Source organism: Mitsuokella sp. UBA4253 (genome assembly GCF_002395285.1).
Classification (GTDB): Bacteria; Bacillota; Negativicutes; order Selenomonadales; family Selenomonadaceae; genus Mitsuokella; species Mitsuokella jalaludinii.
On sequence record NZ_DGWR01000014.1, the window covers coordinates 1 to 115,343 of the forward strand.

Annotated in this window: 100 protein-coding genes, 1 tRNA gene, 4 pseudogenes and 1 other annotated feature (1 of these 106 running past the window's edge); of the genes and pseudogenes, 89 read left to right on the forward strand and 16 right to left on the reverse strand. The window is 58.3% G+C overall.

Annotation, left to right across the window (positions count from 1 at the left end; genetic code table 11):
• The coding region (locus B2X55_RS06475) for a flavin reductase family protein (RefSeq protein ID WP_286821399.1) at positions 1-434 on the forward strand (434 nt) is incomplete at its 5' end.
• A gap of 82 nt (positions 435-516) precedes the next feature.
• Here B2X55_RS06475 and B2X55_RS06480 read toward each other — a convergent pair.
• The 3 genes and pseudogenes from B2X55_RS06480 to B2X55_RS10835 all read right to left on the reverse strand — a co-directional run.
• Positions 517-858, reverse strand: a complete 342-nt coding sequence (locus tag B2X55_RS06480) for a LysM peptidoglycan-binding domain-containing protein (protein ID WP_286821401.1) — start codon at positions 856-858, stop codon at positions 517-519.
• A pseudogene (locus B2X55_RS10875) lies at positions 855-1,288 on the reverse strand (transposase); the annotation flags it as partial. The pseudogene B2X55_RS10875 and the gene B2X55_RS06480, both read right to left, overlap by 4 nt.
• A 46-nt stretch (positions 1,289-1,334) precedes the next feature.
• A pseudogene (locus B2X55_RS10835) lies at positions 1,335-1,415 on the reverse strand (hypothetical protein); the annotation flags it as partial.
• Between the two features lie 172 nt (positions 1,416-1,587).
• Here B2X55_RS10835 and B2X55_RS06495 point away from each other — a divergent pair.
• From B2X55_RS06495 to B2X55_RS06505, 3 genes are all read left to right on the forward strand, one after another.
• On the forward strand, positions 1,588-1,893 hold the full coding sequence (locus tag B2X55_RS06495) for a hypothetical protein (protein WP_286821402.1): 306 nt from the start codon (positions 1,588-1,590) through the stop codon (positions 1,891-1,893).
• Between the two features lie 183 nt (positions 1,894-2,076).
• Positions 2,077-2,694, forward strand: a complete 618-nt coding sequence (locus B2X55_RS06500) for an IS607 family transposase (RefSeq protein WP_286821404.1) — start codon at positions 2,077-2,079, stop codon at positions 2,692-2,694.
• Positions 2,666-3,919 carry an RNA-guided endonuclease InsQ/TnpB family protein gene (locus B2X55_RS06505; RefSeq protein ID WP_286821405.1) on the forward strand — a complete coding sequence of 418 codons (1,254 nt, stop codon included), beginning with the start codon at positions 2,666-2,668 and terminating at the stop codon, positions 3,917-3,919. The genes B2X55_RS06500 and B2X55_RS06505 overlap by 29 nt, the downstream gene beginning before the upstream one ends.
• Positions 3,920-4,064: 145 nt before the next feature.
• Here B2X55_RS06505 and B2X55_RS06510 read toward each other — a convergent pair.
• Positions 4,065-4,140: transfer RNA gene (locus B2X55_RS06510), tRNA-Ala, on the reverse strand.
• Between the two features lie 166 nt (positions 4,141-4,306).
• Here B2X55_RS06510 and B2X55_RS06515 point away from each other — a divergent pair.
• From B2X55_RS06515 to addA, 5 genes are read left to right on the forward strand one after another with little or no spacing between them, the layout of a single operon-like run.
• Positions 4,307-4,594, forward strand: coding sequence for a hypothetical protein (locus B2X55_RS06515; RefSeq protein ID WP_036378628.1), 288 nt, complete (start codon positions 4,307-4,309; stop codon positions 4,592-4,594).
• Positions 4,595-4,648: 54 nt separating this feature from the next.
• The gene (locus B2X55_RS06520) at positions 4,649-5,803 is read left to right on the forward strand and encodes an exonuclease SbcCD subunit D (protein WP_286821406.1); all 1,155 of its coding nucleotides are present in this window, start codon (positions 4,649-4,651) and stop codon (positions 5,801-5,803) included.
• Positions 5,800-8,871, forward strand: a complete 3,072-nt coding sequence (locus B2X55_RS06525; RefSeq protein WP_286821407.1) for an AAA family ATPase — start codon at positions 5,800-5,802, stop codon at positions 8,869-8,871. Before B2X55_RS06520 ends, B2X55_RS06525 begins: the two co-directional genes overlap by 4 nt.
• Positions 8,872-8,878: 7 nt before the next feature.
• On the forward strand, positions 8,879-12,511 hold the full coding sequence (locus tag B2X55_RS06530; RefSeq protein ID WP_286821409.1) for a PD-(D/E)XK nuclease family protein: 3,633 nt from the start codon (positions 8,879-8,881) through the stop codon (positions 12,509-12,511).
• Entirely contained in the window at positions 12,477-16,325 is a 3,849-nt protein-coding gene (gene addA, locus B2X55_RS06535) for a helicase-exonuclease AddAB subunit AddA (RefSeq protein WP_286821410.1), read from the forward strand. Before B2X55_RS06530 ends, addA begins: the two co-directional genes overlap by 35 nt.
• Before the next feature lie 78 nt (positions 16,326-16,403).
• Here addA and B2X55_RS06540 read toward each other — a convergent pair whose 3' ends face one another.
• Both B2X55_RS06540 and B2X55_RS06545 read right to left on the reverse strand, forming a co-directional pair.
• Positions 16,404-17,750: a hemolysin family protein gene (locus B2X55_RS06540; protein ID WP_279181766.1), complete on the reverse strand. Its 1,347-nt coding sequence runs from the start codon at positions 17,748-17,750 to the stop codon at positions 16,404-16,406.
• A gap of 109 nt (positions 17,751-17,859) precedes the next feature.
• Positions 17,860-18,435 carry a BsuPI-related putative proteinase inhibitor gene (locus B2X55_RS06545; RefSeq protein ID WP_286821411.1) on the reverse strand — a complete coding sequence of 192 codons (576 nt, stop codon included), beginning with the start codon at positions 18,433-18,435 and terminating at the stop codon, positions 17,860-17,862.
• Positions 18,436-18,540: 105 nt separating this feature from the next.
• Here B2X55_RS06545 and ylqF point away from each other — a divergent pair, with 105 nt between their 5' ends.
• The 10 genes from ylqF (at position 18,541) to rlmD (ending at position 30,291) form a co-directional block, all read left to right on the forward strand.
• The gene (ylqF, locus tag B2X55_RS06550; protein ID WP_286821413.1) at positions 18,541-19,464 is read left to right on the forward strand and encodes a ribosome biogenesis GTPase YlqF; all 924 of its coding nucleotides are present in this window, start codon (positions 18,541-18,543) and stop codon (positions 19,462-19,464) included.
• On the forward strand, positions 19,461-20,243 hold the full coding sequence (locus B2X55_RS06555) for a ribonuclease HII (RefSeq protein WP_286821414.1): 783 nt from the start codon (positions 19,461-19,463) through the stop codon (positions 20,241-20,243). The genes ylqF and B2X55_RS06555 overlap by 4 nt, the downstream gene beginning before the upstream one ends.
• 106 nt (positions 20,244-20,349) lie before the next feature.
• Positions 20,350-20,706, forward strand: coding sequence for a YraN family protein (locus B2X55_RS06560; protein WP_286821415.1), 357 nt, complete (start codon positions 20,350-20,352; stop codon positions 20,704-20,706).
• A 77-nt stretch (positions 20,707-20,783) separates the two neighbouring features.
• On the forward strand, positions 20,784-22,316 hold the full coding sequence (locus B2X55_RS06565; RefSeq protein WP_286821416.1) for a YifB family Mg chelatase-like AAA ATPase: 1,533 nt from the start codon (positions 20,784-20,786) through the stop codon (positions 22,314-22,316).
• A 121-nt stretch (positions 22,317-22,437) separates the two neighbouring features.
• The gene (gene priA, locus B2X55_RS06570; RefSeq protein ID WP_286821417.1) at positions 22,438-24,855 is read left to right on the forward strand and encodes a primosomal protein N'; all 2,418 of its coding nucleotides are present in this window, start codon (positions 22,438-22,440) and stop codon (positions 24,853-24,855) included.
• Between the two features lie 109 nt (positions 24,856-24,964).
• Positions 24,965-25,255 carry an Asp-tRNA(Asn)/Glu-tRNA(Gln) amidotransferase subunit GatC gene (gene gatC, locus B2X55_RS06575; protein ID WP_036378431.1) on the forward strand — a complete coding sequence of 97 codons (291 nt, stop codon included), beginning with the start codon at positions 24,965-24,967 and terminating at the stop codon, positions 25,253-25,255.
• A gap of 14 nt (positions 25,256-25,269) precedes the next feature.
• Positions 25,270-26,739 carry an Asp-tRNA(Asn)/Glu-tRNA(Gln) amidotransferase subunit GatA gene (gene gatA, locus B2X55_RS06580; protein ID WP_278521250.1) on the forward strand — a complete coding sequence of 490 codons (1,470 nt, stop codon included), beginning with the start codon at positions 25,270-25,272 and terminating at the stop codon, positions 26,737-26,739.
• The gene (gatB, locus tag B2X55_RS06585) at positions 26,739-28,181 is read left to right on the forward strand and encodes an Asp-tRNA(Asn)/Glu-tRNA(Gln) amidotransferase subunit GatB (protein ID WP_286821419.1); all 1,443 of its coding nucleotides are present in this window, start codon (positions 26,739-26,741) and stop codon (positions 28,179-28,181) included. Before gatA ends, gatB begins: the two co-directional genes overlap by 1 nt.
• 69 nt (positions 28,182-28,250) lie before the next feature.
• The gene (locus B2X55_RS06590) at positions 28,251-28,916 is read left to right on the forward strand and encodes an HAD family hydrolase (RefSeq protein ID WP_286821420.1); all 666 of its coding nucleotides are present in this window, start codon (positions 28,251-28,253) and stop codon (positions 28,914-28,916) included.
• Positions 28,917-28,920: 4 nt separating this feature from the next.
• Positions 28,921-30,291 (forward strand): 23S rRNA (uracil(1939)-C(5))-methyltransferase RlmD, encoded by a 1,371-nt coding sequence (gene rlmD, locus B2X55_RS06595; protein WP_286821421.1) that lies wholly within the window; start codon positions 28,921-28,923, stop codon positions 30,289-30,291.
• 75 nt (positions 30,292-30,366) lie between these two features.
• Here the strand turns inward: rlmD and B2X55_RS10915 are convergent.
• A pseudogene (locus B2X55_RS10915) lies at positions 30,367-30,510 on the reverse strand (IS30 family transposase); the annotation flags it as partial.
• 128 nt (positions 30,511-30,638) lie between these two features.
• On the opposite strand from B2X55_RS10915, the gene B2X55_RS06605 reads away from it, so the two are divergent.
• The 3 genes from B2X55_RS06605 to B2X55_RS06615 all read left to right on the forward strand — a co-directional run bounded on the left by B2X55_RS06605 (position 30,639) and on the right by B2X55_RS06615 (position 32,845).
• Positions 30,639-30,953, forward strand: coding sequence for an ArsR/SmtB family transcription factor (locus B2X55_RS06605; protein ID WP_255240583.1), 315 nt, complete (start codon positions 30,639-30,641; stop codon positions 30,951-30,953).
• A 101-nt stretch (positions 30,954-31,054) separates the two neighbouring features.
• Positions 31,055-31,933 carry a radical SAM protein gene (locus B2X55_RS06610; RefSeq protein WP_286821423.1) on the forward strand — a complete coding sequence of 293 codons (879 nt, stop codon included), beginning with the start codon at positions 31,055-31,057 and terminating at the stop codon, positions 31,931-31,933.
• A gap of 135 nt (positions 31,934-32,068) precedes the next feature.
• Positions 32,069-32,845, forward strand: coding sequence for a PhzF family phenazine biosynthesis protein (locus B2X55_RS06615; protein ID WP_286821424.1), 777 nt, complete (start codon positions 32,069-32,071; stop codon positions 32,843-32,845).
• Positions 32,846-32,955: 110 nt separating this feature from the next.
• Here B2X55_RS06615 and B2X55_RS06620 read toward each other — a convergent pair whose 3' ends face one another.
• A complete protein-coding gene (locus B2X55_RS06620; RefSeq protein ID WP_286821425.1) occupies positions 32,956-33,831 on the reverse strand; it encodes a DMT family transporter in 876 nt (291 codons plus the stop codon).
• Between the two features lie 128 nt (positions 33,832-33,959).
• On the opposite strand from B2X55_RS06620, the gene B2X55_RS06625 reads away from it, so the two are divergent.
• The 4 genes from B2X55_RS06625 to B2X55_RS06640 all read left to right on the forward strand — a co-directional run bounded on the left by B2X55_RS06625 (position 33,960) and on the right by B2X55_RS06640 (position 37,471).
• Positions 33,960-34,832, forward strand: coding sequence for a LysR family transcriptional regulator (locus B2X55_RS06625; protein WP_286821426.1), 873 nt, complete (start codon positions 33,960-33,962; stop codon positions 34,830-34,832).
• 237 nt (positions 34,833-35,069) lie between these two features.
• Positions 35,070-35,690 (forward strand): 4Fe-4S binding protein, encoded by a 621-nt coding sequence (locus B2X55_RS06630; RefSeq protein ID WP_286821427.1) that lies wholly within the window; start codon positions 35,070-35,072, stop codon positions 35,688-35,690.
• A gap of 4 nt (positions 35,691-35,694) precedes the next feature.
• Entirely contained in the window at positions 35,695-36,501 is an 807-nt protein-coding gene (locus tag B2X55_RS06635) for a protein-ADP-ribose hydrolase (RefSeq protein WP_286821429.1), read from the forward strand.
• Entirely contained in the window at positions 36,482-37,471 is a 990-nt protein-coding gene (locus tag B2X55_RS06640) for an SIR2 family NAD-dependent protein deacylase (protein WP_286821430.1), read from the forward strand. The genes B2X55_RS06635 and B2X55_RS06640 overlap by 20 nt, the downstream gene beginning before the upstream one ends.
• A 116-nt stretch (positions 37,472-37,587) precedes the next feature.
• On the opposite strand, the gene B2X55_RS06645 is transcribed toward B2X55_RS06640, so the two are convergent.
• A complete protein-coding gene (locus B2X55_RS06645) occupies positions 37,588-38,358 on the reverse strand; it encodes a class I SAM-dependent methyltransferase (RefSeq protein ID WP_286821431.1) in 771 nt (256 codons plus the stop codon).
• A gap of 192 nt (positions 38,359-38,550) precedes the next feature.
• Here B2X55_RS06645 and nikB point away from each other — a divergent pair, with 192 nt between their 5' ends.
• The 13 genes and pseudogenes from nikB to B2X55_RS06705 all read left to right on the forward strand — a co-directional run bounded on the left by nikB (position 38,551) and on the right by B2X55_RS06705 (position 48,048).
• Positions 38,551-39,492, forward strand: a complete 942-nt coding sequence (nikB, locus tag B2X55_RS06650) for a nickel ABC transporter permease (protein ID WP_286821432.1) — start codon at positions 38,551-38,553, stop codon at positions 39,490-39,492.
• Positions 39,489-40,346 (forward strand): ABC transporter permease, encoded by an 858-nt coding sequence (locus B2X55_RS06655; protein ID WP_286821433.1) that lies wholly within the window; start codon positions 39,489-39,491, stop codon positions 40,344-40,346. The genes nikB and B2X55_RS06655 overlap by 4 nt, the downstream gene beginning before the upstream one ends.
• Before the next feature lie 9 nt (positions 40,347-40,355).
• A complete protein-coding gene (locus B2X55_RS06660; protein WP_286821435.1) occupies positions 40,356-41,141 on the forward strand; it encodes an ABC transporter ATP-binding protein in 786 nt (261 codons plus the stop codon).
• A gap of 48 nt (positions 41,142-41,189) precedes the next feature.
• The gene (locus B2X55_RS06665) at positions 41,190-41,948 is read left to right on the forward strand and encodes an ABC transporter ATP-binding protein (RefSeq protein WP_286821436.1); all 759 of its coding nucleotides are present in this window, start codon (positions 41,190-41,192) and stop codon (positions 41,946-41,948) included.
• 36 nt (positions 41,949-41,984) lie between these two features.
• Positions 41,985-43,550, forward strand: a complete 1,566-nt coding sequence (locus tag B2X55_RS06670; RefSeq protein ID WP_286821437.1) for an ABC transporter substrate-binding protein — start codon at positions 41,985-41,987, stop codon at positions 43,548-43,550.
• Positions 43,551-43,744: 194 nt separating this feature from the next.
• Positions 43,745-43,831, forward strand: a pseudogene (locus B2X55_RS10840) (class II aldolase/adducin family protein); the annotation flags it as partial.
• A complete protein-coding gene (locus B2X55_RS06675) occupies positions 43,824-43,970 on the forward strand; it encodes a hypothetical protein (protein WP_286821438.1) in 147 nt (48 codons plus the stop codon). The pseudogene B2X55_RS10840 and the gene B2X55_RS06675, both read left to right, overlap by 8 nt.
• A 234-nt stretch (positions 43,971-44,204) precedes the next feature.
• Positions 44,205-44,321 carry a hypothetical protein gene (locus B2X55_RS10880; protein ID WP_414683489.1) on the forward strand — a complete coding sequence of 39 codons (117 nt, stop codon included), beginning with the start codon at positions 44,205-44,207 and terminating at the stop codon, positions 44,319-44,321.
• A gap of 204 nt (positions 44,322-44,525) precedes the next feature.
• Complete coding sequence (locus B2X55_RS06685; protein ID WP_286821441.1) at positions 44,526-45,299, forward strand: 5'-methylthioadenosine/S-adenosylhomocysteine nucleosidase; 774 nt, start codon at positions 44,526-44,528, stop codon at positions 45,297-45,299.
• 41 nt (positions 45,300-45,340) lie between these two features.
• Positions 45,341-46,126: a hypothetical protein gene (locus tag B2X55_RS06690; RefSeq protein ID WP_286821442.1), complete on the forward strand. Its 786-nt coding sequence runs from the start codon at positions 45,341-45,343 to the stop codon at positions 46,124-46,126.
• Between the two features lie 14 nt (positions 46,127-46,140).
• Entirely contained in the window at positions 46,141-46,302 is a 162-nt protein-coding gene (locus B2X55_RS06695) for a hypothetical protein (protein WP_169737570.1), read from the forward strand.
• A gap of 86 nt (positions 46,303-46,388) precedes the next feature.
• Complete coding sequence (locus B2X55_RS06700; RefSeq protein ID WP_286821443.1) at positions 46,389-46,853, forward strand: YbaK/EbsC family protein; 465 nt, start codon at positions 46,389-46,391, stop codon at positions 46,851-46,853.
• Positions 46,854-47,025: 172 nt separating this feature from the next.
• Entirely contained in the window at positions 47,026-48,048 is a 1,023-nt protein-coding gene (locus B2X55_RS06705; RefSeq protein ID WP_286821445.1) for a 3-deoxy-7-phosphoheptulonate synthase, read from the forward strand.
• 96 nt (positions 48,049-48,144) lie between these two features.
• Here B2X55_RS06705 and B2X55_RS06710 read toward each other — a convergent pair whose 3' ends face one another.
• Both B2X55_RS06710 and gltS read right to left on the reverse strand, forming a co-directional pair.
• Positions 48,145-48,555, reverse strand: coding sequence for an amino acid-binding protein (locus B2X55_RS06710; RefSeq protein WP_036375165.1), 411 nt, complete (start codon positions 48,553-48,555; stop codon positions 48,145-48,147).
• 155 nt (positions 48,556-48,710) lie between these two features.
• Positions 48,711-49,964 (reverse strand): sodium/glutamate symporter, encoded by a 1,254-nt coding sequence (gene gltS, locus B2X55_RS06715; protein ID WP_286821446.1) that lies wholly within the window; start codon positions 49,962-49,964, stop codon positions 48,711-48,713.
• 263 nt (positions 49,965-50,227) lie between these two features.
• On the opposite strand from gltS, the gene typA reads away from it, so the two are divergent.
• The 29 genes from typA to rpmB all read left to right on the forward strand — a co-directional run bounded on the left by typA (position 50,228) and on the right by rpmB (position 86,754).
• The gene (typA, locus tag B2X55_RS06720) at positions 50,228-52,048 is read left to right on the forward strand and encodes a translational GTPase TypA (protein WP_036375170.1); all 1,821 of its coding nucleotides are present in this window, start codon (positions 50,228-50,230) and stop codon (positions 52,046-52,048) included.
• Between the two features lie 180 nt (positions 52,049-52,228).
• A complete protein-coding gene (locus B2X55_RS06725; RefSeq protein ID WP_036375173.1) occupies positions 52,229-52,759 on the forward strand; it encodes a cell division protein SepF in 531 nt (176 codons plus the stop codon).
• 109 nt (positions 52,760-52,868) lie between these two features.
• Complete coding sequence (pepD, locus tag B2X55_RS06730) at positions 52,869-54,329, forward strand: beta-Ala-His dipeptidase (protein WP_286821448.1); 1,461 nt, start codon at positions 52,869-52,871, stop codon at positions 54,327-54,329.
• A gap of 227 nt (positions 54,330-54,556) precedes the next feature.
• Positions 54,557-55,891 carry a tRNA (N6-isopentenyl adenosine(37)-C2)-methylthiotransferase MiaB gene (gene miaB / locus B2X55_RS06735; protein ID WP_286821449.1) on the forward strand — a complete coding sequence of 445 codons (1,335 nt, stop codon included), beginning with the start codon at positions 54,557-54,559 and terminating at the stop codon, positions 55,889-55,891.
• Between the two features lie 81 nt (positions 55,892-55,972).
• Positions 55,973-58,570 (forward strand): DNA mismatch repair protein MutS, encoded by a 2,598-nt coding sequence (gene mutS, locus B2X55_RS06740; protein WP_286821450.1) that lies wholly within the window; start codon positions 55,973-55,975, stop codon positions 58,568-58,570.
• Complete coding sequence (gene mutL, locus B2X55_RS06745) at positions 58,567-60,534, forward strand: DNA mismatch repair endonuclease MutL (RefSeq protein ID WP_286821451.1); 1,968 nt, start codon at positions 58,567-58,569, stop codon at positions 60,532-60,534. The genes mutS and mutL overlap by 4 nt, the downstream gene beginning before the upstream one ends.
• 25 nt (positions 60,535-60,559) lie before the next feature.
• Positions 60,560-61,351 (forward strand): class I SAM-dependent methyltransferase, encoded by a 792-nt coding sequence (locus B2X55_RS06750; protein ID WP_286821452.1) that lies wholly within the window; start codon positions 60,560-60,562, stop codon positions 61,349-61,351.
• Between the two features lie 433 nt (positions 61,352-61,784).
• Complete coding sequence (locus tag B2X55_RS06755; protein WP_244881921.1) at positions 61,785-63,383, forward strand: ribonuclease J; 1,599 nt, start codon at positions 61,785-61,787, stop codon at positions 63,381-63,383.
• A 121-nt stretch (positions 63,384-63,504) separates the two neighbouring features.
• Positions 63,505-66,891, forward strand: coding sequence for a DNA polymerase III subunit alpha (locus B2X55_RS06760; RefSeq protein ID WP_286821454.1), 3,387 nt, complete (start codon positions 63,505-63,507; stop codon positions 66,889-66,891).
• A gap of 99 nt (positions 66,892-66,990) precedes the next feature.
• Entirely contained in the window at positions 66,991-68,199 is a 1,209-nt protein-coding gene (locus tag B2X55_RS06765) for a D-alanyl-D-alanine carboxypeptidase family protein (protein ID WP_286821455.1), read from the forward strand.
• 5 nt (positions 68,200-68,204) lie between these two features.
• The gene (locus B2X55_RS06770) at positions 68,205-68,954 is read left to right on the forward strand and encodes a pseudouridine synthase (RefSeq protein ID WP_270528224.1); all 750 of its coding nucleotides are present in this window, start codon (positions 68,205-68,207) and stop codon (positions 68,952-68,954) included.
• Positions 68,951-70,195: an NAD(P)/FAD-dependent oxidoreductase gene (locus B2X55_RS06775; protein ID WP_286821456.1), complete on the forward strand. Its 1,245-nt coding sequence runs from the start codon at positions 68,951-68,953 to the stop codon at positions 70,193-70,195. The genes B2X55_RS06770 and B2X55_RS06775 overlap by 4 nt, the downstream gene beginning before the upstream one ends.
• Before the next feature lie 44 nt (positions 70,196-70,239).
• On the forward strand, positions 70,240-71,544 hold the full coding sequence (gene aroA / locus B2X55_RS06780; RefSeq protein ID WP_286821457.1) for a 3-phosphoshikimate 1-carboxyvinyltransferase: 1,305 nt from the start codon (positions 70,240-70,242) through the stop codon (positions 71,542-71,544).
• A 37-nt stretch (positions 71,545-71,581) separates the two neighbouring features.
• On the forward strand, positions 71,582-72,238 hold the full coding sequence (gene cmk, locus B2X55_RS06785) for a (d)CMP kinase (RefSeq protein WP_286821458.1): 657 nt from the start codon (positions 71,582-71,584) through the stop codon (positions 72,236-72,238).
• Between the two features lie 4 nt (positions 72,239-72,242).
• Positions 72,243-72,848, forward strand: a complete 606-nt coding sequence (locus B2X55_RS06790; protein WP_255240570.1) for a lysophospholipid acyltransferase family protein — start codon at positions 72,243-72,245, stop codon at positions 72,846-72,848.
• 101 nt (positions 72,849-72,949) lie between these two features.
• The gene (ispH, locus tag B2X55_RS06795; protein WP_036375204.1) at positions 72,950-73,777 is read left to right on the forward strand and encodes a 4-hydroxy-3-methylbut-2-enyl diphosphate reductase; all 828 of its coding nucleotides are present in this window, start codon (positions 72,950-72,952) and stop codon (positions 73,775-73,777) included.
• A gap of 2 nt (positions 73,778-73,779) precedes the next feature.
• A complete protein-coding gene (rpsA, locus tag B2X55_RS06800) occupies positions 73,780-74,823 on the forward strand; it encodes a 30S ribosomal protein S1 (protein ID WP_244881918.1) in 1,044 nt (347 codons plus the stop codon).
• 94 nt (positions 74,824-74,917) lie between these two features.
• A complete protein-coding gene (locus B2X55_RS06805; protein WP_286821459.1) occupies positions 74,918-76,327 on the forward strand; it encodes a DUF512 domain-containing protein in 1,410 nt (469 codons plus the stop codon).
• 36 nt (positions 76,328-76,363) lie between these two features.
• Positions 76,364-77,695: a ribosome biogenesis GTPase Der gene (gene der, locus B2X55_RS06810; protein ID WP_036375208.1), complete on the forward strand. Its 1,332-nt coding sequence runs from the start codon at positions 76,364-76,366 to the stop codon at positions 77,693-77,695.
• The gene (plsY, locus tag B2X55_RS06815) at positions 77,695-78,294 is read left to right on the forward strand and encodes a glycerol-3-phosphate 1-O-acyltransferase PlsY (protein ID WP_055162254.1); all 600 of its coding nucleotides are present in this window, start codon (positions 77,695-77,697) and stop codon (positions 78,292-78,294) included. Before der ends, plsY begins: the two co-directional genes overlap by 1 nt.
• A gap of 216 nt (positions 78,295-78,510) precedes the next feature.
• Positions 78,511-78,957 carry an ACT domain-containing protein gene (locus B2X55_RS06820; protein ID WP_036375213.1) on the forward strand — a complete coding sequence of 149 codons (447 nt, stop codon included), beginning with the start codon at positions 78,511-78,513 and terminating at the stop codon, positions 78,955-78,957.
• Between the two features lie 18 nt (positions 78,958-78,975).
• The gene (locus B2X55_RS06825; RefSeq protein WP_036375215.1) at positions 78,976-80,277 is read left to right on the forward strand and encodes a homoserine dehydrogenase; all 1,302 of its coding nucleotides are present in this window, start codon (positions 78,976-78,978) and stop codon (positions 80,275-80,277) included.
• Between the two features lie 4 nt (positions 80,278-80,281).
• Complete coding sequence (thrB, locus tag B2X55_RS06830; RefSeq protein WP_036375219.1) at positions 80,282-81,208, forward strand: homoserine kinase; 927 nt, start codon at positions 80,282-80,284, stop codon at positions 81,206-81,208.
• A gap of 10 nt (positions 81,209-81,218) precedes the next feature.
• Complete coding sequence (locus B2X55_RS06835) at positions 81,219-82,466, forward strand: HD domain-containing protein (RefSeq protein ID WP_055162441.1); 1,248 nt, start codon at positions 81,219-81,221, stop codon at positions 82,464-82,466.
• A gap of 115 nt (positions 82,467-82,581) precedes the next feature.
• Positions 82,582-83,106: a gamma carbonic anhydrase family protein gene (locus tag B2X55_RS06840; RefSeq protein ID WP_036375224.1), complete on the forward strand. Its 525-nt coding sequence runs from the start codon at positions 82,582-82,584 to the stop codon at positions 83,104-83,106.
• Between the two features lie 48 nt (positions 83,107-83,154).
• Positions 83,155-83,598, forward strand: a complete 444-nt coding sequence (gene ndk / locus B2X55_RS06845) for a nucleoside-diphosphate kinase (protein ID WP_036375227.1) — start codon at positions 83,155-83,157, stop codon at positions 83,596-83,598.
• Between the two features lie 36 nt (positions 83,599-83,634).
• The gene (locus B2X55_RS06850; protein WP_255240564.1) at positions 83,635-84,144 is read left to right on the forward strand and encodes a cob(I)yrinic acid a,c-diamide adenosyltransferase; all 510 of its coding nucleotides are present in this window, start codon (positions 83,635-83,637) and stop codon (positions 84,142-84,144) included.
• Positions 84,145-84,314: 170 nt separating this feature from the next.
• The gene (gene fusA / locus B2X55_RS06855) at positions 84,315-86,375 is read left to right on the forward strand and encodes an elongation factor G (protein ID WP_286821461.1); all 2,061 of its coding nucleotides are present in this window, start codon (positions 84,315-84,317) and stop codon (positions 86,373-86,375) included.
• Between the two features lie 187 nt (positions 86,376-86,562).
• The gene (gene rpmB / locus B2X55_RS06860) at positions 86,563-86,754 is read left to right on the forward strand and encodes a 50S ribosomal protein L28 (RefSeq protein WP_036375242.1); all 192 of its coding nucleotides are present in this window, start codon (positions 86,563-86,565) and stop codon (positions 86,752-86,754) included.
• Between the two features lie 376 nt (positions 86,755-87,130).
• Here rpmB and pepF read toward each other — a convergent pair whose 3' ends face one another.
• On the reverse strand, positions 87,131-88,927 hold the full coding sequence (pepF, locus tag B2X55_RS06865; RefSeq protein WP_286821462.1) for an oligoendopeptidase F: 1,797 nt from the start codon (positions 88,925-88,927) through the stop codon (positions 87,131-87,133).
• A gap of 158 nt (positions 88,928-89,085) precedes the next feature.
• On the opposite strand from pepF, the gene B2X55_RS06870 reads away from it, so the two are divergent.
• Both B2X55_RS06870 and B2X55_RS06875 read left to right on the forward strand, forming a co-directional pair.
• Positions 89,086-90,870, forward strand: coding sequence for a B12-binding domain-containing radical SAM protein (locus tag B2X55_RS06870; protein WP_286821541.1), 1,785 nt, complete (start codon positions 89,086-89,088; stop codon positions 90,868-90,870).
• Positions 90,871-90,938: 68 nt separating this feature from the next.
• Complete coding sequence (locus tag B2X55_RS06875; protein ID WP_286821463.1) at positions 90,939-91,703, forward strand: HAD family hydrolase; 765 nt, start codon at positions 90,939-90,941, stop codon at positions 91,701-91,703.
• A 347-nt stretch (positions 91,704-92,050) separates the two neighbouring features.
• On the opposite strand, the gene fba is transcribed toward B2X55_RS06875, so the two are convergent.
• The 3 genes from fba to uraA form a co-directional block, all read right to left on the reverse strand.
• Positions 92,051-93,049, reverse strand: a complete 999-nt coding sequence (fba, locus tag B2X55_RS06880) for a class II fructose-1,6-bisphosphate aldolase (protein ID WP_036375251.1) — start codon at positions 93,047-93,049, stop codon at positions 92,051-92,053.
• Positions 93,050-93,182: 133 nt separating this feature from the next.
• Positions 93,183-94,082: an RluA family pseudouridine synthase gene (locus B2X55_RS06885; RefSeq protein WP_286821464.1), complete on the reverse strand. Its 900-nt coding sequence runs from the start codon at positions 94,080-94,082 to the stop codon at positions 93,183-93,185.
• Positions 94,079-95,368, reverse strand: a complete 1,290-nt coding sequence (gene uraA / locus B2X55_RS06890) for a uracil permease (protein WP_036375257.1) — start codon at positions 95,366-95,368, stop codon at positions 94,079-94,081. The genes B2X55_RS06885 and uraA overlap by 4 nt, the downstream gene beginning before the upstream one ends.
• Positions 95,369-95,727: 359 nt before the next feature.
• Here uraA and B2X55_RS06895 point away from each other — a divergent pair, with 359 nt between their 5' ends.
• The 5 genes from B2X55_RS06895 (at position 95,728) to B2X55_RS06915 (ending at position 102,006) form a co-directional block, all read left to right on the forward strand.
• On the forward strand, positions 95,728-96,960 hold the full coding sequence (locus B2X55_RS06895) for an aspartate kinase (RefSeq protein WP_055162465.1): 1,233 nt from the start codon (positions 95,728-95,730) through the stop codon (positions 96,958-96,960).
• A gap of 190 nt (positions 96,961-97,150) precedes the next feature.
• Complete coding sequence (locus B2X55_RS06900) at positions 97,151-98,395, forward strand: aminotransferase class I/II-fold pyridoxal phosphate-dependent enzyme (RefSeq protein WP_036375263.1); 1,245 nt, start codon at positions 97,151-97,153, stop codon at positions 98,393-98,395.
• 205 nt (positions 98,396-98,600) lie between these two features.
• Entirely contained in the window at positions 98,601-99,227 is a 627-nt protein-coding gene (locus B2X55_RS06905) for a DUF47 domain-containing protein (protein WP_005839353.1), read from the forward strand.
• On the forward strand, positions 99,220-100,218 hold the full coding sequence (locus B2X55_RS06910; protein WP_036375275.1) for an inorganic phosphate transporter: 999 nt from the start codon (positions 99,220-99,222) through the stop codon (positions 100,216-100,218). Before B2X55_RS06905 ends, B2X55_RS06910 begins: the two co-directional genes overlap by 8 nt.
• Before the next feature lie 120 nt (positions 100,219-100,338).
• Positions 100,339-102,006, forward strand: a complete 1,668-nt coding sequence (locus tag B2X55_RS06915; protein WP_286821467.1) for a nucleoside kinase — start codon at positions 100,339-100,341, stop codon at positions 102,004-102,006.
• A 69-nt stretch (positions 102,007-102,075) separates the two neighbouring features.
• Here the strand turns inward: B2X55_RS06915 and B2X55_RS06920 are convergent, their stop codons facing one another.
• Positions 102,076-103,497: an alanine/glycine:cation symporter family protein gene (locus B2X55_RS06920; protein WP_036375281.1), complete on the reverse strand. Its 1,422-nt coding sequence runs from the start codon at positions 103,495-103,497 to the stop codon at positions 102,076-102,078.
• 312 nt (positions 103,498-103,809) lie between these two features.
• Between B2X55_RS06920 and B2X55_RS06925 the strand changes: the two genes are divergently transcribed.
• From B2X55_RS06925 to urtB, 14 genes are all read left to right on the forward strand, one after another.
• Positions 103,810-104,409 (forward strand): hypothetical protein, encoded by a 600-nt coding sequence (locus tag B2X55_RS06925; RefSeq protein WP_036375283.1) that lies wholly within the window; start codon positions 103,810-103,812, stop codon positions 104,407-104,409.
• A gap of 496 nt (positions 104,410-104,905) precedes the next feature.
• Positions 104,906-105,175, forward strand: coding sequence for an ACT domain-containing protein (locus tag B2X55_RS06930; protein WP_036375285.1), 270 nt, complete (start codon positions 104,906-104,908; stop codon positions 105,173-105,175).
• 56 nt (positions 105,176-105,231) lie between these two features.
• Positions 105,232-106,593, forward strand: coding sequence for a PFL family protein (locus B2X55_RS06935; protein ID WP_036375288.1), 1,362 nt, complete (start codon positions 105,232-105,234; stop codon positions 106,591-106,593).
• Between the two features lie 146 nt (positions 106,594-106,739).
• On the forward strand, positions 106,740-107,399 hold the full coding sequence (nth, locus tag B2X55_RS06940) for an endonuclease III (RefSeq protein WP_286821468.1): 660 nt from the start codon (positions 106,740-106,742) through the stop codon (positions 107,397-107,399).
• A gap of 12 nt (positions 107,400-107,411) precedes the next feature.
• Positions 107,412-107,864: an N-acetyltransferase gene (locus B2X55_RS06945; RefSeq protein ID WP_286821469.1), complete on the forward strand. Its 453-nt coding sequence runs from the start codon at positions 107,412-107,414 to the stop codon at positions 107,862-107,864.
• A gap of 134 nt (positions 107,865-107,998) precedes the next feature.
• Positions 107,999-108,229 (forward strand) — a binding site (T-box leader).
• Positions 108,230-108,279: 50 nt separating this feature from the next.
• Positions 108,280-109,293, forward strand: a complete 1,014-nt coding sequence (gene aroF, locus B2X55_RS06950) for a 3-deoxy-7-phosphoheptulonate synthase (protein ID WP_226866771.1) — start codon at positions 108,280-108,282, stop codon at positions 109,291-109,293.
• The gene (locus tag B2X55_RS06955) at positions 109,290-110,180 is read left to right on the forward strand and encodes a prephenate dehydrogenase (RefSeq protein ID WP_270528238.1); all 891 of its coding nucleotides are present in this window, start codon (positions 109,290-109,292) and stop codon (positions 110,178-110,180) included. Before aroF ends, B2X55_RS06955 begins: the two co-directional genes overlap by 4 nt.
• A 121-nt stretch (positions 110,181-110,301) precedes the next feature.
• The gene (locus tag B2X55_RS06960; RefSeq protein WP_226866773.1) at positions 110,302-110,718 is read left to right on the forward strand and encodes a UPF0158 family protein; all 417 of its coding nucleotides are present in this window, start codon (positions 110,302-110,304) and stop codon (positions 110,716-110,718) included.
• A 65-nt stretch (positions 110,719-110,783) separates the two neighbouring features.
• Entirely contained in the window at positions 110,784-111,179 is a 396-nt protein-coding gene (locus B2X55_RS06965) for a VOC family protein (RefSeq protein ID WP_286821471.1), read from the forward strand.
• A gap of 101 nt (positions 111,180-111,280) precedes the next feature.
• A complete protein-coding gene (locus tag B2X55_RS06970; protein ID WP_286821473.1) occupies positions 111,281-111,826 on the forward strand; it encodes a hypothetical protein in 546 nt (181 codons plus the stop codon).
• Positions 111,827-111,978: 152 nt separating this feature from the next.
• On the forward strand, positions 111,979-112,578 hold the full coding sequence (locus B2X55_RS06975) for a biotin transporter BioY (protein ID WP_286821474.1): 600 nt from the start codon (positions 111,979-111,981) through the stop codon (positions 112,576-112,578).
• A 2-nt stretch (positions 112,579-112,580) separates the two neighbouring features.
• Positions 112,581-113,267 (forward strand): dethiobiotin synthase, encoded by a 687-nt coding sequence (bioD, locus tag B2X55_RS06980; RefSeq protein WP_286821475.1) that lies wholly within the window; start codon positions 112,581-112,583, stop codon positions 113,265-113,267.
• 365 nt (positions 113,268-113,632) lie between these two features.
• Positions 113,633-114,784 carry an urea ABC transporter substrate-binding protein gene (gene urtA, locus B2X55_RS06985; RefSeq protein WP_286821476.1) on the forward strand — a complete coding sequence of 384 codons (1,152 nt, stop codon included), beginning with the start codon at positions 113,633-113,635 and terminating at the stop codon, positions 114,782-114,784.
• Between the two features lie 71 nt (positions 114,785-114,855).
• Positions 114,856-115,343, forward strand: the 5' portion of a protein-coding gene (gene urtB / locus B2X55_RS06990) for an urea ABC transporter permease subunit UrtB (RefSeq protein WP_286821477.1). It continues 403 nt past the right edge of the window; 488 of the gene's 891 nt are visible here — the first part of the coding sequence; its start codon is at positions 114,856-114,858; the stop codon falls past the right edge of the window.

A 115,343-nucleotide genomic window follows, 5' to 3' on the forward strand; every position in this document is an offset into this window, starting at 1 on the left:
TTATTGATGAGGAGCACAAGACCACGCAGAATCTTCTGAAGACAAAGGCTTTCACTGTAGCACTTGCCGATAAGGAGCACATGGATGTTGCTGACTTCTTTGGAATTGCTACAGGCAATAAAATGAACGATAAGTTTGAACGCACCGGTTATACAGCAGTAAAGAGCGAATTCGTTAATGCACCCATCATCGATGAATTCCCCGTTGTCATGGAATGTGAACTGGCAGAGGTGAGCGAAACCGAGAGCTTCTACTGTATCGTTGGAAAGATCATCAATACGGCTGCCGAGGAAAGAGTGTTATCTGAGAACGGAAAAGTTGATCCGTCTAAGCTACAGGCACTGATTTTTGACCAATTCCAGCACGGCTATTATGTTTCCGGAGAACAGGTCGGAAAGGCGTGGAATGCCGGAGCGAGCTTAATGAAAAAATAAGCAAAACTAAATGTCGGGTGCGCTATCATCAGTAAAGATGTTAACACACCCGTATTCTATTTCACTCTGATCTTCCAGCCGGTCAGGATGAGGTTGACGTTTTTTTGATAAGTGTCGGGTTGAGCTTCTGGATTGCGGAAACCGTGGTGCCGTACTTCCTTGCAATCCCGGAGAGGGTATCACCGCTTTTTACGGTGTAGTAGACCGGAGCGGATTCCTGTTTTTTCGCCAGAGCATTGACCTTTGCCTGTACGGCAGAATAGTCATATCCGGCAGCGGTGAGGCGTTCTTTGCGGTCAGTTCCGTTTCCCCATTTGCCGTCCAGCACTTCCTGCGCCAGTTCATCCACGGTCTCGACCACCGTTACTGGGGTCGGATAAAGAGCCATCACTGCGCCGATATCTTTTAACAGGCGAATTGTCAAGCTAAGTGCAACACCTTTGAGAAATAGAACTCATATGGTGTTTTGTAGCCAAGGCACTTCCTAGGGCGCAGGTTCAACTCATGGTACTTCCGTTGGATGTAATCCTTTGGCGTATCCGTGATGTCCTTGCCTTTCGGGAAGAACTCCCGTAAAAGGCCATTGGTGTTTTCATTGGTCCCGCGCTCCCATGGATGGTGTGGAGGTTGACGGCAGCGGCGGTTTTGTTTATGGCTTTTCCACCAAGCAAGTACCGGCTCTTCCGGTACACCAGCGTGACGAGGCATGCCTTTTCTTGCTTGCCCACCACGGCATCCGCTTCCCAGTGGCCACGGACGGAACGGTTCGCTGCACTGGCAGGACGATCTTCGATGGGGTGCGATATGACGAACTTGCCACGATGTTCTTCGTTGCCTTTTTTGTGACGCCATTTCCTTGCTGCGCTTCAGCAGATGGGCAATCTCCGTGATGGATTTGCCCTCAGCAAGAAAAAAGAGTATCTTTTCTCGCTCAAATGGTGTAAGATGTGCGTAGTGGCACAGAGGCTCTCCTTTTGTTATAGGTAGTTCTTTTCAAACACCATTATAGCAAAGAAGTCTATGTGTCGTTTTAATTTGGTTGTCTAGGAGCTGTTGCACTTAGATTGTAAATCCATCGACAATAAACTTACTCTGTTAGGTTATTCGTGTGTTGAGGAAGAAGGCGGAAGTCATGAAGAGGATACTCTGGGACATGGAAGAGGCAGCGGTGCTTTTGGATGGGCTGCTTCAAGTACAGTTTGGTAAAATCTCGCGTACTGATGCAATTGCGTCTGTCTCAGAAGAATTGCGTGCCCGCGCAGCAAGACATCATTATGATATCGATGAGAAGTTTCGCAATGAGAATGGCATAAGTTTGCAGATGGCACATCTTGAATACGGTCTGACAGATGGAGAGACCGGCTGGGAACCTGCGTATCGATGGCAGGAACAAATCCTCGATATCTACTATAATGAACCAGAAATTTATAAAAAATTACTAAATAGAGCAAGAAAATAAAGGAAAAAAGCCTTTTGTGTCGTATCTTATAATATTTAAAAAGAAAACGGCGCAGAAGGCTTTTGTGCTGCTTAGACATAGGGGGAATAGAGATATAGTAAAAATATAAAATTAACGACATAAAATACATAGATGATTATATTAAAATATATTATAATTATCTGTAGAGAAGGGGGAGTCCACATGTTTGCAAAAGATGTTCTTCGCATCTTGCAGGTTTCTAGGCCGACACTCACGAAGTACGTCAAGACAGGGATTATCCGTGTCCATGTCATGCCGAACGGCCACTATGACTACAACGAGGAAGATGTCTACAAGTTCCTCAACAAGGACGTGAAGCGCAAGACCTACATCTATGCCCGTGTCTCTACGCCAAAGCAGAAACCTGACCTCAAGAACCAGATCCAGCTGCTCAAGCAGTTCTGCTTTGCAAATGGCTACACCATCAATGGCGTATTCTCAGACATCGCCAGCGGTATCAGCTTCGAGAAGAGAAAGGGATTCTTCGACCTGCTGGACGATGTCCTTGCAGGGCGTGTCGAGCGCGTGGTCGTGACGTACAAGGACAGATTGTCGCGCGTCGGCTACGACTTGCTCTACTACCTGTTCCAGAAGTACAATTGTGAGATTGTCGTGATGAGCGAGGTTGGCTCCGAAACGATTGACTCGCAGGAAATCTTTGAAGAAATCGTGAGCCTCTTGCATTGCTACTCTATGAAGTTGTATTCCAATCGCAAAAGACTGCGGAAGATCAAGGAGGCGATAGCGGATGATGAAACGAGTGGAACACCACCGGCTTAAACCCTCGTCACCGTTCTACGCCATGCTGCGCGAATTCTGCCATCGTTCTAAGAATCTCTACAATCATGGGAATTTCCTGATCCGCCAGGCGTTCCTCGAAGATGGCAAATGGCTGCGCTATGGCGAAGTCGACCGCTTGTTGAAGGCTGATACAGAGTACCCCGACTATCGGGAGATGCCGACTGCGCAGACGGCGCAGCAGACACTTCGCATTTTAGATAAGAACTGGACATCGTTCTTCGCGGCCATCAAGGACTGGAAGGCCCATCCCGAGAAGTACAAGGGACGGCCAAAACTGCCGAAGTACAAGCCGAAGGACGGCTATTTCCCGCTGGTCCTGACGAACCAGAATTGCAAGCTCAAGGACGGAATCATCCGTTTTCCCAGGACTTTCCAAGGGTTCACGGTAAAGGCCGCCTTTGTCGGTCAGCCTGATGCTGTCTTCAAACAGGCACGCATCATCCCGCATGGCGGAGAGATTTGCATAGAACTCGTCTATGAGATTCCCGAGGTCGAAGAGAAAGCGGACAATGGAAAATATGCCGCTATCGACATCGGCATCGACAATCTCGCGGCGCTGGCATGGAATACAGGCAAACGCCCTGTCCTTTTCAAGGGGACGCCTCTCAAGTCGGTCAACCAGTACTACAACAAGCAGATGGCCAAGCGCAGGAGCATCTGTGAGCGGATGAATGGACGCCATTCATCGAAGCGAATCGCGCGGCTCACAGCGAAGCGGAACCGCAAGGTCGAGGATTACCTGCACAAAGCGAGTCGCAAGGTCATCGACTTGTGCGCGGGGCAGGATGTATCGGTACTGATCATCGGCAAGAATAAGGGCTGGAAACAGGAAGTGAATCTTGGGCGCAAAGTCAACCAGAGCTTCATACAGCTGCCTTTCGCCCGCTTTATCCAGATGCTCCAGTACAAGGCCGAATCAATCGGCATGAAGGTCGTGCTGACGGAAGAAAGCTATACGAGCGGCACCTCATTCTTGGATGGCGAGGCTCCGACCAAAGATTGCTATGACAAATCGCGCCGTGTTCATCGCGGCCTGTTCCAGGCGAGCAATGGCCGGAAAATCAATGCCGATGTCAACGGTGCCTACCAGATCATGAGAAAAGTATTCCCGAATGTGAACGCAGACGGGATAGAGGGCGTAGCGTTACGCCCAGCTGTAGTAACTCTTTCGATGAGCGCTCGCCGCGGCTCCGGCTGTGCCTGATGCGAGAAAGAGTGAACAGCGCAATTTATTAAAAATACGAATATCATTATTTGGTATTTATAATAAATATAACGTCGATAAACCTGTAGATACAAAAAAAGGCCAGCCGAATCATTTAGATTCCTGCTGACCTCTGACTTCTGAATGGTGGAGACAAGGAGGATCGAACTCCTGACCTCTTGCATGCCATGCAAGCGCTCTCCCAGCTGAGCTATGCCCCCGTCTTCGCGTTACCGCTAACGACAGATATTATTATAATAGACGCTGCATGTATCTGTCAAGCATTTTTTTGCAGATTTTTGCAGCCCTTGCCGAAACTTTTTTCTCAGTGATGTTTCTGGTACAATGGAGTCAATGCTACATACAGGATAATCAGGAGGAGTTCATATGGCCATCAAGATCACTGGGTTCTATCAGCTGCCGCATCAGACGATGCCGGAGCTCGTCGACTTCAATGAGGTGTTCGACACTTCGTTCATGCGCAAGTACACGCGCTTCCGGACTTTCGAGAAATTCTTGCAGGGCAGCCGCTTCAAGATCGAGAACCAGAGAGACTTTGAGGCGCTGCCGGAGGAGAAGATGGACGCATGGGTCCGCAAGGCCACGAAATTCTCATCGTGGCAGGAGATGCTCGACACAGCGACGGACAAGTACGTTATGCACAAGAATATGTGAGGCACAGCGCCGGCAAGAGGATAGAGAATCAATCATAGAGCAGGAGGGATTCATGTGCGCTTTATTCACACGGCTGACTGGCATCTCGGGCGGTATTTCCATGGGATGCACCTGACGGCGGATCAGCGGGAGATCATCATGGGGCAGCTGGTGCCGCTCGTGCAGGAGGAAAAGGTGGATGCTGTCGTCATTGCGGGGGATATCTACGACCGCGGCGTGCCGCCTGTCGAGGCGGTCGACCTCTTTGACGAATTCCTCATGAAGATGGCAGAGATGCACATCAAGGTCTTCTACATCGCTGGCAATCACGACAGTGAGTCGCGTCTGAACTTCGGCAGCCAGCTCATGCGGGCATCGGGGATCTTTGCGCGCGGGCGCCTGGATGACGAGATGGCTCCGGTTGTCGTTGAAGATGACTTCGGCCCGGTTGCCGTTTACCTCTATCCGTATATGGAGCCAGCTTCGGTGCGAGCGGCTCTTGGCGTGGAGAAAGCCCTGGACTTTGAGCAGGCACATGAGCTAGTGATTGAAAGGAGCCTGGCGAAGCGGGCGGGGAATATGCGCTCGATCGCTGTGGCACACGCCTTCCTGGCGGGCGGCCTGAGCTCGGATTCGGAGCGCCCGCTCGCTGTCGGCGGCTCGTCAAATGTGCGTCCTAGTATCTTCCGGCCATTCTGCTACACGGCGCTCGGCCACCTGCACAATCCGCAGCGGGCCGGGGCCGACCACATCCGCTACAGCGGCTCGCTCATGAAGTACTCGTTTGATGAAGCCGAGCAGAAAAAGGGCTGTATCCTCGTGGACCTCGATGGCACGGGCCAGGCAACACAGCAGTTCGTGCCGCTCGTGCCGCCGCACGACGTCCGGCGCGTGCGCGGTCTCTTCGCGGACATCGAGGGTGACCGCGCGGCGTATCCGCAGTCGGACGATTACATCGAGGTTGAGCTCTTGGACCGCGGCATCATCCTCGATGTGTTCAACAAGCTCAAGGCCATTTACCCGAACCTCATGCACGTGCTCTACCCGAACTTGCAGCGCGAGGGTACGATGCGCGAGCAGGAGGGGCAGGCCGTGCTGAAGCTCACGGAGGAGACGCTGTTCTCCCAGTATTACGAGGATATGACGGGAGAGCCGCTCGCAGAAGAGCAGCAGGCCATCATCCACGGCTGTCTGCAGGAGATTTACCGGGAAGAGAGGGATGAAAAATGAAGCCAGAAGTCCTGACCATCTGTGCCTTCGGGCCGTACCAGAAGAAAGTCTGCCTCGACTTCTCCGTTCTTTCTGAGCAGCCGTTCTTCCTGATCCACGGAGCGACGGGCGCGGGCAAGACGAGCATCTTTGATGCCATCTGCTATGCGCTCTACGGTGAGGCAGCGACGGAGGCGCGGACGCCTCGCATGCTGCGCAACCGCGAAGCGGGGCCGGAGGATGACACCTACGTCGACCTGACATTCTGCGTGCGTGACACGCACTGGCACATCCGCCGCAATCCAGAGTACATGCGCAAGGCCAAGCGCGGCAAGGGACTGGCGCGGCAGGCGCCGGAGGTCCTTTTAGAGCGCCTGGAGAATGGACGCGCGGCGGAGTCGTGGACGCGCGATGGCGAGGTGCAGGCGCGCATCGTGTGCCTGCTCGGCTTCCAGTGCAAGCAGTTCCGCCAGGTCGTCCTGTTGCCGCAGGGTGAGTTCCGCCGCTTCCTCATGGCCGACACGAGCGCGCGCAAGGAGATCATGAAGGTCCTGTTCAACACGGAGATCTACCAGAAGCTCGAAGACAAGCTCAAGGCGAAGGCGGCGGAAGTCAGCAAGTCATACGAAGGCATCGCCGAGAAGCAGAGATTGTACCTCGCCGAGGCTGATGCCAAGGATGAGGCCGAGTTCACGGCCTTGCTCAAAGAACGAGAGCAGCAGGCGTCAATTCTTGCCGACCGGACGGCGGCTCTGCAGTCCCGCAAGGAGGCGAGCGAGAAAGAGCGCGATGCGGCGCGCGAGACGATGGCGAAGTTCATGCAGGCCGACAGGGCGGCAGATGAGCTCAAGAGATGGGAGGATACTGTGCCAAAGGATGCGGAGGCGAAGGCTTTGCTCGACAGGGCGGACCGCGCCGCGGCGCTTTTAGACCTCGCCAAGCAGCTGCAGGCGGCCAGACAGGATGCTGCAACGCGCGGGCAGGACCTCGAAGCGCTCAGGCAGCAGGGGATGAAGCTCGCAGCTTCACGCAGCAGGGCGAAGGAACGCTTTGAGACGGTCCAGCAACAGAAACCGGCCCATGATGCCGAGCGCGAAACGCTCATCGTATTGCAGGGATTGCTGGAGGTCGCCAAGGAGCTCGAAGAAGCGAAGAGAGACGCTGCCGCCAAACAGGCCGCGGGCGAAAAGGGAAAGCAGGAAGCCGCCGCGGCCAAGCAGAGGCTCGCGGAGATGGAGCAGCAGCTCAAGGCGCAGGAGCAGCAGGCTGAAGCCTTGCAGAAAGAGGCGCTGGCCATCGACTCGCTGAAGCTCAGGGAGCAGAATCTCCTGGCCGAGCAGGAAAAAGCCGCCGCCGCCGCAACGAGCAAATCACTCGTCCGGGAAGCCGCGGCCAGCCATGGACAGGCAGCGAGAGCGGCTGAGACAGCAGAGAAATCCTGGCAGGCAGCCCGCGCTGAGCTCGCGCACTTGCGCGAACTGGCCAGGGAGGCGCGTGCCGTGCTGCTGGCCGAGAACCTCGAGGAGGGCGAGCCCTGCCCAGTCTGCGGCGCGACGCACCATCCAGATCTTGCAAAATCCGTGACTGAAGTTGTCACGGATGGGATGCTCGAGGAGAAGGAAAGAGACGTCAGCATACTGGAGCAGCAGTATCAGGCTGCTGCGGCCAAAGCGCAGGAGAAGGCCGGCCAGCTCGCCGCTGCCGAGGCCAAGGCAGAAGCCTTGGTGAAGCAGCTCGATGGGGAAGACCCAGCCGGGCTGGCTGAAGAACTGGCCAAGGTCCGAGCCGCCCTGCGGGATGCGCAAGAGGCCGCTCGGATGCATGACAGCCTGTTGAAGTCAATCGAGCGTGGGCAGCAGAGCGAGGCCCTGCTGAAGGAAAAGAGCGCTGGACTCGAGCGGAAGGCTGCCGACAGCGCTGCCGCGGCCGCGGCTGCCGCAGCGCTCGTGCAAGATAAGCAGGAGCAGCTTGCGGGCAGGGAACTGCCAGCAGAGCCTCAGGCGCTCATGCGTCAGTACCAGCAGCGCGAGAAGGCATGGCAGACCGCAGAAGAGGCGGCTGCGGCGGCTGAACGGGACTATCACGACCTCGACACGCGCTACCATGCGGCGCAGTCGGCGTGGAAGACGAAGCGCGAAGAACTCCTGCGCAGTCAGGCGCAGGCCGCAGACCTGCAGCAGGGCTTTGCTGAGCGCCTGGCGCAGGCGGGCTTTGCGGATGAGGCGGCTTATGAGGAGGCACTGCAGGGCAGCTGGCGCGATGCCCGCTACCGCGACGAGGTGCGCCAGGAACTCCTTGCGCACGAGCAGGCCTTGCACACGGCGCAGACGAATTTTTCTGCCTGCCAGAAGACGATCGAGAACTTGAAGAAGCCGGACCTCGCGGCGGCTGAAGATGATGCGCGTGCGTCGCAGCAGGCCTGGCAGAGGGCTCTGCGCGAGTCGTCTGCGGCTGAGACAGTGCTGCGCTCGTGGCAGAAGCGTAAGAAGGAACTCGCTGCCCTGCGCGAGCAGAGCGGCGCGCTCACAGAGGCATACGCGCGCATCACGGGCCTTTCGGAGCTCGCGGGCGGCAAGACGGGCAGCCGCGTCTCCTTCCAGACGTACGTGCTGCACTCTCTCTTGGACGATGTCATGGAGATGGCCAACCAGCGCCTGCTCATCATGAGCCGCGGCCAGTATGAGCTGCACGCCGGGCAGCGCCAGAGGGCCAATCAGCAGGGCGGCCTCGATATGGAGATCTTCGACCATTATTCTGGGTATGCGCGCCCCCTGGCGACGCTGTCGGGCGGTGAGTCGTTCCTCGCGTCACTTTCGCTGGCGCTCGGCCTCGCTGATGTCGTGCAGGCTTGTGCGGGTGGTGTGCGGCTCGACACGATGTTCATCGATGAGGGCTTCGGCACGCTCGACAGCGAGACGCTCGACGTCGCGCTCAAGGCCCTGTTTGAATTGCAGAAGAGCGGCCGGCTCATCGGCATCATCTCGCATGTCGAGGAGCTCCGGAGCCGCATCCCGGCAAGGCTCGAGGTCACGAAGACGAAGAGCGGCGGCAGCACGGCTCACTTTGAGCTCGGTACGGCAGAAAGTTGAGGACGATATGACAGCAACACTCGATTTCATCATAGGCAGAGCGGGGACAGGCAAGACGCATGCCTGCCTTGATGCCATGCGGCAGCGCATGGCAGAAGCACCGATGGGCCCCGCGCTCATCCTGCTCCTGCCGGAACACATGACGTTCAAGGTGGAGCGCGAGCTCGCCGCGAGCATCCCGAAGGGCAGCGGCTTCTTGCGCAGCTACGTCTTCGGCTTCCGCCGCTTCGCGCGCCACGTGCTCTTGGAGACGGGCCATATGAAGGTGCCGCGCATCAGCGACGTCGGACGCCGCCTGCTCCTGCGCAAGATCCTCGTGAAGCATCAGAAGGAGAAGGACCTCGATGTCTTTGCGCGTGCTGTGCGCCAGCGCGGCTTCACGGAGAGCCTCTCGGACGCCATCCAGGAGTTCAAGAGCTACCGCCTGACGACGGATGTGCTGCGCGAAGCTGCCGAAGAGCTCGCCAAGGGCAACGAGCGCCTTGCGGGCAAGCTGCGGGAGATGGCGCTCTTGACGGATGAATTCGCGGCGGAGATGCAGGGCAAGGCCAACGATGCCGAGGACATGATGAACCAGCTCGCTGAGGCCATCCTCGAAGCGCCGCTGCTCAACGGGGCAGAGGTCTGGCTCGACGGCTTCATCTTCTTCAATCCGCAGGAGATGGCTGTGCTGCGCGCCCTGCTCATGACGGCGGCGAAGGTTCATATCGCCCTGCCGATGGCAGGCATAGCAGAAGGAGAGGAGCGCGTGCGTCTCGACCTGCCCGAGAATCTGCAGGAGACGGCGCTCTTCAATCGGCCGTACCGGACGTTGCAGGCCATCCGCTGCATGGCACGCGAAGAACTCGGCTATCGCGGTGCAATTCCCATCCACCTGCTCGCGGAGCAGCATCGCTTCGCGCCGGCAAGTATCCTGCGCGGGATGGAGCAGGATCTCTTCCGTTATGGCGGCTCGGCCCGGCCAGAGGATGAGGGCATGCAGCTCGTCGAGGCGGCCAACAGGAGGCTCGAGGTCGAGAGTGCGGCTGCGGACATCCTGCGCCTCGTGTGCGACGAGGGCTGGCATTACCGCGAGCTCGGCATCCTCGTGCGCGATAGCGAAGCATACGGCGACCTCGTGCGCCTCGTCTTCGAGGATTACGGCATCCCGTTCTTCGAGGACTCGAAGCGGCCGAGCATCCACCATCCGCTCGCGGAGCTCATGCGCTCGGCCATCGAGGTCGTCTCGCGTGACTGGCGCTATGAGACGGTCTTCCGCTGCCTGCGCACGGGCTTTTTCCCGCCGGTGCGCGAGGACATCGACAGGCTCGAGAACTATGTGCTCGAGTTCGGCATCCGCGGCCGCAAGCGCTGGCAGCAGGAAAAGCCGTGGGACTGGCACCGCCGCTACAGCTTAGAGGACGGCGAGCAGGTCGACGAGGACACAGCTTCGACGCTGGCGCTCATCGACTCCCTGCGCCGCCAGTCTGTCGAGGCGTTGACTGAGCTGGAGCGCGACCTGCGCGCGGCCGATGACGTCCGCGGCTATACGAAGGCGCTCTACGACTTCCTCGTGCGCCTCGAGGTGCCCGTGCGCTTGCAGGAGTGGGCGGAGATCGCTGAGCGCGAGGGACGCCTGGCCGATGCAGCCGAGCACCGCCAGCTCTGGGACGATAGCATGGCGCTCTTTGACCAGCTCGTTGAAGTCAGCGGTGCGGAGAAGATGACGCTATCAGACTATGAGGCTGTCCTGAGCGACGGCCTCGATGCCCTGCAGATCTCCCTGATCCCGCCGGGACTCGACTATGTGACGCTGGCCTCATTTGACCAGAACAGCCTCGATAACATGCGCGGCCTCTACATCCTCGGCGCCGATGCCGCGACGATGCCGCGCCGCGTGCGCGAGCAGGGCATCTTCTCCGATGCCGACCGCCTGCACATCGCGGAGACGCTGGCTGCCTGCCAGAAAGAGGGCGAAGAGGAGCACACGATCTCGCGCGGCGGCCACGAGAAGAGCTTCGGCGAGAAGTTCTTGCTCTACCGCGGCTTTACAGAGGCGCGCGAGTATCTCTGGATTTCCTATGCGCTGGCTGATGCGGAGGGCAATGGCCTGCAGCCGTCACCGCTTGTCAAGAAGCTGCGCGAGCTCTTCCCGAAGGCGGCGTTCCTTTCCATTCCGCTGGAGACGGTGCGGCGCGACGACGACCTGTTGCTAGCGGCACCGCGCCCGGCTCTCTCGGGCCTCGCCAATGCCCTGCGCGGCGAGCGCGAGCATCAGGAGATGCAGCCCTGCTGGCGCGATGTCTACAACTGGGCCATGCGGCAGAAGGAATGGCAGCGGCCGCTTCGTCTCGCACTCTCGGGCCTTTTTGCACATGCGGGCGATGGCAGGATACCGAAGGAGCTGGCGGAGCAGATCTTCGCCAAAGGCACGGTCCTGCGCGGCAGCGTGACGCAGTTCGAGAAATTCCGCCAGTGTCCGTTCGCGCACTTCGCGGCCTACGGCCTGAAGCTCCAGGAGCGCAGGGAGTACCAGTTCCGCTCGATGGACCTCGGCCAGCTATTGCACGCTGTGCTCAAGGAGTACGGCAGCATCGTCAAGCGCGACTACGCGAACCGCTGGCAGGATGTGCCGGAGGAGAAGCGCGCTGAGCTCTGCGAGGAGCTCGTCAACACGCTCGCTCCGCGCCTGCAGAGTGAGATCCTGCTGAGCCGCGACAACTACCGCCACCTCAAGAAGCGCATCGAGAAGACGGCGGAGCAGGCCGTCGGCCACCTGTCAGCCTGGGCGGCCGTCTCGGCCTTCCAGCCAGCCTTTTTCGAGGAGGCATTCGGCCATTCAGACGACGAAGTCCACCTGAGGCCACTGCCGCTCGGCGATGGCTACGCGCTCTCGTTCAAAGGCCAGATTGACCGCCTTGACCTGCACGAGTGCGCGCCGTACTATCTGATCCTCGACTACAAGACGGGCCATGTCGCCATCAACCTCTTCGAGGTATACTACGGCTTGCGCCTGCAGTTGCTCGTCTACATGATGGTCGGGCGCGAGCTGCTCAGAGAGAAGGGCGAGAAGCGCCTGCCCGCGGGCATCCTCTACGCCTTCCTGCAGAATCCACTGTTGCAGACGCGCAAGAAGTACACGCAGGCAGAGCTCGAGAAGCGCGTCAATGCCGAGCTGCGCATGCCGGGCTGGGTGCTGGCTGATCTCGACGTCGCCAAGGCGATTGATGCGAGCTTCGGCTTTATCAAGCCGGGACTAAGCAAGGTCAAAGACGAGAAGAAGAAGGATGTCATCGGCCCGGACGGCGAGCCCGTCATGGACTTTGACGCTAATAGCAGGAAGTACGGCTACATCCGCAAGCCGGAGGAATTCGAGCTCATGCTCGCGTATGTCGACTACATCCTGCGCGATACGGGGCGGGCCATCCTCGGCGGCGACATCAGTGCGAGCCCGTACCGCCTCAAGGCAAAGAAAGAACAGACGGCTTGCACGTACTGCGAATACCGCGACGTCTGCGGTTTCGACCCCGACATCGAAGGCTACGCGTACCGCGACATCGGCCCGGAGGACGATGATGTGCTGGAGGAGAAGATGGCCGAGTGCACAGGAAAGGAAGATTTGCTCGATGCAATACACAGAGGATCAGAAGAAAGCGATTGAGGCGCGCCACCGCAACATCCTTGTCGCAGCGGCAGCAGGCTCGGGCAAGACGCGCGTGCTCGTCGACCGCATCATCGCGCAGCTTCTCGCGCGCGAGTGCAGTGTCGACGAGATGCTCGTCGTGACGTTCACGAATGCAGCGGCGACAGAGATGCGTGAGCGCATCGACAAAGCTCTGCAGCAGAAGCTCTTAGAGACGGATGACCGCGCGACAGCCGAATGGCTCGAGCGCCAGATTGTCCTGTTGTCCGGCGCCTCGATCTGCACGTTCCACGCCTTCTGCCAGAAGGTCATCCGCCAGAACATCGATGCCATCGACGTGGACCCGCAGTTTCGTCTGGCCAGCGACCAGGAGATGGTCCTGATGCGCCGCGATGTCCTGGAGGAATTGCTCGAGACCTCCTACAAGATGCCAGAGGATGAGGATGGGAAGGCCAGGTGGCAGGATTTTCTCGAGTTCGTCGACGACTACGGCGACGACCACGGCGATGAGGTTGTCCACAATGCCGTGCTGAAGCTCTACAGCTTCTGCCAGAGCCAACCCTTCCCAAAGGCGTGGCTGCGCCAGCAGAAGGAGCGCTATGAAGCGGAGTCTGCGGACTTCTGGCAGACGCCCTGGACGGATACGATTGTCTCGGCCGTGGGCTGCGAGATTGAGCGCAGCGTCCGCGCCTATGAAGAGGTGTGTGCGCTTGTCCGCACGGGCGGCCGTTCTGAGGAAGCGGAGGCAGCCTTGCTCGCGGCTTGGCAGCCCTATGCCGAATATCTGCAGGGCTGCATTGAGAAGCTGGAAGAGGTGCAGTCCGCTTATCGAGCGGCCCTGGCCGAGAAGAAGGCGGGCGGCTGGGACAATTTCTGCGCTGCGGCCAGGCAGTGGAAGCAGCCCGTGCTGCGCGGCAAGAAATACGATGCGCTGCGCACGGCGTTCCCTGAGGTCCGCAAGTCGTTCGAGAAGAACCGCGACGAGGCCAAGAAGATCTTCACGGATGCCAGGGACCGCTACATGGCGCAGACTGAGGAGGATGTACTGGGGGACATCCGAGCGTGCAGCGCGACGGTGCGGCGCTATGCAGACCTGACGGCCGCTTTCATCGATGCACTGCAGGCGGCCAAGAAAGAGCGCAATGTCCTCGACTTCAACGACCTCGAGCACTTCGCGCTTGACGTGCTCTGCCGCGACCCGGAGGCACTTGCCGGAGCGGAAGAAGCGGATTTCCGCGGCGAGAAGGGCAGGGCGCTGCGCACGGATGCGGCGGAAGACTTGCGCGAGAAGTATGCTGTCATCATGGTCGACGAGTACCAGGATACGAACGGTGTCCAGGAGGCCATCCTGAACCTCATCGCGCGCGATGACAACCGCTTCACCGTCGGCGACGTCAAGCAGAGCATCTACCGCTTCCGCCTCGCTGACCCGTACCTGTTCCAGGCGAAGTACGATGCCTATCCCGAGAAGCCGGGACCCAATGACATGGAACAGCTCATCACGATGAAGCAGAACTTCCGCAGCCGCGCTGAAGTCCTTGCGCCGATCAACTTCATCTTCGACCAGGTCATGACGCGCGAGGCCATGGAAATCGAGTACGACGAGAAAAGCCGCCTCTACCCGGGGGCCTCGTATCCTGAGGCCGAGCATACACTCAAGGGGCCGATGGAGATTGACATCATCCTGCGCGGTGAGCCGGAGCAGCCCGTCGCGGGCCTCAGCCAGACGGCCGATGATGCATCAGATGGCAGCGGGCTCGAGGGCTTTGAGCTCGAGGCGCAGCACATCGCCGACCGCATCGCAGCGCTCATGGAGTCAGGCGTTCGCGTCTTCGACAAGGATGCCGGTGGATACCGCCCCTTGGCGTACCGCGACATCGCTGTGCTGCTGCGCGCCGTCAAGGGCAAGGCCAACACGCTGCTCGAACTGCTGCGCAAGAACAGCATCCCTGCCTACGCCGACGTCGACGGCGGCTACTTTGAGGCCAATGAGGTGCGGCTCGTGCTCGCCCTCTTGAAGACCATCGACAACGCGCGTCAGGAGATCCCGCTGGCAGCCGTGCTCGTCTCTCCAATCGGTGGCTTCACGATGGAGGAGCTCGCGCGCCTGCGCATGTCCGTCCCCGACGAGGACCTCTTCGGCGCCCTGCTGCGCAGCCACTCACCGGAGACGCCGCTCGAGGAAGGACTCGCCGACCGCGCGGCCGACTTCTGTGCCGCGCTCAACCGCTGGCGCAGCTATGCCGTGAGCCACAGCGTGCCGGAGCTCATCTGGACACTCTACCGCGAGACGGGCTACTACGACTACGTCGGCGGCCTCAAGGGCGGCTTGCTGCGCCAGGCGAATCTGCGCATGCTAGCCGACCGCGCGGCAGAGTATGAGAAGACGAATTACCGCGGTCTCTTCCGCTTCCTGCGCTTCCTCGAGGACCTGCGCAAGCGCGATACGGACCTCTCCGTCGCGCGTACGCTCGGCGCGAGCGAGGACGTCGTGCGCATCATGAGCATCCACAAGAGTAAGGGACTCGAGTTCCCCGTCGTCATCGTCGCCGACATCGCCAAGGGCTTCAACCAGCTCGATGCCAGAGGAATCTTCCTGATGCACAAGGAGCTCGGCATCGGCCCGCGTCTCGTCGAGCGCTCCGACGTCGGGCGGCAGATGTACGACACGCTGCCGTACCAGGCCATCGCCGCGCGCATTGTCGCAGAGACGAAGGCCGAGGAGATGCGCGTGCTCTACGTCGCCATGACGCGCGCGCGCGAAAAGCTCATCCTGACGGGCACGATGGCCGCAGCGAAGTGGGAGAGGCAGGCCGAGCGCTATGCGCGCAGCCTCAGTAGCCGCGAGCTCGTTCTGCCCGATGACATGATACGCGAGGCAGGCAGCTATCTCGACTGGATTGCGCCTGCCGTGGCGCGCCATACGGATGGCGCGGCAATACGCGAGGCCGCAGGGGCAGACTGGGGCGAGATGCTCGACGCTGTCGAGCCCGATGCCCATTTTGCCGTCCATCTGCTCGCTGCCGACAAGATCCAGCCGCATGAAGAGGAAGAAGAGCTCGACGCGCTCCTGCAGGCCGTGCGCGCTGGAAAGGAGTTGCCCGCATCGCCAGAGCGCGAGACGGTCGAGCACCGCCTCGGCTGGCATTACGGTGAAGAAGCATTGCCGGGCATCACGGCCAAGATGACCGTCTCCGAGATCAAGCAGCGCTTTGCCGAGGCGCAGCGCGAGGAAGAACCGGCCTCGTTGCCTGCTGTGCAGCCCGCTGAGCCCGCCATCTGGCGTCGCCCGCAGTTCCTGCAGCAGAAAGGACGCCTGTCAGGCGCCGAGCGCGGCACGCTCATGCACAGCATCATGCAGAATCTTGACCTGCACGGCGACCTGACGCGCGAGGGCCTGTGCGCCCAGGTCGCCCTGATGGAGGAAAAGGGCCTGATTGCCGCGGGCCACGAGTCAGCCGTCAACTACACGAGCATCGAGCGCTTCTGCTCATCCGCCATCGGCAAGCGCATGAAAAGCGCTGCGCGCGTCTGGCGCGAACTGCCCTTCAGCCGCATGATCCCCGTCGGCAAAGTCAATCCCGCCTACAGCGAGAGCGCGGAGAAAATCTTCATCCAAGGCGTCATCGACGTCCTCTTTGAAGAAAACGACGGCAGCCTCGTCCTGCTCGACTACAAGACCGACCGCGACACCGCCCCCGACAAGATCCGCCGCCGCTACGCCAAGCAGATCGAGCTCTACCGCGAAGCCGTCGAATCCATCCTCGGCAAGCCCGTCAAAGAGAGCATCCTCTTCTTGCTTCACGACGGCACGAGCCTGCGGATTCCCTGAATCGCTGAATCAAAAACGAGACTGTAACCAGATGGTGTTGCATCTGGTTACAGTCTCGTTTTTTCGCTTTGCGATGATTTATTTGTCGCTCTCTTTTTTTGCATCGGACGGCGCTGCGGTGGCGTCGCCGCTTTTTTCTTCGCGTGTCACGAGGATCTTGTCGATGCGGGCGCGGTCCATGTCGACGACTTCAAAGGTGAAGCCGTTCCACTCGCATTTTTCGGCGACTTTCGGGATGTAGCCGAAGTAGGAGGTCAAAAAGCCGCCCATCGTCTGGTAGTGGTCGTGGTCTTCGTCGGGAAGTTCGGCGATGTCGAAGCGCTCTTTGAAGTCATCGATGGAGCAGAGGCCGTCGACGTACCATGAGTGCTCATCGCGCGGCGTGAACTGGATGGGGTCGGGCTCGACATTTGACATGGAGTCGCCAATGATCTCCTGCAGGATGTCGTTCATGGTGATGAAGCCGATGACGCCGCCGTATTCGTCGAGGACCATGGCCTCATGAATGCCTGTATCGCGGAATTTTGCGAGGACGCGGAAGGTCTCCATCGAGCGCGGCACGAACATGGGCTTGCGGATGTACTGCGCGAGGTCAAGCGATTTGCGCTCGAGCGAGGCATTCAAGAGGTCCTTGGCGTAGAGCACGCCGCAGAAATCGTCGAGGTTCTCGCGGCCAACGGGGAAGACATTCTGCGGATGCTCGCGGATGATGCGCAGGTTGTGGCGCAGGGAATCTGTCAGATCGAGCCAGAGCATCTGCGTGCGCGGCGTCATCAGGGAGTAGGCCGTCTGGTCGCTCATGTGGAAGATGCGGTCGACCATGGCCTGCTCGGACTTCTCGAAGGTGCCGTCTTCTGTGCCTTGTTCGATGAGGTCCTTGACCTCGTCCTCTGTGACGGTGTCCTCGATGTTCGGGTTGATGCCGAGCAGCAGCAGGACGCCGCTCGCGGAGCTGGACAGGAAGCGGATGAACGGCCGTGCGAGATGCGTGAGCCTTGCGACGATGCGGTGATACTTCATGAGTATGCGCTCAGGATTCTGTGCGGCTTTCTTCTTCGGCAGGAATTCGCTGAAGAGCAGAGCGATGTACGTCACGACGACGATGCTCAGAATCATCGCGATGAGCGTGGCATGCGGCAGGAACGAGATGAAGGTGGCGAGGTACGGCGCGATGAACGCACCCGTACAGATTCCCATGAGGATACCCGTCAGCGTGATGCCGACCTGGACGAGGGAAAGCGGCGCTTCTGCGTTCTCGAGCAAACCGAGTGCCGCCTCTGCGTCGCGGTTTCCATCTTCAGCGAGCTTCTCGAGGCGGCCGCGGTGGCTTTCCGTCAGCGCCGTCTCAATCAGGGAGAAGAAGGCATTGGCAAACAGCAGTAACAAGAGTAAGACGAGCAGTAGGCCCGCGTCAGTATTGTCCAAAAATGATACACATCCTTTTATCTGCATGAAATATAGTGTAAACTGTGTTCTTTATAATATAGCATAACTATGGTGCTTTGTCACATCTGGCGGAGCAGGAGCAGAAGACTCAGTCATCATACCAAGGGCCATTGCCGATGATGATGCCACCGTGCAGCGTCACAGGCGTGGAGCTGCCGACTTTTGTCGGCATGCGCGTCGTGATCTTGTACGGCGTATCGACGAGCCAGGCCGTGACGAGCACACCGTCGTCCTTTATTTTGCGGTAGGCCTTGCGGTCGAGCTCTGCTTTGTAGACTTCGCTCTTGTGGGCGGCGACGGTGGAGCTCGTCAGGGCTTGCGTGAAGGCCATGCCGTCCGACCACTTGTAGAGCGTCTTGCCATTCTTGTCGAGGATGGCGAAGTCGTAGACCTGGCCGTCGCGATGCGCGATGGAATAGTCGCTGTCACCGTCATTCGTGACCTTGAGCTCCATGATGAGGCGGCCGTGCTTTTCCTCGACCGTCAGCTCCTCGACAATCTTATCGAAGCTGAAGGCGGCATATGATGGCACGATCTCACTGCTGTGCGATCCGGACGTCGGGAAGGAGACGCCAATCCCCGTGCCGAAGGAAGCGGAGGCCACCGGCATGGAGGCTGCGCCGAGCGCGAGTGCGAGTGCGGGGATAAGGGCATATCGTTTCATGATGCATCACTCCTGATGATTTGTTTTGATTCACATGGGTATCGTTGCCTTTATTGTACCATGTTATGCTATAATGGAAGTAAGATTTTTTTCGGAGGAAGATACATGGAAAAAGAAACAAGAAATGACCTGCCGGGAATCCAGTGGTTCCCTGGCCACATGAAAAAGGCGCAGCGGTTGATCGAGGAGAATCTGAAGCTCGTCGATGTCGTCATCGAGCTGCTCGATGCGCGCATCCCGGCGAGCAGCGCCAACCCGATGCTGGCGGAGATCATCAAGGAGAAGCCGCGCCTTATCGCGCTCAACAAGTCGGACCTCGCGGATTCGGCGAGCACGAAGCGCTGGCTCGCGTATTTCCGTGCGCAGGGCATCCCGGCTGTCGCCATTGACTCGGTCAAGGGACGCGGCATGAAGCAGCTTGTCGCGAAGGCGGAGGAACTCGCGCGACCGAAGACGGACCGTTTCGTCAAGAACGGCGGTCGGCCGCGCGCGGCGCGCTGCATGATCCTTGGCATCCCGAACGTCGGCAAGTCGTCCCTCATTAACCGCCTGGCCGGCGCGGTCAAGGCGAAGGCAGCCGATAAGCCGGGTGTCACGCGCGCGAAGCAGTGGATCAAGATCGGCGCTGCGCTCGACCTGCTCGACACGCCGGGCATCCTCTGGCCGAAGTTCGAGGACCAGACGGTCGGACTGAAGCTTGCGTTCACGGGTGCCATCAACGACGACATCTACGACCGCGAGCAGGTCACGGCGCTCCTGCTCTCTGTCATGCGCCGCGATTATCCGGAGCGCCTGCAGGAGCGCTTCAAGTTCAAGGGGGATATGCCGGAAGATGGCATCGAGCTTTTAGAGGCCATCGGCCGCAAGCGCGGCTGCCTCGTCAAGGGCGGCGTCGTCGACCTCGAGAAGGCGCAGAACATCGTCTTGACAGAGTTCCGCAGCGGCAAGCTCGGTCTCGTCACGCTCGATAAGGTCCCCCAGTCTGCCTCGACGGAAGCTGCTGATGAGAAGCGGGGGGATGAGGCATGAAGGCCGTCGCAGACTGCACGATAAAGGAACTCGAGGCGGCCTTTGCCGCTGGCGCGGTCAGCGAGGAATTCCTCGCCGCCTGCCGCGCGGATACGCGCAAGGCTGCGGCCCGCCTCGTGCGCCGCTACGAGAAGGCACAGGCGGAGCACGAACGATTGCTGAAGCTCTACGCCTACGAGCATGCGGCCTGGGCACGCGGCCACGAGATCGTGGCCGGCGTCGACGAGGCGGGCCGCGGTCCGCTCGCCGGTCCTGTCTCGGTGGCGGCCGTCATCCTGCCGCACGACCTCTGCTTGCCGAAGCTCAATGACTCGAAGAAGATCTCGGCCAAGGTCCGCGAGGAGCTCTTCGATGAGATCCAGGAGAAGGCTATCGCCGTCGGCACGGCGCTCATTGACGCGCAGACAATCGATCGCGTCAACATCTACCGGGCGACGATCAACGGCATGTACGAGGCTATCTTCTCGCTGCGGCCGGAGCCGCAGGAAGTCCTCATCGATGCCGTGTCGCTCGACAGGCTGCCGATGCCCTCAGAGTCCATCATCAAGGGCGACGCGAAGTCCGCTTCGATAGCGGCGGCCTCAATCATCGCCAAGGTCACGCGTGACCGCCTCATGGACGAGTACGACAAGGTCTATCCGGAGTACGGCTTCGCGCAGCACAAGGGCTACGGCACGGCGCAGCACATCGAGGCGCTCAAGAAGTACGGTCCGTGCCCGATTCACCGCCGCTCCTTCGAGCCAGTGCGTTCGCTCTCCTACGACTTCGACGGAATCTGACTGCAGGTATCGGACTGCTTTGCAGGATGCTTGACTCTTTCTCGCTCAGCCCCTATAATGAAACTATACGAATCGTTTGAAAATTACAGGGAATGTGGAGAGAATCATGGACACGACGAAACTTGGCCGTCAGGGCGAAGAGGCCGCGGCCGTTTTTCTCGAACGGGCCGGTTACAGGCTTCTTGCGCGCAATTTTCGCACGCCGCGCGGTGAGATTGACATCGTGGCGGCCTGTGGGGAGACATTGGCCTTTATTGAAGTCAAGACGCGGCGCACGAGGCGCTTTGGGCGCCCGGCGGCCGCTGTCGATTACCGGAAACAACAGAAAATCATCCAGTCTGCGCGCTGGTTCTTGCGGCAGAGACATCTCGACGGTTGTCTCTGTCGTTTTGATGTCATTGAGGTCTGCGTCGCAGGGGAGCGCTGGGAAATCCATCACCTGCTCGGCGCGTTTGAGACGTGAGCGTTTTGCAGGCTGCCTGCCTTCTCGAGCGGAAAAGCGGAACGGCAGGCGAGTCGTAGAGATTGGGGGGATTGCGATTGTTTGCAAGATCATTTGGCGGCACGACGATGGGCGTCGACGGGCTCATCATCGCCGTGGAAGTCGATTCGGCGGCGGGACTGCCTGCCTTTGATATCGTCGGGCTGCCAGACACGGCGGTGCGTGAGTCGAAGGAGCGCGTGCGCACGGCCATCCGCAACTCCGGCATTCAGCTGCGTCAGGAGAAGGTCACGATAAATCTCGCGCCGGCCGGCATCCGCAAGGACAGTCCCGGCCTCGACCTGCCAATCGCCATCGGCCTCCTCGCAGCGTACGGCGTTGTGCCGCAGGACTCAATCAAGACGTCGTTCTTTGCAGCAGAGCTCTCCTTGGAAGGGGAGTGCCGCGCGGTGCACGGCATCCTGCCGATGGTCATCGCCGCTCGAGAGAAGGGGCTGACGTCCGTCTTTGTTGCGCGCGGCAATGCCAACGAGGCGCTGCCCGTCGAGGGCATCACGGTCTATGTGCTCGACCGGCTCAATGAGGTCGTGCAGTTCCTCAATGGGCAGGAAGCGCTTGTGCCGGCTGTGCCGTCGGAGGCAGAGGAGCGGCCTGTACTCTGCGATGACTTCGCCGATGTGCAGGGGCAGTTCCAGGCAAAAAGGGCGCTCGAGATCGCGGCGGCGGGCGGTCACAACCTGCTGATGATTGGCGTGCCGGGCTCCGGCAAGACGATGCTCGCACGCCGTTTGAGTTCCATCCTGCCGCGCCTCTCGCGCGAGGAGGCGCTCGAGGTCACGAAAATCTACAGCATCGCGGGTCTTTTGCCGCAGGGCGGCGGCCTTGTGCAGGAGCGTCCGTTCCGCAGCCCGCACCACACGACGTCGATGGTCGCGATGATCGGCGGCGGCAGTGTGCCGCGTCCCGGCGAGGTCACGCTCGCGCATCACGGTGTCTTGTTCCTCGACGAGCTGCCGGAATTCTCGAAGGCGACGCTTGAGGTCCTGCGGCAGCCGTTGGAGGACCGGGCTGTGACAATCTCGCGTGTCCACGCGACGCTGACGTTCCCGTCGAGCATGATCCTGATCTGCGCGATGAATCCCTGTCCGTGCGGCTACTACGGCGATGAGTCGGGCGGCCGGACGTGTGAGTGCACGCCGAGCGAGATCCGCCGCTACACGCGCAAGATATCAGGGCCGCTGCTCGACCGCATCGACATCCACATCCGCGTGCCGCGCGTCGCCTATCAGGAACTGACCTCGAAGCGGCGCGCTGAGTCGTCTGAGACGATACGAGGCCGCGTGGAGCAGGCAAGGCAGCGCCAGCTCGCGCGCCTGCATCCGTTTGGCCGCTTCTGCAATGCCCAGATGAACCACACCATCCTGCAGCGTGTGTGTCCGCTCACGGACGAGGCACAGTCGCTTTTAGAGCTGGCCTTCCGCCGCATGAACTTATCGGCCCGCTCTTACGACAGGATCATCAAGGTCGCGCGCACGATCGCGGACCTCGACGGGGCACCGGAGGAGATTGCAGCCAAGCACATCGCCGAGGCCGTCCAGCTGCGCAGCGACATCGGCCTTTCAGTGGAGTGAACGGCAGGGCGATAGCGAGGCAGCTCCTTTGACCAGATGGCAGGCGACAGGATATAATGGAAGGCATCACGATTCAGACACAATCCAGAAGACAAGATCCAGAAAGGAAGAAAAGAGACGGATGAAGACAGCCGATGTTTTTGTGAATATCCCCGTCAAGAGCATTGCGCGGGCCTATACGTACCGCGTGCCGCAGGAACTCGCCAAGATCGAGGCGGGCTGGCGCGTGTTCGTGCCGTTCGGCAGCCGCAAGGTCGAGGGCTTTGTCGTCGAGACGCATGAGCTCGCAGAAGCGCCGGAGAAGATCAAGCTCAAGGACATCATCGCCGCCGTCGATGAGGAGTGCTGGTTCTCGCCGCAGATGATCGAGATCGCGCGCTGGCTCTCGGAGTTCTATCTCTGCTCGCTGGCCGAGATCATGCGGCTCTTCATGCCGGGCAAGAGCGGCCTGCGCATCACGGTGCTTTACGAAGCGGACGAGAGCCAGCAGGACCACATGCTGCTCGCGATGCCGGGCTGCCGCGCCATCTACGACTACTTGCGCCGCGAGGGGCCGCAGAAGAAGGCAGCGATTGCCAAGGCGCTGCCGGAGTGGCAGGCGGATGTGGCTGACTTTCTCGAGAAGATGCAGAAGTACCACATCGTCCGCAAGGTCTACGAGGCGCAGAAGCGCGACGCGGCCCAGTACGAGAAATTCGTCGCGCTCTGCGGTGAGGTCACGCCGCAGCTCCTGGAAGACTATCGGCGCAAGAAGGCACAGGCGCACCTCCTGGAGCTCTTGCAGCAGACGCCGGAGCTGTCTTTTTCCGCGCTCAAGGAGCAGCATGTGAGCCTCGCGACAGTCCACAACCTTGAAGCGGCCGGCCTCGCAGAGATTCGTCGCCGCCGCGTGCTGCGCGACAGCTATCGCGACGCCAAGGCGCTGCATGAGGCCGTCGAGTTGACCGAGGACCAGCGGCAGGTCGTCGCACGCGTCTACCCGGCCATCGATGCGGCGCGCTATCAGGGATTCCTCTTGAAGGGCGTCACGGGCAGCGGCAAGACACAGGTCTACATCGAGCTCGCGGAGCGCGTGCGCGCGGCCGGGCGCCGCGTCATCGTGCTCGTGCCGGAGATTGCGCTGACGGGACAGGTCGTCATGGCTTTCAAGGCGTACTTTCCCGATGATCTCGTTGTCATGCACAGCCGCCTGAGCCTCGCGGAGCGCAACGACGCCATCCTGCGCGTGCGCCGCAATGAGGCGGGCATCATCATCGGCGCGCGCTCGGCGCTCTTCACGCCGGCCGATGACATCGGCCTCGTCATCCTCGACGAGGAGCAGGATATGAGCTACAAGCAGGATGAGTCGCCGCGCTACCACGCGCGCGTCGTCGCCGAGAAGATTGCGCGCGTCCACGGGGCCGTGCTGCTCCTGGGCAGTGCGACGCCGTCGCTCGAGTCGTACTTTCGCGCGGCACAGGGGGAGCTCACGCTGCTCGTCATGCCGCGGCGCATCGGCGACATCCCGCTGCCCATCATCCATTGCGTCGACATGCGCGAGGAGCTGCGCATGGGCAACCGCCACATCATCTCGCGCTCGCTGCAGGAGCTCATCGAGCACACCATCGCGCAGCACCAGCAGGTCATCATCATGCTCAACCGGCGCGGCTTCTCGACGTTTGTCATGTGCCGCTCGTGTGGCGAGGTCATCCGCTGCCGCCACTGCGGCCTGCCGCTCGTCTACCACCGCAGCGGCCAACTCAAGTGCCATCACTGCGATGTGCAGGAGCCAGTGCCCGATGTCTGCCCAAAGTGCGGCAGCCGCTACATCAAGTACTTCGGCTCGGGCACGGAGAAGCTCGAGCAGGAACTGCGGCAGCTCGTGCCGTCCGCGCGCGTCATCCGCATGGACCGTGACACGACGACGACGAAATTCGCCCATCAGGAGATCCTCGAGAGCTTCCGGCGCGGCGAGTACGACATCCTGCTCGGCACGCAGATGGTCGCCAAGGGGCACGATATCCCAAATGTCACGGCCGTCGGCATCATCAGCGCCGACTCAAGCCTCAACATGCCCGACTTCCGCGCGGCAGAGCGCTGCTTCATGCTGATCACGCAGACGGCGGGGCGCGCCGGGCGTCACGAGACGCGCGGCCAGGTCGTCATTCAGACCTACAATCCCACGCACTACGCCGTGACCTGCGGCATCCGGCAGGACTACGAGGGCTTCTTTCACAAGGAGATTGCCCTCCGTCAGGAACTCTTCTACCCGCCGTACAGCCGCCTCGTCAAGCTGCTCTACCAGGACGCGTCGGAGGAGAAGGCGAGAGCGAATGCCACCGCGCTCGTCAAGGCGTTCGAGCTCGCCTTCGCAGGACGCGAGGGCCATCAGGTCATCGGCCCTGCGCCCGCACTCATCGCCTGCTTCCGCGGCGTCTACCGCTTCGTCGTGCTCATCAAGACGGCCAATCTTTCAGCCGTGCACGACTTCCTCAAGGAGCAGGGGCTCCACCTGCGCGCCGATGTCGCCATCGACATCGACCCCATCACGATGTTTTGAGCCGCCCTATACGGGCGGTTCTCTTTTTTGCTGCCCCAGAATGTGCTATAATAAAAAGGTGTTTTTCAGCACGAGCATGAACATGCAATTTGATTTGGATGGTGAAAATATGAAAGTAACGAAAGAAGACCTGGAGAACGTCGCGGTCCTCTCCCGCCTCTCGGTGCCGGAGGGCAAGGCTGAGACCTACATCCAGCAGATGGACTCAATCCTGACGTACATGGACAATCTTTCCAAAGTCGATACGGACAATGTCAAGCCGACGACGTATGCGCTGCCGATGCAGAACGTCTTCCGCGAGGATGTCGTCAAGCCGTCGCTGCCGCGCGAGGAAGCGCTCGCGAATGCGCCGCTGCAGGAAGACGGCTATTTCAAGGTGCCGAAGGTACTTGAGGACTGACGGAGGGAACGATTGTGAGATTATACGATAAACCGGCGCATGTCCTGCACGACATGCTCGTCAACAAGGAAATCACTTCGGTCGAGCTGACGCAGGACGTGCTCAGCCGCATCGATGAGGTCGAGGGCGATGTCGAGGCGTACCTGACGATCACGCGCGCGGAGGCTCTTGCACAGGCAGAGGCCGTCGACAAGAAAATCGCGGCAGGGGAGGAGATTTCCTTCCTCGAGGGCATCCCGGGGGCCATCAAGGACAACATCTGCACGAAGGGCGTCAAGACGACTTGCGCCTCGAAGATCCTCGAGCACTTCGTGCCGCCGTACGACGCGACGGTCATGACGAAGATCAAGGCCGAGAATCCTGTCATCCTCGGCAAGGTCAACATGGATGAGTTCGCCATGGGCGGCTCGACAGAGAACTCCGCCTACCATGTGACGCACAATCCGTGGAACCTCGACTGCGTGCCGGGCGGCTCTTCGGGCGGCAGTGCCGCAGCCGTCGCCGCTGGCACGGCCATCTGGGCACTCGGCTCCGATACGGGCGGATCCATCCGTCAGCCGGCTTCCTTCTGCGGCGTCGTCGGCATGAAGCCGACGTATGGCCGCGTCTCGCGCTACGGTCTCGTCGCCTATGCGTCCTCGCTCGATCAGATCGGCCCGCTGACACGCGATGTCACCGACTGCGCGAACATCCTCAATATCATCGCCGGCCACGACGAGATGGACTCCACGTCGAGCGCAGCAGAGGTGCCCGATTACACAAAGGCGCTCGTCGAAGATGTCAAGGGCCTCAAGATCGGCCTGCCGAAGGAGTACTTCGTCGAGGGTATGGACCCGGAGGTCGAGCAGGCTGTCCGCACGGCCATCAAGAAGTACGAGGAACTCGGCGCAGAAGTCGTCGAGATCTCCCTGCCGCACACGGAGTACGCGATCTCCACGTACTACCTCATCGCGCCGGCTGAGGCCGCGACGAACCTCGAGCGCTACGATGGCGTCAGCTACGGCGAGCGCGTCGACGGCGAGGACCTCGTCCAGATGATGACGAACACGCGCGATGAGAAGTTCGGCGAGGAAGTCAAGCGCCGCATCATGATCGGCAACTACGCGCTCTCCGCCGGCTACTATGACGCCTACTACCTCAAGGCACTCAAGGTCCGCACGCTCGTCCAGCAGGACTACACGGAAGCCTTCAAGAAAGTCGATGTCATCATGGCGCCGACGGCTCCGACGCCGGCCTTCAAGATCGGCGAGATGATTGCAGACCCGCTGCAGATGTACCTGCAGGATGTCTGCACCGTCCCCTTGAACCTCGCCGGCCTGCCGGGCATCTCCATCCCGTGCGGCAAGAGCAGCAAAGGCCTGCCCATCGGCCTGCAGATCATCGGCAAGCCGCTCGCGGAGGAGACACTGATCCGCACGGCCTACACGTATGAGCAGAGCCAGGACTACCACAAGCAGATGCCTGAGCTGGGAGGGAACCACTGATGAAATACGAAGCAGTCATTGGCCTTGAGATCCACTGCGAGCTCAAGACGAAAACAAAGATCTTCTGCGGCTGTGCTACGGGCTTCGGCGCAGAGCAGAACACGCATGTCTGCCCGGTCTGCCTCGGCCTGCCGGGCGTTCTGCCGACGGTCAACAAGCGCGTCGTCGAGTTCGGCATCAAGGCCGGCCTCGCGACGAACTGTACGATCAACAAGTACAGCAAGTTCGACCGCAAGAACTACTATTACCCGGACCTGCCGAAGAACTGGCAGACGTCCCAGTACGACCTGCCGATCGCTGAGCACGGCTGGGTCGACATCGACGTCGACGGTGAGAAGAAGCGCATCCGCCTGACGCGCATCCACATGGAGGAAGACGCCGGCAAGCTCGTCCACTCCGGCACGACCATCAAGGACTCCGCGACGAGCAACGTCGACTACAACCGCACGGGTGTGCCACTCCTCGAGATCGTCTCCGAGCCAGACCTGCGTTCTGCGGAAGAGGCTCGCGCCTACATGGAGAAAATCAAGGCCATCATGGAGTACATCGACGTCTCGAACTGCCGCATGGAAGAGGGCAACCTGCGCGCCGACATCAACGTCTCCCTGCGCCCGGTCGGCACGAAGGAACTCGGCACCCGCACGGAGATGAAGAACATCAACTCCTTCAAGAACCTCGAGGACGCCATCAACTACGAGATCGAGCGCCAGGAAGAGGTGCTCGAGGACGGCGGCCACGTCGTCCAGGAGACGCGCACGTTCGACCCGGCTCGCGGCATCACGCTCTCGATGCGCAGCAAAGAGAACGCCCACGACTACCGCTACATGCCGGAGCCGGATCTGCCGCCAATCGTCACGAGTGAGGAGACGATCGAGAAGTACCGCAGCGAGCTGCCGGAACTGCCGGATGCACGCCGCGCCCGCCTCGAGAAAGAGTACGGCCTGTCCGACTACGACGCCGGCATCATCACGAGCTCGCGCGCCATGGCCGAGTACTTTGACGCCGTCGTCGCGACGGGCGCTGACCCGAAGCTCGCGGCCAACTGGATCATGGGCGACCTCGCCAAGAACCTCAACGAGGACGGCATCGACATCACGAAGTCCCCGGTCAGCGCAGAGCGCCTCGGCAAGATGATCGGCCTCATCATGAAGGACACGATCTCCGGCAAGATTGCCAAGAAGGTCTTCAAGGAGATGTGGACGAATAAGGACGAGCCGGAGAAGATCGTCAAGGACAAGGGCCTCGTCCAGATCACGGACACGGGTGCTATCGAGGCAGCTGTCGATGCGGCCATTGCCGCGAATCCGAAAGCTGTCGAAGAGTACAAGGGCGGCAAGAAGAAAGCCATCGGAGCCCTCGTCGGCCAGGTCATGAAGGCCACGCGCGGCAAAGCCAACCCGCAAATGGTCAACAAGATGCTCGCCGAGAAGCTTGCGGACTAAAACAGGATACCTGCACGAAAAGCCTTCCCCTCTGGGGAAGGTTTTTGACAAAATGAAAGGAGATTTCCCATGCAGTACAGAGCAGCCATCTTCGACCTCGACGGCACGCTCGTCGACACGCTCGAGGACCTGGCCATCAGCGTCAACGAGATGCTCGAGTCCTACGGATTCCCGACGCATCCTCTTGATGAATACCGCTATTACCTTGGCAACGGCTCCAAGAAGCTCATTGAGCGCACCCTGCCGAAGGAGAAGGCCGCCGATGAGGCCTTTGTCATCGAGGCGATGAAGCGCTATCAGGCCATCTACGAACATCACCGCGATCACACCGGCCCGTTCCCCGGCATCCAGGCGATGCTCGACGCGCTCAAGGCCAAGGGCATCCCGATGGGCGTCTGCACAAACAAGCACCAGCAGGCGGCCGACGAGATCATCGGCGGCATGTTCCCCACGGGAACATTCACGACCGTCATGGGTGACCGCCCCGGCCTTCCCATCAAGCCGGACCCGACGAAGGTCCTCATGATGGCCAAGGAATACGGCGTAAAGCCCGAAGAGGTCGCCTACTTCGGCGACACGAGTGTCGACATGGACACGGCCGTCAACGCCGGCTTCCTGCCCGTCGGCGTGCTCTGGGGCTTCCGCCCCGAGAAAGAGCTTCTCGAGCACGGCGCCAAGGTCATCCTCGCTAACCCAGCGGAACTCTTCGAGAAATTGACATTTGCAAAAGGATAATATCATGAAACACAAAGTTCCCGTCGAAAAAGGAAAATCATATGAGATCGAGATCCGCACGCTCGGCACGAGCGGCGAAGGAGTAGGGCGATACGAAGACTTCACGGTCTTTGTGCCGGGAGCCCTGCCGGGTGAATCCGTGCAGGCTGCCATTGATGAGGTCAAAAAGACGTATGCCAAGGGCCATCTCATCAAGGTCTTGCGCGCCAGCCGTGACCGTGTCGTGCCAGCTTGCCCAATCTACGAGCAGTGCGGCGGCTGCCAGCTCCAGCACCTCGACTACATGGCACAGCTCAAGGCCAAGCGCCAGCAGGTCATCGACGCCGTCACGCGCATCGGCGGCCAGAAAGACCTCTTCGTCGAGCCGACCATCGGCGCGGAGAGCCCGTGGAACTACCGCAACAAGATGCAGTTCCCGATTGGGCGCGTCAAGGGGAAGACCGTCATCGGCTGCTTTGCGCAGGGATCACATGAGATCATCGACACGCACGACTGCCACATCCAGAAGGAAGGCAACAATGAGATCGTCAACGCCGTGCGCGAGATCATCACCGAACTGCGCATTCCGGTCTACAATGAGGACCGCCACACCGGCGTCCTGCGCCATGTCGTCGGCCGTGTCGGCGAGAACGGCGAGCTCATGGTCGTCATCGTCACCGCCACGAAGCAGCTGCCGCGCGAGAAAGATTTCGTCAAGGCCCTGCGCAAGCGCCTGCCGCATGTCGTCAGCATCCACCAGAACATCCAGACGTACCGCAACAACGTCATCATGGGCCGCGAGACGAATCTGCTCTGGGGCAAGCCGACCATCCTCGACCGCATCGGCCGCCTGACCTTCCACATCTCGCCGCGGTCCTTCTTCCAGGTCAACACAAAGCAGGCGGAAGTCCTCTACAACAAGGCCCTGGAATTCGCAAACCTCAAGGGAGAAGAGACCGTCATCGATGCCTACTGCGGCACTGGCACGATCACCCTGTTTCTCGCTCAGAAGGCCCGCGAAGTCTACGGCATCGAGATCGTCAAGCCGGCCATCCTCGACGCACAGAAGAACGCCCGCGACAACAATGTCCGCAACGCCGAGTTCATCGTCGGCGATGCGACAGAAGTCATGCCGCGCCTCTACAAACAGGGCGTGCGCGCCGATGTCGTCGTCGTCGACCCGCCGCGCGCCGGCTGCACCGAGACCGTCCTCAAGACCTTCGCCAACATGCACCCCGACCGCATCGTCTACGTCTCCTGCAACCCCGCCAGCCTCGCCCGCGATATCGCCATCCTCGAGCCCCTCGGCTACAAGGCCGAGAAGGTCCAGCCCGTCGACATGTTCCCGATGACTTCGCACGTTGAGACGGTCTGTCTCCTGTCAAGGCAAAAGTAAATATGGGGCTCAATAAGCCGGCGAATTGTCAAGCTAAGTGCAACACCTTTGAGAAATAGACTTCATATGGTGTTTTGTAGCCGCTTCCCAGTGGCCACGGACGGAACGGTTCGCTGCACTGGCAGGACGCTCTTCGATGGGGTGCGATATGACGAACTTGCCACGATGTTCTTCGCTGCCTTTCTTGTGACGCCGTTTCCCATGATGCCGTAGTTTCCGAAATCTCATCAGCGATGGCATTGTATGGCTCTGATGTGGCGGTTGATAGAGTAAATATATTTCTCTATCAGCCGTTTTTTTTTGCTTATAAGCATTGACATATCGCGAAAGATGGATATAATAAATGTATGGACAAGATTGAAATTTTTAAAGCACTATCAAATGAAACCCGTCTCAGTATTATTGAGTGGTTGAAGGAACCGGAGAAAAACTTTCCGCCGCAGGGAGGACATTTTGATGATGGGGTGGATCTGAAAGGCGGTGTGTGTGTTGGAAGCATCCGCGACAAAGCCGGGATATCACAGTCAACCGTATCTCATTACCTAGATATGCTGCAAAAAGCAGGCTTGCTTCTTTCCGAAAGGCGCGGAAAGTGGACATATTACAGACGGAATGAAGAGACCCTCGCTGCGCTGGCAGACTACTTCGGTCACGAAATTTAAGTTGTGTATGGATTAGACGGGATGAAGATCCCGTTTAATTTAAACCATTATATATCGACAAAGTGAGATATAAGGACATATAGAAACGAGGAGGAATTCGTATGCATTTTTCATGTGGAATCGTCAGACCGCCTTATGAGGCTGGTTCCTGTTTTTTACAAGTAACGTCGGGTTGTTCGCATAATAAGTGCCGCTTTTGCACCTTTTACAAGGAAGCACCTTTTTCCGTATCTCCGGAGAGTGAGATACGGGAGGATCTTCAGGAGATCCGGAATTCCGGATGGGAGGTAAAGCGGATTTTTCTGCAGGGGGCAGATCCGTTCCTGCTGAGCTACGACAGGCTTAAAAGAATCATGGACCTGATAAAAGAATACTTGCCCTGGGGTGTTTCCGTCGGCGGATATGGCCGGGTGGATAGTGTAAGGAACAAGTCTGTAGGTGAGCTGAAGTCGTTGAAAGAGATGGGATACGACATGATCGTATTCGGGATCGAGTCGGGCGATGATGCTGTCCTCGATAAGATGAACAAGGGCTATCATGCTAGTGATATAGTGGAACAGCTCTCCAAGCTGGATGAGGCGGGAATGCATTATTCTGTCATCTTCTTATACGGGCTGGGAGGTCATGAGTATGGTATGGGGCATGCTGTCAAAACAGCAGAAGTGTTAAACCACCTGTCGCCCGTCAGAGTACTGGCTTCCGGGCTCTCGATCTTCCCTGACACACCGCTTATGGAGGAAGTAAGAAGAGGTGAGTTCGTAGAGGCTACAGAGACAGAGAAGATACAGGAACTGTATACCTTTGTGAAGACGCTTGATATCCACACTCTGCTGGATGCGACGAATGTCTCCAACATGATGCCGGTATATGGACATCTTCCGGAGGACAAAGAGAAGATACTGGCGATGCTCAAACAGGGTGCAGACGAACAGGGAGAAGAGCGATTGCGGATGCGAAGAGACAGCATGAGAAGCCTGTGACCAGGACAAAAATCAGAAAAGCGGTATTTAGATGAAAGTGTATTATATTGTAGATTATTTATGGACGGACATTCGCTTTCGGCATTTCCGTATATTAGGCGGTCAGATTGATATACTATAAGAGGGGATACTGTAATGAGACAATATGTAGTTGATGCATTTACGGATTCTGTGTTTCATGGCAATCAGGCGGCTGTTTGCGTACTGGACCAGTGGCCGGATGATGAACTGATGATGAACATAACCAGAGAGAACAATTTTTCGGAGACAGCTTTTACTGTCCGGGAAGGTGATAAATGGCACTTGCGCTGGTTTACACCGGGTGGGGAAATCGATTTGTGTGGTCATGCCACGCTTGGAACCGCCTATGTTCTGTTCCGTTTTTATGAAAAGAATTCGGACAGACTTGTCTTTACCACTCTGTCCGGTGACTTAATAGTAACAAAAGAAGGGAATCTGTTGGAAATGGAGTTTCCCGCTTATGACCTGGTGCCAGTGGAAGTGACAGACGAAATGGAACAGGCTCTTGGTTCCAGACCACTTGAAGCCTTCATGGGAAGGGATCTGCTTTGCGTGATGGAGGATGAAAAGACAGTACGAGAACTTACACCGGATCTGGAAAGAGTAAAACAGATAGCTGGCTTGCTTCTTCATGTTACTGCCGCGGGAATGGATACAGATTGTGTTTCTCGCAGTTTTGCTCCGAAACTGGGTGTTGCCGAAGACCCGGTTTGTGGATCGGGCCATTGTCATATCATCCCTTATTGGGCAGATTTGCTTGGCGAAGACAAGCTGGTGGCATATCAGGCGTCCAAACGCGGTGGGACACTTTATTGTCGTCGTGAAGAAAACAAGATCTATATGGCTGGTAAAGCAGCGCTTTACTCGGTCGATGAATTGTTTGTAGAGTAATTTCAGTGTATGCTTCGATATATTCGAATTACATACAAAAAGACCGTCACATATATTCGTGGCGGTCTTCGTCATTCATGGAATGATGTATGTGAAGTAGAGGTGTCGTTTTAAGAACGATGTGTTTTGCAGAGATATTTTTGGGGAAGCTGGACGATGATGATGCCCAAGAGGATGCAGATCGCTCCTACTGATTGGATGGGCGTAAAGGTTTCGTTCAGGAAGATGACGCCTAGGATGGCGGCGATGAGCGGGTTGAGCGCTGTGAACAGGCCGGCTTTCTCGGCACTGGTATACTTTTGCGCGACGGGCTGAAAGGTGAAGCCAAAGACGGAGCAGATGAATACTAAGGCTAGGATGGCGCTCCACGTTGTCGTATCGTCAGGAATGACTGGACGTTCCAATAAGGCCGTGCCTACTGTGCTGTATATGGCGAGAAACCCCATCTGCAAGATTCCTAACAGTAACGGGTCACACTGCCGGGCCAGGCGGGCAGTCAGGCAAATCCAAAAGGCATAGAAAACGGAACCGGTTAGACAGATGATTTCGCCCGGGGCCAGGTGGAAGTCAGCGCCTTGCAGGGTGAGACAAGCGATGCCAATCAGGAGCAGAATCGTAGCCGTCAGGACTTGTTTTCTCGGCCAATGGCGGCTGGCAACAGCCATTAAGATTAGAACCCAGACGGCGGATGTATTTTCCAAGAAGGCCGCTGTCGAAGAGGGAATCGTCGTCAAGCTGATGAGCTCACAGGTCATGCAGGCGAAGAGGAAGGTTCCTAAGAGACAGGCAGCTTTCCATACTTGGCGTGTCAACAGTGGAAGACGGTGGTGGAAGAGCAACAGCAGGATAAGCGTCGTCAGGGTAAAGCGGGTAGCCAGCAGTTCTAATGGTGGTATCCCATTCAGGCCGATTTTCGACAGGAGATAGGAAATGCTGCGCGAAGCGATGACGAGGATGAGCAGTATTTCTGCATGTCGTTGTTTCATGAAAAGTCTCCTTACTTTTTTACTTTTATGATATGATAGAAGTAGCATGGAGGGAATAGCAAAATAATCCATGAGGTATTGAGAGAAAAGCAAAGGTGATAGCTGTGAATACGGAAAAATGCAGGCTCTTGTTGCAAGTCATCCAGGCGGGCAGTTTTTCTTCCACTGCCGAACGATTGGGATATACCCCGTCTGGTGTCATGCGGGCCATTGCTTCGTTGGAAAAGGAAATCGGGTTTACCCTGTTGGGGCGGACAGCGCAAGGCGTTTATCTGACCCGTGAAGGCCAGGCCGTCCTCCCGTATCTGCGCCGTCTCGTACGGGATGAAGATGCTCTATTGCAGTACAGTGCGCAGATACGGGGACTGACAGCCGGGGATATTTACATTGGATCTTATTTCAGCGTGGCTGCTAACTGGCTGCCGCAAATCATACAGGCGTTCCAGCAGGCTTACCCGGCAGTCCACGTCCATATTGAGGAATGCGCCAATAAAGTGATGTATGACGGATTGGAAGAAGGGCGCTTTGACTGCTGCATTACGACTTGGCGCCCTTTTTCCGGGGATTGGATTCCCTTGTGTGAAGATGAAATGGTCATGTGGCTTCCAGAAAATCATCCCTTGGCACAAGCCAAGGTCTATCCGCTGAAGCGGTTGTGTCACGAATCGTTCATCGAACCATTGCCACAGCAGGACACAGATGTCGCCCGAATTCTCAAGGAAGAACATATTTCCTATGAAACGCGATATACGGCTATCGATAACTATACGACGTATCGCATGGTCGAAGCCGGGCTGGGTGTCAGCATGAACAACCGTCTCATGACGGCACAATGGCGGGGCCGCGTGGCTATCCTTCCCATGGAACCGGCCCATACGATTACCATAGGCATTGCCATTCCCAGCCGGGACAGCGCGGCTCCGGCAGTCAAGAAATTCGTCCATTACGTGCAAAAGGGAATCAGCCAGATACTTGCATCAATCGGGCAGTCAAAACCATAGATTGCATAACATGGGCAAATACATTAAGGAAAGTGGGATAAGGAGAAAATAAAGGCGGCAGTATTGACACACTATGCTAGAAATGGGATAGATCTGAAGAACTTTCGATATAATCATTGACATTACATCTGTGGCGTGCTATACTTCAATCTAGATGTAATTATTTATATTACATATCAAACATCCGTTGCAGATTTTAGGGTGAATCCGGTCATCGAATCTAGGGAGGCATTGAACATGGAAGCAAAAGATTATCTTGACTATGTCGCAAATGAAATCCATCGGACGATTGTGGCCACCGTTGATGACGAAGGTCTCCCGGTGACGGCAGCAATCGATATGATGGACAGTGATGAAAATGGATTGTATTTCCTTACGGCAAAAGGCAAAGGCTTTTATGACAGACTGAAGAAACGAGAGTTTCTTGCTCTGACTGCGATGAAGGGTGAGGATACCATGAGCAGTGTGGCTGTATCTATCCGCGGAAAAGTTCGGGAGCTTGGATATGACAAGATCCCGGAATTGTTTGAGAAAAATCCGTATATGCGCGAGATATATCTCACAGAGGAGTCTATGCAGGCTCTGACGGTGTTCCAAATTTATGAGGGCAGCGGTGAGTGGTTCGATCTTTCAAAGAAACCGATTGAACGTGCCTCGTTTACATTCGGAGGAGCAGAGAAAAAGGCAGAGGGTTATTTCATCACAAAGGCATGTATCGGTTGCGGAAGCTGCGCGGTGGTTTGTCCGCAGAATTGCATCATTCAGGACGAAATTCCCTTTGTGATTGAAGAGGAACACTGCCTGCATTGCGGGAATTGTATGACATCGTGTCCTGTAGGTGCAGTGGAAAGAAGGTAATACGATGTATGAGAAAAAGATACAGGATCAGCGACTGGATTACCTCGTTGATGCGTTCAAAAAGGATTCGGTTCAATATAAAGAGTTGGAAACACCCAAAGACACCGAGGGGAAGCGTCGTATCCTGCGGTCGCTTATGAACATCCGAATGCCTCGAAAGATGGATAAGGCGGTTCTTTCTGTGCAGGATGAGTATCTGCAGGAGCGCGTCCGTGAAAACGGAATTGTGGAGCTTGACGATATACCCATGATCCGAGATCGAATGTCCATCTGGCAGGGCGATATTGCGAGGCTGGCCGTAGATGCCATCGTCAATGCCGCCAATTCTCAGATGCTGGGCTGCTTTGTGCCGATGCATACCTGCATTGACAACTGCATCCATACTTTTGCCGGAGTCGAGCTTCGGGCAGAGTGCAGCAGGCAGATGAATCAGTTGCGGCTCAAATACGGCAAAGATTATGAGCAGCCGACAGCTGTCCCCATGCTGACGGATGCCTATAATCTTCCTGCGAAAAAGGTGATTCATGTCGTAGGCCCGATTGTGCGATATGAGTTGACGCCGGAACTTGAGAAGGATCTGGCGGACTGCTACCGGAACACCTTGGATATGTGTCTGGAACATGATTTAAAAAGCGTTGCGTTTTGCTGTATTTCTACAGGTGTATTCCATTTTCCGAACAAGCAGGCGGCAGAGATTGTCGTCAGTACCGTGGACAGCTGGCTCTCACAGCATCCGGGTGCTATGGAAAGGGTGATCTTTAATGTTTTTAAGGACGAGGACAAAACATACTATGAAGAACTCATACGATGAGATGCCGAACGGCTATCAGGAAAGCATCCAGAGAGGACTTGGTGCGGCGCGGTCGTTCAGTGGAAATATGTCATTCGGAACAGGATCTAAAGAGGAACGGATATCCAGATTCAAGAAAGAGATGGAAACGGCAGATGCTATCGTGATCGGAGCGGGGGCCGGACTGTCGACTTCTGCCGGGTTTACCTATAGTGGGGAGCGATTTGAACGGTACTTCTTCGACTTTGCAAGGAAGTACGGCATCCGGGATATGTATTCCGGCGGTTTCTATCCGTTTCCCGATGCAGAGATACGCTGGGCGTGGTGGGCAAGGAATATCTATTGCAATCGATATGTTGATGCGCCGAAACCTGTCTATCAGCAATTGCTTTCACTTGTGAACGATAAGGATTATTTTGTTATTACTACGAATGTGGACCATCAGTTTCAGAGAGCAGGCTTTGATAAAAAGCGCTTGTTCTACACCCAAGGAGACTATGGACTTTTCCAGAGCGTCAATCCATCCATTCAGAGAACTTACGACAATGAGGAATGGGTTATGAAAGCAATGGAGGCACAGGGGTTTGTAAGAGATAGGAATGGGGGCTTTCGGATTCCTGAAACCGGTGAATTGAAGATGAGAATTCCGGCATCACTCATTCCAAAATGCCCGGATGATGGTTCAGATGTTACCATGAATCTTCGCATAGATAATTCCTTTGTCGAGGATGAAGGATGGCACAGATCGTCTGCGGCATATGCGGATTTCCTGCGCAGACACGAATGCCGTCATGTGCTTTATCTGGAACTTGGTGTGGGAGCAAACACTCCTGTCATTATAAAATATCCGTTTTGGCAGATGACTTTGGCAAATGAAAACGCAGTGTACTCCTGCATCAATTACAGAGAAGCATCCTGCCCAATCGAAATTGCAAACAGGAGTATCTGCATGGATGAGGATATTGGTGATGTGTTTGCGAAGGTGAAATGATATGGAACGGGTCGCCATGATTGAGGAAGTATCTTCATCATGCTCAGGCGATATTGTAGGCGTTCGAAATGGTAGTATGGTTCTATTCTGGTGCGTATGGCGGGCTGATCTTCATCTTATGCTTGATGGTTATGCTTGTACGCTAAAATGCTAAAAAGGGGCAGGGGATCGAAATGCATTTCCGTGTCCACCCGAACACGTGAGGCAATATTCTCTTCCACGACCACCTCCATGCCAAGACGGCAGAGGACTTCCCAATCCCATTGGGGACGGCGATGGGTGCTGATAAGCAGCTTATCTTTAATGGCGTTGCACTCGGTTACCAATTCCGGCCTGATAGCAGCGTGGACATCTGTCGGGTCTTTCTTGCTGGAGAAGGTCGTAAGTCCGTAATCGGAATCAAAATTCAGCAACAGGCCGCCTACTTTCAGTACTCGGTTCCACTCGCGATAAGCTTCCATGGTATCGGGCAGAGTCCACGTTAGGTTGCGACTGAGGACGGCATCGAAATGACAGTCAGGAAAAGCCAGCTCTTGAGCGTTCATCTTGTGAAACGCTATCCTACATCCCATAGCAAGAGCATTTTGCTTGGCCTGGCACAGCATATCGGACGACATATCGATGCCTGTCACTCTATGACCGAGTTCTGAGAGCAGGATGGCGAAGAAGCCTGCCCCAGTGCCAATATCCAGAATTTTTAAATTTTTCTCTGCGGGGAGTTTTTCCTTTAGGTAAGCCTGCCAGGCGGGAGCGCAGGGACCGTTCAGCTCCTTTTGGCGGAGCTTACTGAAATCTGTACTGCGTTCATCCCAGTATGCTTCAATCTGCCGATTGAGACGTTCTTCTTTTTCATAGGATGTGCGCTGCTGCTTTGCGTTGCTGTTCATGGGGACTCTCCTTGCGTCTTGTTTCGTCTTGGTATCAGGAATGCATAAATTGATTTATCGATTGATCGTTTCTAGTATACCCAACCTGCCCCAAAATTTTAAGCCCCCCAGGGGGTTTACAATAGAAATGGGGTCTTCTATACTGTTAGACGTTGAGAGGTTATACGGCCACAGAAAAGGAGATTTTCAGATATGGGTTATGCACTGAAGCGTTTTTTGCAGCTCATCCCCATCCTTTTTGGTATTACTTTTCTCTCTTTCCTTCTTATGTATCTGGCGGGTAGCGATGCCGTGACGGAAATGTATACCAATCGGGGAGTAGAGGTGTCCCAGGAGATCATGAATCAAAAAAGGGCTTCTTTGGGATTGGATTTGCCCTTCTGGCAACAGTATGGTAACTGGCTCCTGGGGATGCTTCATGGAGATATGGGGCATAGCTATGTGACAGGAGAGGAGGTTTTTTCTACCTTCCTGCGGAAGCTGCCTGCTACTTTGTTGTTGACAGGTCTTTCCTTGTCACTGACGGTGGCCGTTTCCATGCCCTGCGGTATTTGGGCAGCGGTGCATCAGGATAGGGCTTCAGATTTGTTGCTGCGTTTTACTAGCTTTCTTGGCAATGCCATGCCCAATTTTTTTGTGGCCATGGTGTTGATGGATATTCTAGGTATTGAGCTGGGGATTTTGCCAGTTATTTCCAGCAATATGAATTTAAAAAGCGCCTTACTGCCCGCCTTGACGCTTTCCATAGCCATGTCTGCTAAATACCTGCGGCAGGTACGCTCGGCTGTGCTGGAAGAGTTGGGGAAGGACTATGTACTGGGGGCCAGAGCCAGAGGCATCAGGGAAAGAGTCATTCTCTGGAAAAATGTCATGAAGGCCGCCATGCTGACCATCATAACACTGCTGGCTCTTTCTTTGGGGAGCCTTTTGGGGGGAACCGCTATTATCGAAAGCATCTTTATGTGGGATGGGGTAGGAAAGCTGGCGGTGGATGCCATAAACATGCGGGACTATCCCGTTATACAGGCCTATGTTATGTGGATGGCCATAATATATGTGGGCGTGAACCTTTTGGCAGACCTGCTTTATCACTATTTGGATCCGCGCATACGATTGGGAGTGAGCAGAGAATGACAGAGCAAAGGATACCCACAGTCAGAAAGCAAAAAGTGCGGAAAAAGAATCTGCGGCTGAAGCTGATCCTTTTGGCATGTCTAGCCTTGCTTTTGCTGTTAGCCTCCTTTTTTAGTGAATATCTAACACCCTATGACCCCTATTTTCAGGATCTGACACTGACAAAGGCTCCCCCATCTTCGGAGCACTGGCTTGGCACAGACCGCTATGGGAGAGATATCCTCTCCCGTATCATAGTAGGCAGCAGGACCAGTATTTTCGCTTCTTTGCTTTTGGTGGGCTTCATCGCTGTCTTCGGCAGTTTCATTGGGATTCTCTGCGCCAGGAGTGGGAAATGGCTGGATACATTCTTGATGCGCACAGCGGATCTCTTTCTGGCCTTTCCGGGGCTGGTCTTTGCACTGGCTGTGGCGGCAGTGCTGGGTGGTGGCGTCCACAATGCCATCTTTGCTCTGGCTGCCATCAGCTGGCCTAAATATGCAAGACTTTCCCGCAGTCAGACTTTGACTGTTTCGACACTGCCTTTCATGCAGGCGGCTCGAATGGGGGGATGCAGTTCGTTGCAGCTAGTGTGGAGACACGTGCTTCCCAATATAGCAGGCCCCATATTGGTGACAGCCATGCTGGATATCGGCACTATGATGATGGAACTGGCCGGGCTGTCTTTTCTGGGACTGGGGGCTAAGCCTCCCATCCCGGAGTGGGGTAGCATGATGAGTGAGACACGGAATCTTTTGCCCACACAGCCATGGATTACCTTGGCGCCAGGCTTTGCCATCTTTTTTGCTGTGATGGTCTTTAACCTGCTAGGGGATGCGGTGCGGGATTATCTTGATCCGAAAAACAGGAGATAGGAGGGGAAAGTGGAAACATTACTGAGATATGAGCATGTGGACATCAGTTATGGGGAGAGTGTGGTTATCCATGAGGCGTGTTTCTCTCTGGCAGAGGGGGAAATTCTGGGCATAGTGGGGGAGAGCGGCAGCGGCAAGTCAACTATTTTGAAAGCTGCCATGAACCTGCTGGGCTGGGATGGCTTGGTGACACGCGGGGACATCTGGTACAGAGGAAAGAACTTGCCGGATTTGCCGGTAGAAGAGCAGCGGAAAATTTACGGCCCGGGGCTGGGCATGGTCTTCCAGAATGCTGGCAGCAGCTTTTGCCCCGTCCGTAAGATAGGAGTACAGTTGCAGGAAATGATGGCTGCCCACGGCTGCCAAGATAGGAAATCGGTGAAGGAAAAGGCCATGGATATTTTGGGCAAGTTCGGCTTTGAGGATCCCGGGCGTATTCTGGACAGCTATCCATTCGAACTGTCCGGCGGCATGCAGCAGCGAGTGGGGGTAGCGGCAGCCATGCTTCTGAGACCACGTGTTCTGCTGGCAGACGAGCCGACCTCTGCATTGGATGTGACGGTGCAGAAGCAGGTGATAGAGGAAATGCTGCTGGCCAGGAAACTTTTTGGCACTGCTATCCTATTGGTCACCCACAATATGGGGGTGCTCAGGGCAATGGCGGACAGGATGCTGGTGCTTCATAAGGGAGAAACAGTGGAATATGGCAGAACACAGGAAGTCATGGCTTGTCCTCAGTCAGACTATACCCAAAAGCTTCTGGCAGCTGTGCCGAGGCTGAAAAGATGTTCATGAGTCAATTTTAGACTTGATCTGTTTCAATCTCCATAGGAGGTGGGGTGTTTGGAAGAATTTCTGAGAGCAGAGCATTTGCACAAAGTCTTTTCCTCTGGCGCGAAAAAATTTACGGCTGTGGATGATGTGAGCCTTTCCCTGAAGCAAGGGGAAAAGCTGGCAATCATAGGGGAAAGTGGCAGCGGCAAGACTACGGTGGCTCGGATTATAGCGCGACTGATAGAGCCTGATGGAGGCAGGATTATTCTTGGGGGCAAGGATATCACGAAAGCCAAGGGCAGAGAACTGCGTCAGGTCTATGATGTCATGCAGATGGTTTTTCAAAACCCGGTGGAGAGCTTTGATCCGCGTTGGACACTGGGGGATAGCATCTGCGAGAGATTGATGAACCATGGTTATGCCAGAAAGGAGGCAGATAAGGAATGCAGAAGGCTGCTCTCAATGTGCGGCCTAGAGGAGGATTTTGCCAGGCGTTATCCCTATGAGGTCAGCGGTGGGCAGTGCCAGCGGGCGGCTATTGCCAGAGCCTTGGCGCTTGGGCCCAAACTCCTTATTTTGGACGAAGCCACCTCGGCTCTGGATGTGACGGTGCAGGCAGAAGTACTTTCCCTGCTGGACCGTTTGCATAGGAAACTGTCCATGTCGTATCTTTTTATCTGTCACGATATAGCATTGGTGCAGGATTTCTGCCACAGAGTCATGGTAATGTACCAGGGGAAAGTGGTGGAGGAAGGAACTTGTGACCAAGTGATAAGCAATCCGCAGCAGGAATATACCAAGAGGCTGATTGACAGCGTGTTGCAGTGAAGGTTATGTAAAAATTCAGAAAAAGGATTTAGTAAATTGAAAAAATTAAAAAAACTACAAAAAATCATTTCCCTGGCTTTGGGCATTTGTCTCAGTGCCAGCCTGATGGCAGGTTGTGGCCAGGAACAAGCTACATCGCCCGGAGGGCAGAAAACTTTGGTTATTGGGGACACGACCTTTAACAGTTCCAATGAGGAATCCGATGTGAATCCACACAATGCCTACTCCGGTTGGGCCTGCATCCGTTATGGCATTGGAGAGACTCTGGTGAAATACTCCGATGATATGGCGGTGGAGCCTTGGCTGGCGGTGAAGTGGGAGAATATAGATGAACTCACATGGAAATTCACACTGCGGGATGATGTTACGTTCTCCAGCGGCCGCAGAATGGATGCCGCAGCAGTGAAGGAGTGCGTGGAACATCTCATTGCCAATAACAAACGGGCGGAGCAGGATCTGAAGATTGCCTCCATAGAGGCAGAGGGGCAGGAGCTGACCATCAAAACCAAGGAGCCAAATCCAGCGCTGCTGAACTATCTGGGCGACCCCTACGGCTGTATCGTGGATGTGCAGGCAGGCTTTGATGGGGGGATGGCAAGCGGCACCGGCCCATATATCGCAGAGGACGTGAAGACAGATGATCACCTGATCTTGAAGAAAAATGAACATTATTGGGGAGGGAGTCCAAAGCTGGATAAGATTACCATCCGTACCATCACCGATGGTAATACCCTGTCCAGCGCCCTGCAAGCCGGGGAGGTGCAAGCTGCCTATGGTTTGGCTTATGAAAGCTATCCCCTCTTCAGAAACGACAAATACGTTATTTCTCAGATTCCCACTTCCCGTTGTTTCTTTGGCAAGATGAATTTTGATCCTGATTCCGTGTGCGCCGATCCTGCTGTACGCAAGGCGATTTCTATGGGCATTGACAAGGAGAATTTTGTGACAAAGCTTCTGGATGGCAATGGTTCTCCTGCTTCCGGTGTGTTCCCTGCCGGTCCTGCCTATGGTGGTGACAAGGTGAAATCTGAGGCCTACGACCCAGAGGGAGCCAAAAAGGTGCTGGAGGAGGCCGGCTGGCTGGATACGGACGGAGATGGTATCCGGGAGAAGGCAGGCAGAAAACTGGTGGTGAAGTGGCTTACCTATCCAAGCCGTCAAGAACTGCCCTTGCTGGCAGAGTCTGCGCAGGCCAGCCTGAAGGAAATCGGCATGGATGTGGATATCAACTGCACCGCCGACAACAATCAGGCGGTGAAGGATGTAAAGGGCTGGGATGTCTATGCTATGGCCAATGTCCAAGCCCCGACGGGAGATCCAGAGTATTGGTTCACGGTCTTTGCTACTTCTGATGCCACCAAGAATCAGGGTAAGTATAGAAGCGAGAAACTGGACGCTCTGGAGGCTCAGCTCAGCCGGGAATTTGATCCGGCCAAGCGTGCTCAGCTTGCCATAGATATGCAGCAGGTGATCCTGGATGACCATGCCTTTGTCTTCTGCTCCTTCTTGAAGATGAGCATGATTGCCAAGGCAAATGTGAAGAACTATACATCTCATCCCTGTGACTACTATCAGGTGACAGCGGATCTGGATGTGGAATGACGGACCAAATGAACGCACCCACGCCTATTAGAGGCGGGGGTGCGTTCATTGTTTTGATTTCAATGGGGACTTCGGAATGGAATTCCACAGTGAAGTGGTCGCCAAAGACAGATACGAAAATTCAAAGAAAGAAGGCGTCGCTATGCTGGAGAATTAGAAGTGCGAGGTTGTCCGATATGCACAGCAGGCGGAGAGGCCGCCCTGGCACAAAGGCTTTGGCAGAGTCCGTATTGGAGCCGCTAAAAATCTCCGATGTCGCATTGATGCAGGCGCATGGCGTCGAAAGATATCAAGGTCTACAATCCCGCTTTTGATGTGACAGACCATAGCCTCATCACGGCAATCATCACAGAATATGGGATTGCCCGGGCCCCCTACGATACTTCCCTGCAGGAAATCCGCCAGAAATGTGGAAGATGAATAAACAGAGAAATAAGATGGGGAAGAAGCGATAACAGCGGGAAGAGGATGGTGTATCATGGTCACTTTACGACAATGGACATCGCCGCATCGGACATCTGACCGCGACGTATGCCGTACCAAATCTCAAGGCGAGAAGCCGTGCCTTCCATCAGGCGCTCACGGAATTCGGCTTGTCCGATGCGGTCTCTGATGCGTCCCGAACTCACGACAATCCACCTTGAGAAAAAGCGCATGGGCGGTATTGCCGTCGAGCGTTTGCTGAATCTTATCGCCAATCGCGACCAGCGTCCGCTCAAAATCCGGACAAACTGCTGGCTGGTTGAGCGCCATTCTGTAAGAAGAATCTAACCTCTTCATTGTCTACGAGGCAGGACTGCTCAAATAAAATGAACCGTCAAAGCTCCACTGCTCATGCAGCGGAGCTTTTTTGATGCACATTTTTGGCGCAAGATACTCTCATTGTTTACACCACGAGACGTTGTTGCAGGACTTTTGGCTATACATCTCGAATTTTTTGATTGTTAGAGTAGGTAGGGGTCGTTGTGTTAGGGGATGTGTTTTGTGAAGAATCAACAAGGTCCGATTGTTGTCCAAGGTGCGATGGGCGTGGAGACGCAGCATATCATCGACCAGATGACGGAAGTCCGGGAGGAGCCGTTTGGGCCATTCCGGTGTGCGCGTGGAGTGCTTGAAGGACATGGGCTTGTAGTCTGTGAGACGCAGTGGGGCATGGCCAATGCGTCAGCTTTGGCGGCGCTTGCCATTGCGCGGTATCATCCTCAGGCAATCATCAGCCAGGGAACGGCTGGCGCCCATGATGCATCGCTGTCTGTTTACGACATCGTGCTCGGGGCGCGGACAGCAAATTCTTCTGCCTGGCAGACGTATTATCGCGCGGCTGGCGCGGGAGTCGATTACCGCGGGCTGAAACAGCTCGGTGTCTTTGCTTGGGACAAGGACAGAAGGAAGTTCACGCAGGAAGTCTACCACGAGGGGAATCCTGCTCTGCTTGCTGCTGCCCGTCGTGCTGCTGCAAGGTACGAACATGGCAGGGTAGTCGAGGGAACCATCACGACGTGCGACAGCTGGAACTGTGAAGTGGATCGCATCGATTTCCTGCATGGATTCTATGGCTCATTGGCAGAGGAGATGGAGGGAGATGCTGTCGCGCAGGTCTGCCAATCATTCGATGTGCCATTTCTCGATGTGCGCATCATCTCGAATAGCATCTTGTTGAACCAAGATCCATGGGACCTTGGGACTGGATCTGTATGTCAAGAGTTTGTACTCGCGTTGCTGCGAGAATATTGGCTCGATTTGTCTTGAATTGGAGCACTTTAAGATGTTTTAGATTGGAGGTGTTTTGCATGGGTATGGGTACGGTATTGCTTGTTGTGCTGGTTGTCGGTGCAGCTGTATTCTTGAGGAATCGACCGCAGGGGAGCAAGGCGTCGAAGCCGGTGGAAGGTGTCTCGGCTCGTCCGGAGGAGAAGCGGGATTTGTCGGCAGCACCTATGGAGAAGAAGGTGTATCCGCAGGGGGGATCGCGGACGGCTGTGGCTGGGCCGCGCTTGACGGCGGAGCAGTGCCGGGAATTGGCAAGGATCCATCGACAGAACATGCTAGACCGGCAGCATGACAGCCGCATGGCGGCGGCTGCGGCGGTGGCCGGTGCTGTGGCTGGCGCGGCGCTGATGCATCATCATGATGCGGAGGCACAGCAGGCGCAACTCGACCAGATGGCTGCGGCGCAGCGCGCACAGCAGCAGTTGGACGCGGATGCATACAATGCGGATGACTATGATGCAGATGATGGGGATGGTTACAGCGATGTCGCAGACGACTACGATACAGATGATCAGATCGATGCCACTGAGGATCCCGATGACTATGATGCGGATGACGATGGACTGAGCGACGACGGTATCGATTGGGATGATGACTGGTCGGTCGATGATGACAACGACTATGGGGATGGTCAGTCGGACTACAGTGATTACGGCAATGACGACTACGGCAGCTATGGCGACGATTCGGGTTCTGGCCACGATGATGACTATGGCGGCTACGGTGGAGACGACTACAGTGGCAGCTATGATGGCGGCGATTATGGCGGTGGTGATGACTATGGCGGCGACGACGGCGGATTCTGATGGAGGTGAATCGCATGAATAAGGGTGGTTTCAGCTGGAAGACCTTGCTCGGCATCACGAATGCGAAGCGCCAGTTTGCGCGGCAGACGGGCATCCCGACGACGAAGTCGGGCGTCGAGCGCAAGGTCGGTCGCATGGTGCTCGACTTGCTGTTTGGCAAAAAGAAGAAGGGCTGAGGCAGGATTTCGCGGCTGTCTGGCGAATGTAACTGCAATACGAAATTTACATCGAAGCTAAAGTTCAGTCAGAAAGAAGAATCGCTATGTCAATCGAGAGAGTCCTGTCGTTTTTGGAGCAGAAGGGGATGGCGGACCGCGTCATCACGTTTGAGGCGTCGACGGCGACGGTGGAGCTGGCGGCGCAGGCGCTCGGCGTGGAGCCGGGGCACATCGCCAAGACGATGTCGTTCCTCGTGGACGGCGCGCCGCTGCTCGTCATCCTCGCGGGCGATGTGCGCGTGGACAATCACCGCTTCAAGGAAGCATTCCACAAGAAGGGCCGCATGATCCCGTTCGACCAGGTGGAGTCGCTTGTCGGCCATGCGCCGGGCGGCGTCTGCCCGTTCGCGATCAAAGAGGGGGTGCCGGTCTATCTGGATGAATCGCTGCACCGCTTTGAGACGGTCTATCCCGCTGCAGGTGACGACCACAGCGCCGTGCGCCTGACGCCGGATGAGCTCTACTGCATCATCCCAGCGGCTGGATGGGTCGACATTGCAAAGCAGTGATGCTCACCTGGCGCATCACTGTGCGCGCTGTGCGGAAGAACTCGAGATTCAATGAAAAAAATTTTGTGGACGCGCCGGATTATGCCGTATATTTGCTATGGGGACTGTGGAATCTATGATATAATGAAAGGCATCACAGTCAAGAGAGGGGTAACATTGAATGGAAATGCAAATGGAATTCATCCGTAAGCTGCCTACGCCGCAGGAGCTCATGGAACAGTTTCCGATAGATGATCATGTCAAGAAGATCAAGGTGCAGCGCGACAAGGAAATCGCGGATATCATCACGGGCAGGGACAACCGCTTCCTGCTCGTCATCGGTCCGTGCTCGGCAGATAACGAGGAAGCTGTACTCGACTACGTGCATCGCCTCGTGCCGGTTCAGGAGCAGGTCAAGGATAAGATTTTCATCGTGCCGCGCCTTTACACGAGCAAGCCGCGCACGATCGGCATCGGCTACAAGGGCATGCTGCATCAGCCAGACCCGGAGGGCAAGGAGGATATGCTCGGCGGCATCATCGCAATCCGCGAGATGAACGCGCGCGTCGTGCGTGAGACGGGCTTCACGTGCGCAGAGGAGATCCTCTACCCGGAGATCTACCGCTATCTGTCGGACCTGCTGTCGTATGCGGCCGTCGGCGCGCGCTCGGTTGAGGACCAGTTCCACCGCATGATTGCAAGTGGCATCGGCATCCCGGTCGGCATGAAGAACCCGACGTCGGGTGATATCTCGGTCATGCTCAACTCGATCGAGGCGGCACAGCACTCGCAGGAGTTCCTGTTCCGCGGCTGGGAAGTCCGCACGCAGGGCAACCCGCTGGCGCATGCCATCCTGCGCGGCTATGTCGACAGCTTCGGCAACAGTCTGCCGAACTACCACTACGAGAACCTGCGCTCACTCTGCGAGGCATACCACAAGCGCAATCTCGTGAACCCGGCTGTCATCGTCGACACGAATCATGCGAACTCGGGCAAGAAGTATCTCGAGCAGATCCGCATCGCGAAGGATGTCGTCAACAGCTGCAAGATCTCGTCGGATATCCGCACGCTCGTCAAGGGCCTCATGATTGAGAGTTACATCGAGGACGGCAACCAGAAGATCTGCGAGGGCACGTACGGTAAGTCTATCACGGATCCGTGCCTCGGCTGGGACAAGACGCAGCAGCTCATCTTCGACCTCGCGGAGATGCTCTGATTGCGCTGCTGGCCAATCAGATAACCGAATCAGAGTCAAAAGGAGCCTGCCACAGATCGTGTGGCAGGCTCCTTTTTCTGAGGTGCTTGAACTGAATCAGAATTTGTCGACGAGCTTGTAGCCCTTGCCGCGCAGGAATGTCTCGGCCTCTGGCTCCTGCGTCTTGAAGATGACGACCGGCTGGCTGGCCTGGCGGTCATAGGAGATGTAGAGGTAGTCGAGCGAGACATTGGCCTCTTCAAGGTGTTTGAGGATCGCGTCGAGGCTGCCCGGCGTGTCGCCCATCTCGACGGCGATGACCTTGTCGATGTGGCACTGGTAGCCGGCTTTCTTGAGCTCGGCGAGCGCGCGCTCTGGGTCCGTCAGGACGAGGCGGATGATGCCGAACTCAGCGCTGTCGCTGGCGAGCATGGAGTAGATGTTGACGTCTGCTGCTGCGAGCACAGCCGTCATCTTGCGCAGAGCGCCTTTTGTGTTTTCGGCGAATACAGAAACTTGATTGAGCATAGAGTCGTGATCTCCTTTTGTGAATCTTGAAGTTGATGAACGATGAATATAGCGATTGCTACGATTGCTATGTCCATTCTATCATAACGCCTGCCAGAACGCAAAGGCCTCGCACAGATAAGGTGTAATGTTGTTACATGAAGCTGGCGCGTCCTTCAGGCGAGGAGGTTCAGCAGCACGGTCACGATGGAGGAGTTGACGAAGTCGACGATCAGGGCACCGATCAGCGGGATGACGAAGAAGGCGGTCGGGGCTGGGCCGAAGCGCTCGACCATGACGGACATGTTGGCGATGGCGTTCGGCGTGGCGCCGAGGCCGAAGCCACAGGTGCCCGCTGCCATGACGGCGGCCTCGTAGTTGCGGCCCATGACGCGGAATATCAGGAACTTGGCGAAGAGCGCGAGGAAGAGCACCTGGCTCAGTAGCATGACCATCATCGGGATGGCGAGGTCGGAGAGCTGCCAGAGCTTGAGACTCATGAGGGCACACGAGAGGAAGATGGTCAGGCCGAGGTTGCCGAGGACTTCGCTCTCGCGCTGGTAGATCTTGTAGGCGTGCGTGTAGTCGGAGATGTTGCGGATGATGGCGGCTACGAGCATGGAGCCGATGTAGTTCGGGAAGACGAGGCCGGCGCTGATGAAGAGCTGGCTGATGACGGTGCCGAGGCCCATGGCAATGAGCAGGTGCGCGAGGGCGTTCATGAAGCGGTAGTTGTTGATGCTCTGCCCCGCGCGCTTCTCTTCGTCGATGGCCTTGCGCTCGCCGTGGGCGGCCTTCTTGAGCTTCTCGAGCTCGTCGCTCGTGTTGGCTGGGTCGAGGCGTTCCTCTTCGGCGACGCTCGTGAGGCCGTAGCGGCGCACGAGGAATTCGCCCATCGGGCCGCCGAGCAGGCTGCCGGAGACGAGGCCGAAGGTGGCAGCGGCAAAGGCAATCGTCGTCGCGTTGTCGAGGCCGACGCTCTCAAGGACAGGGCCGAAGGAACCGGATGTGCCGTGTCCGCCGACCATCGGGATGGAGCCCGTCGCGAACCCCATGAGCGGGCTCAGGTCGAAGACGTGCGCCAGGACGATGCCAATGGCGTTCTGGCACAGGATCAGGAGGGCGGTGAGCACGGCCATCTTGGCGACGAGCGAGCCGCCCTTGCGTATCAGGCTGATGCTGGCCGTGTAGCCGATGCTCGTGAAGAAGAGCATCATGAAGACGTTCTGCATGACGGTATCCTGGCGATACGTCCAGATGCCGTTGACGTAGAGGATGTCGTTGAGGATGGCGAAGAGGATGCCGCCAATGACAGGGGCCGGGATGCAGTAGCGGCGCAGGAAGGGAATCTTGAGACGCAGGAGTACGCCGATGTAGTAGACCGCCGTGGCGGCAGCGAGTGTCTGATAGATGTTGAGATCGATGTTCATGATGGGGACTTCCTTTGCTGAGTATTCTTGCTTACGTGTAAATCTGTAACATGGCTATTATCATATCAAAAAATCATTGGAGATACAACACTTTTGTTATAGCTTGCACAAAAGTATTTTGTACTGCCGTGCGAGGCCGCCTTTGGAAATCTATTGCATTACGCGGGGAAAGCATGTATAATAAGTGAGTAATTTTAGTTTGCAAGTGAGGATACGACAGGTATCCCTTTTCTTTTATAGGAGGCAGATTACACAGAATGAGTATGATGACTAATGATAAGCTCCGCAATATCGCGATCATTGCACACGTCGACCACGGCAAGACGACGCTGGTCGATGCCATGCTGAAGCAGAGCCATGTATTCCGCTCGAATGAGCAGGTAGCTGAACGCGTCATGGACTCGGGCGATATCGAGCGCGAGCGCGGCATCACGATTCTCTCGAAGAACACGGCCATCATGTACAACGGCATCAAGATCAACATCGTCGACACCCCGGGCCACGCTGACTTCGGCGGTGAGGTCGAGCGTGTCCTCAACATGGTCGACGGCGTTCTCCTGCTCGTCGATGCATTCGAAGGCCCGATGCCGCAGACGAAGTACGTCCTGCGCAAGGCCCTGGAGCAGAAGCTGAAGCCGATTGTCGTCATCAACAAGATCGATAAGCCGAACCAGCGCGTGGACGACGTCTACGATGAGGTCCTCGAGCTCTTCATGGAACTCGATGCCGATGACGATCAGCTCGACTTCCCGGTCATCTACGCGACGGCTCGCGACGGTATTGCGAAGTACAGCATGGACGATGACAGCACGAACCTCGAGCCGCTGATGGAGACGATTGTCAAGGAAATCCCGGCTCCGCACGGCGATCCGGACGGCCCGCTGCAGATGATGGTCACGACGCTCGAGGCAGATGCCTTCGTCGGCCGCGTCGCCGTCGGCCGCATCAGCCGCGGCACGGCTCGCACGAATCAGAATGTCGTGCTCATCAACGGCGATCAGGAGATCCGCGCGAAGATCGGCAAGGTCTTTGTCTATCAGGGCATGCAGCGCATCGAAGTGCCGGAAGCCAAGATGGGCGAGATCGTCGCACTGACGGGTCTCGGTGATGTCAGCATCGGCTACACGGTCGCTGACGCTGAGAAGCCGGAGGCACTGCCGGCCATCCGCATCGACGAGCCGACACTCTCTATGACGTTCGGTGTCAACACGAGCCCGTTCGCCGGCCGTGAAGGCCAGTTCGTCACGAGCCGCCATCTGCGCGACCGCCTGTTCAAGGAAGTTGAGACGAACGTCGCCATGAAGGTCGAAGAGACGGATTCGCCGGATGTCTTCAAGGTATCGGGTCGCGGCGAGTTGCATCTCTCGATCCTCATCGAGGAGATGCGCCGCGAGGGCTACGAGCTGCAGGTCGGCAAACCGGAAGTCGTCTACAAGACGATCAATGGCCAGCTCTGCGAGCCAATCGAGAACCTGACGGTCGAGGTACCGCAGGAGTACATGGGCGCTGTCATGGAAGGCCTCGGCACGCGCAAGGCTGAGCTCACGAACATGACGGAGACGGCTGGCTACATGCGCCTCGAGTTCACGATCCCGGCGCGCGGCCTCATCGGTTTCCGCTCCGAGCTTTTGACGAGCACGAAGGGCAACGGCATCATGAACCACGTCTTCCACGGCTATGCACCGTACAAGGGTGACATCCCGGGCCGTACGCGCGGCTCCCTCGTCGCCTTCGAGCAGGGTGAGACGACGGGCTACGGCATCTACACGCTGCAGGATCGCGGCACGATGTTCATCGGACCGAACGAGCAGGTCTACGAAGGCATGATTGTCGGCGAGAACTCCCGCGAGAACGATATCGACATCAATCCGTGCAAGAAGAAGAACGTCTCCAACATGCGTACGTCTTCTTCGGATGAGGCCATCCGCCTGACGCCGCCGCGCATCCTTTCGCTCGAGCAGGCCATCGAGTACATCAACAGCGATGAGCTCGTCGAAGTCACGCCGGAGCACATCCGCCTGCGCAAGGCTATCCTCGACCGCACGATCCGCGGCCGCAACGCCAAGAACGCGCGCAAGGGTTGATTCGGCACTTCGCAATAAGAATAAAAATGAGAGAAAACCTGTCGAAAATGAAATTTTTCGGCAGGTTTTTTGCAATTTCTGTCGAAATGTGTTATCATGTCGATAGTTAAATCCAGTTTTGTACACATGTGTGTGTGGATAATATGAATTCAGGTGGAAGGACGAGATGTTATGAGTGGGATGGAGACGATCAAAGGCAAGTTCCAGGGCCTCATCGATGTATTGATGCCGTGGGAAGACGTAGAGGTAGAGGATAGCAAGGAAGCTGCTGGCGAGAAGAAACAGCAGCAGGTTTCGGCTAGGCAGTCTCATGCGGCAGCACAGGAGTACAAAGTCTCGGGCGGCGACTCGATCTATGTCGAGCGCACGGAGGCACAGGAGCCTGCGCCGTCTCTCCGCACCCGCGCGCGCGTGCAGCACCCACAGCTGACGGTCCACACGACGAAGATCCCGGAGCTGCGCGTCCAGATCTACGTGCCGGAGAACTTTGACCAGGTCACGGACATCGCGGACAATCTCAAGGCCGGCAAGGCTGCTGTTGTCAACTACGAGCGCGTTGCTGCTGAAGAGCAGCGCCGCATCTGTGACTTCGTCAACGGTGCCTGCTATATCGTCAACGGCTGCGCAAAGCGCATCTCGGAGCAGATCGTGCTCTACGCACCGGAAGGCGTCGATGTCGCAGAAGCAATGCCGGCAGAACTCAAGGACTGATACTTGATCCAATAGAACCACGGATTCATGCCAGCCTGCCTCAAGGGGCAGGCTGTTTTATGTTGCAGTAGATAAAAGAGAACCAGAACACCAGAAAAGGGGAATTTTGATGAACAAGAACCATGAAGGACAGAACGAGGTGCTCGAGGGCGTGCTCGCGGAGTTTGCCAAGCTGGCTGCTATCCCGCGCAAATCCGGTCACGAGCAGGCTGTCAGTGATTTCCTGAAGTCGTATCTCAGCGAGCTCGGCTTTACGGTCATGCAGGACGAGGCGAACAACATCATCGCGGACAAGAAGGCGACGGCTGGCTTCGAGAAGGCGCCGTTGACCATCCTGCAGGGCCACATGGACATGGTCTGCGTGGCGGAAGAAGGCTATGATTACGATCCGCTCAAGGATCCCATCAAGCTCGTGCGCACGGAGGAGTACCTCTCGGCTGAGGGCACGAGCCTCGGCGCGGACGATGGCATCGGCGTGGCAGAGGCCATCTACATCATGAAGACGGCGAAGGACCACGGCCCGCTGCGCTTGATCGTCACGACAGATGAGGAGCAGAGCATGAAGGGCGCCATCCGCCTCTCGGCAGAGCACCTCAAGGATGCCTCGTTCCTCATCAACTGCGACAGCGAGAATTACGATGAGCTGACAGTTGGCAGCGCGGGCAGCGTCGACCTCGACTTCACGCGCGAGCTGAAGCGCGTGGAGCCGGAGACGTCGGCTGCCTGGCGGCTGGAGGTCAAGGGGCTGCTCGGCGGCCATTCCGGTGAGCGCATCGGCGATGGACGCGGCAATGCCATCCGCACGCTCGCGATGATCCTGACAGCACTGCAGGCGAAAGGCGAGGTCGAGCTCGCATCCTTTGCGGGCGGCAAGGCGCGCAACGCCATCCCGAACGATGCGGCAGCTGTCTTTGTCACGGACATCCCCAAAGAGGAGATGGAAGCGGTCATCAAAGACCAGCAGGAGCGCTTCAAGAAGATGTACGGCAATGTCGAGCCGCAGATCCTCGTGCCGCTGACGAGCGTCGAGGCGCCGCAGCAGGTCCTGACGGCGGGCGATGCAAAGCGCCTGCTGAACCTCCTGACGATCCTGCACACGGGTGTCTACGCGATGTCGACGGTCATCCCGGGGCTCGTCGAGACGAGCGCCAACCTCGGCGTTGTCCGCATGACGGCGGACGAGGTGGAAGTCCAGTTCTTCCCGCGTTCGGCCGTCGACCAGAAGCTCGACGAGTTCCGTCAGTACGCTGAGACGGTCGCAGAGCTCACGGGCTTCACGGCGCACATCGGCACGCAGTCGCCGGGCTGGAAGGAGAACAAGGATAGTCGCCTCGCCAAGATTGTGGCAGAGACGTTTGCCGAGCAGAACGGCAAGCCGATGAAGGTTGAGACGATCCACGCTGGACTCGAGTGCGGCTGGCACTTCCGCAAGAATCCGCAGCTCGACATGGTGTCGATCGGTGTGACGACGAAGGACATCCACAGCCCGAAGGAGCATCTCGTGCTCGCGACGGTCAAGCCGCAGGTCGACCTCATCGTCGAGACACTGCACAAGATTGCCGTGCTTTGAGCCGGTATCTGCCAGCGCTGTGAGACAGATCGGACAGAGATAGACCACATATAGTTGATGCCGCATGGGGAAAGCTCCTCTGTGCGGCATCTTTTCGTCTATGCATCATGATCGATGCAGTATTGCTGTATCTCTGTGGGCTGTGTCGTGGACAAGCGAGCCCATTTTTGATACAATAAAGCATTGATTATGAGATAGACAGCAAAGAAAAGGACGGAAAAGAACGTATGAACATGATAGATGGCAAGCTGCACCGCTATGCGTACCTCCTGGTCTATGGATGCCAGATGAACCAGAGCGATGCAGAGCGCATGATGGGACAGCTCCGCACGATCGGCTATGAGCGGACGGAGTCGATGGAGGAGGCTGACCTCATCCTCATCAACACGTGCTGCGTGCGCGAGACGGCGGAGGACCGCGTCTACGGCAAGATCGGCGAGATCAAGCGCCTCAAGCGCGAGCGCCCGGAGCTGATTTTCGGCATCACGGGCTGCATGGCGCAGAAGGAGGGCGATGCGCTCATCAAGCGCGCGCCGCACATCGACTTCGTGCTCGGCACCAACAAGGTCCACGAGCTCACGCATGTCGTGCAGGAAATCCAGGCGGAGCATGGCCACGTCGTCGACGTCCAGCTCGGCGAGACGGAGCTGCCGGACGATGTGCCGGTCGCACGTGCGGGCAGCCTCTCGGCCTGGGTGCCGATCATGTACGGCTGCAACAACTTCTGCACGTACTGCATCGTGCCGTACGTGCGCGGCCGCGAGCGCAGCCGCCTGCCGGAGGACATCGTGCGCGAGGTCGAGGAAGCCGTGAAGAACGGCTATGAGGAAGTCACGCTGCTCGGTCAGAATGTCAACTCCTATGGCAAGGACCACAAGCTCGCGGATTTCGCGGATCTTCTGAAGATGGTCGACGAGGTGCCGGGCATCCGCCGCGTGCGCTTCATGACGTCGCATCCGAAGGACCTATCCGACAAGGTCATCGCAGCCATACGCGACGGCGAGCATCTCTGTGAGCACATCCATCTGCCGGTCCAGTACGGCAGCAACCGCATCCTCAAGGCGATGAACCGCGTCTACACGGTGGAGTCGTACCGCGACCTCGTGCGCCGCATCCGCGCGGCTATCCCCGAGGTGAGCCTGACGACGGACCTCATTGTCGGCTTCCCGGGCGAGACAGACGAGGACTTCCAGCGGATGCTCGACTTCCTGCGCGAGATCCGCTACGATTCGGCCTACACCTTCATCTACTCGAAGCGGTCGGGCACCCCCGCGGCGACGATGGAGAACCAGGTCGAGGAGTCGGTCAAGAAGGAGCGTTTGAGTGCGCTCATGGCTGTGCAGAACGAGATCAGCCTCGCCATCAACGAGAAACTGCTCGGCAGGACGCTGGAGATCATGGTCGAAGGCCCGAGCAAGAACGATGCATCCGTCTGGATGGGCCGCACGCGCACCAACAAGATCGTCTTGTTCGCGCATGCGGGCGAGAAGCCGGGCGACTTCATCGACGTTCGCATCACGCACCCGCAGACCTGGGTCCTCAAAGGCGAGCGCGTATCATAAGAGAAATGACAGGCGTGCTGGCATCTTGTCAGCACGTCTTTTATCCAGTTTATCCAGTCTATCCAGGAGGTGTAAGTATCGATGGAAATGACGCCGATGATGCAGCAGTATCTCGCGACAAAGGAACAGAATCCGGGCGCGATCCTGTTTTTCCGCTTAGGCGATTTTTATGAGATGTTCTTTGAAGATGCCAAGCTCGTCTCAAAAGAGCTTGGCCTGACGCTGACGAGCCGCAGCAAAGGACAGGATGCGCCGATGTGCGGCGTGCCGTATCATGCAGCCGAGACGTATGTCAACAAGCTCGTCAAGCGCGGCTACAAGGTGGCCATCGCCGAGCAGATCGGCGACCCGAAGGCGAAGGGCCTGACGAAGCGCGAGGTCATCAAGGTCGTGACGCCGGGCACGATCCTCTCGGAGTCGGCCCTGCAGGCGACGCAGAACAACTACATCGCGCTCATCTATGAAGCGGGCGAGAAGATCGTGCTCGCCGGTGCTGATATCTCGACGGGCGAATGCTTCTACGGCATCTACGAGGGCGGCAACCGCCTGCAGATGCTCCTCGATGAACTCTACCGCCTGATGATGCCGGAACTCCTCGTTGTCGGCGAGCCGTCATTTGCAGATGCGCTCAAGGAGTTCGCTGCTCTGCGCCTGCCGCACTGTTCGTTCACGCCGATTGCGGAGATCTCGCACAACGTCGAGGACCGCATCGTCGAGCACTTCGAGGCAGCGCAGCGACCGGCGCAAGAAGAGGCGCAGGAGGCAGTGGCGACGCTGCTCGACTATCTGCACGAGACGGTCCGCACAGACCTCACGCAGCTCAACCAGCTGGCGTACCTCGATGCCTCGGAGAATCTCGTCGTCGACACGTACACGCTGCGCAATCTCGAGATCACGCGCAACCTGCGCGACGGCGGCAAGAAGAACACGCTCTTAGACGTCCTCGACTTCACGGAGACGGCGATGGGCAGCCGCCTCCTGAAGAAGTGGCTCGAGTACCCGCTCTTGAGCATCGCGGGCATCACGCAGCGCCTCGATGCCGTCGAGGAACTCGTCCGTGATTTCTCGCTGCGCGGCGGCGTGCGCGACGGCTGCCGCGAGATCCACGACTTCGAGCGCCTCCTGACGCGCATCGAGGTCGGTACGGCCAATGCGCGCGACCTCATCGCGCTCAAGGTCTCTCTGCGCTGTCTGCCAGGGATCCGCGAGAAGCTGAAGGGGGCAAAGTCCTCGATGCTCAAGCAGGCCGAGGCGAAGGTGGAGACCTTCGATGATCTCGTCGACCTCTTGGAGCGCGCGATTGTCGAGGACCCGGGCATCAGCCTGCGCGAGGGCGGCATCATCAAGACGGGCTACAACGAGGAGCTCGACGAGTACCGCCGCATCTCGCACGACAGCAAGGCGATGCTGCAGGAGATTGAGGAGCGCGAGAAGGAGCAGACGGGCATCAAGGCGCTGAAGATCGGCTACAACAAGGTCTTCGGCTACTACATCGAGGTGCGCCACAGCGGTGCGGACCGCGTGCCGGACCGCTACATCCGCAAGCAGACGCTCGCGAATGCTGAGCGCTACATCACGGAGGAGCTCAAGGAATTCGAGACGAAGATCCTCGGCGCGCAGGAGAAGATCGTCAACATCGAGTACAATCTCTTCACCGATGTGCGCGAAGAAGTCAAGGCGCACCTGACGGAGATCCAGCAGACGGCGCATGAGATTGCGCTCGTCGATGTGCTCGCGAGCCTCGCGGAGGCGGCCAGCACCTACAACTACGTGCGCCCCTCGATGCGGACGGACGGCGTCATCGACATCAAGGACGGCCGCCATCCGCTCGTCGAGCGCATCCTGACGCGCGACCTCTTCGTGCCGAACGACGCGCATCTCGACCACAAGGACTGCGAGATCATGCTGATCACGGGACCGAACATGGCGGGTAAGTCGACGTACATGCGCCAGGTGGCTCTCTTGACGCTCATGGCGCAGATCGGCAGCTTCATCCCCGCGCGCGAGGCCGCCATCTCGCCGGTCGACCGCATCTTCACGCGCATTGGCGCGAGCGACGACCTCGTCAGCGGTCAGAGCACCTTCATGGTCGAGATGAATGAAGTCGCGCAGATCCTCAAGTACGCGACGAAGGACAGCCTTGTCATCCTCGATGAGATTGGCCGCGGCACGAGCACGTTCGACGGCATGAGCATCGCGCGCGCCGTCATCGAGCACATCGAGAAGAAGGTCCACGCCAAGACGCTCTTCGCGACGCACTATCACGAGCTCACGGACCTCGAGGATGATAAGATCAAGAATTTCTGCGTGGCCGTCAAGGAGCGCGGCAACCAAGTCGCCTTCCTGCGGCGCATTGTGCGCGGCGCGGCCGACAAGTCGTACGGCATTCATGTCGCGCGGCTCGCGGGCCTGCCGAAGTCGGTCACGAGCCGCGCCGAGGAGATTCTCGCGATGCTCGAGGCGGAGGCGCCGGACGCAGCGGCCGCTGCCAGAGCGGAGCAGGCGAAAGGCCGTGCGGCAAAGGCCGAGCCTGCTGCACAGGATATGGGCTCTCTCTTTGCCTCGAGCCTCAGCGACACCTTGCTCGCGCTCGATGTCATGACGATGACGCCGCTCGAGGCGATGAATGAGCTCTACCGCCTGCAGGAGCAGGCCAAGAGGGAGGCTGGTAAAGCATGACGATGATCCATGTACTTGACGACAATACCATCAACAAGATCGCGGCTGGCGAAGTCGTGGAGCGGCCGGCGTCTGTCATCAAGGAGCTCGTCGAGAATGCGATGGATGCGGGCGCGACCCGCATCGAGGTCGAGATCATGGCGGGCGGCACGAGCTTCATGCGCGTGACGGACAACGGCCGGGGCATGAGCGCGGAGGACGCGCACCTCGCGATCCTGCGCCATGCGACGAGCAAGATCCGCGAAGTCGGTGACCTCAATACCGTCGGTACGCTGGGCTTCCGCGGCGAGGCCCTGCCGACGATCGCGTCCGTCTCGCGCTTCACGCTCTTGACGCGCCGCGAGGGTGACGACCTCGGCACGCGCGTGACCATCACGGGCGGCAAGGAGCCGGACTTCATCGAGGCGGGCTGCAATATCGGCACGACGGTCAAGGTAGAGGACCTCTTCTTCAATACGCCGGCGCGCAAGAAATTCCTCAAGACGAATCACACGGAGGGCTCGCGCATCAACGATTTCATCGTCAAGCTCGCGCTCTCGCGCCCCGATATCGAGTTCCACTTCATCAACAACAACAAGATGTCTGTCGTGACGCCGGGCACGGGCAATCTCTATGATACCATCCAGGCGATTTACGGGGCCAAGACGGCGGATTCGCTTCTGGCCCTCACGCTCGAGGATGAGGATGTGAAGATCTCAGGCTACATCACAAAGCCGTCGATGCTCAAGAGCAGCCGCGCCTGGCAGACGTACATCGTCAATTCGCGCATCATCCAGAATCGCGCTATTGCCAAGGCTATCGACAATGCCTACAAGTCGCTGATCCCGAAGAGCGGCTTCCCGCTGGCGGTCCTGCGCATCGAAGTGCCGCAGCGCACGATCGATGTCAATGTGCACCCGCAGAAGAGCGAGCTCAAGTTTGAGGACGAGAGCCGCATCTTCAAGGCGGTCTACAAGGCCGTGCTCGATGCCATACGCCCCGCGGGCAGGGGCCTTGGCGAGGTGGCTGCTGTCGTGGAGAAGCCGGAACAGCATGTTGCGATGGAGCCCATGCAGTTCGTGCCGGCGACGGAGCCTCTGTCTGAACCCATCATCCCGCAGTGGCCGCAGGCCGGGAACGCGCATGCCGGCGCCTCGCCGCAGCAGGGGCATCCGGCGAGCGCGGGCAAGCCGAAGACGATTTACGAGGCGGTGCACCGCTCTTCGCCGATTCCCGCCGAGAGCATGGCCGGTTTTTCGGCTGCACAGCAGAGCCTGCGCCGCGAGAAACAGGACACGCTGGACGCACCGGTGACGGAGGGCAGAGTGGCGGAGACAACGCCGCCCATTTCGTCACCGGACGCCTCGGCAGCGCCGTGCAGCGAGGGGGAGTCCCTTCAGTATGAGGGAACGGTCGTACCGATTGGACAGGTTGACCTGACTTACATCATCGCGCAGGATGCCAAGGGCCTCTACATCGTCGACCAGCATGCGGCGCATGAGCGCATTCTTTTTGACAAATTTTCGGCGATGGCGGGGGATATTCCGTCGCAGCAGCTGCTCGTGCACCAGATCCTGAGCTTTGACCAGAAGGAATCCGATCTCGTCGAGGCGCATCAGGAACTCTTTGCCTCGCTCGGCTTCCACATGGAGATGAGCGGTGAGCGGGAGTTCCGCCTCATGGAAGTGCCGGCCGATGTGCCGGTCAGCGAGGCGGAGGACATCATCCGTGAGATCCTGACGGATCTCATGGACATGCACGAGACGACGGCGAAGGAAATCCGCCAGGCCTGCCTCGCGACGACCGCCTGCCGCGCGGCCATCAAGGCCGGTGAGGAATTGAGCTTCCGCCAGATGCAGATTATCCTCGACGCGCTCGCGCACACGGCGTTCCCGTACACCTGCCCGCATGGCCGCCCGACCATCCTGAAGTTCAGCAGTGAAGAGCTGGCCAAGATGTTCAAGCGCACAGGCTTTGGCTTTTGATTTTATATATTTGGAGGATGATACGATGGTTCAGGCAATCGCAACGACGGGCCGCAAGTGCACGGATGATGCCGTCTCCCTGGCAAAATGGGCGGCGGAGCACGCGAAGATCCCCTATGTGCCGCGCGCGAATCTCTCGGGCCAAGCTCTGCGCGAGCGCTACGGGGTCGACTTCATCCTGATCGCGAAGCAGGGGCTGCTGACGCTCTCGACACCGGCAGGCGATCTCTTCTTCCACCCGAATATGGCGCATCTGCGCCTCAAGAACCTGCGCTTCGGCAGCGCGGGCACGGGCGACCGCATGGTCGAGGCCATGGGCCTTTCGCACGGCATGAGCGTGCTCGACTGCACGCTCGGCTTCGGCGCCGATGCGATCGTCGCGAGCTTTGCCGTGGGCCCGGAGGGAAAGGTCACGGGCATCGAGTCGCAGCCGCTCATCGAGACGGTCGTCGGCTACGGCCTCGCGCACTTCAAGGCGGAGAACTGGCCGATACAGGAGGCCATGCGCGGCATCGAGACGGTCTGCGCCGATGCCTTCACGTATCTGAAGCAGCAGGCGGATGATTCCGTCGATGTCGTCTACTTTGACCCGATGTTCCGCCATCCTCTTCTGGAGAGCCGCAGCCTCTCGCCGCTGCGCACGGTGGCCAACCATGCGCCGGTCTCGCCGGCGATGATCGAGGAGGCCTGCCGCGTCGCAAGGCGCCGCGTCGTCTTCAAGGAGAACGCGCGCAGCCTGGAGTTCGAGCGGCTCGGCTTCACGCAGATCATGGGCGGCCGCTACAGCAAGGTCCACTACGGCGTGCGCATCCTCTGAACATCGTTCTGAGGATGTTTCCCGATACACTTTTTTGAGGCACTTCCTACGGGAAGTGTCTTTTTACATTGATTTATGTGCTTCTTGATGATACAATAAAAAAGAATGATTTGATCGGATAAAAACTTCATACTACCATTCCTGCGCGACGTTCATCATGACAGATGCCTTGCATCGTTCGAGGCAGCACGGATTTCTTGTCATGTTCAGGGGAGCGTCCCCTTAGCGCGTCATAAGAGTTGGAATGAGACGATAGGGGATTTCTATCCAGCAACTATACACGACGTATATCAAAATAAAGATGTATCATAAATTTGGCATTTGCATTCTGCTATGAGATGCAGCAAACACTTTGGAGGTGTACTTTTTGGCTAAAGGAGCACAGAAATTACAGATCATCCCTCTCGGAGGCCTGGGGGAGATCGGCAAGAATATGACAGTCATCCGCGTGGATGACGAGATTCTCGTCATTGATTCGGGCCTGATGTTCCCGGATGAGGACATGCTCGGCATTGACCTCGTCATCCCGGACATCAGCTACCTCATCGAGAACAAGGACAAGATCAAGGCCATCGTGCTGACGCACGGCCACGAGGATCATATCGGCGCGCTGCCGTACGTCCTCAAGAAGATCAATGTGCCGGTCTACGGCACGCGCCTGACGCTCGGCATCCTTGAGGGCCGCCTCAAGGAGAACGGCGTTGACTCGAGCAACCTGCACTCGGTCATGCAGGGCGACATCATCAATGTCGGCTGCTTCAGTGTCGGCTTCATCCGCGTCAATCACTCGATCCCTGACGCCGTCGGCCTCTCCATCAAGACGCCGGTCGGCATGATCGTGCACACGGGCGACTTCAAGCTCGACTACACGCCGATTGACGGCAAGATGACGGACTTCCGCCGCTTCTCAGACCTCGGCAACCGCGGTGTCCTCGTGCTCATGGCGGATTCGACGAATTCGGAGCGCGAGGGCCATACGCCGTCGGAGCGCACGGTCGGTGCGGCATTTGACCGCGCTTTCCACAATGCGCGCGGTCGCATCATCGTCGCGACGTTCTCGTCGAACGTCCACCGCATCCAGCAGGTCATCGACACGGCTGTGCGCTACAAGCGCCATGTCGCCGTGCTCGGCCGCAGCATGGTCAACGTCGTCAACATCTCACTCGAGCTCGGCTACATCACGGCGCCTGAAGGCACGATTGTCGATATCGACGAGATCCACAACTACCGCATGGAGCAGATGGTCATCATCACGACGGGCAGCCAGGGTGAGCCGATGTCGGCTCTGACGCGCATGTCGATGTCCGACCACCGCAAGGTCGGCATCGTGCCGGGCGACACGGTCATCATCTCGGCTACGCCGATCCCGGGCAACGAGAAGCTCGTTTCGAAGACGATCGACAACCTCATGAAGCTCGGCGCCAACGTCATCTACGGCCGCAATCAGGGCATCCACGTCTCGGGCCATGCGAGCCGCGAGGAGCTCAAGCTCATGCACAATCTCGTGCGCCCGAAGTTCTTCATCCCGGTCCACGGCGAGTACCATCACCTCGTGCAGCACGCCCGCCTCGCGCGCGAGCTCGGCATGCCGAAGGAGAATATCTTCATCAGCGAGAACGGCCAGATCCTGGAGTTCACGCGCGATAAGGGCCAGGTGGCCGGCAAGGTCACGGCTGGCATGGTCATGGTCGATGGCCTCGGCGTCGGCGATGTCGGCAACATCGTGCTGCGCGACCGCCGCCAGCTCTCGCAGGACGGCATCCTGATCGTCGTCGTCACGATGAACAAGCAGACGCACCGCGTCGTCGCAGGGCCGGACATCGTCTCGCGCGGCTTTGTCTATGTGCGCGAATCGGAGGCTCTCATGGACGAGGCCACGGCACGCGTGCAGCAGGCACTCGACCGCTGCGAGGACGAGAAGGTCAAGGAGTGGGCCGCCATCAAGTCGAATGTGCGCGATGCGCTGGGCCGCTACCTCTTCGAGAAGACGCGCCGCCGCCCGATGATCCTGCCAATCATCATGGAAGTCTGAGCGTACCATCGTACCATATGGAATCTGAGCCGGAGCTGCGTCTCCGGCTTTTCTGCTGATTGTATCACTGAGTGTATCACATAGACCGTATCACAAGAGGAAAACGGGAAGGAGTGAAAGCATGCCGTTTACCCACCTCCATGTCCACACGGAATACAGCCTGCTCGACGGTGCGAGCCGCATCAAGGAGCTCATCAAGACGACGAAAGAGCTCGGCATGGACAGCATCGCCATCACCGACCACGGCGCCATGTACGGCGTCATCGATTTCTACAAGGAAGCCAAGAAGCAGGGCGTGAAGCCCATCATCGGCTGCGAGGTCTACGTGGCCCCGGGCGCGCGCCAGGAACACCGCGAGGTCAATGGTGTGCGCTACTATCACCTGATTTTGCTCGCGGAGAACCAGACGGGCTACCGCAATCTCGTCAAGCTCGTCTCGCTGGCCAACATCGAGGGCATGTACTACAAGCCGCGCGTCGACAAGGACCTCCTGCGCCAGTACCATGAGGGCATCATCTGCCTGTCGGCCTGCATCGCCGGTGAGATCCCGCGCGCCATCCTGCAGGACAACCTCGAGCATGCCGATGCGCTCGTGCGCGAGTACCTCGAGATCTTCGGCCGCGAGAACTTCTTCCTCGAGATCCAGAACCACGGCCTGCCGGAGGAGCGCAAGGCAAACGCCGCACTCGTCGAGCTTGCGAAGAAGTACGATGTCGGGCTCGTCGCGACGAACGACCTGCATTACGTGCACCGCGAGGACAGCGAGTTCCACGACATCCTGCTCTGCATCCAGATGAACAAGACGTTCGACGATCCCGACCGCATGCGCTTCCCGAGCGACGACTACTATCTGAAATCGCCGGAGGAGATGGCGGCGCTCTTTCCGGATCTTCCGGAGGCCATCGCCAACACCGAGAAGATTGCCGCGCGCTGCGAGGTCGACTTCACCTTCGGCCAGCTGCAGTTGCCGTACTACCCGATCCCTGCGCCGTATGCCGACGATGAAGCGTATCTGCGCCACCTCTGCGAGGAGAACCTGCCTCGCCGCTACGGGGCGGTTACGGAAAAGGTGTGCGAGCGACTTGAATACGAGCTCGGCATCATCCACCGCATGGGCTACGACAGCTACTTCCTCATTGTCTGGGATTTCATCAACTACTCGCGCGAGCACGGCATCGGCGTCGGCCCGGGGCGCGGTTCGGCCGCGGGCAGCATCGTCGCCTATCTGCTCGGCATCACGGACCTCGACCCGCTGCAGTACGATCTGCTCTTTGAGCGCTTCCTGAATCCGGAGCGCGTGACGATGCCGGATATCGACGTCGACTTCGACTACATCCAGCGCGGCAAGGTCATCGACTACGTCAAGGAGCGCTACGGCTACGACCACGTTGCGCAGATCGTCACCTTCGGCACGATGGCGGCGAAGGGCGCCATCCGCGATGTTGGGCGCGTGCTCAACCTGCCGTACGCCGAGGTCGCAGAGATTGCGAAGCTCGTGCCGAACGAGCTCAAGATTACGCTCGACAAGGCGATGCAGGAGTCGGCCGACTTCCGCAAGGCATATGAGAGCAGCGAGGACATCCGCCGCCTCATCGACCTCGCGCGCAAGATTGAGGGCCTGCCGCGTCACTCATCGACGCATGCCGCCGGTGTCGTGATTGCGCGCCATCCGCTGACGGACTACGTGCCGGTCTCCATCTCGGAGGGCACGCTCGTCACGGAGTACGACAAGGACCACGTCGAGGAGCTCGGCCTCCTCAAGATGGACTTCCTCGGCCTGCGCACTCTGACGGTCATCAGCGATACGATCGCGAACATCGAGAAGAGCCGCCACGAGACGGTCGACATCGAGAAGATCCCATTGACGGACGAGCTGACCTCGAAAATGCTCTGCGAGGGTAAGACGGGGGCGGTGTTCCAGATGGAGTCGGCCGGCATGACGCAGCTCGTGCGCGATCTCGCACCGGAGAACTTCGCCGACCTCATCCCGCTCGTCGCCCTCTACCGCCCGGGCCCGCTCGGCAGTGGCATGGTCGAGGATTTCATCAAGGGACGCCACGGGGAAAAGGAAGTCACCTACATGCACCCACTCTTAGAGCCTATCCTCAAGGAGACGTTCGGTGTCGTGCTCTACCAGGAGCAGGTCATGCAGATCGTGCAGGTGCTCGCGGGCTTCACGCTCGGCCAGGCAGACCTCCTGCGCCGTGCGATGGGCAAGAAGAAGCACGAGATCCTGATGGCGCAGAAAGAGAACTTCCTCGTCGGCTGCGAGAAGAACCACATCGAGGCAGGGCTCGCCAACACGATCTTTGACCTCTTGACGCACTTTGCCGACTACGGCTTCAACAAGTCGCACAGCGCAGCGTACGCGCTCGTCGCCTGGCAGACGGCCTACCTCAAGGCGCACTATCCGGCGGAATTCATGGCGGCGATGCTCACGAGCATCATGGACACGCCGAAGGTTGCGACGTACATCGAGCTCTGCCGCCGCATGGGCATCAAGATCCTGCCGCCGGACATCAATGCGAGCTCTGCGTACTTCAGCGTCGACGGGGCAGCCATTCGCTTTGGCCTCGCTGCCGTGCGCAATGTCGGCGAGACGGCCATCGAGAACGTCGCGCGCATCCGCGAGGACGGCGGCCCGTTCAGCTCGCTCTCCGACTTCTGCCGCCGCGTCGACATGCGCGTCGTCAACCGCCGCGTCATCGAGAGTCTCATCAAGTGCGGCGCGTTCGACTCGTTCGGCGCGAAGCGCAGCCAGCTCCTGGCCATCTTGCCGCAGACTGTCATGGAAGCAGCCCAGCAGCAGAAGGACGCGGTGAGCGGCCAGATGGGACTGTTCTCCGACGAGACGATCGAGGAGACAGGCATGCTGCAGCTGCCGGACATCGATGAGGTGCCGAAGGCGGAGCTGCTGAACTGGGAGAAGGAGGCGACGGGCTTCTACATCACGGGCCATCCCTTGGACCAGTACGCCGCGAAGCTTGAGAATCTGCCGCACATTGGCAGCCTGCAGCCGGATGCCGTGCGCGACAAGCAGGTCGTGCGCATCGGCGGCATGCTGACGGAGGCGAAGCGCATCACGACGAAGAAGGGGGACACGATGTGCTTTGCGACGGTCGAGGATTTCACCGACTCCGTCGAAGTCACCGTCTTCCCGCGCACGTTCTACCAGAACATGAACCTGCTCGTGCCAGATACGCCTGTCGTCGTGCAGGGCCGCATCGACATGACGGACGAGTCGGTCAAGATCATCGCTGACTCCGTCTGGGCGCTCAAGGACTACCGCTTTGCCTATTACATCGAGCTGCCACCGGGCGGCCTTCCGGAGACGAAGCGCGAGGAGATGAAGCAGCTCATCGCTGCGCATCACGGTGCATACGCGACATTCTTCCACTCGGGCGGCCACTGGCAGAAGGCCCGCGAGAATTTCTGGCTCGATGACGCGGCGGAGACATTCCAGCGGCTCGAGTCCATCGTCGGCGCGGGCAAAGTCCGGAAGCGCTGAGCGCGCCTTGTTGCGGGAAGCGGGAATGGATGATAGAATAAGGATGATTTGTCCTTCTCTTGAGGGAAAATGAGGGAACACAAGGAGTTTGAAACGATATTGAAACAGAGGACTATCGGCCGTCTCCTGCTCGCGGGCGGGCTTGCGTTGGCACTCATCGTGCCGCAGCTCACCGCCACGCCTGCTCAGGCAGAGGCTGTCTATGATATCAAAGAGATGCCGCGCCCGGATATCCCGGGGCTCGTCATCAGCCCCGATGACCCGCTGCAGAACCTGACGGCGCGCTCGGCCGTCGTCATCGACGCCGCGTCGGGCCAGGTGATCTACGAGCGCAACAAGGACGAGCGCCGCTTCCCGGCGAGCACGACGAAGATCATGACGCTCATCTTGGCGCTCGAGCACTCGAACATGGATGACATGGTGACCGTCAGCAGCAATGCAGCCGGCACAGAGGGCTCCACGCTCTGGCTCGAAGCGGGCGAGAAGATCCGCATGGGCGACCTGCTCTACGGCATGATGATGCACTCCGGCAACGATGCGACCGTCGCTGTCGCCGAGCACATCGCGGGCTCTGTCGACAAGTTCGCCGTGATGATGACGGAGAAGGCGCACGAGATTGGCGCCGTCAACACGAACTTTGCCAATGCCAACGGCCTGCCGCGCGACGACCACTACACGACGGCCTACGACCTCGCGAAGATCACGGCTTACGGCTACCGCGTGCCGGGCTTCGAGAAAATCGTCAGTACGAAGGAGATCGACTTCGACTGGGTCAAGGACCCGTCGCATCACCTGCGCAACGAGAACCAGATGCTCTGGCTCTACCGCGGCGCGAACGGCGTCAAGACGGGCTACACGGATGCCGCCGGCCGCTGCCTCGTCTCGGGCGCGAAGAAGGACGGCCTGCAGCTCGTCGCCGTCGTGCTCGACTCCATCTACATGTGGAACGATTCTATCAAGCTGCTCGACTACGGTTTCGTGCATGTGGAGCCGGACACGATCGTCCATGAGGGTGATACGGTGGGCTATGCAAGTGTCGCGGGCGGCACGGGCCGCAAGCTGCCACTCAAGGCCGCTGAGACGCTGACACTCGCCAAGCTCAAAGGCGAGGGCGAAGCCTACAAGACGCGCATCGAGGCAGATGGCCTGCGCGCGCCCATCAAGGAGGGCGATGTGGTCGGCCGGCTCGTCGTGGAGCGAAGCGGCAAGGAAGTCGCTTCGACCGATCTGCTCGCCGGAGCGGACGTCACGCGCCGCTCGTTCTTCCTGACCGTCTGGAACTTCCTGCGGTCACTGGTGAAAGGATGATGGCGATGGCAGAAGAACGCTTGCAGAAGATCATCAGCCAGGCCGGCATCGCCTCAAGGCGCGCGGCGGAGAAGATGATCTTGGAGGGCCGCGTCAGAGTTGACGGCAAAGTCGTGCGCGAACTCGGCACGAAGGTCAATCCTGCGGCACACACGATCTCGGTCGATGGCCGCCCGATCAAGGGTGAGGAGCAACATGTCTACCTGCTCTTGAACAAGCCGAAGGGCTATCTCTCGACGGCGAAGGATGACCGCGGCCGCCGCACGGTGCTCGACCTCCTGCCGGAAGTGAAGGAGCGCGTCTACCCGGTCGGCCGCCTCGACAACAACACGGAAGGGCTGCTGCTCATCACGAATGACGGCACCTTGATGAACGGCCTCCTGCATCCGCGCTTTGAGGTCGAGAAGACGTACCATGCGGGCGTGACTGGGCAGCTGACGGAGGAAAAGCTTCAGATGCTCCGGGATGGACTGCTGCTCGAGGACGGTATGACGGCTCCAGCGAAGGTCAGCCTGCTCCCTGAGCGCGAGCTCAGTGAGCGCGAGCGCGGTTTCACGCGCGTGTCTATCGCGATACACGAGGGGCGCAATCGCCAGGTCCGCCGCATGTTCGCAGCCGTCGGCTGTGATGTCAAAGCCTTAAAGCGCGTGCGCTTTGCCGACCTGACGCTGAAGGGCGTCGCGCGCGGCCATCACCGCACCCTGACGCAGGAAGAAGTCAGCAGGCTCTACAGATTGGCGGGGTTAACGAGATGAAACAGATTCTAGTCATAGGAGCCGGCCCAGCCGGCATGATGGCCGCCATCCGCGCGGCCGAGAACGGTGCGGCGGTCACTCTGCTTGAGAAGATGAAGCGGCCTGGCCGCAAGATGATGATCACGGGCAAGGGGCGCTGCAACATCACGAATGCCGCCGATGTGCCAGAGATCATCCGCAACATCCACGGCAACGGCGCCTTCCTCAACAGCTCGATGCGCGCCTTCGATAATCAGGATGTCATGGAGTTCTTCCGGCAGCAGGGCGTGCCCGTGAAAGTCGAGCGCGGCAACCGCGTCTTCCCCGTCAGCGACAAGGCACAGGACGTCGTCGACGCGATGGTGCACCGGCTGCATGAGCTCGATGTCCGCATCGAGCTCGAGATGCCCGTCGCGGACATCCTGCTGCAGGAAGGACGCGTGGCGGGCGTGCGCACGAAGTCGGGCGCGCACTACGAGGCCGATGCCGTGATCCTCGCGGTGGGCGGTGCCTCGTATCCGGGCACGGGCTCGACGGGCGACGGCTACGAGATGGCGAAGAAGCTCGGCCACACGGTCGTGTCGTTGCGCCCGTCGCTCGTGCCGCTCGAGACAGAAGAAGAGTGGGTCAAAGATGTCCAGGGTCTCTCGCTTCGCAATGTCCGCGCGACACTTCTCGCTGGCGGCGAGAAAGTGCAGGAGATGTTCGGCGAGATGATGTTCACGCACTTCGGTGTGACGGGTCCCATCATCCTCTCGATGAGCCGCAGGGCGGCCAAGTGCCTCGCAGAGGGGAAGTTCGTCGAGCTCGAGCTCAACCTCAAGCCGGCGCTGACGCCGGAGAAGCTCGATGCGCGCATCCAGCGCGACTTCGAGCAGCACATCCGCAAGTCGCTGAAGAACGGCCTCTTGGATCTCCTGCCGCACAAGCTCATCGAGCCGGTGCTCGACTGCGCCTACCTCGACCCGGAAAAGCCGGTGCATCAGGTCACGGCGGAGGAGCGCCACCGCCTTGCAGAGACGTTGCAGCACTTGACGCTGACCATCACGAAGACGCGGCCGCTCGCCGAGGCCATCGTGACGGCCGGCGGCGTCTCCGTGCGGGAAATCAACCCGAAGACGATGGAGTCAAAGCTCGTGCCGGGGCTCTACTTCGCCGGCGAGGTCGTCGATGTCGATGCCTACACGGGCGGTTACAACCTGCAGGCGGCGTTCTCCATGGGCAATGCGGCTGGCTGCTGGAGCGTCTGGAACGACGATTGATGCGCAACTGAAGTATGATTGATGAATGGAGTGGAGGAACCTCTATGGAAAACACGAAGACGATTGCAAAGGCAAGGCAGGGGCTGCGCGGCACGATCGAGATCCCCGGCGACAAGTCCATCTCGCACCGCAGTGTCATGTTCTCGGCGCTCGGCTCGACGCCCGTGCACATCACGAACTTCCTGCACGCGCAGGACTGCCTCTCGACGGCGGCCTGCATGAAGGCGCTGGGCGCCTCTGTCGAGTTCGAGTCGGAGACGTCTCTTGTGGTCTGCGGCCACGGCCTGCACGGCCTCCGCGAAGCTTCCACAATCATCGATGCGGGCAACTCGGGCACGACGCTGCGCCTCATGATGGGCATCCTCGCGCCGCAGCCGTTCCTGACGACCTTCACGGGCGATGCCTCGCTGCACAAGCGCCCGATGGGCCGCGTCATCAAGCCGCTCTCGGCGATGGGCGCGAAGATCTACGGCCGCGAGAAGAACACGAAGCTGCCCATCACGATCGTGCCGACTGAAGGGAAGCTGCACGGCATGGTCTACGAGAGCCCTGTCGCGAGTGCACAGGTCAAGTCGGCCATCCTGCTTTCCGGCATGTATGCCGACAGTCCGACGACTGTCGTCGAGCCTTTCACCTCGCGCGACCACACGGAGCGCATGCTCGAGGCCTTCGGCGTCGAGACGAAGAAGGATGGCACGGCTGTGACGATTGAGCCCGTCGAATCGTTCCATGCGCCGTCATCCATCGAGGTTCCGGGCGACATCAGCTCGGCGGCCTACTGGCTCGTCGCGGGATCCGTCGTGCCGGGAAGCCACCTGCTCCTCAAGAACGTCGGCGTCAATCCGACGCGCACGGGCATCCTCGATGTCCTCGAGGCGATGGGCGCCAAGATCACGCTGGAGAACGAGCGCGTGAGCGGCGGCGAGGCGGCAGCTGACATCCGCGTCGAGGCGGCGAAGCTCCATGGCACGTCGTTCGGCGCCGAGATCATGCCGCGCCTCATCGATGAGATCCCGGTCCTCGCAGTGGCCGCGCTCTTCGCAGAGGGCGACACGGTCATCACGGGTGCCGGCGAGCTCCGCGTCAAGGAGACGGACCGCCTGCAGGCTGTCACGGACGAGTTCAACAAGCTCGCGCCGGGTGCTGTCGAGGCGAGCGAAGATGGCCTCGTCATCCACGGCGGCACGAAGGTGCGGGCGGCAACCTGCTTCTCGTACGATGACCATCGCATGGCGATGTCGCTTGCTATCCTCGGCGCGGCCGGAGAGGGCGCCGAGATCGAGCGCCCCGAGTGCGTGACAATCTCGTACCCGGCTTTCTACGACACGCTGGCCCGCCTGCAGGCATGAGCGCAGTACATATCAATTTGATTTGGGGGAATCTGTCTTGAAGAAACTCGTAGTAGCAATCGACGGGCCGGCGGGCGCCGGCAAGAGCACGGTCGCACAGCTCGCAGCCAAGGAACTGGGTTATACCTACATCGACACGGGGGCCATGTACCGCGCCGTGGCTTGGAAGGTCCTGCAGCAGGGCGGTGAGGTCACGGATGAGAAGATCCTCGCTGTCGTCCCCGACATCGACGTGGACCTCTCGTATGAGAACGGCAAGACGACGGTGTGCGTCGACGGCCAGGACGTCACGAGTGAAATCCGCACGCCGGAGGTCAGCCACATTGTCTCGAAGGTAGCTGCGCTCGGCCCCGTGCGCGAGAAGATGGTTGATCTGCAGCGCAAGATGGCAGAGCGCGGCGGCGTGCTCATGGACGGCCGCGACATCGCGACGAATGTGCTGCCGGGCGCTGATGTCAAGATCTACCTGACGGCCTCTATCGAGGAGCGCGCAAACCGCCGCTACAAGGAATTGCGAGAGAAAGGTCTCGCTGTTGACCTCGCGGATATCGAGCACGACATCGCCGCGCGCGACAAGGCCGACATGGAGCGCGAGATCTCGCCGCTCGTCCAGGCAGACGATGCGACGCTCCTCGATACGACGGGCATGACGATCCCGGAGGTCGTCGCGCGCATCATCGGAATGTGCAGGTGATACGATGCTTTACACGACACTCCGCATCATCTTTGCCGTCATCTTTCAACTGCTGTTCCGCGCCAAGACGTACGGCAAGGAGAACCTGCCCGCAGAAGGGCCCGTCATCCTCGCAGCCAACCACATGAGCAACTGGGACCCGCCGCTCCTCGCGACGTTCCTGCCGCGCCCCGTCTCGTACATGGCGAAAATCGAGCTCTTCGAGCACCCGATCTTCGGCGCGGCCATCCGCCGCTGCCATGCCTTCCCCGTGAAGCGCGGCGCGGCAGACCGCGGCGCCATCAAGGCGGCCGTCAATGTGCTCAGGCAGGGCCGTGTGCTCGGCCTCTTCCCAGAGGGCACGCGCAGCAAGGACGGGAAACTCCACAAGGCCGAGGCCGGCGTCGGCCTGCTCGCCGCGATGAGCGGCGCTCCTGTCGTGCCGGCCTGTATCGTCGGCACGGACCGCATCATGCAGAAAGGCGGTTTCCTGCCAAAGCTCTCCATCATGTACGGCGAACCGATGCATTTCACGGGCGATAAACGCGACAAGGAGCAGCTTGAGGCCTTTTCGCAAGAAATCATGGCCCATATCGCGGCCATGCGCGAAGAAATTGAAAAAATTTCCTAAAACCATTTGCCTGACGCCCTCATGCATGATATACTAGGCTATAGATTGTAAAAAAGCCTTCTGGGCGTCTTTGCAATAATATGATTTATGGTGGTAGATGTATGGAAGTCATCTTAGCAGATTATCTTGGCTTTTGCTATGGCGTCAAGCGCGCCATCAAGATTGCCAGGGAGAATGCTTCTGCTGACGGGACTGCCTGTACGCTCGGCCCCATCATCCACAATCCGCAGATGGTCGATAGGCTGCGCCGCGAGGGCGTCGGCTCGGTAGACAGTCTCGAGGAGATGGAGAAGGGGACCGTCATCATCCGCTCGCACGGCGTGGGCCCCGCAGTCTACGACGAGGCGAAGGCCCGCGGACTCGAGCTCGTGGACGCGACATGCCCGCATGTCAAGAAAGCGCAGCTTTCGGCCAAGGAGCTCGTGGATGAAGGGTACAGTGTGGTCATCATCGGAGAGAAGAACCATCCGGAGGTCAAGAGCATCTTCGAGTGGTCATCCGGAAGAGCACAGATCATCGAGACCGAGGAAGAAGCCGATGGGATAGAGCCCTGCGGCAAGCTCGGCATCGTATGCCAGACGACGTTTTCTGGAGCGCGCTTCCGTCAGATTGTCATGCGCCTTCTTGAGAAGTCCAGGGACATCAAGATCCTGCGAACCATCTGTACGGCGACAGACCAGCGACAGGCCGCTGCCATAGATCTTGCCAGCAAGGTTGACCTCATGCTGGTCATCGGCGGCAAGAACAGTGCCAACACGACAAGGCTCGCACAGCTTTGTTCCGAGAAGTGCCTGACTTACCACATCGAGACTGCAGCGGAGCTGCACGACGAGTGGTTTGACAAAATAAAGAAAATTGGTATTACAGCTGGTGCTTCTACACCGGACTGGATTATCAAGGAGGTATATAAAAAGTGTCAGAACAGATGAACATGGAAGAGTTATTAGCACAGGAGTCCCTGCCGGATATCCAGGAGCGCACCACTGTAAAAGGTAAGGTCATCCAGGTAAACCGCGACGAGGCTTATGTCGATATCGGATACAAGCAGGAGATCGCAATCCCGAAGCGCGAGCTGGCTTACCCGGCTCCGGAGTCCGCTGAGGACGTCGTCAAAGTCGGCGATGTCATCGACGTCTATGTCGTTTCCCTTGGTGGCGACAACGGCGGCATCCTCTCCAAGGTAAAGGCTGACCGCATGGTCGCTTGGACGGAGATGGAGAAGAAGAAGGAAGCTGGCGAGACGGTCCAGGCGAACATCACGCAGGTCGTCAAAGGCGGCCTCGTGGCATCCGTCGATGGCCTGCGCGGCTTCATCCCGGCATCCCAGATGGAACTCCACTTTGTCAAGGACCTCTCCATCTATGTCGGCCAGACGGTCGAGGCTGAGATCATCGAGATCGATGTCCACAAGCAGCGTCTCGTCCTCTCCCGCCGTGCTCTCCTCGAGGCTGAGCGCGAGAAGAAGGAAGCGGAAGTATTCTCCACGCTCGAGGCTGGCCAGACGGTACGCGGCACGGTCAAGCGCCTCGTCGACTACGGTGCATTCATCGATATCGGCGGCGTAGACGGCCTTGCACACATCTCCGACCTCGCTTGGCACCGCGTCAAGCATCCGTCGGATGTCCTCGAAGTCGGCCAGGAGCTCGACGTCTATGTCAAGAGCGTTGATCCGGAGAGCAAGCGCATCTCCCTGTCCGTCAAGGACACGATGCGTGATCCGTGGTACGACTCCGCTGAGAAGTACAGCGAAGGCCAGATCATCGAAGGCAAAGTCATCAAGCTGACGGACTTCGGTGCATTCATGGAGATCGAGCCGGGCTTCGATGGCCTGATCCCGATGGGCGAGCTCGCAGACAAGCGCATCGAGCGCGCTGATGAAGCCGTTCATGTCGGCGACATCGTCCGCGTCAAGATCCTCCGCATCGACACGAAGCGCAAGCGCATCTCGCTGTCCATCACGAAGGCTCGCGACTGAGCGATTGGGACTTGCGTCTAAAATAAGATAAGACATTCTGAGGAGTGATGATTTATGCATCACTCCTTTGTTTGTAGTGCAAGAGAGTAAGAATATGAGCAAATATTATCCAGGTATCATCCTGCGCGTCTATCCGGGCAGCCTCGCAGAAGAGCTCGAACTCGTGCCGGGCGACAAGATCCTCGAGATCAACGGGCAGGGACTGCGCGACATCATCGACCTGAGCTTCGCGATGGCGGACGAGGAGATCGACATGCTCGTCGAGCATGCAGATGGTGAGCAGGAGATGATCTCATTCGAGAAGGAAATCGACGAAGAGCTCGGTGTCGAGTTCGAGTCGGCCGTCTTTGACGGCATCCGCAATTGCGCGAATCACTGCTACTTCTGCTTCGTCGATATGATCGCACCGAACATGCGCCAGAGCCTCTCCATCAAGGATGACGACTACCGCCTGTCGTTCCTCTACGGCAACTTCGTCACGATGACGAACATGGGGCCGAATGACTTCCGGCGCATCAAGCAGTTCCATCTCTCGCCGCTCTTTGTCTCCGTGCAGTGCATGAACCCAGAATTGCGCGCGCAGATGCTGCGCTGCCCCGGTGCGGCGAAGATTGCGGAGCAACTCGATCATCTCGAGGAGGCGGGGGCCGACTACCATACGCAGGTCGTGCTCTGCGCTGGCCTCAATGACGGCGCGGAGCTCGAGCGCACGATACGCGAGGTTGTCGCGCGCCGCCCGTACGCGCTGTCGCTGGCCATCGTCCCCGTCGGCATCACGAAGTACCGTACAGATCCCTTCCCCTTGCACCAGTTCGATGCAGAGGGAGCGGCGCGCGTCATCGACGAAGTCGAGAAGTGGCAGAAGAAGATCCAGCAGGAGGAGGGGCGCACCTTCATCTACCTCGGCGATGAGTTCTACTTCCTCGCGGGCCGCCCTGTGCCGCCGACTTCGTTCTACGACGGCTTCCCACAGCTCGACAACGGCATCGGACTCACGCGCAACTTCATCAACGACTGGGATAAGGAGTCCAATGCGCACGAGGAAATCGCATCGTATGAAGAGCCTGTCTATCTCGATGTCGTCACGGGCACGGCCGTCGCGCCTGTCATGCAGGAGCTCGCGAAGAAGGCGGAAGATGCGCATGCAAATCTTCATGTGCGCATTGTGCCGGTCAAAAACGAGCACTTCGGCACGACAGTTAACGTCTCTGGCCTCTTGACAGCGCATGACATCATGGCGGCCCTGAAGCGCCTCGATGGCCCGCGCGCGGGCATCCTGATCCCTGAGCCCGCCCTGCGCTCGGGCGAGGATATCTTCCTCGACGACGTGAGCCTCTCATCCATGCGCGAGGCGTTCCCCGAAAGCCGCATCGAGCCCGTGCAGACGGGTGCGGATTATTACCGCGCCCTGATGGACTGGCCGCACTACGCGAAGCGCCGTGCGGGTGAGACGGCCTACATGTGGCAGAGCAACGCGGGCTACACCAAGAATATCCAGTATTGATTCACATGTTTATTTTATAGAGAAAGAGGGATGAATATGAGCAAACCAATCGTGGCGATTGTCGGCCGCCCGAACGTCGGCAAGTCCACGCTCTTCAATCAGATCGGCAAGAAGCGCGTCTCCATCGTCGACGACATGCCGGGCGTCACGCGCGACCGCATCTATCTCGACGCGGAGTGGCTCAACCAGCACTTCACGATGATCGACACCGGCGGCATCGAGTTCGATGAGAGCAACCACATCCTCAAGTCGATGCGCCAGCAGGCACAGCTGGCCATGGAGGAGGCCGACGTCATCCTGTTCCTCGTCGACGGCCGCTCCGGCCTGACGACGGCAGATGAAGAGGTTGCGCGCCTGCTGCGCAGCACGAAGAAGCCGGTTATCCTCGCGGTCAACAAGATTGACAGCCCGCAGCGCGCGATGGACGTCTACGAGTTCTACAATCTGGGCCTCGGCGATCCGATCCCCATCTCGGCATCGAATGCGATGAATCTCGGCGATCTGCTCGACGCAATCGTCGCGGCCTTCCCGAAGAAGGTCGAGGAGAGCAAGGATGAGGATGAAATCCGCATTGCCGTCATCGGCCGCCCGAATGTCGGCAAATCCTCCATCGTCAACGCGATCCTCGGCGAGGACCGCGTCATCGTCAGCGACGTGCCGGGCACGACGCGTGACGCCATCGACACGCATTTCACGAAGGACGGCATGAAGTTCACGCTGATCGACACGGCAGGCATGCGCCGCCGCGGCAAGATCGAGGAGGCCGTCGAGCGCTACAGTGTCATGCGCTCGCTGCGCGCCATCGACCGCGCCGATGTCGTGCTCATGATGATCAACGCCTTCGAGGGCATCACGGAGCAGGACAAGAAGATCGCGGGCTATGCACACGAGTCGGGCAAGGGCGTCGTCATCGTCGTCAACAAGTGGGATATCTACCCGGATAAGGACGATAAGTCGACGCTGCGCTTCACCGAGGAACTGCGCGACAAGCTCGGCTTCCTGCAGTACGCGCCGGTGCTCTATACCTCGGCCCTGACGGGCCAGCGCGTCGCGCGCGTGACGGACCTCGTGCGCTACGTGGCCGAGCAGCAGGCGATGCGCATCAAGACGAGCGTCCTCAACGAGCTCATCCGCGATGCCGTCTCCATCAATCCGCCGCCGATGCACCGCGGCCGCCAGCTCAAGATCCTCTTCATGACGCAGACGGACATCTGCCCCCCGAAGTTCATCATCTTCGTCAACGACCCAGAGCTCATGCACTTCTCGTATCTGCGCTTCATCGAGAACCGTCTGCGCGAGCAGTTCGGCTTTGAGGGTACGCCGCTGCGCCTCATCGTGCGCGCGCGCAAAGAGGAGGAGGATTACTGATGGCATCGGTCCTCCTCGTCTGCCTCGCGAGCTACCTTCTGGGCTCCATCCCGAACGGTCTCGTCTTCGGCAAGCTCATCTGGCACGTCGACCTGCGCGAGTACGGCAGCCACAACATCGGGGCGACGAATGCTTGGCGCACGCTCGGCAAGGGGCCGGGCTTCCTGATCTTCCTGCTCGACTTCCTCAAGGGCGCCCTTAGCGTCGGCCTCGCGGAAGTGTTTGCGCCTCTGCCGCTCGTCATGGTCATAGCGGGCATCCTGGCCATCGTCGGCCACTCTTGTTCGCTCTTCCTGCACTTCAAGGGCGGCAAGGGAGTGGCGACGGGGCTCGGTGTCATCGCGATGCTCATGCCGCTGCCGAGCCTCATCGTCTTCCTCGTCTGGCTCGCCATCGTCATGGTCACGAAGTACGTCTCGCTCGGCTCGTGCATCGCGGCGGCACTCGTGCCGATCCTCTCGTATGCCTGGGGCTATCCGGGTGCCTACACGGCCTTCGGCGTGCTCGCAGCGGCCTTCATCATCATCCGCCACAAGGCCAATATCGTCCGCTTGATGAATGGCACCGAGAACAAGATCCACGCCGGTCACCGCGACTGACCTGAAAAGTGTCATGTGACCGTATCTAGTTTTGCTACAGATGTTTACAGCCTGCGCATGCAGGCTGTTTTTTTGTACAAAATGGTGAGAAAGTTAACATTTTGTGAAATCCATTCATATGATTTGGACAAATCCGGAAATTTCATTGGCATTTGTGCACATCTTATGGTATACTATCCTTTGTCAAAAGAATAGTATCCATTGGAGGCGTAATATATGAACAAGGAGAAAAGCGGATTCTTCCTCGTCCGCGAGGAGATCCTGCCAGAGGCAATCAAGAAGACCATCCGTGTCAAAGAGATGCTCAAGCGTGGCGATGCGCGCACGATCAACGAGGCCGTCGAGAAGATGGAACTCTCGCGCAGTGCCTACTACAAGTACAAGGACTATGTCTTTCCGTTCTACGAGGCGAGTCGTAACAAGATCGTCACGCTGACGCTGCTCCTTGAGCACAAGAAGGGCGTCCTCTCGAGCGTGCTCAACACGATCTCGGCAGACTCGGGCAGTGTCATGACGATCAACCAGGGCATCCCGCTGCAGGGTGTCGCCAATGCCACAGTCTCCATCGAGACGGCCAACCTCTCGGTCGATCTCGAAGCTCTGCTCGATAAGCTCCGCATGGTCGATGGCGTCAAGCGCCTCGAAGTCCTCGGACAGTCGTAAGGAAAGAAGGTGTGTCGGATGGAAAAAGTCATTAAAATCGGTTTGCTCGGGTCCGGTACGGTGGGCTCTGGTGTTATCCAGGTGCTCGAGATGAATCGGCCGCAGATTACGGAACGCGTCGGCACACCGATCGAGATCAAGACGGTGCTCGTGCGCGATGTCAAGAAGCCGCGCCCGCAGCTCGGGCATCTGCATCTCACAGACAAGATCGAGGATATCCTCGAGGATCCGGAGATCGATGTCGTCGTGGAGCTCATGGGCGGCATCCACCCCGCGCGTGAGTACATGCTGCGCGCGATGGAGGCAGGCAAGAGTGTCGTGACGGCCAACAAGGATGTCGTCGCACAGTTCGGCAAGGACATGTTCGCGATGGCAGAGGAAAAAGACGTCGACTTCCGCTTCGAGGCGAGCGTCGGCGGCGGCATCCCCATCATCACGCCGCTCAAGCAATGCCTGACAGCCAACCGCATCACGGAGATTCTCGGCATCGTCAACGGCACGACGAACTACATGCTGACAAAGATGACGGAGTGCGGTGCCGACTACGACACCGTCCTCAAGGAGGCACAGGCCAAGGGTTACGCCGAGGCGAACCCGTCAGCAGACGTCGACGGACTCGACGCGGCGCGCAAGGCGGCCATCCTCTCGTCGCTGGCGTTCAACACGCGCGTGCAGCTCGAGGATGTCTCGGTCGAGGGCATCACGAAGATCACGCCGGACGACATCGAGTACGCGAAGGACCTCGGCTATGTCATCAAGCTGCTGGCTGTCGGCAAGGATTCCGATGAGAACGGTGTCGATGTGCGCGTCCATCCGGTCTTCCTGCCGAAGACGCATCCGCTGGCTTCGGTCAACGGCGTCTACAATGCCATCTTCGTGCGCGGCAACGCCATCGGCGAGGCGATGTTCTACGGCCAGGGCGCCGGCTCGCTGCCGACGGCCTCCGCTGTCATCTCCGACATCATCGACGTCGCGCGCGACATCCTCAACCGCACCTTCGGCCATGTTCGCTGCACGTGCTATGAGCAGAAGAAGCTCTGTCCGCTCGAGGCGACTTCTTCTTCCTACTACGTGCGCCTGCTCGTCGACGATAAGCCGGGCGTGCTCGGTGCCATCGCGACGGCTTTCGGCGATGCCGGCGTGAGCCTCAAGTCGGTTATCCAGACGCGCCGCAATGTCGTTGACCACGCGGAGATCGTCGCCATCACGCATCTCGTCGAGCACGAGCGCATCGAGAAGGCGCTGAAGACCCTGCGCGAGCTGCCTGTCGTCGATGAGGTCCGCAATGTGATCCGTGTCGAGAATGAGGAACGGGGGTAAGAGTATGGCAGAGAAATGTGTCCGCGTCCGCGTTCCCGGTACGAGCGCCAACTGCGGCCCAGGCTTTGACTGCCTCGGCCTCGCCTGCACGGTCTACAATGACCTGGAGCTGCGCCTGACGCGCGAGCCGGGCCTGTCCATCACGATGACGGGCGAGGGGGCGACGAACATCCCGTGCGACAATCGCAACATCGTCTGGCGGTCGGCGCAGTACCTCTTAGAGAAGGCCGGCAAGGACAAGGAATACCGCGGCGCCGTCATCCACATGGAGAACCGCGTGCCGCTCTCGCGCGGCCTCGGCAGCTCGGCGACGGCCATCGTCGCCGGATTGACGGCGGCGAATGCCCTGATCGGCAATCCCTTCAACCGCCGCGAGATCCTGCAGTTCGCGACGAACATCGAGGGTCATCCCGACAATGTGGCACCGGCCATTTTCGGCGGTTTTACCGTCAATGCGGTCACGAACGGCCGCGTCGACTGCTTCAGCTTCCTGCCGCGTTTCCGCATGAAGTTCGTCGTCGCTGTGCCGAATTTCCCGCTCTCAACGCGCATGGCCCGCAAGGTCCTGCCGACGGAAGTGCCGATGAAGGACGCCATCTTCAATATCGGCCGCGCCTCGATGCTTGTCGCCGCCCTGACGCGCGGCAATGAGCGCTACTTGCGGCTTGGCCTCGACGATGCCCTGCATCAGCCGTACCGCGCGGAGCTCATCCCGGGCATGTACGATGTTTTCAAGGCCGCGCGCCGAGCGGGCGCTGCCGGCGCGACGCTCAGCGGTGCCGGCCCGTGCCTCATCGCCTACGTGCTGGAGCGCCGCCATGCGGAGGAAGCTGTCGGCAAGGCCATGCTCGAGGCATTCCGCAAGCATGACGTCGATGCGCGCATCCTGACGCTCGACCTCGACACGCACGGTGCACAGATCCTGAAGTGAGGATAAGTGTATGACGGAAGAGGCATTTGCAGAGCTCCTGCGCGCAAATGGTGCGCGCGTCTTCATCGTCGGCGGCTGGGTGCGCGACGCTCTGCGCCACGTGCGGCCGCACGACAAGGACTACATGGTATCGGGCATTGCTGAGGCAGACTTCCAGCAGCTCTTCCCAGCGGCGCAGAAAGTCGGCCACGGGTTCCCGGTCTACCTCGTCTCCATCGACGGCTCTCTCTCGGAGGTCGCCTTCGCGCGCAAGGAGAAGAAGGAGGGGCGGGGCTACCGCGGCTTCCGCGTCTCGTACGACCCATCGGTCACGGTGGAGGAGGACCTCTACAGACGGGACACGACGATGAACAGCATGGCGCTGGAGCTCCCGGGAAAGCAGCTCATTGACCCGTACCACGGTGCCCAGGATGTGGCGGACAAGGTCATCCGCGCCGTCTCGCATCACTTCACCGAAGATCCTGTGCGCGCCCTGCGCGCAGCGCGCCAGGCAGCGGAGTTCGGCTTCTCCATCACGGAGGAGACAATCCGTTACATGAACGCCTGCCGCGCAGAGCTCCAGCATGAGCCGCAGGAGCGCATCGTCGCTGAATTGCGGCGCGCCCTGCAGTCGCCGAGGCCTTCGGTATTCTTCCGCGCGCTCGAGCAGGCGGATATCCTCGCCGTGACTTTTCCTGAGCTCTCGCTGCTTATCGGCAAGACGCAGCCGCCTGAGTACCATCCCGAGGGCGATGCCTGGCAGCACACGATGCAGGTCGTCGACCGTGCTGCCGAGAGGACGCCAAATATCGCCGCGCGCTTTGCCGCGCTCGTCCACGACATCGGCAAGGGCACGACGCCAAAGGAGATGGAGCCACATCACTATGGCCACGAACTGCGCGGGCTCGAACAGCTTGCCTCGTGGAACAGGCGCGTGACGCTGCCGAAGGACTGGTTGCGCGCGGGCCGCTTCCTCATTGAGCAGCACATGCGGGCGCCTCTTTTAGAGCGTCCCGGCAAGATTGCCGCACTGTTGCTGCTCGTCGACAAGCAGCGGCCCGTCCTTAGCCTTGCGGACTTCAACGCGGTCATCGAAGCCGATCATCAGAGCCTGCCCGACTACCTCGTGCACGGCGAGGCGCTGCTCGCAGCCATGCATGGCGTCAGCGGCAAGGATGCACCAAGTGGCCTTGCGGGCCGTGCCGTCGGACAGTGGCTCGCCGAGCGCCAGACTGCCGTCCTTGTGAAGGCACTCGCGGCTGTGCGTGCCCGGGCATGATATTGCAAGCAAAGAAGAAATCTTCCTGCTCAAGGCAGGAAGATTTCTTTTTTTCGCGAATCTATTATAAATAGACGAACAATTAAAAGAAAATCCTGCGCAAGGGGGAATCTGTATGGCAATCATCATGCCCTATAAATCCGCCGCTCCGAAGATTGACGAGAGCGTATACCTGGCACCGACAGCCGTCGTTACCGGCGATGTCACGATTGAGGAGGGCACGAGCATCTGGTTCGGCGCCGTCGTCCGCGGTGACTTCCAGCCCATCAAGATCGGCAAGAACACGAACATCCAGGAGAATGCGACCATACACGTGATGCACGATCATCCGACGACGATTGGCGAGGGTGTCAGCATCGGGCACAATGCCGTCATCCACAGCAAGAGCATCGGCGACCATACGCTCATCGGCATGGGCTCCATCATCATGGGGGATACGGTCATCGGCGAGAACGTCGTCATCGGTGCCGGCACGATGATCGAGCAGGGCCGCAAGATCCCGTCGAACTCCCTGGTCTACGGGAATCCGGCGCAGATCATCCGCGGCCTGCGCGATGATGAGATCGAGGCACTGAAGGAATCTTCGCTGCGCTACCGCAAGGTGGCCGAGCACTACAAGGAAGCAGCAGAACGTCTCTAAGGCAGCAGCTGCAATCCGTCAATATCAGGAATAAGGGGATCATCAGAAATGGAAAAGACACTTGTACTAATCAAACCAGACGCATTCGCAAGACATCATGCAGGCGATATCATTAAACGATATGAGAGTGAGGGCTTCCGCATCCTGGCCATGAAGCTGCTGAAGATGGATGAGCGCCTGGCGTCCATCCACTATGCCGAGCATATCGGCCGTCCGTACTACAAGGACCTCGTTGGCTTCATGACATCGGGCCCGCTCATCGCGATGGTCCTCGAGGGCGAAGACGCGATTGCCCGCGTGCGCAAGATCAACGGCAAGACGAACCCGAAGGATGCCGAAGAAGGCACCATCCGCAAGGAATTCGCGACTTCGGGCCGCCGCAATGCCGTGCACGCCTCGGACAGCCCGGAGAGTGCGGCGCGCGAGATCGCGATCTTCTTCAATCAGACGGAAATCTACGATGGCACCTACCATGTGGAAGCCGATGATTGATAGATTGATCAATAATCAGTGCTAGGAGGGATTATCATGTCAATCACGACAAAGACAGGAGATAACGGCGAGACGAGCCTCTTGACAGGCGAGCGCGTCAAGAAGAGCGGCCTGCGCGTCGATACGTACGGCACGCTCGATGAAGTTGATTCGGCACTGGGCTTGGCACGCGCCTTTTCCGACAAGGACGATGTCGCCGAGCGCATCCTGAAGCTCCAGCGCAAGCTGCCCGCGCTCATGGCCGACTTTGCGAGCTGCGGCACGGAACCGCGCATCACGATGGAAGATGTCCGCGAGATTGAATCCTGGTGCGACGATGTGGAGTCGGACCTTCCCGAGGAGCACGCCTTCATCATCCCGGGCGGCTCGCAGAGCGGCGCCATGCTGGACCTCGCGCGCACGACGGCCCGCCGCGCTGAGCGCTGTGCCTGCCGTCTGGCCGAGGCAGAAGAAGTCGCTGCAAGCGACCGCATCTACCTCAACCGCCTCTCGGATTACTGCTACCTGCTCATGCGCCTCGAAGAGGACATCTACGAGGACGACTGAGCCTTCGAAGAAGAACCCGTGTCCCTGCCGACAACGGACAATCGTCCATTGTCGGCAGGGACATTTTTGCATGAGGACTCATGATTTCTTTTTTAGCGGGCAGGAAAATTCTGACTTCTAGCGAATATAGAACACATAAGCAAAAATAGGAAGCACTAGGAGGGATTGCGATGAAATCTTACAAGAGTTCCAACCTGCGCAACGTTGCCGTCATCGGCCATGGCAAGACGGGCAAGACGAGCCTGCTCGATGCCTGCCTGTTCAATGCGGGTGCTGTCAAGCGCCTCGGCAGTGTGGAAGAGCACACGAGCGCGCTCGACTGCGAGCCGGAGGAAGAGAGCCGCGGCATGACGATCAACCTGAAGCTTGCCGCCTGCGAATGGCGTGACTATAAGATCAATTTCATCGATACGCCGGGCTATCCGGACTTTGTCGGCGAAGTCAAGGACGCGCTGACGGCGGCAGACAGCGCCCTCATCGTGATCTCGGCCCCGTCTGGCATCGAGGTCGAGACGGAGAAGGCATGGCGCTATGCCGAGGAAGCGGAGCTGCCGCGCGCGTTCTTCATCAACAAGATGGACCGCGAGCACGCCGACTTCCAGCAAGTCGTCGAAGAGCTGCGTGTGCGCTTTGGCGCGGGTGTCGTGCCCGTGCAGTTGCCAATCGGCCAGGAAGCGGCCTTCCAGGGTGTCGTCGACCTCTTGGCCCTGCACATGAAGATCGTCACGCATGACGAGGAAGACCTTATCGCCGACATCCCCGAGTACATCAAGGGCGATGTCGAGGAAGCGCGCCAGAAGCTCATCGAATCCGTCGCGGAATTCAACAACGAATTGCTCGAGAAGTACATCGAGGGCACGGAAATCACGGAGGTCGAAGTGGCGGCCGCTCTGATCGAGGGCATCCAGGCCGGCAAGATCTTCCCGGTCTTCTGCGGCTCGGCGAAGCAGAATATCGGCGTCAAGAAGCTCATGAACGGCATCGTCGAGTACCTGCCGACGCCGTACTTCCACGTCGCCATCGGCATGGACCCGCAGGACGGAGACCTCAAGGAGCGCCGCACGGAGGATGCGTTCTCGGCACAGGTATTCAAGACGATTGTCGACCCGTTCGTCGGCCGCATGAGTTACCTGCGCATCTTCTCTGGCACGATGAAGGGCGATGCCACTTACATGCATCCCAACAAGGAGAATGCGGAGCGCGTTGGTACGATCTTCTCCTTGCAGGGCAAGCGCCAGGAGCATCTGAATGCTGCGGAGGCCGGCGATATCGTCGCGACGACGAAGCTGCAGTCGGTCAGGACGGGCGATACGCTCTGTGACAGCGCCGACCCCATCGTCTACGAGGAGATCGCCTACCCGGCCCCGATGCTCGCGATGGCAGCTTCCGCCCACAAGAAGGGCGAGGAGGACAAGGTTTTCGGCGCGCTTGCCAAGCAGCAAGATGAAGACCCGATCATCGTCGTGGAGAAGAATCCGGAGACGCATGAGACAATCCTGCGCGGCATCGGCGAGGTTCACCTCGAGGTCCTGCGCGACAAGCTCCAGCGCAAGTTCGGCGTCGAGCTCGAACTGCATGAGCCGCGCGTCGCATACCGCGAGACGATCCGCAAGAGCGTCAAGGTGCAGGGCAAGCACAAGAAGCAGAGCGGCGGCCACGGCCAGTACGGCGATGTCTGGCTGGAGATCAGCCCGCAGGAGGCCGGCGCCGGCAATGCATTCACCGAGACAATCTTCGGTGGCAGTGTGCCGCGCCAGTACATCCCAGCCGTTGAGAAGGGCACGGCCGAGACGCTTTCTGGCGGCGTGCTGGCGGGCTATCCCGTCGTCGATGTCAAGGTCAACCTCTACGACGGCTCGTACCACACGGTCGACTCCTCGGAGGCAGCCTTCAAGACAGCGACGGCCCTCGCCATCCGCAAGGGCGTCATGGAGGCGAGCCCTATCCTGCTCGAGCCAATCGATGACATCCGCATCACCGCGCCGGAGTATTACATGGGCGATGTCATGGGACGCCTGAATTCCAAACGTGCGCGCATCCTCGGCATCGAGGGCAAGGGCAAGGACATGAGCGAGATCCATGCCGAGATCCCTGAGTCGCAGCTCTACCGTTTCGCGACGGAGCTTCGCTCCCTGACCCAGGGCCGCGGCAGCTACACGCTCGCCTTCGCCCGCTACGAGCCCGTCCCCGAGAAAAACGCAGCAGAGATCATCCGCACGGCTAAGGCTTGATAGAACATCTTGTCCCATTGGCATGAGAGAGATTGTGCCGATGGGACATTTCTTGCTCTGCTGAAGATACGTTGAAGGTTTACTGCCTGTCAAGCAAAAGTACTTGCATGGGCCTGTTATTTGTGGTAGAATACTTATATTGTGTTTGGGGGTCATCATGCCCCTGAGTATGAAGGAGGTGTAACACATGGCAAATGTTTGCGAGTTTTGTGCAAAAGGCGAGCTGTCCGGCAACAACGTCAGCCACTCCCACCTGAAGACGAAACGTTCCTGGAAGCCGAACATCCAGCGTGTCCGCGCTGTTGTTGACGGTGAGGTCAAACGTGTCAACGTCTGCACGCGCTGCCTGCGTTCTGGCAAGGTCCAGCGTGCCCTTTGATTTGCGCATAATATCAAAGCTGATATATCATAAATAGAGCAGATAAGAGAAAATCTTATCTGCTCTATTTATTTGCGTTCGAGAAGGCAAGGCGTCAAAAAGAGGGTATCTAACGCTTCACACAGCAGGCTGAAGTTGCGCTTATAGATACCCTCTTTTTGACTTACGTTAGTGAAAGGCAAGGTGAGGCGTCAAAAAGAGGGTGTCTGACGCTTCACGCAGCAGGCTGAAGTTGCGCTTATAGATACCCTCTTTTTGAGTTATGTTAGTGAAAGGCAAGGCGTCAAGAAACAGGTGTCCAACGCTCCGCGCAGCAGGCTGAAGCTTCGCTTATGGATAATGGCTTTTGGCTTAGGGAATCGCAGATGAGATGAGGTTATTCGGTCAGCGTTTCGAGTTCGTTGAGGCAGTCGGTGAATTTCTGGAAGGTGATCTGGAAGGGCTCGGGGGTGGTCATGTCGACGCCCGCACGCTGGAGAAGGGTGATGGAATAGTCGCTGCCGCCGCTGGCGAGGTAGTGGAGATAGGCTTTCTGGGCCGGCTCGCCTTTTGTGCGCAGGTTGTGGGAGAGGGTCATGGCGGCAGCGTAGCCTGTTGCGTACTGGTAGACGTAGAAGGGACGGTAGAAGTGGGGGATGCGGCTCCATTCGGCGGCGAGCTCGGTGTCGAGGACGACGTCTTCGCCGTAGTAGGTGCGGTTGAGCTTCATCCAGATGGATTCGAGTTTGTCAGCGGTCAGGGCCTCGCCTTTCTCGACGGCGGCGTGTGTCAGGAGCTCGAATTCGGCGAAGAGCATCTGGCGGAAGACAGTGGTGCGGATCTGTTCGAGGTAGAGGTTGAGATAGTAGAGGCGTTCGCGTCCTTTGGCGTGCTGGAGGATGTACTCGAGCAGCAGGTTCTCGTTCGTTGTGGAGGCGACTTCAGCGCAGAAGATGGTGTATTCGGAATTGACGAAGTCCTGCTCCTGGCTGCTGTACCAGCTGTGCATCGAGTGGCCCATCTCGTGAGCGAGGGTGCTCATGGATTCGTAGGTGTCGTTCCAGCTCATGAGCACGAAGGGGTGGACGCCATAGACGCCCCAGGAGTAGGCGCCGCTGCGCTTGCCCTGGTTCTCGCAGCGGTCGACCCAGCCGGACTCGAGGCCCTGGAAGAGGTCATGCTCATAGGTGCTGCCGAGCGGCGCGAGGGCTTCTTTGAGGATGGCTGTGGCTTGCTCGTAAGTGTAGGCGGCAGCTGGCTTTTCAATGACGGGCACGTAGAGGTCATACATGTGGACCTTATCGAGCTTGAGCAGGCGCTTCTTGACCGCCATGTAGCGGTGGAGCGCGGGAAGGGCGGCGTGTGTCGCTTCGATGGCGCTGTCGTAGACGGAGAGCGGGATGTTGCTGACATCGAGCGCCGCTGCGCGCATCGTCTCGTAGTGGCGCATGGAGGCCGTGAACTGGCTGCTCTTGACGGAGGCGCTGTAGAGCGAGGCGAAGGTGTTGCGGAAGGCGTGGTACGTCTGGAAAAGCTTCGTGAACGCATCCTGGCGGACTTCTCGCTTCTCGCTGCGCAGGAAGTTCATATAGCGGCTCTCGGAGAGCGGCGTGAGCCTGCCGTCCTCTGAGAGTGTGTCAGGGAATTTGAGGTCGGCATTGGCCATGACGGTGTAGGTGTTGCGCGGAGCGCTGCGGAGCTCACCCGTGCGCGCGAGGAAGGCTTCCTGCTCCGGCGTCAGGATGTGCGCTTTCATGCGCAGCAGCTCCTGCAGGCGGAAACGGTATTTCGCGAGGCCAGGCAGGGCATCGGGCAGGCTCTTGAGCGTTTCCTCTGGCAGGGCCAGCAGCTCCGGTTCGATGAAGGCCGTCGCGGCGCCGGTCTGGTCGAGCAGCGGCATGACGCTTGCGGCATCGGCCTGATACTGTTGGTTGCCCGTGTCGGTGTCAGCCATCATGCGCGCCCAGGCAAAGACGGAAGAGAGCGTGATCTCCATCTCGTCCTGCTTCGTCAGGCAGTTGAGCAGCTGCTGCGGGTCCTTCAGCCTTCCGCGGAACGACTGGATATCATCGAGTTGTCCCGGTATGCTGTCGCGTGCGGCCTGCCAGTCTTCTCGTGTCGCATAAATGTCGGACAGATGCCATTTCTCTGTGGCAGGGCAGTCTTTTCGTGCGGGAATCGTCTTATTTGTCATATCGGTCATCCTTTCCTGGTTTGTTCACGTTTTCCTTGCGGGTGATGCTGCTGTCCCTATTATAGCATAGCCGGGCATGATTCTGTCATTTTGCGGATTTTTGGGGCGCATGCTACAATAGGGGACATAGAATGAGAGGAAGGGGAGCGTTGGATATCGTGAAAAACGGAGAGTGGAAAGAACGGGGACAGGAGGGCATCCTTTGGCTGGCAATCAACGCGAAGTACTCGCATACATCGCTGGCTGTGCGCTATCTGCGCGAGTGTGTGCCGGGGTCGGAGATCTTGGAGCTCACGATCAACCATCAGCTGCTCGCGGCGCTCGGGGAGATCTATGAGCGGCGGCCGCGTGTCTTGGGCATTGCCTGCTACATCTGGAATATCGAGATGGTCAAGGACCTGCTGCGGCTCCTGCCGGCGGCGCTGCCCGATACCATCATCGTCTGCGGCGGCCCGGAGGTCTCATACGATACGGCAGCGTTTTTCAGGGAGTTCCCGATGGTCGACTTTGTCGTGCGCGGCGAGGGGGAGGAAGCTGTCGTGCAGCTCATTGAGCGGCTGCGCGCGGTGAAGCTCGATAAGGCGCGGGCTGCTGAGGTCAGCCGTCTGGGGAGTCTGCCGGGCGTCGCCATGCGTCGGGAGGACGGCACCATCGACGAGAGCACGGCTGTGACCGTAGCGGATTTCTCACAGGTGCCCTTTGCTTACCGCGAGGCGGAGATGGAGCCCATCAAGGAGCGCATCCTCTACTATGAGACATCGCGTGGCTGTCCGTTCTCCTGTGCTTACTGTCTGTCGTGTGCGACGGCCGGAGTGCGCTTTTTGCCGCTCGCGCGCGTCTTTGGCGAGCTCGATTTCTTCGTGCGCCACGACGTGCGCCAGGTCAAGTTTGTCGACCGGACGTTCAATGCCAAGAAGTCGCATTTCCTGCCCATCCTGCAGTACATCCTGGCCCTTCCTCAGACGGTGCGCACGAACTTTCACTTCGAGGTGGCCATCGATTACCTCGATGAAGACGTCCTGGAGACGCTGGCGCAGATGCCGCGCGGCCGCGTCCAGCTCGAGATCGGCATCCAGTCGACGAATGAGAAGACATTGCAGGCTGTCTCGCGCTGCAATCACTGGGAACAGATTGCCGCGCACATCCGGCGCATCCTCTCGTTCCACAACATGCACATGCATGTCGACCTCATCATCGGCCTGCCGGGCGAGGGCATGGATTCGTTCGCGCGGTCGTTCAACGATGTCTACGAGCTGCACGCCGACATGCTGCAGCTCGGCTTCCTGAAGTTCCTCAAGGGCGCTTCGATGATGCAACTCGTCGAGCCATACCGCTATGCGTACATGGCCATGGCACCGTACGAAGTGCTTCGGTCCGACGCCCTGACGTACGGAGAGATCCGCTGGTTCCACAGCTTCGAGGACGTCTTTGAGACGTACTACAATGCGGGCCGCTGCCGCCATACGGCCGACTTCCTGATAAAGTCGCAGGAGCACGGCGATGCCTTTGCGTTCTGGAAGCGCTTTACCGACTGGTGGGAGAATCATGGCTATCATAAGGTTGGCCATGCGACAAAAGACCTCTACGGCTTATTGCGCGATTTTGCAGGGGATGCGTATGGCACGGCGGCAGTTCTTCTCGACAACCTGCTGCGCTTTGATGCCCTGATGGCCGACGGCGGCCGCATCCGTCCCGTTTATCTCGACTGGGATATGGAAAAGCATCAAGATAAGACAGCACCCTTCTGGCGCAGCGAGAGGCCGCGCGCCTATCTGCCCGGCTTCGTCTTCGAGAACTGGCGTGCCGTGCGCGGCCGCTACCATATCGAGTTCTTTGCCTGCGATGTGCGAAAGGCTGCCGAAGGCATTGTCGAGCCGCGCGAGACGGTGCTGCTCTTCGACTTCACAGGCCCCGATGTGACATGCCAGGAAATCGTGCTATAATAGCTTTATTGATGAAAATAAGAGCGCAGCTGCAAGTGCCGCGCTGTAGAAATGAGGATGTGTGAACAATGAAATTAGCTGCAACTGATTTTGACGGGACGTTCGCGCCACACCGCCAGCCCGTCCCCGCGTCAAATATCGAAGCCGTCGCCAAGTGGCAGGCTGCTGGCAATAAATTCGGCATCTGCACGGGCAGGGGGCTGAGTCTCATCGAGTTCGAGCTGCGCAAGTACCCGGCGCTCCATCCCGACTACCTCGTCTGCAACAACGGTGCCGTTATCGTCAACGACAAGAGAGAGTTCCTGTCCAGCCTGTGTTTCGCGGAGACGCTCGTCAAGGGCATGCTCCGTCTGCCACTCATCCGCCAGACCAAGAATCCCATGCGATTGCTGACCGAGACGGATATGTATCTGCTCGATACCGGCTCGTCCATCGAGTTTGGCCTGGTCATCCCGATGGAGACGCTGACGTTTGAGCGCGCAGCGTCGATGGAGAAGGTCGTCCAGCTCAGCATGCGCTGCGAATCGGTGGAGGAGGCCGAGGCCGTGACGGCGGAAGTCACGAAGGCCTTCCCTGAGGTCATCGGCAACATCAACCGCAACTACATCGACTTCAATCTCAAGGACGCCAACAAGCGCGACGGCCTGCGGCGCCTGCTGAAGGTGACGGGGTGGCAGCCGGAAGAGACGCTCTTCATTGGCGACGACCAGAACGACCTGCCCGCTGTCAAGTACTTCCACGGCTACACCGTCGAGACGGCAGAGCCCTTCATGAAAGAAGCCGCCACAAAAGTCTATCCAAGTGTAGGCGATATGCTGCTGTCCCATCTTTGAGGGGGATGCGAGCATAGCAGGCCGTCAAGCGCAGGTCCCCATCCCGCCTGCAGGCGCAAAGCGACCGCCCAAAGGGCTGAATCCCAAGCATATACTGGCTAGGATGAGCAATGTAAAAACGCCGCGTCAGGCGGCGAAGCTCCTTAGTCCGATTACCATTCCATGGGATTCATTCAGCGATGCGCCGAAGCCGGGATGGGGACCTGCGCGCCTCCTAAGCCAAGATGTCTACCTATCTCCATTATGGTAATTGTTGCAATAAAAAAAGACTGTGCCGAGACACAGTCTTTTTATTTGCCGTCGTATCAATCCGAGGAATGATACGCGAAGCATCGTGAATCCGAAGATTACTTGTTGGCGTTAACGAGCTCCATGACACCAGCAGCGCTGCCCTCAGAACCGAGAACCTCTTTGATCTTGTGCTCAACGAGTTCCTTGATGTAGGAGCGGCCGTCAGCGCAGTACTGACGCGGGTCGAAGTGCTCCGGATGAGCGAAGAAGTGCTCGCGGATACCAGCCGTCATAGCGAGGCGCAGGTCGGAGTCGATGTTGATCTTGCAGACAGCGGATTTAGCAGCCTTGCGGAGCTGATCTTCCGGGATGCCTACAGCGTCATCGAGCTTGCCGCCGTTCTCGTTGATGATCTTGACGTACTTCGGGATGACGGAGGAAGCACCGTGCAGGACGATCGGGAACTCAGGGATCTTCTTCTCAATCTCAGCGAGGATGTCGAAGCGGAGCTCAGGCGGTACGAGAACGCCGTCAGCATTGCGCGTGCACTGCTCCGGTTTGAACTTGAATGCGCCATGGCTCGTGCCGATTGCGATAGCGAGGGAGTCAACGCCCGTCTCACGAACGAATTCCTCAACCTCTTCCGGCTGCGTGTAAGCTGCCTCGTGAGCAGCGACCTTTACATCATCTTCGATGCCGGCGAGTTTGCCGAGCTCAGCTTCGACAACGACGCCATGCTCATGTGCATAAGCAACGACTTCCTGCGTGCGCTTGATGTTCTCTTTGAACTCGTACTTGGAGCCATCGAACATTACGGACGTGAAGCCATCATCGATGCAGGCCTTGCAGGTCTCGAAATCCGGACCATGATCGAGGTGCAGAGCGATAGGAATATCGTTGACCTCGAGGGCTGCCTCGACGAGGTGACGGAGATACGGGCCCTTAGCGTACTTGCGTGCGCCAGCGGAAGCCTGGAGGATAACCGGGGAATTCAGCTCTGCAGCTGCTTCCGTGATACCCTGTACAATCTCCATGTTGTTGATGTTGAAAGCACCGATAGCGAAGCCGCCTTCGTAAGCTTTCTTGAACATTTCTTTCGTTCCAACTAATGGCATTTTTCATTACCCCCTAATGAAATCATGTTCACTTATACGAACTGACTTCATTATAGCATAGAACAGGCCCTTGGTGTATAGGCGAAAGTCAATTTTTATGAAAATATCGTCATTCGCGCGTAAATAATAGGAATTATCGTTTCGGATGATGGAAATCCGAGACAATCTGTTCCATATCGGACGGCAGGGGGGAGCGGACATCGATCATCTCGTTTGTCAGTGGATGGCGGAAGTGGAGCCGCGCGGCGTGCAGGGCCTGCCTCTTTATGCGCGTGAGGCTGCCGCCGTAGAGGTCGTCGCCGAGGAGCGGATGGCCGAGGTGCGCGAGGTGGACGCGGATCTGATGCGTGCGGCCCGTGTCGAGCACGAGGTGGACGAGCGAGAGATGCCCGTCTGTCTGCACGGTGTCGTAATGCGTGCGGGCGGCCTGTCCGTCGGGCGCGACTTTGCGCAGGATGATGCTCGGCAGCGCGCGGGCAATCGGCGCGTCGATGAGCCCCTCAGGCGGTGTGAGCTCGCCCTCGATCAATGCGAGGTATTCGCGGTGGAAGAGCTTGCCTTCGCCGCGGCGCGGCGTCAGCTTATACTGGACCTGCGGGACCTTGGCGATGAGGACGAGGCCGGATGTGTTGCGGTCGAGCCGGTGCACGGGATGGTAGGCGTGGTGCTCGCCGTGCGCTCTGTACCAATATAATACAGCGTTGCCGAGCGTGCCGTGCGCCTCTTTTGTCGTCGGGTGAACGAGCTGCCCCGCCGGCTTGTTGACGACCATCAGGTAGTCGTCCTCGTAGCGGATGTCGAGCGGCAGGTCTTCTGGCTCGATGTCCGACGGCCGCACGATGTCAAACGTTATGATATCGCCCGACCTGACTTCGGTGCGGGCGGCATTGCAGAGGATGCCATTCACACGGAAGGTGCCGGAGTGCTTGATGCGCTTCCACTGGGTGGAGGATATGCCTTCTTTCTGCGTCAGAAAAGCCTTGACGGGCATTCTCGTCAAGGCTTCTGGCAGTTCGACGCGGATCTGCGTCATTCTTTTGTCGTGTCCTTCGAAGAGGCCTGACCGGTGAGCGGCGCCTTGTCGCCGCGCGCGATGGCGATGAGCCGGAAGGCGAGGGAGAGGATGATGGCGACGACCGTGGCGAGCGACATGCCCTTGAAGCTCACGGTGCCGATCGTCAGGCTGGCCGTCGAGACGCCGATGCCCATGACGATGGACGTCAAGAGGAGGTTCATCGGGTTGTTGTAGTCGACCTTGGCCTCGACGAGGATGCGGATGCCCGAGGCGGCGATGACGCCGAAGAGCAGCATGGAGACGCCGCCCATGACAGGCGTCGGGATGCTCTGGATGAGCGCAGCGAGCTTGCCGAGGCACGAGAGCAGGATGGCGAAGACGGCTGCGCCGCCGATGACCCAGGTCGAGAAGACCTTCGTGATGGCGAGGACGCCGATGTTCTCGCCGTATGTCGTGTTCGGCGTCGAGCCGAAGAAGCCCGAGATGATGGTCGACAGGCCGTTGCCGAAGATGGAGCGGTCGAGACCGGGATCCTTCGTGAGGTCGTGGCCGACGATGTTGCCCGTGACGATCAGGTGGCCGATGTGCTCGACGATGACGACGAGCGAGGCGGGCAGGATGATGAGGATGGCGCCGAGGTCGAACTTCGGCGTGTAGAACGTCGGCAGGGCGAACCAAGGCGCGCTCTCGACAAGCGTCCAGTCGACGATGCCGCAGATGGCCGCGATGATGTAGCCGCTGACGACGCCGATGAGGATCGGGATGATGGAGAGGAAGCCCTTGAAGGCGACGGAGGCGAAGATGGTGATGGCCAGCGTCGCGAGCGAGACGAACATCGCCGTGCTGTCCGCCTTGTCGCCCGTGAGGCCGGCCATGCCCGCGGCTGTCGGCATGAGCTCGAGGCCGATGACGGCGACGATGGCACCCATCGAGGCGGGCGGGAAGATCACATCAATCCAGCCCGTGCCGACGGCGCGCACGAGCAGGCCGACGAGGCAGAAGACGATGCCGACGCAGATGAAGCCGCCGAGGGCTGCCTCATAGCTGTACTGCGCGAGCACGAGGAAGACAGGCGAGAGGAAGGCAAAGCTCGAGCCGAGGTAGGCCGGGATCTTCCCCTTGCAGAGCACGAGGTAGAGGATCGTGCCGATGCCGTTGAACAGGAGGACCGTGGCCGGGTTGATCTTGAAGAGGATCGGTACGAGCACGGTGGAGCCGAACATCGCGAAGAGATGCTGCAGCGAGAGTGGGATCGTCTCGAGAAGCGGCAGCTTCTCTTCGACACCAATGGGACGTTTTTGCAAGATGAGACACTCCTTTCGATTACTATGACTGCTCTTGCGCGTCTAGTCTTATGGATCAATTCATTCCGTATCCAATTTATCATAGGATGGGACAGCTGTCCACTTTTCTTGTTTTCCCTTGAAAAAGCGGAAAACCTTATCATTTACAGGACAATATCTTCTGTTTTTTGCTGAGAATGTAACATGATGACTTTCATATGTGCTTCCCTAGAAAACATTTTTACGCAAAAATCGTGAAAGACGGTAGACAGGCCGCTGAAATTCTTGTATAATATGTCTCGATTAAACACTTTAACAAACAAAACGCCTGCGCTGTCCGTTTATGGCGGATGTGCCGGCAGATGTTTAGGGGGAGAAACATGGCGCTTATTGTAAAGAAATTCGGTGGCAGCTCGGTCGCTACCACAGAGAAAATCATGAATGTAGCGAAGAGAGTGCTCAGCGAGAAGCAGCCGGGCGACCAGATTGTCATGGTCGTATCTGCGATGGGCGACACGACGGATGATCTTATCACCCTGGCCAATGGCATCACGAAGGACCCGTACCAGTACGCGCGAGAGATGGACATGCTGCTGACGACGGGTGAGCAGGTTTCCATCGCGCTGCTCGCAATGGCCTTCAAGTCGCTCGGCCAGCCGGCCATTTCCCTGACGGGGCCGATGGCGGGCATGCGCACGGACTCCGTGCACACGAAGGGCCGCATCAAGGACATCCAGCCGAAGCGCGTCCATGAGGAACTCGACAAGGGCAACATCGTCGTCGTCGCTGGTTTCCAGGGCTCGGACGAGATCGGCGATCTCGTGACGCTCGGCCGCGGTGGCTCGGACACGTCGGCTGTCGCACTGGCCGGTGCACTCAAGGCCGACAGCTGCGAGATCTACACGGACGTCGACGGCGTCTACTCGGCTGACCCGCGCATCGTCAAGAATGCGCGCAAGATGAAGGAGATCACGTATTACGAGATGCTCGAGATGGCGCGCCTCGGCGCCGGCGTCATGCAGCCGCGTTCCGTCGAGATGGGCAAGTATTTCAACATCCCGATTCACGTTCGTTCGACGTTCACGAACAAACCGGGCACGATCATTAGGGAGGATTATACAATGGAAGATAAGGATTTTGTGATCCGCGGTGTCGCACACGATGAGAAGGTAGCAAAGATTGCCGTCCTGGGCATCCCGAACACGCCGGGCATCGCCCATGAGATTTTCTCGGCTCTCGCTGAGGCCAACATCGATGTCGACATGATCGTGCAGAGCATCCGCAACATCGAGAAGAATGTCACGGACATGGTCTTCACGGTGGCGACGGATGACCTGGCGCAGGCCAAGAAGGTCGTCGACAAGGTTGCCGATAAGCTCAACGCCATCGCCGTCCTCATCGAGGAGGATGTCGCGAAAGTCTCGATTGTCGGCGCCGGCATGCTCGGTAACCCGGGCATCGCAGCGCGCATGTTCGGCGCTCTGTCGAAGGCCCAGATCAACATCGATATCATCAGCACGTCGGAGATCAGCATTTCCTGCCTCGTCAAGGGCTCGCAGCTCAAGGATGCAGTCAATGCAATCCACGACGAGTTCTTCCCGGCTAAGGCATAAGCATGAGGGAGCCGCTCTTTCGGGGGTGGCTCTTTCTTGTTGACCGCGCGCTGAGATCTTCCGATGCGCGGGGGAATCGAGATGCTGAGAAATATTGTATACGTTTTTTCGGTATATGGACATATGGGTGGAAAACGTTTATGATATACTCATTATATGGATATTGGTTTGTATGGAAGGAAGTTATTTTATGATGACGAGTATGGCGGCTTCGCATGCAGCGAGCAAGAGATTGAAGGATGCGATTTTTGGTGCGAGCGCAGCATGCCGCGAGGCAGCAGAGAAGTATGGCGCCGACAAGGTCACGAATGCGACGATGGGCGTCATGATGGACGAGGACGGCAAGTTCGCGAGCATCCCGACGATGGAGCGCGTCTTCCGCTCGCTGTCCATCGAGGATTACGCGCGCTATGCGCCAATCCCGGGGCTTCCTGAGTACCTCGACGCTGTCATTGACCTGACGTTTGCTGACCAGAAGCCGGAGGGCTACTTCGGTGCCATCGCGACGGCGGGCGGCACGGGTGCCATCCATCACGCTGTGGCCAACTATGCGGAGCGCGGCGATGAGGTCCTGACGGCCGACTGGTTCTGGGGCACCTACAACGTCATCTGCAACGAGTGCGGCTCGCATCTGACGAACTACAAGCTCTTCGATGCGGACAACAATTTCAACATCGAGGACTTCACGGCGAAGGTCGACGCGATCATGGCGAAGCAGGACAGCCTGCTGACGATCATTAACACGCCGGCCCATAACCCGACGGGCTTCAGCCTGACGGAGGAGGACTGGGACAATGTCCTCGACCTCACGAAGAAGTATGCAGCTAAGGGCAAGAAGATGAGCATCCTCGTCGACATCGCCTACATCGATTTCGCCGGCGAGAAGAACGAGACGCGCCGCTTCATGAAGAAGTTCGGCAATCTGCCGAGCAACATTCTCGTCATGTTCGCCTTCTCGATGTCGAAGGGCTACACGGCTTACGGCCAGCGCACGGGTGCACTCGTCGCTGTCTCCTCGAGCCAGGAAGTCATCACGGAGTTCAAGGAAGTCAACAAGTACACGAGCCGCGCGACGTGGTCGAACATCAACCGTGGCGCGATGACGCTGCTCGCCCGCATCCAGCAGGACAAGAGCGCGCTCGCACAGTTCGAGAAAGAGCGCGATGATTACTACAAGATGATCCAGCATCGCGGCAACCTCTTCATGGAAGAGGCGAAGGCATGCGGCCTCAATGCCCTGCCGTACAAGGGCGGCTTCTTCCTCGCCGTGCCGGCGAAGGACCCGCAGGCCGTCTGCGACAAGCTGCACGATGACCTGATCTTCGCAGTACCGCTGAAGCTCGGCGTCCGCATCGCCGCCTGCTCCGTCTCGGCCGAGAAGATGAAGGGCATCGCTCCGAAGGTCCTCAAGGCTCTGCAGGCCGTCGAAGGCTGATTTTCCCGATACGACCGAAAGGCCCGCATCCGCTTTTTGCGGCGGATGTCGGGCCTTTTTTCGCGCGCTTTTTTGTATGCGCTGAAATTTTTTTATTGATGTGTGCCGTGATTGATGTTATAGTTTAATTGTTAAGGTTTGTTAACACTGCACTACAATGCAATAGGTTCGTTTTCGTTCATGATCTAGGAGGACGCAGAAGAAGATGTTTAAGTTCAAGCAGAAGGACAGCGAGTTCTTTGACTTGTTCGTAGAAAGCGCCCAGTATTTCTACCAGGGTGCACTCATGATGGACGAAGTCATGCTGGATTACAGCAAAGCCGCTGACAAGGTGAAGGAAGTTGTTGACCTCGAGCACGCAGCCGATGCCGTAAACGATAAGATCATCGATAAGCTGAATCTGACCTTCATTACGCCGATTGACCGCGAGGATATCTACGCGCTGGCCAATGGCCTCGATGATGGTGTGGACAATCTGCAGGGGACCTTGCAGCGCATCGTGATGTACCGGACGGGCAAGGCGATGAGCGGCGCGGTCACGCTGACGAAGCTGCTTATCGAGAGCACCGAGGAGATTATCCGTGCGTTCTCGCTCTTGAAGAACATCCGCAAGAATCAGGCGCAGATCCTCGAGGCAACCCACAAGATTGGCCGCCTCGAGAGCGAGGGTGACCGCGTCTATCGCCATGAAGTCGCCTACCTCTTCGACAAAGAGAAAGATCCGATCGAGCTCATCAAGTGGAAGGACATCCTCGAGAACCTCGAGAACACGCTCGACCACTGCGAGAAGATCGCAGATATGCTCCGAGGAGTGGTAATGAAGTATGCCTGAACTCCAGCTCTTGATCTTTACAGTCATCGGGCTCGCACTGCTGTTTGACTTCATCAATGGCTTTCACGATACAGCCAATGCCATTGCAACGTCTGTCTCCACGCGAGCTCTCCATCCGAGCCACGCCATCATCATGGCGGCGTTCCTCAACTTTCTCGGTGCCATGTACAGCACGGGCGTCGCGAAGACCATCGGCGCGGACATCGTCAAGTCGGCCCAGCATGTCGACGAACACGTGATCATCGCGGCGCTCATCGGCGCGGTCGTCTGGAACCTCATTACCTGGTGGTTCGCCGTGCCGTCGAGCTCGTCGCATGCGCTCGTCGGCGGTGTCATCGGTGCGGTGCTCGTCTCCGTCGGCTCGGACGGCCTGAACTTCTACGGCATCGGCAAGATCGTGCTCTCGCTGATCGCCTCGCCAATCATCGCCATCGTGACGGGCTGTCTCGTCATGACCGTGCTCTTCCGCATCTTCGGGCGCTTCAGCCCGTCGGCCATCAACGGTAAGTTCAAGAAGATGCAGATCCTCTCGGCTGCGATGATGGCCTTCTCGCACGGCTCGAACGATGCGCAGAAGTCGATGGGTATCATCACGCTGGCCCTGCTCTCGGGCGGCTACATCGACGTCTTCGAGGTCCCGACGTACGTCAAGGTCCTCGCGGCGACGGCGATGGCCTGCGGCACGGCCGTCGGCGGCTGGCGCATCATCAAGACGATCGGCGGCAAGATCTTCAAGCTCGAGCCGATTTCGGGCTTCGCTGCTGACCTCAACTCATCGATGGTCATCTTCTCGGCAACGCTCTTGCACCTGCCTGTCTCGACGACGCACGTCGTCTCGGGCTCCATCATGGGCGTCGGCACGGCCAAGCGCGTCAATGCCGTCCGCTGGGGCGTCGCACAGCAGATGGTCACGGCCTGGGTGCTGACGATCCCGTGCACGGCCGTGATGGGCGCCGTTGCCTACCAGTTCGTACTTTGGATCTTCAAATGAGAAATATGAAACCACGTTCCCGATGTTTGGACTGACATTTGAACCGGAACATGTGCTACAATAAGAGTAACACATGTTCCGGTTTTTGTTTCAGAAAGGGTTCAAGAAGGGGGCATTGACATGTTTGTCACGATACGGAAAGAGAGGAATATCCTACCGGAAGTCATGCCGCGCGACCTCGCAGCGGATTACCAGCAGGAATACGCGAGCCGCATTGTTGCCGTCAAGCTCGACAACACGCTGCACGACCTGCAGACGCCGGTGGGCAAGTCGCGTTCTGTCGAATTTGTCGAGCTCGAGAGCGAAGAGGGCTGGATCATCTACCGGCGTACGGTCGAGTTCCTGTTGATCATGGCCGTGCATGAGCTCTATCCAGAGGCGGAAGTCGCGGCGATGTTCCGCGCCAACAACGGCCTTTACTGCGAGATCAGCGTGCCGGAAAAACCGCTGACGCCGGAGATGGTCACGGCAATCGAGCGAGAGATGCGCGCCATCGTTCAGGAAAACCGCCCCATCGTCAAGGAGGTCTTCAGCCGCGACGAAGCGGTCAAGCTCTTCAAGGAGACGAAGCAGGTCGAGAAGGCCAATCTCATCGCTTCGCTCAAGCTGCCGAACGTCAGCATCTACCGCTGCGGCGGATACTGCGACTACCTCTACGGCGCGATGATCGGCTCGACGGGCCATCTCGGCAAGTTTGCGCTTGACATTTTTGAGTCCGGCGTCCTCCTGCGCACGCCAGCCCTCAAGAGCCGCGGCGAAGTGCCGCCTTCCGTGCCGCAGCCGAAGCTCTCAGAGGTGCTGACCGAGGCGAAGAACTGGGCCGATATCCTGCGCTGCCGCTATGTCACAGACCTCAACCGGGCCATCCGCACGGGCCGCATCAGCGAGGTCATCCGCGTCTCGGAGGCCCTGCAGGAGAAGCACATCGCCGAGATTGCCGACTACATCGCCAAGCACTGCCGGAAGCTGCGCCTGATCCTCATCGCGGGGCCTTCCTCGTCGGGCAAGACGTCCTTCGCGCAGCGTCTGCGCGTGCAGATGCAGGTCATGGGGTTGCGGCCCGTATCCATCTCGCTCGACAATTACTTTGTCAACCGCGAGGAGACGCCGAAGACACCAGCAGGGGCCTACGATTACGAGTGCCTGGAGGCGCTCGACGTCGGCCTCTTCAACAAGGACATGCTCGCACTGCTCAAGGGGGAGAGCGTCGTGCTGCCGCGTTACAACTTCAAGACGGGTGAACGCGAGTGGGAGGGGCAGGAGCCGCTGACACTCGAGAAGAGCCAGCCCATCATCGTCGAGGGCATTCACGGCCTCAACGAGAAGCTCACGGCGGCCATCCCGCGTGACTACAAGTTCAAGATCTACGTCAGCGCGCTGACGCAGCTCAACATCGATGCCCATAACCGCATTCCGACGACAGATGCGCGCCTCATCCGCCGCCTCGTGCGCGACTACCAGTTCCGCGGCGCGAGCGCGCTGAAGACCCTCAAGCAGTGGCCGGATGTGCGCCAGGGGGAGGAGAAGTACATCTTCCCGTATCAGGAAGAGGCGGACGTCATGTTCAACTCCGCGATGATCTATGAGCTTGCAGCGCTGCGCCGCTACGCCGTGCCGATGCTCGAGGCCGTGACGCCGGATGTGCCGGAGTACACGAAGGCAAGGCGCCTGCTCGACTTCTGCCAGTACTTCCTCGATTTGCCCGATGAGGACGATGTGCCGAATAACTCCATCCTGCGCGAGTTCATCGGCAAGTCTGTGTTCTTCAAGGGAGAAGATCAGGTGTGAATGACAAGAAAGCTGCCCATTGTTCTGGGCAGCTTTTTGTTATCTGATATTTGATGTTGGGGGAGGGGATTATTTGATCTTGTCTACGCCCCAGGCGTGGATGCCGTGCTCGTCGCCGAGGATGGCGGGGTCGAAGGCCGGTTCCTCGTGGCCCTCTTTCTTCTGCTTGACATAGTCGAACAGGGCGATGCGCGCGTACTTGGAGAGGCGGATGACGGCGTAGAGGTTGGTCAGGCACAGGAAGCCCATGAAGAGGTCGGCGAGGTTCCAGACGAGGGAGAGCTCAGCCAGGCAGCCGAAGAAGACCATGATCACGACACCTGCGCGGAAGACGAGCAGGTATTTCCTGGTATTGCCTTCAAAGAAGGCGATGTTGATTTCTCCGTAGTAGTAGTTGCCGACGATGGAACTGAAGGCAAACATCAAAATGAGGATGGAGACAGCTGCCGGTGCCAGCGGCCCGAAGATGCTCGCGAGCGATGCCTGGGCGAGGGCGATGCCGGTGAGCTCGCCGCCGATCGTGTACTGGCCCGTCAAGAGGACGATGAAGGCTGTGGCAGAGCAGACAATCCAGGTGTCAACGTAGACGCCGAAGGCCTGGACGAGGCCCTGCTTGATCGGGTGGGTGACATCGGCCGTCGCTGCGGCATTCGGCACGGAGCCTTCACCGGCCTCGTTGGAGAACAGGCCGCGCTTGACGCCGGTGATGACAGCTGTGCCGAGTCCGCCGCCGACAGCCGCCTGCGGCGAGAAGGCATCGTGGAGGATCAGGGCGAACATCGCCGGGACTTTATCGATGTTGAGCAGGATGATGGCAAAGGCCGTCAAGAGGTAGATGCCGGCCATGATGGGTACGAGGAATTCCGTGAACTTCGCGATGCGCGACATGCCGCCGAAGATGACGAGCGCCGTCAGCACGCAGAGGAAGGCAGCGGAATAGATCGGGGCAATGCCGAAGGCCGTCTGGGCGGACAGCGCAATCGTGTTGGCCTGTACGGATACGTAGATGAGACCGAACGTCACCGAGATCAGGAAGGCGAAGAGCTTGGCTACGCCGGGCTGGCGCAGCGCATTCTTGATGTAGTAGGCTGGGCCGCCGTGGAACTTGCCGTTGCCGCGCGGCAGCTTGTAGATCTGGGCGAGCGTACTTTCGACGAAGCCCGTCGCACAGCCGAGGAAGGCGATGGCCCACATCCAGAAGACGGCGCCGGGGCCGCCCGTGACGATGGCGATCGCGACGCCTGCGATGTTGCCGACGCCGACGCGCGAAGCCGTGCTGACGCAGAAGGCCTGGAAGGAGCTTATCGCATCGCCTTCCGTCTTGTGACCGATGCCCTCCGTCAGCAGCCGGATCATCTCTGGCAGCATGCGCAGCTGTACGAACCGCGTGGAGAGCGTGAACCAGATGCCGCAGCCGACGAGCACGACGATGAGCACGTAGGACCACAGCACGTTGTTGATGGCGGAGACCACCGCATTCAATGCATCCATAAATCATACCTCACTTTTCTTGATGGATAGATAAATAAAATAAATTCTAATCCATATCATAAATATATACTTATTATAAAGAAATTTTCTACGAGAGTCAAGAAAGAACGAGAATCAGCAAGAAAAAGAGCGAAAGTGTAACAGAAGTCACGGCAGGGGAAACATGTTGCAGGTAGAATATCAAGCATAGCATTCATTCCCCCTTTTTTTATATGGATGAAACCTTGACATAACAGATCTTAACAAACGATTGCCGGGCCATTGTATATGGTATATGCGCCGTTGCATGACTGAGATACAGGAGGACTTTTTATGAGCATGTTTTTAGCCCCCATCCACTTTATGGTATACGGGAAGAATCAGCTGCAGGAGCAGCTCATCGCAGAGATCGCCAAGCGCGCTGCTGCGGAGGGCTGGGCCGAGGCGAGTGCGCTTGATGCGTACTGCAGCCGCGAGGACCGCCCGCTCGATGCGATCATCGACGTCTCGAATATACACGGCTGGCTCTCAAAGAGCATCGCGGATGTCGAGCATCGCCTGGCGGCACTCGTCACGGAGCTCTTGTTCGGCCATCCGGAGCGTCTCGCTGTACTCGAGGAGCTGGCGTACGAAGTGGGCAGGGAGCAGGCTGCGCCGGCCGATGCTGGGGCGGGCGAGCTCTTCCAGTATTTGACGACACACCTCGTCGACGGCATGCCGTGTGATGGCGTCAACATGATGCGCGACCAGACGGCCGAGACGTTCCGCTGGGATAAGACGGCGGATGTGCACAGCCACTACTGGACGGAAGTCGAAGGCAGCCCCGCCGTCTACCAGGCATTGCGCAGCAGATTCGTCGCGGGCATACTTTCTTCGACCGATTACGAAGTCAGCACGGCCGATGGGATAAGCTTCGTCCTGCAGAAGGCTTGAACGGATGAGCCGCAGCGCATGCTGCGGTTTATTGGTTTAAATGCGCGAAAATAGAGAAACTTTTTAAGAAAACTTCTTCTTTTTGCTGTATTGACGTGGAATTTGTGTTGTGTTATGGTAATCGTATCATCAGATCCCGGGTGAAACCGCGAAAAGATAGGAGGTTTTTCCATGAAGAAGATTATCAAGCGCGTATTCAAGTCCTATGCAAACGTAGAGGCTCTGGGCAAAGTCATCAGCTGGAATGCATGATTCTGCCAGATAAAGTGCATATGAAAGAATAGTACGAAATGAGACGGAGAACACGGCGTTCTTCGCCTTTTTTGTATACAATTTATCTACACAAGGTGCAAAGCGTCGAGAAATTTCACGACATCTATTGGTTTTTTCATCAAGCCTTGCTATAATGAAAGAAATAGTTTGTGTGGGGACATTGTTCCACCTGTTACAAACGGTGTTATACTTTTGGACAGTAAACAGTAAGGAGAATGTGTAAATGAAACTCGTAGTAACTGTTGTTGGTAAGGACCGCGTCGGCATCATCGCGATGGTCAGCCAGATCCTTGCCGAGAATAATGTCAACATCCTCAATATCAATCAGAATATCATGGATGGTTTCTTCAACATGGTCATGATTGCGGAGATCAGCGCGAGCAAGATCAATCTCGTAGAGCTGCAGAAGACGCTCAAGGAGAAAGGCAAGGAGATCAATGTCGACATCAAGGCACAGCATGAAGACATCTTCAATGTCATGCACAATGTCTGAGCGGCGTCACTTGTTCCGGATTGGCTTTTTATGACGTTTAGGAGGAAAAGAGCCCTGTGATAACGATAGATGATATTTTAGAAACAAACCGCATGATTACGGAAAACAAGCTCGATGTCCGCACGATCACGATGGGCATCTCGCTGCGCGACTGTGCGCATCCGAATATCGATAAGTTCTGCCAGAACGTGTACGACAAGATCACGAAGTCGGCGGAATTCCTCGTGAAGACGGGCGAGGACATCGAGACGGAGTACGGCATCCCCATCATCCACAAGCGCGTCTCGGTCACGCCGATTGCCATCGCGGCCGATGCCTGCAAGACTGACTCGTACGTGCCGGTCGCTGAGGCGATGGACCGCGCCGCCAAGGAAATCGGCATCAACTTCATCGGCGGCTTCTCGGCACTCGTCGAGAAGGGCTTCACGCACGGCGACCGCGTGCTCATCAACTCGATTCCTCAGGCCCTCGCGACGACGGACCTCGTCTGCTCCTCGGTGAACCTCGGTTCGACGAAGACGGGCATCAACATGGACTGCGTGCGCGAGATGGGCGAAGTCGTCAAGCGCACGGCAGAGCTCACGCGTGACCAGCAGGCGCTCGGCTGCGCGAAACTCGTCATCTTCTGCAACGCGCCGGGAGACAACCCGTTCATGGCGGGCGCCTTCCACGGCGTCAGTGAGGCGGATAAGGTCGTCAGCGTCGGCGTATCGGGGCCAGGCGTCGTCAAGCACGCTCTCGAGGACCTCAAGGGCGCGGACTTCACGGAGATCGCGGAGACGATCAAGCGCACGGCCTTCAAGATCACGCGCGTCGGCCAGCTTGTCGCGCGCGAGGCGTCGAAGCGCCTCGGCGTGCCGTTCGGCATCATCGACCTCTCGCTCGCACCGACGCCGGCTGTCGGCGACAGTGTCGCGCGCATCATCGAGGAGATGGGTATCGAGAGCTGCGGCGCACCGGGTACGACGGCAGCCCTCGCACTGCTCAACGACGCTGTCAAGAAGGGCGGCCTCATGGCCTCCTCGCACGTCGGCGGCCTCTCGGGTGCCTTCATCCCGGTCAGCGAGGACGAGGGCATGATCCATGCAGTCTCTGAGGGCAGCCTCTCCATCGAGAAGCTCGAGGCGATGACCTGCGTCTGCTCGGTCGGTCTCGACATGATCGCCATCGAGGGCGATACGTCGGCTGCGACGATCTCGGGCATCATCGCCGACGAGGCGGCTATCGGCATGATCAACAACAAGACGACGGCTGTCCGCGTCATCCCTGTGCCGGGCAAGAAGGTCGGCGACATGGTCGAGTTCGGCGGACTGCTCGGCTACTGCCCGATCGTGCCGGTGCGCAATCAGTACAGCTCCGAGGCCTTCATCGCGCGCGGCGGTCGCATCCCCGCACCGATCCGCAGCCTGACGAACTGATGCCAGCTGCCGGGCGCTTGTCACTTGCCAGACGCCTGGAATCTGCTATAATAGAATAAATCGTGAAACTCAGAAAGGGCTCAATTCATGGATTGGGCCCTTCCTTTTGCCATTTTTGCCATTTTGCAGAACAGGAAGTGGATTGCATGCGTGTAACGAAGAAGATACGGGAAGAGCAGCTGGCCATCCTCGAGGAGACATACCGCGGGGCAAAGCCGGAACTCATCTTCCATAACCCATTCGAGCTCCTGATTGCTGTCATCCTCTCGGCGCAGTGCACCGACAAGCGTGTCAATGTCACGACGAAGCGTCTTTTCTCGAAAGTAAAGTCGCCGGAGGACATCATGGCGATGGGCCTCGCGGCACTCGAGAATGAGATCCGTGACTGCGGGCTCTTCCGCAACAAGGCCAAGAACATCCTGGCGGCCTGCCAGATGCTGTGTGAGGACTTCGGCGGGCAGGTGCCGGACGATTTTGAAGCGCTGCAGAAGCTGCCGGGGGTCGGGCGCAAGACGGCCAATGTCGTCATGAGCGTGGCTTTCCACCATCCGGCCATTGCCGTCGACACGCATGTCTTCCGCATCGCGAACCGCCTGCAGCTCGCGACGGGCACGACGCCGCTGGCCGTAGAGCAGGGGCTCATGAAGAACATCCCGAAGGAGAAGTGGTCGGATGCGCACCACTGGCTCATCTGGCACGGCCGCAAGATCTGCAAGGCCAGGAAACCGGCCTGCGATATCTGCCCGTTAGCTGCGGTCTGCCCGAGCGCAGAGCCGCTCGCTGGCAGTACCGCCAAGACCAAGTAAAGGAGAGAGAATATGGAGTACAGGAAGGCAACATTTGCCGATGTTGAGGATATCTACCATCTCGTGAACGACTATGCGACGGACGGCGTCATGCTGGCGCGCGCACGCAATACGCTCTATGAGACGCTGCGCGACATGGTCGTCGCTGTCGATGAACAGGGCCGTGTTGTCGGTGTCGGCGGCCTCCACATCATCTGGGACCGCCTGGCAGAGATCCGCACGATGGCCGTGGCGCCCGACATGACGCGCCAGGGCATTGGCGCGGAGATTGTGCGCCGCCTCATTGAGGAAGGCGACGCGCTCGGCGTCGAGAAGTACTTCACGCTGACCTATAAGCCGGGCTTCTTCCAGAAGCTCGGGTTCCAGACCATCACGAAGGAAGAGCTGCCGCACAAGGTCTGGAAGGAGTGCATTGACTGCCCGAAGTTCCCGAACTGCGATGAGATCGCGATGGTCCGCGTCTGATTGCCGTCTGTGCGATACGCGTGATCGGGGCAATACGTGTTTGCGGGGATTGCCTTGATTGTACAATTTTGGGCGATTCTGGCGAGAATGCATTGACATTCTGTAACAAATCTGGTATGGTAGTATACATCAAGTGAAATGCAGAGAATGAGAGAAGTAATCCCATGACTTCCTTGAAGAGAGCGCTGGGCTGGTGTGACAGCGCAGGGAGAGGGGATGAAATACACTCAGGAGCAGCAGGCTGAAGAGAGTAGGCCCCGCCGGAGCGCCACCGTTACCAGAGGCTAGGATATGTCAGTATCCGAAGTGAGAGGCTTGCATCGGCAAGCAGGGTGGTACCACGGGTATATCAGCTCGTCCCTGTAGAGGGGCGGGCTTTTTCTATTCTTCGGGGGATTGTCAGGAGGAAATCATTATGATCATTGTCATGAAACCAGATGCCACGAAAGAGAACATCCAGAAAGTCGAGGAGCGCCTGCATCAGGTCGGCCTCAAGGCACATCTGTCGACCGGTGAGGACTGCACGATCATCGGCGTCATCGGCGACCGCAAGAAGATCGCCAACCTTGAGGTCAGCATGCTCGAGGGCGTCGAGAAGACGGTGCGCATCACCGAGAAATACAAGCTTGTCAGCCGTCACTTCCATCCGGAGGACACGATTGTCGATGTTGACGGCGTCAAGATCGGCGGCAAGGAAGTCGTCGTCATGGCCGGCCCGTGCTCGGTCGAGAGCATCGAGCAGCTGCGTGAGGCTGCCAAGGCTGTCAAGGCCGGCGGGGCGAAGTTCCTGCGCGGCGGTGCGTTCAAGCCGCGCACGAGCCCGTACGACTTCCAGGGGCTTGCCGAAGAAGGTCTCAAGATGCTGCGCGAGGTAGCCGATGAAGAAGGCCTCAAGGTCGTCACAGAGATTGTCGACAAGGATGACATCGAGCTCGTCGGCAAGTATGCCGATGTCTACCAGGTCGGCGCGCGCAACATGCAGAACTTCCAGCTCCTCAAAGCGCTCGGCAAGGCCAAGAAGCCGGTCATGCTCAAGCGCGGCCTCGCGGCGACCATCAGCGAATGGCTCAATGCAGCCGAGTACATCATGGCGGGCGGCAATGAGCAGGTCATCTTCTGCGAGCGCGGCATCCGCACCTACGAGACATTCACGCGCAACACGCTGGATCTCAGCGCCGTCGCGGCCATCAAGGAACTCTCGCACCTGCCGATCATCGTCGACCCGAGCCACGGCACGGGCCGTTGGGAGATGGTCCGCCCGATGGCGCGCGCCGCTGTCGCCGCTGGCTGCGACGGCCTGATTATCGAGGTGCACCCGCATCCAGAAGTCGCGCTCTCCGATGGCGATCAGAGCCTCACGCCGAAGAACTTCAATGCCCTGATGGGTGAGCTCGGCAAGATTTGCACAGTCATGGGGCGCACGTTATGAGCCGTCTGAAACTCGCCATCATCGGCGTCGGCCTCATTGGCGGCTCGCTCGGTCTCTGCCTCAAGGACAAGCTCGGCGAGGACATCTACATCACGGGGCTCTGCCGCCATCAGGCCTCGATGGACCGCGCCGTCGCGCTCGGTGCCGTCGACTATGCCTCGGCCGATATCGAGTCGGTCGTTTCCGATGCTGACATCGTCTTTTTGAGCCCTCCTGTCCTGCAGATCGTGCCGATGGTGGAAAAGATCCTGCCGTACCTCAAGAAAGGTTGCATCCTGACGGATGCGGGCAGCACGAAGGGATACATCTGGCAGCACTTGCAGAAGATCCTGCCAGATGATATCTACTACATCGCCGGCCATCCGATGACGGGCCGCGAGAAGAGCGGTGTCGATGCCGCGATGAAGGACCTCTTTGTCGGCAAGGCGTACGTCATTGTCGAGGACACGGGGGCGCCGCCCGAGGCCCATGCGAAGCTCATGAGCGTGCTCAAGTACACAGGCGCGAATTTCACGACGCTCGACATCGCCAAGCACGATCGCTGTGCTTCTGTCATCAGCCATGTGCCGCATGTCACGGCTGCTGCGCTCGTCACTCTGCTCAACCGCTCTGGCGATGACCGCGACTCCTGCATCAAGCTCATTGGCGGCGGCTTCCGCGACACGACGCGCATCGCTTCGTCGAATGCCGACATGTGGGCCGATATCTGCATGACGAACGGCGAGGCCATCGCGAGCGATCTGCGTGAATTGCAGGCCATCCTCGGCGAGGTCATCACGGCCGTCGAGCATCACGACCGCCAGGCCGTTCACGATTACTTTGCGGCTTCCAAGCAGTTGCGCGATCACCTCCTGCAGGATGCCAGCAAGAAATTCGATCCCAACTGATTTTTCTGCCCATGTGCCGGGATGGACCGCATCCCAGCGCATGGGTATTTCTCTTGCTGACATTATTGTGTTAGCATAGTATAATAAAAACAAATGCATAAGACAGAAGGTGACACACTTAATGAAAGTCGATTTAAAGGAATTAGCAGCGGCCTTTGCTCAGTCCGATGTGCGTCAAGGCTATGTCGACACCGCGGCGGGCAAAGTCATCATGATGGCAGATGACCTCGCCGAGCGCGATGCTATGCACTATGCCATGGTGATGGAAGAGGATTGGGAGCGCTATATCCCCATCCCGAATATCATGGATGAGGATGAGACGGCGATGATGCACGCGTTTGCTGCCTCACGCCCGCGCGAGGATGTAAAAGAACGTCTGTTTGAATCCTTGAAAGGGGCAGGCGCCGTGACGCGCTTCCGCCGTCAGGTTCGCCATCTCTTGCTGAAGCCTGCCTGGGAGTCCTTCAAGCAGGATTACCTGATGCAGGCCGCGCGCGACTGGTGTGAGGAGAATGCTGTCGAGTACCGGGAGCCGTGATGGCGTCCCGGTACCCGGTGCGCATAAATAAATGGTAAGTTGTGTAGAATTAGGAGGTCTTTTCTATGTCATTGATCAAGGGATTGCATCATGCGGCACTCAAGTGCAGCTGCCAGGCAGAATTCCAGGAAGCCATCCATTTCTATCGGGATGTCCTCGGGCTGCCCGTCAAGCGCAGCTGGGGGGAGGGCGATGAGGCTGGCATCATGTTTGATACAGGCGCCGGCCTCATCGAGATCTTCGCCCAGGGCGGCGAGAACCACGCGGAAGGCTCCGTGCGCCATTTCGCCCTGGCTACGGACGATCCGGACGCCTGCGTCAAGGCCGTCCGCGAGGCAGGCTATAAGATTACCGTTGAGCCGAATGATCTGACCATCCCCGCAGAGACGCCGTTCCCTGTCCGCATCGCCTTTGCTGTCGGGCCGTGCGGTGAGACCATCGAGTTCTTCAAGGAATGCTGAGGGAATGGGCGACAATGCGTATCTTTGCCGACACGGATGGCAATAGGCCTGCGCAGGGGGGCGATAAATTCCGGCAAGCGCTCTGCCTGTCTGTATTGCTGATGACCTGCCTGTACACAGGAGCATCCTCGTCAGCTGCTGCGGCACAGGCGATACAGCCGACGAGCCCTGCTCAGAATGCTGCTGCATCTGTGATAGCGGATGAGCGTGACAATGGCCTGAGCCGGGCAGTCCGCGCCCGAGCGGGCCTGAAGAACCGCATCTTTCTCAAGTACCGCGAGATGGTGGTCATCAGCGACGATCAGTACAGGATCACGCAGGCGGCCATCCGCGACAACCGCGCCCATCAGACGCCGCTCCGCACGAGTGAACTGCTCTTCAACAAGTGCATGCACGACGGGCGCTACAGCGAAGCGGCCATCACGGCTTCGCTGGCCGTGCTCGACAGCAGCACACCGGTCGACCGCGCCCGCTTCACGCTCCTGCAGGCTGAAGCATGCATCCTGCGCCAGGACGATGTTCATGCCGTCCAGCCGCTCCTGCAGCAGGCCGCCAGGGAACTCCCTGCGGAGAGCAGACATGACGTTGCCTGGCAGCAGGCAAGGGAAATGCTCGACGAGCTGCAGGCTGGTCTCTTATCTTCTTGAAGTACAGCTGCATGGTGTCGTTTCAGATGCCATGCAGCTTTTTTTGCCTTTATTGTCAACTCAGCACATAATAAATGTTGACAGTAAACGAAAAGAGGTGTATCCTGTTGACCGTAATAATTCTTACTGTTTCAGGATTGGGAGTAGTACACATGGGAAAATTTACGATTCGCGAACTGGTCCTCTGCGGCCTATTCATTGCCTTGATCACCATTGGCACACTGATTCGCATTCCAATCGGATCGGATTTCTACACACTGCAGTTTCTGTTCACCTTGCTGGCCGGATTGGTGCTCGGTGCGCGCCTCGGTGCTTTGGCCGTTGCGGCTTACGTCCTGCTTGGCCTGATTGGCGTGCCGGTCTTTGCCTCAGGCGGCGGCCCGGCTTATCTCGTGCAGCCGACCTTCGGCTATCTGCTGGGGTTTGTCGTTCAGGCATGGTTCTGCGGCCGCTGTGCACGCCGCCTGCACAAAATCTCTCTGCGCTCTTTGTTGGCCGTGAACACCGGAGGCCTTGCCATCGTCTACGCCATCGGCATTAGCTGGTTTTATGTGGTCTCGAATTACGTCATCGATGCCCCAATCGGCTTCTGGGCAGCCATCTTCTACTGCGGCATCCTGCAGGCCGGGCCGGATTTTTTGCTCTGTGCGGCGGCTGCTGGTCTCGCGTATCGCTGCTACCGTGCCGGGCTATGGCTCTCTATGTCGGCGCAGCCGGTGCGCACGGCTGCAGATGAAGCAAAGGAGGCATGATGATGGGCAAGGCTCTCTTTATCACGGGTACGGGCACGGATGTCGGCAAGACGTATGTGACGGCTCTCATCGTCAAGAAACTCCGCGAGGCCGGTCTGTCTTCCGGCTACTACAAGGCGGCACTCTCGGGCGCTGTCCCGGCTGCTGACGGGACGCTGCAGCCGGGTGATGCGCTCTACGTCAATCGTGTGGCAAAACTCGGCGAGTCGGCCGGGGATCTTGTCTCCTACGTGTATGAAGATGCCGTATCGCCGCACCTGGCTGCAAAGCTTTGCCAGCAGCCCATTGACTTCGCGCGCGTCAGGGAGGACTTCGCATGTGCGAAAGAGCGCTGTGACTATCTGACGATGGAAGGCAGCGGCGGGATCATCTGTCCGCTGCGCTGGGATGCGACGCAACACGTCGTTCTCGATGATCTCGTCAAAGAACTGGACCTTGGTGTCCTGGTCGTTGCCGATGCCGGGCTCGGCACCATCAACAGTACTGTGCTGACCATTGAGCACCTGCGCAGGCGTGAGATCCCCGTTCGAGGCGTCATATTCAACCGCTATGTGTCCGGTGATCGCATGCAGGAGGACAATGCGGCGATGATCGAGCAGCTGACTGGCGTCAAGGTGCTGGCTTGCGTGAAGGAAGGCGACCAGGATCTTGATATCGCGGACGAGGTGCTGCACCGGCTTTACCGATGAGAAGTGCAGACAATCTTGTGTTCATCAAGGAAAAGTCTGGCATTTATGTTTATACAGGGAATACGGAAATGTAAACAGATTGTGTTTTGTATACATACATGAATAGTGTTGACAAAATACATACATGGCCTTACAATAAGGCCATATCCAGTTCAGGTGAGCAGCGGAGCTCATGATTCATGCATCTGCATGAGTCATGAGCTCCTTTTTGTTGGCTGGGTATCGATTTTCTCGAGAGAATGCCGCTGTTTGGAGATTGGTTCAAAAGAAAGCGAAGTGTGAGTATGAGAATGTGGAAAAGACTATTAGGGATTTCCCTACTGGCTTCTAGCCTCCTGGTCACAGGTTGTGGCGGAGACAGCGCCATGAGCGGCAATACGAGCAATGCTTCAGGAGACACGGTGAAAGTCGGGCTGCTTCATTCCCTGAGCGGTACGATGGCCATCAGTGAGACGTCGGTGCGCGATGCCGAGAAACTTGCCATCCAGGAGATCAACGATCAGGGCGGCGTGATGGGGAAGAAGATTGAAACCATCGAGGAGGATGGTGCATCAGACCCGCAGATTTTCTCGGAGAAAGCGAAGAAGCTCTTGATGAACGATAAAGTTGCGACGATCTTCGGCTGCTGGACGAGTGCTTCGCGCAAGGCCGTGAAGCCGGTCGTCGAGGGCTCGAACGGACTGCTCTGGTATCCGATCCAGTACGAGGGCATGGAGCAGTCGAAGAACATCATGTACATGGGCGCTGCTCCGAATCAGCAGATCGTGCCGGCCATCGAGTATCTCATGAAGAATGGCAAGAAAAAGATGTTCCTCGTCGGCAGCGACTACGTATTCCCGCAGACGGCCAACCGCATCATCAAGGCACAGCTCGCTGCGCAGGGCGGCGAGGTCGTCGGTGAAGAGTACACGCCGATGGGCTACACCGATTACGCGACGATCATCAGCAAGATCAAGGCCGCTCACCCCGATGTCATCGTCAATACCCTGAACGGTGACTCCAACGTGGCGTTCTTCAAGCAGCTGAAAGATGCCGGTGTGACGGCGGAGGCCTGCCCGGTCATGTCGTTCTCGATTGCTGAAGAGGAGATCAAGGGCATCGGTGCAGAGAACATCGAGGGCGATCTCGTTTCGTGGGATTACTACCAGACGACGAAGACGCCGGCCAATGAGAAGTTCGTCGCCGCCTACAAGAAGGCGTACGGTGAAGACCGCGTCACGGATGACCCGATTGAAGCCGCTTACGATGCCGTTTATCTCTGGAAAGCAGCCGTCGAGAAGGCAGGCAGCTTTGATGTCGACAAGGTCCGCGCTGCTGCTGGCGGCATCACCTTTGATGCACCGGAAGGCACGGTCAAGATTGATGGCGACAACCAGCATCTCTACAAATACGTGCGCATCGGCAAGGTCAACAGCAAGGGACTCATCGATGAAGTATTTGCGACAGACCCGATCAAGCCGGATCCGTTCCTCAAGACGTATGACTGGGCGAAAGGCCTCAGTGATGAAGCAAAGTAAAGCGATACGGTAAGACGTGCAGGAGGCAGCAGCTTGCCTCCTGTACTTATTCCTGAAAAAGAGAGGCATTTATGGATATACTCACCATCTTGTTCAACGGTCTCAGCCTGTCTTCTATCCTGCTATTGGCAGCACTGGGACTGGCCATCACCTTTGGCCTCATGGGAATCATCAACATGGCACACGGTGAATTCATCATGGTTGGCGCCTATACGACGTATGTCGTGCAGGGCCTGCTGATGCCAGTTCTCGGCGATGGCTATTTCTTCGTTTCGATTCTCGTTTCGTTCCTCATGGCGGCTGTCTTCGGCATGGTGCTCGAGGTCGTCGTCATCCGCCGACTGTACGGGAGGCCGACCGACAGCCTGCTGGCGACCTGGGGCGTCAGCCTCATCCTGCAGCAGCTCGCGCGCAGCATCTTCGGTGCGCCGAATGTCAATGTCGTGGCACCGGCGTTCCTCGGAGGCAGCATCTCCTTCCTGGGTGTTTCGATGTCCTACAAGCGCTTGTTCATCCTGGCGCTCGTCCTGGCCTGCCTCATTGGCGTCTGGGCTTTCCT

Coding starts and splice junctions, on each gene's coding strand:
- B2X55_RS06530 (WP_286821409.1), top strand. CDS start 8,879: ATGACAGCAACACTCGATTTCATCATAGGCAGAGCGGGGACAGGCAAG.
- ylqF (WP_286821413.1), top strand. CDS start 18,541: ATGGAAAAAGAAACAAGAAATGACCTGCCGGGAATCCAGTGGTTCCCT.
- nth (WP_286821468.1), top strand. CDS start 106,740: ATGCGTGTAACGAAGAAGATACGGGAAGAGCAGCTGGCCATCCTCGAG.
- B2X55_RS06805 (WP_286821459.1), top strand. CDS start 74,918: ATGAGCAAATATTATCCAGGTATCATCCTGCGCGTCTATCCGGGCAGC.
- B2X55_RS10880 (WP_414683489.1), top strand. CDS start 44,205: ATGGGCGGTATTGCCGTCGAGCGTTTGCTGAATCTTATCGCCAATCGC.
- aroA (WP_286821457.1), top strand. CDS start 70,240: ATGGAAAACACGAAGACGATTGCAAAGGCAAGGCAGGGGCTGCGCGGC.
- priA (WP_286821417.1), top strand. CDS start 22,438: ATGAAGACAGCCGATGTTTTTGTGAATATCCCCGTCAAGAGCATTGCG.
- B2X55_RS06885 (WP_286821464.1), bottom strand. CDS start 94,082: ATGACGCAGATCCGCGTCGAACTGCCAGAAGCCTTGACGAGAATGCCC.
- B2X55_RS06910 (WP_036375275.1), top strand. CDS start 99,220: ATGCCTGAACTCCAGCTCTTGATCTTTACAGTCATCGGGCTCGCACTG.
- B2X55_RS06975 (WP_286821474.1), top strand. CDS start 111,979: ATGGGAAAATTTACGATTCGCGAACTGGTCCTCTGCGGCCTATTCATT.
- B2X55_RS06655 (WP_286821433.1), top strand. CDS start 39,489: ATGACAGAGCAAAGGATACCCACAGTCAGAAAGCAAAAAGTGCGGAAA.
- B2X55_RS06930 (WP_036375285.1), top strand. CDS start 104,906: ATGAAACTCGTAGTAACTGTTGTTGGTAAGGACCGCGTCGGCATCATC.
- fusA (WP_286821461.1), top strand. CDS start 84,315: ATGAAATCTTACAAGAGTTCCAACCTGCGCAACGTTGCCGTCATCGGC.
- B2X55_RS06525 (WP_286821407.1), top strand. CDS start 5,800: ATGAAGCCAGAAGTCCTGACCATCTGTGCCTTCGGGCCGTACCAGAAG.
- B2X55_RS06675 (WP_286821438.1), top strand. CDS start 43,824: ATGGCGTCGAAAGATATCAAGGTCTACAATCCCGCTTTTGATGTGACA.
- B2X55_RS06875 (WP_286821463.1), top strand. CDS start 90,939: ATGAAATTAGCTGCAACTGATTTTGACGGGACGTTCGCGCCACACCGC.
- B2X55_RS06685 (WP_286821441.1), top strand. CDS start 44,526: ATGTGTTTTGTGAAGAATCAACAAGGTCCGATTGTTGTCCAAGGTGCG.
- urtA (WP_286821476.1), top strand. CDS start 113,633: ATGAGCGGCAATACGAGCAATGCTTCAGGAGACACGGTGAAAGTCGGG.
- B2X55_RS06945 (WP_286821469.1), top strand. CDS start 107,412: ATGGAGTACAGGAAGGCAACATTTGCCGATGTTGAGGATATCTACCAT.
- nikB (WP_286821432.1), top strand. CDS start 38,551: ATGGGTTATGCACTGAAGCGTTTTTTGCAGCTCATCCCCATCCTTTTT.
- B2X55_RS06790 (WP_255240570.1), top strand. CDS start 72,243: ATGCTTTACACGACACTCCGCATCATCTTTGCCGTCATCTTTCAACTG.
- B2X55_RS06925 (WP_036375283.1), top strand. CDS start 103,810: ATGAGCATGTTTTTAGCCCCCATCCACTTTATGGTATACGGGAAGAAT.
- B2X55_RS06635 (WP_286821429.1), top strand. CDS start 35,695: ATGTATGAGAAAAAGATACAGGATCAGCGACTGGATTACCTCGTTGAT.
- B2X55_RS06895 (WP_055162465.1), top strand. CDS start 95,728: ATGGCGCTTATTGTAAAGAAATTCGGTGGCAGCTCGGTCGCTACCACA.
- mutS (WP_286821450.1), top strand. CDS start 55,973: ATGGAAATGACGCCGATGATGCAGCAGTATCTCGCGACAAAGGAACAG.
- B2X55_RS06700 (WP_286821443.1), top strand. CDS start 46,389: ATGTCAATCGAGAGAGTCCTGTCGTTTTTGGAGCAGAAGGGGATGGCG.
- B2X55_RS06645 (WP_286821431.1), bottom strand. CDS start 38,358: ATGAACAGCAACGCAAAGCAGCAGCGCACATCCTATGAAAAAGAAGAA.
- B2X55_RS06760 (WP_286821454.1), top strand. CDS start 63,505: ATGCCGTTTACCCACCTCCATGTCCACACGGAATACAGCCTGCTCGAC.
- B2X55_RS06695 (WP_169737570.1), top strand. CDS start 46,141: ATGAATAAGGGTGGTTTCAGCTGGAAGACCTTGCTCGGCATCACGAAT.
- aroF (WP_226866771.1), top strand. CDS start 108,280: ATGATCATTGTCATGAAACCAGATGCCACGAAAGAGAACATCCAGAAA.
- B2X55_RS06610 (WP_286821423.1), top strand. CDS start 31,055: ATGCATTTTTCATGTGGAATCGTCAGACCGCCTTATGAGGCTGGTTCC.
- B2X55_RS06725 (WP_036375173.1), top strand. CDS start 52,229: ATGGAGACGATCAAAGGCAAGTTCCAGGGCCTCATCGATGTATTGATG.
- rlmD (WP_286821421.1), top strand. CDS start 28,921: ATGAAACACAAAGTTCCCGTCGAAAAAGGAAAATCATATGAGATCGAG.
- B2X55_RS06905 (WP_005839353.1), top strand. CDS start 98,601: ATGTTTAAGTTCAAGCAGAAGGACAGCGAGTTCTTTGACTTGTTCGTA.
- B2X55_RS06630 (WP_286821427.1), top strand. CDS start 35,070: ATGGAAGCAAAAGATTATCTTGACTATGTCGCAAATGAAATCCATCGG.
- pepF (WP_286821462.1), bottom strand. CDS start 88,927: ATGACAAATAAGACGATTCCCGCACGAAAAGACTGCCCTGCCACAGAG.
- B2X55_RS06900 (WP_036375263.1), top strand. CDS start 97,151: ATGATGACGAGTATGGCGGCTTCGCATGCAGCGAGCAAGAGATTGAAG.
- B2X55_RS06555 (WP_286821414.1), top strand. CDS start 19,461: ATGAAGGCCGTCGCAGACTGCACGATAAAGGAACTCGAGGCGGCCTTT.
- B2X55_RS06825 (WP_036375215.1), top strand. CDS start 78,976: ATGGAAAAAGTCATTAAAATCGGTTTGCTCGGGTCCGGTACGGTGGGC.
- B2X55_RS06965 (WP_286821471.1), top strand. CDS start 110,784: ATGTCATTGATCAAGGGATTGCATCATGCGGCACTCAAGTGCAGCTGC.
- thrB (WP_036375219.1), top strand. CDS start 80,282: ATGGCAGAGAAATGTGTCCGCGTCCGCGTTCCCGGTACGAGCGCCAAC.
- B2X55_RS06640 (WP_286821430.1), top strand. CDS start 36,482: ATGAAGAACTCATACGATGAGATGCCGAACGGCTATCAGGAAAGCATC.
- ispH (WP_036375204.1), top strand. CDS start 72,950: ATGGAAGTCATCTTAGCAGATTATCTTGGCTTTTGCTATGGCGTCAAG.
- B2X55_RS06560 (WP_286821415.1), top strand. CDS start 20,350: ATGGACACGACGAAACTTGGCCGTCAGGGCGAAGAGGCCGCGGCCGTT.
- typA (WP_036375170.1), top strand. CDS start 50,228: ATGATGACTAATGATAAGCTCCGCAATATCGCGATCATTGCACACGTC.
- fba (WP_036375251.1), bottom strand. CDS start 93,049: ATGCCATTAGTTGGAACGAAAGAAATGTTCAAGAAAGCTTACGAAGGC.
- B2X55_RS06690 (WP_286821442.1), top strand. CDS start 45,341: ATGGGTATGGGTACGGTATTGCTTGTTGTGCTGGTTGTCGGTGCAGCT.
- bioD (WP_286821475.1), top strand. CDS start 112,581: ATGGGCAAGGCTCTCTTTATCACGGGTACGGGCACGGATGTCGGCAAG.
- B2X55_RS06495 (WP_286821402.1), top strand. CDS start 1,588: ATGGAAGAGGCAGCGGTGCTTTTGGATGGGCTGCTTCAAGTACAGTTT.
- plsY (WP_055162254.1), top strand. CDS start 77,695: ATGGCATCGGTCCTCCTCGTCTGCCTCGCGAGCTACCTTCTGGGCTCC.
- B2X55_RS06915 (WP_286821467.1), top strand. CDS start 100,339: ATGTTTGTCACGATACGGAAAGAGAGGAATATCCTACCGGAAGTCATG.
- B2X55_RS06920 (WP_036375281.1), bottom strand. CDS start 103,497: ATGGATGCATTGAATGCGGTGGTCTCCGCCATCAACAACGTGCTGTGG.
- gatB (WP_286821419.1), top strand. CDS start 26,739: ATGAAATACGAAGCAGTCATTGGCCTTGAGATCCACTGCGAGCTCAAG.
- B2X55_RS06840 (WP_036375224.1), top strand. CDS start 82,582: ATGGCAATCATCATGCCCTATAAATCCGCCGCTCCGAAGATTGACGAG.
- miaB (WP_286821449.1), top strand. CDS start 54,557: ATGAACATGATAGATGGCAAGCTGCACCGCTATGCGTACCTCCTGGTC.
- B2X55_RS06505 (WP_286821405.1), top strand. CDS start 2,666: ATGAAACGAGTGGAACACCACCGGCTTAAACCCTCGTCACCGTTCTAC.
- B2X55_RS06590 (WP_286821420.1), top strand. CDS start 28,251: ATGCAGTACAGAGCAGCCATCTTCGACCTCGACGGCACGCTCGTCGAC.
- B2X55_RS06775 (WP_286821456.1), top strand. CDS start 68,951: ATGAAACAGATTCTAGTCATAGGAGCCGGCCCAGCCGGCATGATGGCC.
- gltS (WP_286821446.1), bottom strand. CDS start 49,964: ATGAACATCGATCTCAACATCTATCAGACACTCGCTGCCGCCACGGCG.
- B2X55_RS06615 (WP_286821424.1), top strand. CDS start 32,069: ATGAGACAATATGTAGTTGATGCATTTACGGATTCTGTGTTTCATGGC.
- pepD (WP_286821448.1), top strand. CDS start 52,869: ATGAACAAGAACCATGAAGGACAGAACGAGGTGCTCGAGGGCGTGCTC.
- B2X55_RS06750 (WP_286821452.1), top strand. CDS start 60,560: ATGGTTCAGGCAATCGCAACGACGGGCCGCAAGTGCACGGATGATGCC.
- B2X55_RS06955 (WP_270528238.1), top strand. CDS start 109,290: ATGAGCCGTCTGAAACTCGCCATCATCGGCGTCGGCCTCATTGGCGGC.
- B2X55_RS06605 (WP_255240583.1), top strand. CDS start 30,639: ATGGACAAGATTGAAATTTTTAAAGCACTATCAAATGAAACCCGTCTC.
- B2X55_RS06500 (WP_286821404.1), top strand. CDS start 2,077: ATGTTTGCAAAAGATGTTCTTCGCATCTTGCAGGTTTCTAGGCCGACA.
- B2X55_RS06755 (WP_244881921.1), top strand. CDS start 61,785: ATGACAGTCATCCGCGTGGATGACGAGATTCTCGTCATTGATTCGGGC.
- B2X55_RS06705 (WP_286821445.1), top strand. CDS start 47,026: ATGGAATTCATCCGTAAGCTGCCTACGCCGCAGGAGCTCATGGAACAG.
- B2X55_RS06835 (WP_055162441.1), top strand. CDS start 81,219: ATGACGGAAGAGGCATTTGCAGAGCTCCTGCGCGCAAATGGTGCGCGC.
- B2X55_RS06770 (WP_270528224.1), top strand. CDS start 68,205: ATGGCAGAAGAACGCTTGCAGAAGATCATCAGCCAGGCCGGCATCGCC.
- addA (WP_286821410.1), top strand. CDS start 12,477: ATGCAATACACAGAGGATCAGAAGAAAGCGATTGAGGCGCGCCACCGC.
- B2X55_RS06545 (WP_286821411.1), bottom strand. CDS start 18,435: ATGAAACGATATGCCCTTATCCCCGCACTCGCACTCGCGCTCGGCGCA.
- rpsA (WP_244881918.1), top strand. CDS start 73,780: ATGGAAGAGTTATTAGCACAGGAGTCCCTGCCGGATATCCAGGAGCGC.
- B2X55_RS06710 (WP_036375165.1), bottom strand. CDS start 48,555: ATGCTCAATCAAGTTTCTGTATTCGCCGAAAACACAAAAGGCGCTCTG.
- B2X55_RS06850 (WP_255240564.1), top strand. CDS start 83,635: ATGTCAATCACGACAAAGACAGGAGATAACGGCGAGACGAGCCTCTTG.
- B2X55_RS06960 (WP_226866773.1), top strand. CDS start 110,302: ATGAAAGTCGATTTAAAGGAATTAGCAGCGGCCTTTGCTCAGTCCGAT.
- mutL (WP_286821451.1), top strand. CDS start 58,567: ATGACGATGATCCATGTACTTGACGACAATACCATCAACAAGATCGCG.
- B2X55_RS06620 (WP_286821425.1), bottom strand. CDS start 33,831: ATGAAACAACGACATGCAGAAATACTGCTCATCCTCGTCATCGCTTCG.
- der (WP_036375208.1), top strand. CDS start 76,364: ATGAGCAAACCAATCGTGGCGATTGTCGGCCGCCCGAACGTCGGCAAG.
- B2X55_RS06515 (WP_036378628.1), top strand. CDS start 4,307: ATGGCCATCAAGATCACTGGGTTCTATCAGCTGCCGCATCAGACGATG.
- B2X55_RS06820 (WP_036375213.1), top strand. CDS start 78,511: ATGAACAAGGAGAAAAGCGGATTCTTCCTCGTCCGCGAGGAGATCCTG.
- B2X55_RS06970 (WP_286821473.1), top strand. CDS start 111,281: ATGACCTGCCTGTACACAGGAGCATCCTCGTCAGCTGCTGCGGCACAG.
- rpmB (WP_036375242.1), top strand. CDS start 86,563: ATGGCAAATGTTTGCGAGTTTTGTGCAAAAGGCGAGCTGTCCGGCAAC.
- ndk (WP_036375227.1), top strand. CDS start 83,155: ATGGAAAAGACACTTGTACTAATCAAACCAGACGCATTCGCAAGACAT.
- gatC (WP_036378431.1), top strand. CDS start 24,965: ATGAAAGTAACGAAAGAAGACCTGGAGAACGTCGCGGTCCTCTCCCGC.